Source organism: Vreelandella sp. EE27, assembly GCF_968206495.1.
Genome location: NZ_OZ309109.1, coordinates 2541057 through 2654767 on the forward strand (window position 1 = coordinate 2541057; position 113711 = coordinate 2654767).

A 113711-nucleotide genomic window follows, 5' to 3' on the forward strand; every position below is an offset into this window, starting at 1 on the left:
CGGCGCGGCCAAAAACCGACGGGGTGAGGTTCCCTTGCTCCAAAGGCAAGCCCGCCTTGAGCGCCTCCGAAGATACCTCGTGCTGATGATAGGAGGCGATCGCTTTCAAGCATTCAAGAAGCTCATCGCCCGCGCGCTCGTGAGATTGGGTACTGGTAGAGACGACCTGCTTTTGCTGAGCCACTAAAACCTAATCTCCTATCCGTCGGTTTACCGCGAGGTCGAGTCATCGCTGAAAGGTGAAACATCGAGCGCTCAACGTTAGGCGCCTTATACCTTACACCCAGCGCCCTAATTTTTTTGAGCCATCTCGCTATATTTAATCTTAAAGTGCTCTTTTCAAAGGCCGTAAAAAGACCCCCCAATCCGTTTATTTCCCTCGAAGACCGAAAGCTTTCAGCGGCGTTAAGGCGCACTGGTCACTCGGGTAGAGAAAAAGCCGCAGACCGGTACACGGCGGGGTGTGCAGTGTACCGGCCATACGTACAAGGGATCAGCGCTGGGCGCTGGTTACTCTGCCGGATACGCCGTCGGGTAATCCGAGGAAGAGGCCGAAATACCGCGTGTGAAATCGTCCAGCGTAAAGCCACTGGGGCCGTTAACGGCACAGGTATCGGCGGAGCTTAGCGTCGTACCTTCATAGTCGAGCTCGGCAAGGCTTGGGATATCGTCACGGGTCACGTTGAGGGTTTGCATGAGCTGGCCCATCGACGCAAGTGTACGCGCGTGAGCAAGGGTCAAATCAAACTCGGCGTTGGCGTAGGCGCGGCTGGCTTCGAAGTACTCGTTCTCACTGTCGAGAACGTCCAACAAGGTGCGCTGACCGATATCGAACTGCTGCTGATAGGCACCCCGCACGCGGTCAATGGACTGACGGTGCTCGTTGAGGTAGCTAAGCTGTTCGCGCAGACGCTGGGTATCGTTATAGGCGATCTGTGTGGTTTGGCGCACGTTGGTACAGGCAAGCTCGCGCTGGCTCTGCGCCTGTTCGATCCGCGAAGCGGCCGCGTCGAAGGTTGCCCGGTCCGCCCCACCCCGGTAAAGATTCATGCTCGCCACGAGCTGAATGCTGTGTTCGTCGCTACGCCCGGTGAGATTATCATCGTTATTGGTGCCGGTACGTCCTTGAATATCCAGGCGCGGCATATAACCGGCGCGTGCGCTTTCCTGCTCGGCACGGGCCACGGCGATATTCTCCATCGCCGCCTGGAAATCCGGGTTACCTTCGAAGGCCATTCTAACGGCCTGAGCTACATCCGCCGGCAAATCCGCCGCCAGCGAAGGTACCGGCGTCATGTTTTGAGCGGGAAGCTCACCGACGACACGCTGATAGCGCGCGGTCACATCGTGAAGATTGGACGCTTCCGACATCAGGTTGGATTCGGCGAGCGCCAGACGGCCGCTGATTTGCTCCAGATCGACCCCGCGCCCAGCGCCGGAAAGCGTGCGCTCTTCGATCTGACCGAAAACGCGCTGGTGCTGGCGGTAATTATCCTGGGCCAGGCGCACCAGCTCACGATAGCGAAGGACGTCGATATAGCTGCCAAATGCCTCGAGCGCGACCTCTTCGCTTGCGCCCAAAAGCTCGAAATAAGCGACCAAGCGGGCCCGGTCCAGGCGCTCCACGTCACTGCGGGTAGCAAAACCGTCAAAGACCATTTGCGACAGCGTCAGCTCGGCAAAATCGCTGCTGTAGCTGCCTCGCCCGTCGTTTTCCCGGTCCTGACGCCCTACGCCGGCGCGCACATCGATGGTCGGCAAATAACCACCCTGGGCGGCCCGGATATCGCTTCCCGACGCGTTGAAACTCGCCCAGGCCGCGTTGACCTGCGGGTTGGTGATGATGGTTTGTTGAATGGCGCTCGGCAAATCCGTGGACCCCGGCGCGTAGAGGCTGGCAGGTAGCGACTGCGCTAGCGCAGAAAGCGGCAGACACGCAAGCGTTGTTAACGTAATGGGGCGAAACGCACGCGCTGAAAACAGATACTTTAATTTCATTGTTACGTTGTCTTTCATATCCATGGATCCCTGTTGAGCGTTCCACTCTTACGATGAAACTCTTGCGATGACATCGTGGCGTACTCTGCCACTTCTCCGGCACCTGTTTGTTGCGCGGCGTCAAGATCTGGCGCTTGGCTTATGATTCTACGACCGGAAAGAGCAGCCTCGATAACCTGGCTTAAGTTAATAGCATTAACGATTAAGGCAACATATCAGAACAAAAGTCACAAAACTTTACAATAAGAATCTAAAAAACACGCTCTTTTAATCAGTCTTTTTCACCACTTTGTACCTGCTGCAAGGCAAGACCGCCTAAAATCAGCCCAAGCCCCGCGAAAGTAGATACCAAAAGCGGCTCTCCCACGACCACGTGCAGCAACAAAAGCGATACCGGCGGCGAGAGGAAAATCAGGTTGGACACCTTGGCCGTTCGCGACACCTTGTGCACCGCCACCTGCCAGAATATGAAGGCGATCCCCATCTCAAAAAGGCCGACGTAGACACCGGCGCCCAATGCAGGCAAGCCGTGCCACTGCACCCCCGGACCTAAAAGTAGTAGAAACGTCAGCACTGGCAAGCCAATACTAAAATTTTGCCACTGACCGACCAACGGCTCCCGCGCATCGCGGGCGTTCAAAAGCCAATAAAGCGCCCAGATAAGCGTGGAACAAAGCGCCAGCACGACGCCCAGCGGATCCTCGAAGGCCAGATTGAAAACCTGCCCGCGCGTTGCAATGACCCACACACCGGCGTAAGCCACGCCGCCCGCCGCCACGTCCCATCGCGTCAAGCGCTGGCCCAGAAGGGGCACGGCCAAAAGTGCCATGGCCAGCCCCCAGGTATAGTTGAGCGCCATGGCCTCCTGGCCTGGCAAACGGTCGTAGGCGGCAAACAGTACCAGGTAATAGGCCACCGGGTTCATCAGCCCGGCCCAGGCCGCGGTTTTCCACCCGTTTTTCAGCTTGCCCATGTGGCCACGCTTGATGACCAGCGCCCCCATCAGCATCCAGGAGACCAGCGCGGCGATCCACATAAGCTCCAGCGGGCTCATGTAACTCAACGCCACCTTGAAGGCCGTCGCCACCGTCGACCAAAGCGCAACCGCCCCTAACCCGAATGCGATTGCCTGGCGGTCCTGATTCATCGGTCGATATGCCCAAGATCCCGGGCCGGGTCGATCCTGTCGCGCACGCGTTTTTTGAGTTCCTTGCTATCCGGGAAGCCGTCGTCACGCTTGCGCTCCCAGATCAACTCGTCGTCGCACCAGATCTCGAACGTGCCACCGTGGGAAGGCGACAGCGCCACTTCATCGAGCTGCTCGCCAAAGGTTGAAAGAAGTTCCTGAGCGTACCAGGCACTGCGGAGAAGCCACTGACATTGCGTGCAGTAGCGGATATGTAGTCGCGGCATTATGTCGGCCTCGAGTGCTTTAACCTGCGGTGGTAAAACGGCATTCTGTCACCTTGTATTAATAACTGCCAAGGAACCGCGATGGCCGAGCAGCCCATTTCCCAAACCCGACTGTTCGAATGGTTGACCGGCGATGACGATAGCCGAATGTGTCAGGACATACCGGAACAGGCGTGCCACGAGCAGCCGCGCAACTTCTTTTTGCATCTGTTTGCAGCGCTAGGCAATAAGCTGGCCGACGAGCTCTCGAGCGCACGGCTGGTGCTCCCCTGGCTCATGGGCCTCATGGGCGCGCCGATATGGATGGTCGGGTTTTTGGTTCCCATCCGTGAAGCCGGCGCCCTGCTTCCGCAGATATTCGTGGCCGGTTTCATCAGGCCCCAACCCAGGCGCAAATGGATATGGGCCGCCGGGGCCGTGCTTCAAGGGGTGTGCGCGTTCTGCTTAGCGTTACTGGCCCTTTGGGGCAGTGGTTCGCTGGGCGGGGCACTAGTGCTTGGCGTGCTGGTGCTGCTTTCCCTCGCCCGGGGCATCTCTTCCATTGCCACCAAGGATGTAATGGGTAAAACCATCGCCAAACGCCGCCGCGGCACGCTCATGGGCTATAGCGGTAGCGTCGCCGGTGCCACCACCCTCGCCGCCGGCGGCGTATTGATGCTGTTTAACGAAAGTCCCGGCCAGTGGGCGCTGGCCACGCTGCTCGCCGTCGCAGCCCTTGGCTGGCTACTCAATGCCTTTTGTGTGGCGCGCATCAAGGAAGAACCCGGCGCGGTAGGGGGCGGCGAAAATGCCTGGCAGAGCATCAAGTACGGGTTTTCGCTTTTAAAAACCGACCGCACCTTTTTGCACTTCAACGTTTCCCGCGCGTTATTGCTCTCGAGCGCCCTGGCGCTTCCCTACATCGCGCTGCTCGGCCAACAGCAAAGCGGTACCGGCCTGGGCAGTCTGGGCTTTTTGGTCGTCTTGTCAGGGCTGGCGGCGATGGTTGCTAGCCCGGTATGGGGCAGGCTTGCCGACCAATCCAGCCGCCGCGTCATGGGCTACGCCGCCCTGGGCACGACGCTTTGCTGCCTGCTGGGCGCAAGCCTTGTGTGGGTGGGCGGTGAATGGACGCAAAGCATCGTGCCCTACGCCGTCGTCTATGCGCTGCTGGTGATCATTCACCATGGCGTGCGCCTTGGCCGCAAGACTTACCTGGTCGATATCGCCAATCAGGATAATCGTGCGCTTTACGTGGCGCTCTCCAATACGCTGACCGGTGTCTTGATGCTTGCCGTGGGGGGGCTGGTGGGCGCACTGGCGCAGTGGCTAGGCAGTGCCCTACTGCTGCTCGTACTGGCATTCACGGCGTTTTGCGCCATACTCAGCGCCTACCGGCTGCCCGAGGTCGAATGAGCCCTCCCAGGCGCGCATTGGCGTGCCCGCTCATTGGATAAGAGAGGATAATTTGCCACCGCCAGCGTTGCTGCCTATGTTAATGCTGTTTGGCGTGTTTAAGTACCGTTGATTCCCGCGCTGACGTACAGCGCCATGGCAACGGAAGAGCGATTAGCAACAGGATTTTTTATGAAACGATCTCCTTTAATCAACCCTGAATTACTCGAGCGCATTGTAGATGCATCCGACGACGGCATCGTCGTGTCCGAGCAGGAAGGCGATGAAAATATTCTCATCTATGTCAATAAAGGCTTTGAACGCCTGACGGGCTACACCGCCGATGAAATTCTTTATCGGGACTGTCGCTTTCTGCAAAACGATGACCGCGACCAGGACGCCCTTGACCGGATCCGCGAGGCGCTCAAAAGCGGTCGCCCCTCTCGCGAGGTGCTGCGCAACTACCGCAAGGACGGCACCATGTTCTGGAACGAGCTCTCCATCACGCCGGTATTCGATGAAAGCGATAACCTGATGTATTGCGTCGGCGTTCAAAAAGACGTCTCCGAGCGCGTCGAGGCCCAACGGGCCCTTTCTGATCTGCAAAAACAGCAGGAAAGCGCCTGATCCACCCCGCCTGCATTTAAAGCTTGAACTTCAATCCAAGCGGCGTTATACAGCGCCTAAGCGCAGTGGTGCGCTGGGCGCTTAGCCAACGTTTAGCGCTAAGCCTATAAAACGCCGGTACGCCGGCTTGGGTTGGAGGGCATCTCATGAGCCGTGACCCCTTGAATCGCGATACGTTTAGCACTGCAAATCTCGAGGCCGACGATTTCGAAAGCCTGGATGCAGTCAACGACGAGCAGTACGGCAAGCAAAAGCCCAGCAAGGGCGATACCCTGCGCGCACGCCGCCAGGTAGAGGCCTGGCTTGAAGAGCGTAATCTCAAGCGGGCTATCGAAGACGACTGGAACGACTAGGCACAAGAGCGCCCTTTTAGCGTCTTCACGGCACCAAGCGATAACGTTGGCCGCCCTCTTTCTGGCCTTTACTCGCTCGGGGCACTATCATTTACGCCCGCATCTTTTTTTGATCACCCTGTTCAACAACCTAACGGATTTCCATGGCGCAATACGTATTCACCATGAACCGGGTTGGCAAAGTCGTGCCGCCCAAAAAACAAATTCTCAAGGATATCTCGCTGTCGTTTTTCCCTGGCGCCAAGATCGGCGTGCTGGGTTTGAACGGCGCGGGTAAATCCACACTGCTGCGCATTATGGCCGGTGTCGATACAGAGTTTGAAGGTGAAGCTCGCCCGATGCCTGGCATTAACGTGGGTTACCTCCCTCAGGAGCCGCAGCTCGACGACGAGAAAAACGTTCGCGACACCGTCGAAGAGGCCCTGGGCGAGCTAAAAGCCGCTCAGGAGAAACTCGATGCGGTCTACGCCGCCTACGCCGAGCCCGACGCGGACTTCGACGCCCTGGCAAGCGAGCAGGCGCGCTTGGAGAACATGATCGAGGCCGCGGACGCGCACAACATCGAGCGTAAGCTGGAAGTGGCCGCCGAAGCCCTTCGCCTGCCGCCCTGGGAGGCGAAAGTAGGCACTCTCTCCGGCGGTGAGCGCCGCCGTGTCGCCCTTTGCCGCTTGCTGCTTTCCAACCCGGACATGCTGCTGCTCGACGAGCCCACCAACCACTTGGACGCCGAGTCCGTGGCTTGGCTCGAGCGCTTTTTGCACGACTACAGCGGCACCGTCGTGGCGATCACCCACGACCGCTACTTCCTGGACAACGTGGCGGGCTGGATTCTCGAGCTCGACCGCGGCCAGGGCATTCCTTTCGAAGGCAACTACTCCCAGTGGCTCGAGCAAAAAGAGCAGCGCCTGACCCAGGAAGCCAAACAGGAAGCCTCGCGCCAGAAAGCGATCAAGCAGGAACTCGAGTGGGTACGCAGTAACGCCAAGGGTCGTCAGGCCAAGAGCAAGGCGCGTCTCAACCGCTTCGAAGAAATGCAGTCCGGCGACTTCCAAAAGCGCAACGAAACCAACGAGATCTATATTCCGCCCGGCCCGCGCCTGGGGGACAAGGTCATCGAGTTTCACAACGTGACCAAGCGCTTCGACGACAAGCTCCTCTACCAGGATCTTTCCTTTACCGTACCGCCAGGCGCGATCATCGGTATCGTCGGCGGCAACGGCGCGGGTAAATCGACGCTGTTCAAGCTGATCACCGGCAAGGAGCAGCCCGACGAAGGCGAAGTGGTCATTGGTAACACGGTCGATATCGCCTACGTCGAACAGCTGCGCGACGCTCTGGACGACAAACAGACCGTTTGGGAAGCCGTCTCCGATGGTCAGGATATCCTGAACATCAACGGCTACGAGGTGTCCTCCCGCGCCTATGTGGGTCGCTTCAACTTCAAGGGCAACGACCAGCAAAAACGCCTCAGCGAGCTTTCCGGCGGCGAACGCGGTCGCCTGCAATTGGCGCAAACGCTCAAGCAAGGCGCCAACGTTCTGCTGCTCGATGAGCCCTCGAACGACCTGGATATCGAAACCCTACGCGCCCTGGAAGAGGCACTGCTCGCCTTCCCGGGCTGTGCAATCGTGATCTCTCACGACCGTTGGTTTTTGGACCGGATCGCTACGCACATCCTGGCCTTCGAAGGCGAATCGGAAGTGGTGTTCTTCGACGGTAACTACACCGACTACGAAGAAGACCACAAAAAACGCGTCGGCAACGACACGCCCAAGCGGATGAAGTACAAGCGTATCGACGCCTGAGCACCGGTTTTTTTGTACGAAGTCGTGGCACAAAAAAGCCCCTGTAAAGGGGCTTTTTTTATACCTGCACCCGGCACGCTATCGGCGCCGGCCGGTAAACAGCGAAACGAGAAAAAGGATCAAAAAGAGTACGAACAGTACCTGGGCAATCGTAGAGGCCACCCCGGCAATGCCGGAAAACCCGAGTACCCCGGCGATGATCGCGATAATCAAAAAAAGCAGTGCGTTACCCAGCATTTTACGTCTCCTTTATTGCGGTGCCTTCCAACCGGCTTGCATCCCTGAAGCCGCCGCTCGCGCCAGCGGGTGCCTATGCGTTTTTTAACGTAGCCTGGTTGAGCCACGTTAAAGCGTATGCTCATACTCTTTAGAATTGGCCAACCAGTGCGGTTCGTCAAGCCGTTCAGGTATAGCGCGCCTTTTTGAGCGACGTAGTGCCCAGCAACCCCATCCCCCACTTGAGAGGCGCGGGAAAGCGCATACCGCCCGCTTCGATCGCCAACTGGGCGTGGTGGGTGTTGTCGGAGGCAACCTGGCGTATAAGCGTGCGGGAGCGATGATCCTCGGCGGGCAGATACGCCATTTGCTCGGTCACTTGACGGCCGATCAGCTCCTTGGCCGCCGCTACCATGCCGAGTCCGAAGCGGTCGTTGATCAAACCGGTCATGATCCCAAGCCCCACGCCGGCCCCATAGTAAACCGGCGTAAAGTAGCTGGTGCGGCTTTCGAGTTGCTCGAGACGCTGCTGGCACCACGCAAGATGATCGATTGCCTCGCGCTGGGAGTGATCGATTTGCTGGCGCGCTTTGGGCAGCATAATAAGCCCTACCTGCCCTTGGCATAGCCCCTGAACCCCGGCGGTGGCCACATGCAACACCCGTAGCGTACTGGCCGCGTGGCGACGCTCCAGCTCGCTAAGCGCCGCCTCGGGGGTCAAAGCCGAGGGATTGGCGCGCTGCGCTCCCTGGGTATTGGGAATCAGCGTGCGCAGCGCGCTATCGAAATGTGAAATAAACCGATCCGATCGGCTCAAGTGGCGTTCCCGCATTGGCATGACCTCGTTTGATCCCGTCGCGCGCGTTAACCGGCCGGCCAGGTAAACTGCCGTCCGCCCATTAAATGCATATGGATATGATAGACCGTCTGCCCGCCCATGGCGTTGCAGTTCATCACCACGCGGTAGCCGTCCTCAGCAAACCCCTGCTCTTTGGCCAAGCGAGCCGCGGTGTATTGAAGCCGCCCGACGACGGCCAGGTGATCCGGCTCGATATCGTTCAAGGTGGCGATATGCTGTTTGGGAATGATCAGTTGATGGGTGGGCGCCTTGGGGTCGATATCGTTGAACGCCAACACGTGCTCGTCTTCATAAACGATATCGGCAGGTATTTCGCGATTGATGATCTTGCAGAAAAGACACTCCATGACGTGCTCCTGTTATTCGTTGACTGTGTTGTTGGCTGGCTATGTTGTTCGTTGACTATGTGGTTCGCGGCCAGGTTGATTGACTGACGTATTGAACGATGAGACGTCGCTAACGAACCATGCGCCTGCTTAGCGAAAGCGCCGCTGTGCCAGCAAATGACGCAGCAGTGGTGCCAAAATGAGCTCCATGGCAAGCGCCAGCCTCGCCCCGGGCACTACCAAGGTGTGCGGGCGCGTCATGAAGGCGTCCTTGATCATGGCTAAAAGCCAAGGGAAGTCCACCGTGGAAGGGTCGCGAAAGCGAATCACCACGAAGGACTCCGCGTCGGTGGGAATATCCTGCACCTCGAAAGGGTTGGAGGTATCCACCGTGGGTACGCGCTGGAAATTGATGTGCGTGCGCGAAAACTGCGGCTGAATATAGCGAACGTAGTCGTCCATACGCCCCAGGATCGTATCGATCACCGCCTCCTGAGAGTAGCCACGCAGCTTGGTATCGCGGTCGATCTTTTGAATCCACTCGAGATTCATGGTGGGCGCCACGCCGATCAAAAGGTCGGCATGGCGAGCGATATCGTACTCCGGCGTTACCAGGCCACCGTGCAACCCCTCGTAGAAAAGCAGATCCGTTCCGCAGGGTAGCGACTGCCACTCGGTAAAGGTACCGACGCGGTAACCGGCCTCGATCTTCTGCTTGTCTTCGGCGTGGATATAATGACGAAAGGTGCCCGAGCCGTGCTCGCCGTACTCGGCGAAAAGCCCCTCCAGGCGGTCGAGCAAATTGGCCTCGACGGCAAAGTGCGAGAGCTCGTCCTTGCGGTCCGGCTCTTCGCGGAAGATACGCTGCAGGTCGTCACGGGTATAGCGGTGAAAAGCGTCGCCGTCGACGATCGCCGCGTGGATATCCTCGCGCAAAAACATGCGCTCGAAGCTTCGCCGGACCGTGGTCGTGCCCGCCCCGGACGAGCCGGTGATCGCAATAATCGGATACTCACGCGACATTAGAGACCTCGGGCATGGGCGAGCGCACGCTTGACCTCTGCGGGCACCTCGACGGTTTGCCGGGCGGCCGTATCGACCAGCATCAGCGTGAGTTTGGCCGTCGCGACGCGCTGGTCTTGCGCATTCAAAACCCGGTGATAAACCACAAGGGCCTTGCCTTCGGGCTCGGGAACGGCGGTTTCGATCGAAAGCACCTCGGGGAAGCACGCCTCACGCTGGTACAATACGGTCAAATCAGCCACGACACTTGGATAGCCCGCCAGATCCCACTCCGGAAACCCAAGCGCGGCCAACGCCTGGGCGCGCGCCTCGGCGATCAGCCCCACCAGCGCATCGTGGCCCAGGTGACGGCCGTAGTTCATGTCCGTAATGCGCACCGACAAGGAGTGGCGGTGAATAATCGCTGCCTCAGGAAAATCCAGCGTGACGCGCTCCATAGCTCACTCCTTGATAAACGGCTGTAAAATTAGCGTGACTGCTCGCGTGCGATGGCCCGGTGCGCAATATCGCGACGATACTCGACATCTTGCCAGTGAATCTGCTCGACGCCCAGATAGGCCTTTGCCTGGGCTTCCAGCACGCTCTCGCCAAGCGCTGTGACGCACAGCACACGCCCACCGGCGGTGGTGATTTCATCCTGCTCATTTTGCGCGGTACCGGCGTGGAAGACCTTGCAGTGTCGCGTATCCGCTTCGTCAAGCCCGGTAATGACATCCCCCTTGCGGTAGCTATCGGGGTAGCCGCCCGCGGCCATCACAACGCCCACCGCAGCGCGGCTGTCCCAGTGGCACTCAAAACCGGCCAACTCGCCTTTCGCCCCGGCCAAACAAAGCGCGGCGAAGTCAGAGGTCAAGCGCATCATGATTGGCTGGGTTTCCGGGTCACCGAAGCGGCAGTTGTACTCGATCACTTTCGGGTTGCCGGCCTCGTCGATCATAAGGCCCGCGTACAAAAACCCGGTGTAGGCGTTGCCCTCATCGCGCATGCCGCGCACCGTGGGCAAAATCACCTGCTCCATGATTCGCGCGTCGATCTCCGGTGTGACCACCGGCGCCGGCGAGTAGGCTCCCATGCCGCCGGTATTCGGGCCGGTATCGCCGTCGAAGGCACGCTTATGATCCTGGCTGGTGGCCATGGGTACGACGTTCTCGCCGTCGACCATGACGATAAAGCTCGCTTCTTCGCCCTCGAGAAACTCCTCGATGACCACCCGCGCGCCGGCATCACCGAAGGCATTGGCTTCGAGCATATCGCGAACCGCCGCCTTGGCTTCCGCCTCGCTCATGGCAACGATCACACCCTTGCCCGCGGCCAGGCCGTCGGCCTTGATGACGATCGGTGCGCCGACCTCGGCCAGGTAGTCGAGCGCGTCGTCGACCCGGGTAAAGGTTTGATAGGCAGCGGAAGGGATTTGATGGCGGGCGAGGAAATCCTTGGTGAAGGATTTGGAGCCTTCGAGCTGAGCCGCCGCCTGGGTGGGGCCGAAAATGGCAAGCCCGGCCTGTTGAAAGCGGTCCACCACGCCAATGACCAGTGGCGCCTCGGGCCCCACGACGGTCAGCGCGATGTTTTCACGCTGGGCAAACGCCAGCAGGCCATCGATATCGGTGGCTTCGATGGCCACGTTTTCAAGCGAGGGTTCCCGGGCGGTCCCCGCATTGCCGGGCGCGACGAACACCTTCGTTACCTGTGCCGACTGCGCGAGTTTCCACGCCAGGGCGTGCTCTCGCCCGCCGCCACCTATCATCAAAACGTTCATGTCTTTCCTTATCGAGCGGATGCGTTACCTGGGCGCATTATGCCACAGCAAACCTGTAGCGTGGCGCTAGGAGCGCTCGTTATCATTGTCGTCATCCGCTGGCCCTGGCTTATTCAGCGCGCTTTGCCAAAAACGCATGTTCTCCTCGGCAAGTTCGCGCATTAGCTCCATGGGCGAGTTTTTGAGTGCTTGCTGCCACTGGTTTTGCATCCGCTTTTGCTGCTGCAGCATCAGTTGAGTGCCCTGCTCCAGATAGCGCGACAGCGGCAGCGGCGACGACATATCGTAGACACGGATCAGCTGCGCTAAAAGATCGTTGGAAAAAACCTCGGAATCATTATCGGCCTGCTCCTGTTCGATGATGATCGATAGCAGAATCGTCCGCGTCAGGTCCTCACCGCTTTTGGCGTCCTCGACGCGGAATGGCTCTTCGTCGATAATCAACCGCCGCAGGTCTTCAAGCGTTACGTACCGGCTTTGCTGAGTATCGTACAATCGCCGGTTGGCATATTTGCGAATCACGCGCACAGCGCATCTCCTTAAACGCGGTAAAGGCTTTTGCCGCCGTTGCTGTTATTGTGCCTGCAACGCGCACGCATGCAAGCCAAGTGAGGCGACAACCTGCACTCGGCGCTTTATCCAGTCCTATTTCGATGAGCCCCATGAACCTGATACTGCTTGCCCCCGACGAGCTTGACGCCGACTGGCGCGCTACCCTGACCGACACCCGCCGCCTGGAACACCTGACGCGCGTTCACCGCGCCCAGGTGAACGACGAGTTCACTGTCGGCATGCTCGGCGGTTGCGTAGGCAAGGCGGTGCTTTTGGAACTCGGCGAGAAGCGCGCGGTGTTCAAGGTGACGACGCTTTCGCAAACGCCGCCCCCGCCGCTTCCCGTTCACCTGGTATTGGCGCTACCACGCCCGCGTATGCTGGCGCGCACCCTGGAGCACGTGACGGCGCTGGGGGTCAAACACCTCACCCTGTTGCACACGAAGCGCGTAGAAAAAAGCTACTGGCAGTCGCCGGAACTCACACCGGACAAAATACATCAGCACCTCATTCTAGGCCTGGAGCAAACCCAGGATACGATCCTGCCAGAAATCTCGCTGGCTAAAGGGTTTAGGCCTTTTCTGGAAGACCGGTTGCCGACGCTTTTGGCCGAGCACCACGGCCTTTTGGCCCATCCGGGCATGACCAACGCCTGCCCACGAGGCGTTACCGACCCAACGCTTTTGCTGGTCGGCCCGGAAGGCGGGTTCATACCCTGGGAGGTCGAAAAACTGCTGGAGGCAGGCTGCGAGGGGATCCATTTGGGCCCTCGCATCCTGCGGGTGGAGACCGCCGTGACGGCGCTACTTTCGAAGCTTTTTTAGCGCAACGCCTATGCGCCTCAGTACCGGCCAAGCGAGGCGCCTGGCCGGTACTTCTGGTATCTACTGCATAACGCTTACGCTGCAGATGCCTTTACTCCTCGTCTTCGCTGGGGTCGTGGGCCACGTACTCGGCGTCATCACCGCAATTCGGGCTCTGCAGGAAGGTGTTATCGACATCGAGAAGCCCCAGATGGCCAATGCTGCGCCGGCCCAACAGCATGGGATAGTTCATTTCATCACGGTCGCGAAGGCTAAACTGCTCTTCATAGATCGTATCCCCCATGCAGATATCCAGCAGCACGACCGGACGGTCATCCTTACCGCCAGCGCCGCGCACGGTCAGCTCGCGATACAGCGGGCGCTCGATCTCATCGCTAAACGTGTCGCCGCTTTGCTGGTCCTCTAGCTGCAAACGAAAGCGCACCCAGTCCTCATCGTCTTTTTCAAAAAGCTCGATATCCCGGGCATCAAGCGAAGACGTCAAGGCGCCGCTATCGAGCTTCGCCTTCACCGTAATATCCCAGGAGTCGATCAGCGCATTTTCGACCCAGCCGTATACTTTACGCTCATCGGCCAAGGCACTGGTACTGGCCAGTACCGCGCCCGTAATGGCGAAAACGCTCACTTTTTTAAAAAAAGCCATGCTCATTGCCTGTCATCCTTGAGTAAAAATTACCGTACTGCGCCGCCGTTAGCGAAGGCGCTCCAGCAGCGACTGCGTGGCGAAACCATCCGGCGTCAAGCCTTGGTCGCGCTGAAAGGTGCGCAGACCACTTTGCGTGTTGGGCCCCATGATGCCGTCCGGCGTTCCGACCGAGTAGCCAGCCGCGTTGAGCCGCTGCTGGAGGGTTCTGACATCGTCCCGGGTCAAAGGTGCCTCATCCCGCGGCCAGGACTGACTAATACCCGCGCGCCCGGCGATGGCGTCGCTCAGCGTTCCCACCGCGAGGGCGTAGCTGGTAGCGTTGTTGTAACGCAGGATCGAACGGAAGTTGGGCCCGACTAAAAACGCGGGGCCCTGAGCACCTGCCGGCACGATGATCGCCCCGCTGTCGAAGTCCGGCAGTTCGCCGTTGACCGCACGCACGCCCTGGCTTGCCCATTCGCTCGTCGAGCGACGCTCGGTTTGCGCGTAGTCGAAATCATTGGGCAGGATCACCTCGCGCCCCCAAGGCTTACCGGGTTGCCAGTTGGCCTTGGCAAGGTAGTTGGCGGTGGAGGCCATGACGTCGGGGATGCTGCCCCAGATATCGCGGCGGCCATTGTTGTCACCATCGACGGCGTAGGCTTCAAAGCTCGAAGGAATAAACTGGGTATGGCCCATGGCCCCGGCCCAGGAACCTTTCATCTGCTCGGCGGAAATATCGCCTTGATCGATAATACGCAGCGCGGCAAGTAGCTCGTTGCGGGCGAACTCGCGACGGCGGCCGTCGAAGGCCAGGGTGGCGAGTGCTTCGAGGGTGGAGAAATCGCCAAAGTTGCTGCCGTAATTGCTCTCTATGCCCCAGATGGCCACGATGATCTCGGCGGGCACGCCAAAACGGCTCTGCATCTGATCGGCGGTTTGGCGATGCGCCTGGAGCTTTTCCCGCCCATTGCTTATCCGCGCATCGGAGACGGCGGAGTCCAGATAGGCCCAAATGGGCCGAACGAACTCCGGCTGGTAACGGTCGAGTTCGATGACCCGCTCGCGGTAGCGCAAACCGTCGAAAGCCTCTGACAGCGTCGCCTCGCTAATGCCCTGGGTGCGCGCGTAGCGGCGAAAATCCTCGCGCCACTGGTTAAAGTTGGCTGCGCTTAGCTGCTGGGCCCCGCGCGCATCCACTTCGCTCATTAGCTGCAGGTTCGCTTGAACGGGTGCCGCGGCCAGCAAACCACCCAAGGCCAGGCTTAGCGCGCCTACGTGCAGACCTCGATAGCCTGCTAATATATTAAATTTCAACGACATAGTATCGATCTCCAGGCAATCCTTGGCAGAGATCGATAATGGCCTGGATTGGCAGCACTTACCAGCTAATGAAGTCAACGAAAGCCGCTGATATCCCCTACTCTTCGGCTTCTTCAGGCTCTTCTACGGGCTGGCGGGTCTGGGTAGCCTGTTTTTCCAATGAGCGGGTCAGCCTGGTCTCGGTATCAGAGACTTCTTTGCGACCCTCATCGGATTTCAACGGCTCTTTGGGCTCAAAAGCACTTGGCACGGGTTCGTCAAGCAACCACCGGCTCCACTCACGGGGTGACACACAGGGTGGCTCGAACGTCTGCGGCGCGCAGCGCCACGGCTGGTGGCGTTTCGCGCTGAGTTCGAAGGATGCAAGCTCAGGCAGCCAATGCGCGACGTAAAGCCCTTTGGGGTCGTAGTGCCTAGCTTGTTTGAGCACGTTGAAGTAGCGGTCCTTGCGCCCATCCCGGCCGGTACCGGCAAGATGGCTCCAGTTGCCCCAATTATTGGCCGCATCGTAATCGACCAGGCAGTGCTCGAACCACCAGGCGCCTAGGCGCCAGTCGACGCCGAGATCCTTGATCAGAAAACTGGCCACGTTTTGGCGCGCACGGCTGGAAATCCATCCGGTTTTACTCAGCTCGAGCATGGCGGCGTCGATGAACGGCACGCCGGTACTCGCTTCACGCCAAAGGTCGAATTTGTCGCAGGGTTCGGGCAGCGTTTCACTGCCAAAAAGCCGGGCCTTTTCCACCTGAGCGTTGCGATGGAAGTAGTCGCGCCAGAGAAGTTCGAACACGATCCACTGACTCGATTCGGTCGCGCCGTTCACCTCCTCCCAGGCCTTGATCTCCTTATAGACCTGACGCGCCGAAAGACAGCCGCGAGCAAGCCAGGGGGCGAACCGGGTCGAGAAGTTGGCGCCCAAAAGGCCGTTACGTGTCTTTTTATAGGACTCGGCGCCGCTTTGCTGCCAAAGATACTGGTTGAGACGGCTAAGGGCCGCCGTTTCACCGCCTACGAAATTGAATCCCTGGCGGTCATCTGGCTGCCAAAAAGCGCTCTGTTCGCTTACAGCGTGAAGCGGTGGAAAGCCGCGAGAGGCATTTTCGGGCCAGCCTGGCAGCGTAAAGGGGGCGTCGAGCGCTTCCGCGACCTCCCAGTTTTTTTCCAGGCGCTGGCGGAATGCCGAGAAACTGGCAGGCATATCTTCCAGTGCGAAGGGAAGCGCCTGCTGGTCGAAAAGATAGCCACTTTCCATGCATTCAAGCACGCTGGGTGAAGGCAACGACTCGGCCACGCGGCTGATGTGCTCAGCCTCTTCGTAACCCGAGTGTGTCGCTACCCTTACACTGCGCGCCTGATAGTCACTGGCAAGTTTTACGACCGTTGAGGCCGGGTCGCCGATACGTACTAGAAGGTCGCTTCCGCGCTGCAAGAGTTCGCCGCGAAGCTCCATCAGGCTTTGCCATATGAAACGCAGCCGCGCAGCCCCCAAGCGCGGCGTTTGCTCACCGGCAAGGCAGGGTTCGAGCAAGCGCTCATCCAACACGTAGAGGCAGATAAGCTGATCCGGCCGCGCGTCGAATCTTAATAGCGGGTTATCCGCCACGCGCAGATTGTCGTGTAGCCAAACAATATCGGTCGTTAAATTCATGTCAGGTGCCTCCTAAGCGTGCTCTGCTGGCTGGGTGTGCATGGGCGGCGTGATCCGCTGTAGCGCGCCAAACAGCTTGGCGTCCATTACGACTTCATGTATGGATGCGGGCATAGAACGCGGTCATCGTGGGCTTAATAACCAGATCCGGGGCATATCTATGGAGTGTCTCGACCCTGTCAAACGTAATAGCTGAACAGGTTATCTTGTACAATACTATTATTGTACATGGACAGTGTCCATGTTTTTTCGCTTTGGGTCAATTGAATACAAAAAAACCGCTCCATAAGAAGCGGTTTCATTCATTAACACAAGTTAATTTAAAAATTATAATTTCATCTTTTTACGTTGGCATCAAACCGGCACTGGCGGGTCAGGGGTCGCTGGCGCGAGGTGGCCGCTTGGCATTTTCCTGGGTTTCCAGCCCGCTTTTGAGCTCGTGGGTCAACGGATCGTAATTGGGTTTGAGCTCGTCCTTGACGGTGCCACTCCAGAGTTTGGAGCCCACGAAATAGCCCGCACGGCCGATAACGTGGGCAGCCACTGGTGCGGTCATGAGAATGAACAGGATAATCGCAAAGGATCGCGCCACCACCCCCACCTCGGCAAAGTGCATGGCCGCCGCCAGCATGATCAGTATCACGCCCAGCGCGGCGGCCTTGGTGGTGGCGTGCATACGGGTCAAAAGATCCGGCAGGCGCAAAAGCCCGATCGCGGCCAGTAGGATAAACAGCGAGCCCCCCAGCAGCAGCGTTGCTTTTATGACATCAATCATCCCGCGGCCCTCCTCTTTCCAAAAAGCGGGCGAAGCCGATCGCGGCAAGAAAGCCCATCAGCGCGATCACGATGGCGGCGTCCAGAAAACTGGCCACTTCGGACTGAACGGCATAAACCCCCACCAGCCCCACCACCGTGGTCGAGAATAGTTCCAGCGCTACGACGCGATCCGGCAGGCTCGGCCCGCGTACCACGCGTACGAAGGTAAGCACCAGCGCCAGCCCCATGATGACCTGGCTAATTAAAATGACGGTACTCATTAGCGAAATAGCTCCAGTGCGCGGTGCTCCATCTCTTTGAGGTTGCGCCGCAGCTCGTCCTCGTCGTCGAGGAACATGGCGTGAATATACAGCACCCGCCGGTCGTCGGAGACGTCCAGGCTCAGGGTTCCCGGGGTCAGCGAGATAAGGTTCGCCACCATGGTGATTTCCATCTCCGTGCGCGCCGACAGCGGCATGGCGATCACACCGGGCTTCATGTGCCAGGGCGGCGTCAAAATATCGAACCCGACGCGCAGGTTCGCCTGGATGAGTTCCTTGATGAAAAACCCGAGAAAGCGAATGATGCGCGGGATGCGCGCGGGATAGCCCTTGAGCGCATCGACCTGGTGCTCGATCAGCACCAGCGCAATATAACCAAAGATCATCCCCACCAGCAGATTGAGGCCGGTGAAGTCGCCGCTCAGCAGCACCCAGGCAAGGCCCAGCAGCAAATTCCAAATCGCACCGGTCATGGCAATTCCTCCCCAAGCGCGCCGCCCAATACGGCGTCCACATAGCCTGCCGGGTTGAAGAGCTGCTCGCCGATAATCGTCATGACCTGCATGATCGGTTCGGCGAAGAGACCGATGGCAAGCGACATGAACGCCAACACGATCACGGGCAGATACATGATCCAAAGACTTGGCTTGAGAAGTCGCCCGTCATCGCCCACGGGCGTTTGCGCCGCGGGCACCTCGTTATCCTCGGGAAGCGCTTTCCAGAAGACCTCGTTCCAGATTTTCACCATGGAGTAGAGCGTCATCAGCCCCACCGCCAGCGCAATCCCGGTGGCCACATACGCCTCGGCCTCGAGGCCTGCTCGAATGAGCACGAACTTGGCAAAAAAGCCGGAAAGCGGTGGTATACCCGCCAGCGAAAAGGCTGAGACGAAAAACGCCACCGCAAGCCCAGGCGACTGGCGGTAAAGCCCGCCCATCTTCTTGAGCTGGTAAGTGCCCTGCAGCCGGTGGGTGATACCGCTAATCAAAAACAGATTCGTCTTCACCACGATGTTATGCATGATCGCGAACACCCCGCCGGCGATGGCCAGCGGCGTAAATATCGCCAGCCCGAGAATCATGTAGCCGATCTGGCTGACGATATGAAAGGACAAAATGCGGCGGAATTCGTACTGCGCAGCGGCGCCCAGCACCCCGGTCACCATGGTCAGCACCGCCCCCCACAGCATGATGTCCTGCAAGTAGCCCATGGTTTGATCGAATATCAAGGTAAAAACGCGAAACAGCGAGTACACCCCCACCTTGGTCAAAAGACCGGCAAACAGCGCCGACACCGCCACGGGCGGGGTGTGATACGAAGCGGGCAGCCAGAAGAACAGCGGAAAGGCGGCGGCCTTGATGCCAAAGGCGACCATGAACATCACCGCCAGCACCTCGACCATGCCTGAATGCTCGAGCTGCTCGATGCGCACGGCGATATCGGCCATGTTGAGCGTGCCCACGGTGCCGTACAAAAGCCCGATGGCGGTCAAAAAGATCACCGAGGCCAAAAGATTAAGGGTCACGTACTTGATCGCCCCCTCCATCTGCGCGCGCTCCCCGCCCAAAATCAGCAGTGCGAAGGACGCCACCAGCATGACCTCGAACCAGACATAGAGGTTGAAGATATCGCCGGTCAAAAACGCGCCGGCCACCCCCGCCAGCAGCAGGTGCATCAACGGGTAGTAGCCGAATTTTTCGTGGCCGCGCCCGGTCGAAGCCAGCGAATAGACACCCATGGCCAGGCCGATGATACCGGTCATCAGAATCATCACCGCGCTGAGCATATCGGCGATGAGCGTAATACCGAACGGCGCCGGCCAACTGCCCATCTGCATGGTCACGTAGCCGTCATTCAAGACAGACACGAACAGCCAAAGGCTTACGACCAGTAAGGCAACGTTACCCGCCACGGCAAGAAAGCGCTGCATCGGGCGCGAGCGCCAAAAAAGCAGCGACAGCGCCCCGGACAACAGCGGAAGTAAAACGGGCAGTGCAACTTCAGGCCTCACGTGTCGGTATCCTTCATCTTATCCAGGTCGTCTGCCTTGACGATTTCGTAGGCGCGGCGGATCAATACCACGGCAAAGGCCAGCACGCCAAAGGCGATCACGATGGCGGTTAGTACCACCGCCTGGGGCAGCGGGTCGGCCACTTCGCCAAGCGGCTGAGACATGCCTTCGGGAATAAGCGGCGGCGCGCCGCGGGTCATCCCCGCCGTCGTAAAGATCAAAAGGTTGGCGGCGTTGGACAAAAGCAGCAGCCCAATCACCAGTTTGACGATGGATCGACGTAGCATCATGAATACGGCGGTGGCGTATAAAAGCCCGATCGCCAGGGCCATTATCGGCTCCATAAACGGCCTCCCTGCTCGTTAAGGTTCATCTTTATCCACCTCCATCAATGCCATGACCATACCCACCACCGAGCCCAGCACCGCCAGGTACACACCGACATCGAAAATGAGCGGCGTCGACGCCTTGAACTCGATGATCGGAATGGTCCACCACTGGGCGGTCAAAAAGGGCTGATCGAGAAACCAGGCGGGCACGACGGAAATCATGCCCAGCAACAGCCCGATGCCGATCAAATCCCGCGGGTCCAGCATGCGCAGCACCTCTTTGGTGGCGCTTACGCCAAAGGCAAACAAATACAGCGTAAAGCCCCCCGCCGCCACCAGCCCGGCAATGAAGCCACCGCCGGGTTCGTCGTGGCCGCGCAGCAGTAGAAATACCGAGAACATCAGCTGCAGCGGCATCAAAAAGCGCGCTGCCGTGTTGAGGATGATCGTGCCTGATTTAACCATCGATAGACTCCTTGGCCGCCGCTTTATCGTCACTGGCCTTGGCCTCTTCGGGCGCGGTGTGGCGAAGCTTGAGCATGGCGATCACGCCGATCGCGGCCAGCGCCAGCACGAACATCTCACCCAGCGTATCCAGCGCCCGGTAATCCACCAAAATCACGTTGACGATATTGCGCCCATGCGCCAGTGGCGCGCTGTTCTCCACCATGTAGGTCGAGATCGACTCGAACTGGTCGATACTCCACGCCGTCATGACCAGTAAAAAGATCAATACGCCCATGGCCGTGGCGATCGCGCCGTCGCGCACGCGCTCAAGGCTGGTCGATAGATTGGAAAAGCGCGGTAGCCTGAACAGTACCAGCACCAGCAAAATGACCGTCAGCGTCTCGACGAGCAGCTGCGTAATGCCCAGGTCCGGCGCGCTAAAGAGGATGAAGATCAACGCGATGGAGAAGCCCATGATGCCCACCGAGACCACCGCACCCAGCCGAGAGCGCGAAATGGTCGCGAAGATGGCGCCCATCGCCATGGTGCCCACCACGATGAGCTCGTGAAAGCGTACGTCCAGCTCGAAACTCAAAAGCGGCGTATGGCGCACCAGTAGTGAATAGCCCACCAGCGCGATCAACACCACCAGCATGACCAGAATGTAGTTGCGCATATAGCCGTTTTGCAGAATGCGGGTCTGCCACTCGGAGAAGCGCACGATCGCGTTCATCGCGCCTTCGTAACCCGCCTCTGGTCCGCGCCGCTGGATCGGCGCCAGCACGCTGAGGCGGCCGCGCACGCTGTCCCAGCGTTTGAAGAGCAAAAAGCCCAGCGCCAGACTCACGACCGACAGAATCAGCGCGGCGTTGACGCCGTACCAAAGCGAAAGCGATACCTCGAGGGTTCTTCCCACGATAGCGCTGGCCGCCGCGGTCAAAAGTGCGTCGATGCCGAAAAACGCGGGGGCCAACCCAAAAAACAGCGAGCCAAAGGCGAGCAGCGCCGGGCCGATGAGCATGCTTGGCGGCGCCTCGTGGGGCTCGATGGGCGTCGGCCGATACTTGCCGAAGAACGGGCGCAGCGCGACGATGGCGGCTACGGCGATGGTCATGATCGCCGAGGCGAAAGCAAGCCCCAAAAGCACCGCCTGAAAGCCTTCGGCGCCGAGCACCGCTTCGAGCATCAGCTCCTTGCCGATAAAGCCAAACAACGGCGGCACGCCAGAAAGCGATAGCGCGGTGACGAACGCAATCGTGGCAGTCACCGGCATCACCGTTCGCAACCCGCCCATTTCGGTCACGTCCTTGGTGCCGGTTTCATGGTCCAGAATCCCCGCCACCATGAACAGCGCCCCTTTGTACAGGGAGTGGGCCAGCATGAAGGTGACAAAGGCGGTCATGGCGTAGTCGGTACCAATACCCAACAGCATGGTCAGCGTGCCCAGCGCCATGATGGTGGAGTACGCCAACAGCTTTTTGATATTGGTATGGTGGATCGCCAAAAAGGCGCCGGTAAACATGGTGAACGCGCCTACCAGCGACAGCGTCCACACCCAAAGCTCGGTGCCACCCAGCTCCGGTTGCAGGCGCGCCATCAGGTAGATACCCGCTTTGACCATGGTGGCGGAATGCAGATAGGCCGACACCGGCGAAGGAGCCGCCATAGCGTTGGGTAGCCAGAAGTGAAACGGAAACTGCGCGGACTTGGTGAACGCGCCCAACAAAAGGCAGACCACCATCGGTACATACAGCGCGTGCTCGCGAAGGTCTTCGCTTCCAGCCAGTATCTCGGAGAACGACCAGGACCCACTGGCAATACCCAAAAGCACCAACCCGGCCATTAGCGCAAGCCCGCCCGCCACCGTTACGAACAGGCCTTGCCGTGCGGAGTTACGTGCCTGTAGATCGGTATGGTTAAAGCCGATCAACAGGTACGACGTAATGCTGGTCAGCTCCCAAAACACGAACAACGTCAACAGCCCATCGGCCATGACAAGGCCCAGCATCGACATCATGAACGCCAGCATCGCCACGTGAAAACGCCCGATGTCCGGGCTGCCTTTCAGATAGCCGCCGGCATAAACCAGCACGCAGGTACCGATGATCGTAATCAAAAGACCGAACAGCAGCGATAGGCCATCGATCATGAAGGTCAGGCTGATGCCCAGTGAAGGCACCCATTGCCACTCTAAAAGCAGCGGGCCTTCTGTGACGATGCTGCCCGCCTGACTTAAAAGCCACACCGCGATGGCAGCAGGAAACAGGGCCAGCAAGAAGCTTGTCTGCTGCCCGAACCAGCGGTTCATCAAGGGGGCTGAAGCGGCCAGTAAAAAACCTAGCAAAATGGCGAGCTGCATCTAACGTGTTCTCCCTGAGTGATGCCCAGGACGATGGGCACACATGTCGCGGCGACTCCATTACCGCAGCGTTGAATAACTGTGATACTAAAGGCGTAAACCTTATAACAGCAAGCCGCGGGTTGCCATCGAGCGCCTGCAAGCACGCGCCCGAAAATCTACTTAGCCTGCTAGGTTAATGCTTGAATTTCCTTATATTATTCTCTTAACGCGGCGTTGAAAGCCACCCTCCCAACTCGGTGTTGATCACCTCGACCAGCGCATCGATATGATCGTCGCGATCGTTCAAGCAGGGAATATAACTAAAGGTCTCGCCACCTGCGTGGATAAAGCCATCGCGTATCTCCTCTTCGACCTCCTCGAGGGTTTCAACGCAGTCCGCCGAAAACGCCGGCGAGATAACCGCTATATGCTTGTGCCCCTGGCGGGCAAGTTCGGCCACGTGCTCGACGGTTTGCGGTCCGACCCACTTTTCCGGGCCAAACTGAGACTGAAACGCCGTGTCGATCTCTTCTTTATCGAAGCCAAGGGTTTCGCGCAGTAGCCGCGTGGTTTTCTGGCAGTGGCAGTGGTAGGGGTCACCTTCCAGCAAGTAACGCTCGGGTACGCCGTGGTAGCTTGCCACCAGCTTGCTGGGCCGGGTCGCGAAGCCGCTATACGCCTCTTCTACCGAGTTGGCCAGCGCCCTGAGATAACTCAGGTGGTCAAAGTAGGCGGGGACGGTACGCAGCGCCGGCTGCCACTTCATTTTCATCAGGCTACGAAACGCCTGGTCGTTGGCCGTGGCCGTGGTGGGCGAGCCGTACTGCGGATAAAGCGGAAAGAAAACGATCCGCTCGCACCCCTTCGCTTGCATGGCGTTGAGCACGCTAGGCGTCGACGGATTGCCGTAGCGCATGCAAAAATCCACCTCGACGTCATCGCCGTAAAGCGCCTTCAAACGCCGAGCGATTTTGTCGGTCTGAGCGCGGGTAATAGTCAAAAGCGGGCTTTCGTCGTTTTCCGTGTTCCAGATGCTTTTGTACGCCTTGCCCGAGGCAAAGGGCCGCTTGGTCAAGATGATGGTTTGTAATAACGGCTGCCACTTCCAATCGGCATAGTCCACGACGCGCTTGTCGGACAGAAACTCGTTCAGGTAGCGCCGCATGGACCAGTAGTCGGTGTTATCCGGCGTCCCCAGATTGGCCAGCACCACGCCGACCTTTTTACGCGCCACCGGCGGATGCGACGCCGGTGCGTGCACCAGGCGCCCTTCCCCTGGCTGATCTGTCTGAACGGTCTCATTCATGGCCATCGCTCCTGAAGATTTTTAGTGGCGAAAGCTTACCACTTTTCAGCAAATTCGCGGTATGAAGTTATACTATTAACATTATTTGTATAACTACGGATTCAATTATGTCTAGGCCGAACTCTTTTGCGTAAGCTTCCACTAAAATAGGCCGTGCTACGGTCAGCCCCCTTCACTCAAGGCTATAAAGGCCGGTAACACCATGAAAAATTCTTTCGACGCCGCCAAAAACGCCGCCGCGCCGGTCACGCTTTTTTACGACGGCCGCTGCCCGTTTTGCCAAAAAGAGGTCGCCTGGCTCTCCAAACATCATCATCGTAATAGGGTGGAGCTTGTCGATATTCGCGCGGAAGGTTTCGAACCCATGACTTCGGGGCCGGATTTCGATGCGCTCATGGGGAAGTTGCATGTACTCGACAACAACGGGGCGTGGTATATCGGAATGGATGCGAGCCGGGCCCTCTATTCAGTGTTGGGCTACCGGCGATGGGTCTGGCTTTCCTGCTTACCGGGCCTGCGCGGGGTGATGAATGCAGGCTACCGTTTATTTGCCCGCCACCGTGTACGGCTGGGGCAGTGGTACGAAAAACTCGTTGCGGGTGGGTGAAAAATTAAAGTAGTGCCAAGGGTATTAGAAAACCAGCGGCATCCGCGAGGTGAGTGGCTCACTATAGTGCGCAGCGCGGCCGATCATTTCATCGTGAGGCACGTGCTGAACCAGATAAGCGCGATGAATACCGGCACGCTTCAACTCCAGATAGACATCGTCGAGGGAGCGGAAAAGCATCGGCTTGTTCTGCCGGGTCAGCATGTGGCGGCTGCCTTCGACATCTTCGAGCTCTACCTGATAAAAGCGGCTACCCGAATGGGTAATGACGCGAATTTCGAAGTTATCGGACTCTTCGACGAAGCCCTTGAGTGCGTTTAAATCCATGGATCCTTCCTTTTGTTAGGGGTCATGGGGCACAGCGTGACGCCTCCCCATGACATTATTGTTACCGTACATTGTAACGTTAGCGCAAATTCTCGAACTGCGCTTTTGTCACTGCACCAGGGCGCTAAGACGCCCACCTAACAAAAGAGTTCCTGACCGAATGGTCAAACGCAACCCACGGCCTTTTACGGGTACTGCGCTACTGGTACTGCGAAGGATCGATCGCCTTCCCCAGGGAATTACGGTCGATCCAGTTGCCGCCTTTGGTTTCCTTGTAGCGGAACACGACCTTATCGCCTACGACCACGGGCAGTTCGCCATCTTCGGTTTGATAGCTAAAGGATTCGCCGTTCACCACCAGGTAGTAGCGGTAAAGATCCGGCATGCCCAGCCACTCCTTGAAAGGACCTTCGCGTTCGAGGGACTCGAGCTCCCCGCGCCCTTCCAGCTTGGGAAGACGTTTGCGGTTACCCCGCTTGAAACCACCACCCGCCATGCTGCTACTCCTGTGTTGCTGACATCTGTTTTTCAACATCTGAATTTAACGACCGGCTTTTATATCGGCGGTCTTTAAACTTTTAGTAAAACGTTTCGACTTGAAACCAGGGGGCGGCATTATACGGCCTGGCCTCCGGGGCTCAAGTTATTCGCCAAACGCTTGCCCATAGCTGTCCGGCGCCAGGTCCTCGAACCGGGTGTACTTGCCGATAAAGGCCATGTGTACCGTACCAATCGGCCCGTTACGCTGCTTGCCGATGATGAGCTCGGCAATGCCTTGGTTGTCCGGGTTGTCCGGGTTGTACACCTCATCGCGGTAAACGAAGGCGATGACGTCCGCATCCTGCTCGATGGCCCCGGATTCGCGCAAATCCGACATGACCGGACGCTTGTTGGGACGCTGCTCCAACGAGCGGTTGAGCTGGGAGAGCGCGACCACCGGGCAGCCGAATTCTTTTGCCAACCCCTTGAGCGAGCGGGAGATTTCCGAGATCTCGCCGGTCCGGTTTTCGGAAAACCCGGGAATCTGCATGAGCTGCAGATAGTCGATCATGATCAAGGACATATTGCCGTGCTCCCGTACGATCCGGCGCAGGCGCGAGCGCATCTCGTTGGGTGAAAGCGCGGCGGTGTCGTCGATGAAAAGCTGCTTGTCCTTCAATAGATTGACCGCCGAGGTCAGCCGCGGCCAATCCTCGTCCTCGAGCTGGCCCGAGCGCACCCGGGTTTGGTCGATACGGCCAAGCGACGAGAGCATACGTAGCATCAGCGACTCCGCGGGCATCTCCATGGAGAACACCATCACCGGCTTGTCGCTGGAGATCACCGCGTGCTCTACCAAATTCATGGCGAAGGTCGTCTTACCCATGGAGGGGCGCCCGGCGATGATCACCAAATCCGAAGGCTGCCAGCCCGAGGTCATTTCGTCCAGGTCGCGAAACCCCGACGAGAGCCCGGTCATTTCACCCTTCATGTTGAAAAGCTCGTCGATACGGTCGACGGCCTTGGTCAACAGCTCGCTCATGCCAATGGGGCCACCGGTTTTCGGCCGCTCCTCGGCAATCTGGAACACCAGCCGTTCGGCTTCGTTCAAAAGCTCGTCCGCCGGGCGGCCCTGGGGCGAGAAGGCGCCATCGGCAATTTGGTTGGCCGCGCGAATCAGCTTTCTGAGCGTGGCGCGCTCGCGCACGATATCGGCGTAGGCGCGAATATTGCTCGCCGACGGCGTGTTTCGGGCCAACTCGGCCAGAAAGCCCAGCCCGCCGACGGTGTCGAGCTGGTCGCGGGCTTCCAGCGCCTCGGAAAGCGTTACCACGTCAAGCGGCTGGCCGGCTTCGGCCAGGTGGATCATGACGTTGAACACCAGGCGATGCTCATAGCGGTAAAAGTCATCCGCCGCCAAGCGTTCCGAGACGTTGTCCCAGGCCTGGTTGTCGAGCATCAGTCCGCCCAGCACCGACTGCTCGGCTTCGAGCGAGTGCGGAGGCAACTTGAGCGCGGCGGTTTCCTGGTCCGTGGAGGACTCCTCCATCGCGGGCTCCTTTCAATAGCGCGATATGCGTGGCCTGGCGGCCACTATCTTACTCAATCGAACCGTTCAACGTCTGGCGTGCGTTAAACGGCCTTCGAGGCGGCTTTGCAAGACGCCGCACGCCTTGCAAAGTCGGCTCAGCTTCGCCCTCGACCATTTCAAAGAGTCTGAACGGTTTTAAGGGGCTTAAACAACAAAGGGCGCGGGAGAACCCGCGCCCTTTTCGGCGTCGATGGATGCGCGAGCGTTACTCGGCAACCACCACAACGCGAACCGATGCGTCGACTTCGGCATGCAGATGCAGGGCAATGTCGTATTCGCCGGTTTGACGAATCGGGCCCAGCGGCATGCGAACTTCGCTCTTGGCAACGTCGATGCCAGCAGAGGAGATCGCATCGGCCAGATCGCGCGGACCGATCGAGCCGAACAGTTTGCCTTCATCACCCGCTTTGGAGACCAGCGACAGTTCGATGTCGTTGAGCTGCTCCGCGCGTGCTTCGGCTTCTGCTTTACGCTCAGCGGCTTGAGCTTCGAGCTCGGCACGCTGCGCGTCAAACGCTTCTACGTTTTCCTTGGTAGCCGGTACGGCCAGGCCGTAAGGTACCAGGTAGTTACGGCCGTAACCGGGCTTTACAGTGACCTTGTCACCCAAGCCGCCCAGCTTACCAATCTTGTCGAGCAGAATGACTTCCATCTCGTAAACCTCTAGTCAATTGCTGCGGGTAAGGCGTGCGCGAACGTTCGCGAAAGTATCGATCAGCCCCAACAGCAGCACAATGAGAATCGTGGGCAAGGTTGTGATCAGCAGTATATAAAATACCGCCAGCCACAGCCCGTTCATCCCCTTTAATCCAATAAACCAATGCACTAGCGCAATACCGGCCACTAACAGCGGCACCCAACCAACGATCAGGATCGCCTCGCCGCCCAGCAAAAGCCCCACCACGCCAAGAATCGCCAACAGCACGAACTCCTTAGGGGACAGGCGCAGCGCGTGAAACTCTTCACGAAAGCCGCCGGGATTATAAAGCCCGGCCTGCGCGCTACGCCCCAGGGCCAAACAGGCCACCGACACCAACAAAACGATCAACCCTGTCACACCGCCGACCACCATGGCGGCCAGCGCCCGGGTATCGTACCCCTGGCGTGCGAACTCGTTGAGCATGTTGTCGATATCAGCCGAGCTCTCTCTTAGCTGCTCGAGCATCAGCTCTGACCCGCCCGGCGGGCTGAAGACCCCTAACTGCACCATAAAGGCTGCAGCCAGCGTGCCTACGATCAGGGCTTCGCTCCACCGCATCCGCTCGCGCAGAATGACGGCCATCAGCGTGGTCAGCAGCACGCTTGCCAGCGGGATGACGTCGCCCTGTACCCACCAGAAACCGGCGGGAATGGCGGCAGCCAAAATAACCGGCAGCGCCGGTGCAAACCCGCGGCGCAGAGTCACCAAAGCGGCAACGGCGGCCCCGATCCAAAAGAGCCAGGGCACCAGGGATGCAAGCGCCGCTACGCCAACGGCATAGGGCGTTTTCTGCATCAGCCAACGTGCCAGTACCAGCATTACGTCAAGCGCTTATTGGTGGCTATCGGAATAGGGCAGTAGTGCCAGGTAGCGCGAACGCTTGATAGCGGTCGCCAGCTGGCGCTGGTAGCGTGCTTTTGTGCCGGTAATACGGCTCGGAACGATCTTGCCGGTTTCGGTGATGTAAGCCTTCAACGTGTCCAGATCTTTGTAGTCGATCTGCTTGACGCCTTCAGCGGTGAAGCGGCAAAACTTACGGCGACGGAAAAAACGTGCCATGGATGAGCTCCTTTAAAACGTGCGGTGGAGAAACTTAGGCAGTTTCTTCGGTTTCTGTTTCAGAGTCGGCGTCAGCGTCGTCGTTACGCGGCTTATCTTCACGACGCGGGCGCTTCTCTTCTGCCGGTTTCATCATCGGCGATGCTTCGGTGACCGCTTCTTTGCAGCGAACAACGAGGCTGCGGATGATGGCATCGTTGAAACGGAAGATGTTTTCGATCTCTTCCAGCGTTTCGCCGGTGCACTCAACGTTCATCAGCACGTAGTGAGCTTTGTGGATCTTGTTGATCGGGTAAGCCAGGTGACGACGGCCCCAATCTTCAAGGCGATGCACGGTGCCCGAGCTTTCGGTCACGATGCTGGTGTAGCGCTCGACCATAGCCGGCACTTGCTCGCTCTGATCCGGGTGGACCATAAACACGATTTCGTAATGACGCATGGAATCTCCTTGCGGTTTGACAGCTTCCGATGCGCGCCCGCCATAGCGGCCGTGACAGGGAAGCAAGGAGTTAACTGAAATGCCTGTCTGAAACGCCGCTTAAAACGGCGTCTCGATTCATGGCATCAAGCAGAACTGTCGTTTTGAGAGGCATACGCCTCATAGCGCCCGCGGCAAATAAACGGGCGAGCGCATTTTAGGGGGGTTAGGGTCAACTTGCAAGCTGGCGCTGGCGAACCGCCTCGAATAGAAAGATACCCGCGGCCACCGACACATTGAGACTGGAGACCTGACCGGCCATGGGGAGCTTGACCAAATGGTCACAGCTTTCCCGGGTCAACCGGCGCATGCCCTTGCCCTCGGCCCCCATAACCAGCGCGGTGGGGCCCTTGAAATCGATGTCGTAAACCGCCGCGTCGGCCTCACCGGCGGTACCGGTCACCCAAACGCCAAACTCCTTGAGCTTGGCAAGCGTACGCGCCAGGTTGGTGACCTGGTAGACCGGCACGACCTCCGCCGCGCCACAAGCTACCTTACGCACCGTGGCGTTGAGCGGGGCGGCGTTATCCTTGGCGACGATCACACCGTGGGCGCCGGCCGCATCGGCACTGCGCAAGCAGGCACCGAAGTTATGCACGTCGGTCACGCCATCGAGCACCAGTAGAAGCGGCGGCGAAGGGGCCTGCCAGGCGCGCAGCTTTAGCCATAGCGACTCTTCGCCCTCTGCGGTGAGCGGCGGGCAAAACGCGACCACGCCCTGGTGGGCAGCGCCACTGGTCACCTGGTCGAGTATTTCCCTGGGCTGCTCCTTGAGCCGCGCGCCCCCTGCTCGAGCACGCTCGACAAGCACGTCAAGGCGCCTACCCGCGCCCTGCTGCACCCAAAGCTCGCGCGGGGCTTCGCCCCGCTCCAGCAAGCTTTCAAGCGCGTGAACGCCGTACACCTGCTCAAGGCCTTCAGGCACCTGAACGGCGCTGCGCGCGCCACGCCGGGATGCTGACTTCATGCTTATTCCTTATCCAACGATGGTTTCTTGGGCGCCCTGCGCGAGCGCTTGGGTCCGCTTCGCGTGGTGGGCTCCTCGGCCTTTGTTTCGGGCTTGCCCGCGGCGCTACGCTTGGCCGGCTGACGGCGCGGCTTATCCGGCTTATCGGATTTCGCAGGCTTATCCGACGCTGACGACGCCTCGGCGCCCTTACCCGGGCGCTTGCGCGGCTGGCGACGCGGGCGCGGCTTCTCATCGGTGAGGCCAAAGTCGATCTTGCGATCATCCATGTCCACCCGAGCGACCTGCACGGACAGTCCATCGCCCAGCCGGTAGGTCGTGCCGGTGCGCTCGCCTTTCAGGCGATGCTTTTCGGCCTCGTAATGGTAGTAGTCCGAAGGCAGCGAAGTGACGTGGACCAGCCCTTCGACGTAGAAGGTATCCAGACGCACGAACAGCCCGAATTGGGTGACCGAGGCGATGGTACCGTCGAAGGTTTCGCCGAGCTTGTCGGACATGAACTCGCATTTGAGCCAGCTCTCCACATCGCGGGTGGCTTCGTCGGCCCGACGTTCGGTCATCGAGCAGTGCTCGCCGAGCTCGAGCATCTGCTCGAACGTATAGGGGCACCACTTGCTGGGCGGCTCGACCGGTGCGCCTTCGACGCGCACTACGGTATTGGTCTGGCGCGGCCCACGAATCACCGAACGAATCGCGCGATGCACCAGCAGATCCGGATAGCGGCGGATCGGCGAGGTAAAGTGAGCGTAGGCCTGATACGCGAGGCCGAAATGCCCCTCGTTTTGCGGCGAGTACACCGCCTGGTTCATCGAGCGCAGCATCACGGTCTGGATGATATCGGCATCCGGGCGGTCACTGATCGCCTCTCTGAGTGCCTGATAATCCTGGGGCGTGGGCTCGTCGCCACCGCCCACCGAGAGGCCCAGCTCGCTCAGGAACAGGCGCAGCTTTTCCAGCCGCTCCGGCGTGGGGCGTTCGTGAATCCGGTAAAGCGCCGGCAGGTCGTGCTTGTCCAGAAAGCGCGCGGTGGCCACGTTGGCCGCCAACATGCACTCCTCGATCATCTTGTGCGCGTCGTTACGGCTGCGCGGCACGATTTCCTCAATCTTGCGCTCTTCATTGAAGATGATCGCCGTTTCGGTCGTCTCGAAATCGATCGCGCCGCGGGCTTCGCGGGCCTCCTTGAGCAGACCGTACAATTCGCGAAGATCCTCGACCGGCTTGACGAGGCCCTTATGCTCTTCACGCAGTGCCTTGCCCTGCTCGCTTTCCGGCTCCAGCATCGCCGCAACATTGTTATAGGTCATGCGCGCGTGGGAGTTCATCACCGCTTCATAAAATGAGTAGCGGCTGATCGCCCCGGTCTTGGAGATATTCATCTCACAGACCATGACCAGGCGGTCGACATGCGGGTTCAGCGAACAGAGGCCGTTGGAGAGGAGCTCCGGCAACATGGGCACGACCTGGCCCGGGAAGTACACCGAGTTACCACGCGTACGCGCTTCGTCATCGAGTGCGGTGCCGGGACGAACGTAATGCGAAACGTCGGCGATCGCCACGATCAGCTTCCAGCTACCGGACTTGGTCTTCCACGCATAAACCGCGTCGTCGAAATCCTTGGCCGACTCGTCGTCGATGGTGATCAACGGCTTGTCGCGTAAATCGACCCGGTGCTGCTTGTCCTCTTCCAGCACCTCAGCGGAAATCGTGCTGGTTTGATCGATCACCTCCGGCGGGAACTCTGCCGGAATCTCGTAGCTGCGAATGGCAATATCGATTTCCATGCCCGGGTCCATGCGCTCGCCCAGCACTTCGACCACCTCGCCCACCGGCTGTACGCGGGTGGCGGGCTGCTGGGTGATTTTGGCCGAGACCACCTGGCCGTCTTTCGCGCCGCCGCTTGCGGTATGCGGAATCAGTACTTCCTGAGTGATCCGCGGGTTCTCCGGAATCAGGATGCCGAATTCCGGCGTATTGCTGCGATACACCCCGACCAGCGTCTGGGTATTGCGCGCGATGACGTCGGCAATGGTCGCCTCGTCGCGCCCGCGGCGATCACGGCCGCTGACCCGTACCAGCACGTGGTCGCCATGGAAGATGCGGCGCATTTGCCGCGCGGGCAGCAGCAGATCCGGCTTTTTGCCGTCGTCGCGCACCAAAAAGCCAAAGCCGTCGCGGTGGCCCTGCACTTTACCCTTGATCAGGTCGAGCTTGTCGATCAGTGCGTAGGCGCCGCGGCGGTCGCGCAGCACCTGGCCGTCGCGCTCCATCGCCGCCAGGCGGCGACGCACCGCTTCGAGATGATCCTCATCCTCGATGCCGAGCATGCGGCTCATGTTTTCGTGAGTGATCGGCTTGCCGTAGCTTTCGAGCGCGGCGAGCAGATACTCCCGGCTGGGTGCCGGATTATCGTATTTATGTGCCTCACGCTCGGCGTGTGGGTCATCACTTAACGTCCAGTACTTCATGTGATCGTCGTCCTTGATGGCGTTTGCGGGAGGCGAAAAAGAAAGGCCGCGCAAGAGCACGCCCTATAGAGACGGTCAGGCGTTTTTACAAGATAAAACGCGCTGAAAAATTTCATGGTTTGTTTGGTCATCGGTGCAGTATAGCGCTGCCGCTTCAATCACCCAACCGTCAGCGTACCCAATCGCGCTTTTTTTACTTAAAAACCGTATGCAACACTTGCATTTAAACCATGGCTCGGTATCATACGCGCCACTTGCCCAGATGGCGGAATTGGTAGACGCGCTAGCTTCAGGTGCTAGTGTCCGTATGGACGTGGAGGTTCAAGTCCTCTTCTGGGCACCATCAAACATCGAGTCAACCCCTTTCACGATGGCAGATGGTGTAAAACAAGGGTTTGTATTCGCCCGGGTGGCGGAATTGGTAGACGCGCTAGCTTCAGGTGCTAGTGACTGTATGGTCGTGGAGGTTCAAGTCCTCTCCCGGGCACCAATCGAATACAAGCAATAAATGATGCGCCCAGGTGGCGGAATTGGTAGACGCGCTAGCTTCAGGTGCTAGTGTCCGTATGGACGTGGAGGTTCAAGTCCTCTCCTGGGCACCATTTAATGGTCCCGTTCGCATCATTTTGTAACACTCTCCCCTTTTGGCTCTTCGACGCTGAGGGTGGAATTCATGTCCTGAGCTAAGCCAGAATATAGTCTCCACAACGGCAGCAGGTATGACATGGACGGCACCCAAATTCTGGCGCTCGGCCTGGGCTTGGAAGCGCCCTGGATCCTCAAGAACCAGCACCTGGACACCTCCGTATCGCCCCACCGCCTGGATCTCTTTGTCGAGGCGGAGCGAGGCAGTCTCTATCCCTGCCCAGAGTGCGGTAAGACCTGCCAGGCTCACGATTTTGCCGACAAGACCTGGCGACATCTGAACTTCTTTCAGCATCACTGTTACCTGCATGCTCGCGTGCCTCGCACGAAGTGCCCTGACCATGGCGTTAAACGCGTTGAGGTGCCCTGGGCGCGGCCGGGCAGCGACTTCACCCTGCTGTTTGAGCAAGCGGCCATGTCACTGGTTAAGGAGATGCCGGTGCTGGCCGTCTCCCGCCAGTTAGAGATTTCCGACAAACGACTATGGCGTATCGTGCATCACTACGTGGGCCGAATGCTGGGAGAACTGGATCTGTCCAGGGTGGCGACGGTCGGCGTGGACGAAACCGCGTCCCGGCGCGGCCATCACTACGTCACCGTATTCCTCGACATGCAGCGCAAGCAGGAACCGGTGATCTTCGCTGTTCCAGGCTGCGGCAAGGAGGCCATCCAGGCATTTAACGCCTTCCTGACAGCCCATGGCGGCGATACGGACAATGTGGTCGAGGTCGTCTGCGACATGTCACCCGCCTTCCTTGGCGGCACCACCGAGCACCTTCCCAGGGCCGAGGTAACGGTCGACTGGTTCCATATCGTGCAGACCTTTACCAAGCGGCTGGACGAGGTACGCAAGAAAGAGCGCCGCGAGCAGGAACATCCCAAATCGCTGCGCTGGGCACTGCTGAAAAATCTGGACAAAGAGAACCTGAGACCTAAACAGTTGGCGGCGCTTCAGGCGTTGGTAGCCGATCAGAGCGCCACGGCCGATGCCTGGATCATCAAGGAAAAGCTACGCTGGATCCAGAAGGCTCCAACGCCCAGAGCGGCTCGGTGGCGCATCACGAACTACCTCAAGGTCATGCAAGCGGCGGTTGCTGACAAGCCACTACTAAAGCCGATGGGAAAGGCCCTGGCGACACTTGAGCGGCACGCGGGAGCAGTGGTCAGGCGCTGGCACTCGGGACTGACGAACGCAAGACTGGAAGGGATGAACGGTCTGTTTCAGGCGGCTCGGTCACGCGCACGTGGCTATCGGAACGAGGCTAACTTCATCGCCATGATCTACCTGATTGGCAGCCCGGTAGGCCGGTTGTTCGATCAGGCTAAATCCACATGAAACGACGAAGAGCCCCCCTTTTATTATTTAGTTAGATCTGCTCATAAACGTGCGACATATTAAGCGCAAAAGTTTATTTGCGCGCACTTATAAAAAATGCAGCTGTCAGCGCAGGCTGTCTCTACACACACTTAGACACCCACTAGCGCGCGTGCCCATTAAATAACCCGATACGGGTATTATAAAAAAGTGTCTATCCCTCCCGGGGGTTCCCCAGGAAGGATAAACGGTCATGCCACTGACAGAGGCGAGCTATCAGGCGAAGATAAAGCCTTCCGCAAGATATTTGGTTTGCATTTCATCGGACGAAGCGATGTAGGCCGCGACCTCATTCTGGTTCACCTGCTCGGATTCCAGCGCTTGTGACCAGTACTCGCGCCCTTCGCTATCTGGCTCTCGGTCAAAGGCGTTTTGGTATAATATGTCCAAAAAGACATCGTCGCTTTGGCTATCACCTTGCTTGCTGACATATTCCTCGGAATCGAAAAAGAAATCGGCAATATCCGATAAGCCACTGCCTTCTTCACGAATACCATCCCAGTACTCCAACCCCCTAGTATCTGCTTGGCGATCAAACGCCACCTGATAAAGCGCCTCGATTACTGGCACATTGGTGCTATTCATCACCTCACCTAGCCCGATAGAAACTGTTGCGGATGCCTCTGCGCCTTGAGTATTTTCAATGGAATACTCGAAAGTATCGATGGCTTCCTCATCGGCCAAACCTTCAAATGCCGACCGCTGATCGTACACAAAATCGCCATTTTCCTGCACGACCACCGTTGCTCCAGACTCCAGTTCGATAGCCGTATCGAACTCAACGGCTAGCCCATCAACTGCTGTAACAACAATTTCGTCGTCATCAGCATTCATATGTGGATGGTTATCGTTATCAGCAAATAGATTGCCGCTGACCAACCAGCCAAACCGCCCAGCTATATAGTCATTGTATGCCACGGGTTCGGGTTCGGGTTCGGGTTCGGGTTCGGGTTCGGGTTCGGGTTCGGGTTCGGGTTCGGGTTCGGGCTCGGGCGCGGGTTCGGGCTCGCGCTCGGGTGAAGCCACCTCAACATGGTTCTCCGTATCCACCCGTGGTGCGGCAAGGGCAGAATCGATGAACGATGCATCACCGGTTAGACCATAATCAAGCACGGCATTGTTAAAGCTAACAGTTCCAGGCGTCAGACCAGCCTCAGAAGCCAGCAGTTCGGCCTCGGCACGAACATCAGCATCAAGAGTATTGATACTAACGAGCTCACTTGGATAATTTTCATCGTAATAGCTTTCAAGATCTTCTTCACCTGAATACGTAAACAGGCTAGTGTCCTCGCTTGAAACACGCCAGTCATCTCGATACTGCCCATAGAGCTCTTCAAATACAAAGGGCCGCTGCAGGACAGAACCATCCTCAAAGGCAACATCATTGGATGGATCTCCATCACCGTCACCCAAGAGCCCCTCGACCTCACCCGCAAGTTCTGAATTTAACCGCAACTGGAAATCAAGGCGATCATTCAACACATCGACGATTAGACGGCTATCACCCTCATTAACCACCTCGTCTGCCCCTGCGTACACAAAAGTATAGCGATTATCTTCACGGAAAATCCGGTCATTCCCGACGTCCAGTGACGAAAAATCCTCGACACTGGTTTCGACACCATTCACAAAAAGTGGAGTATCACTAGAAGCATCTATCATCACATCCACATCACCCAAGGATGTTGCGATAGCAGACGTCGAGCTTGCATTCTCACCAATGGGTTGAAATCGAGCTTGAATTTCAAACCCAGGTTGCTCAGTGCCTCGAGAAAGAATATATTCGCCGACAGCATGAAAATCGTATCCCACGCCATCCAGAGTCATTAAATGCGGGTCGCCGGATACGGAACCTACAGCGGCTGGGCTCGGAAGCGGAGGGATATCAGCGCTGACAATGTCGCCAGAGCGAACCGGGAAGAACCATTGACCTATCTGTCCCGTGTTTCCTTCTACTTCATCAAGAGCCAGAATTGCTTCTTGGTCGCCCGATGCTGGTAGCTCAAAAAATGCATCAGGATCGCCAGTACCTGCTGTAAAGCCAGCTCGTGCAGCAGTCCCCCCTAGCCCATCACTCCCACTACTCGCGTCGCCCGTAGTCCAATCAATATTTTCGTAACGAAATTCTATATCAAAATCGCCGCTACCTTGATCAGAAAGTATCAGTTGAAAAGAATTTAACTTATCTGTTTTATTATTAAAATAACCAACATCATCCCATGTCACTATAAACCTGTCGTTGTCGGTATCAAAACTATAATAAACAAGGTTTGATCCAGTAGAATTCCCCCCAGGCACTGGTGTTACCTCACCGGCCCGAGTATCCACATCTGCAAAAAACGGTGTAATTTCCGGGTTACCAGACTCTTCTGTAATGACCGTAGGTGTAAAGGTTCTACGTGGCCCATTGAAGGTAACGCTACCGTTGTTATTCACCCACAGGCTATCAAATTCACGTCCGAAAAAGTTCACACCACCTTCAAATATTGAGGTAATGTCGATCGCTTCAGTCGAAAGATCATCGTTGGGTTGAAGAATATTTTCTCCAAACCCCGCCTCTCCTCCTAGGCCAGAAATAAGAGAAGTACCATTGAAGGTTGATTGATCTACTTCACCGGACATTGCATGCTCCTGGACAGCAATAACACTGCTTTCAGCTGAGTTTATTGGAGACAGGATCCCTCATGGATTTTTCCTGCCCTCCTTCGGCATTAACCTAAATATAACTTACCTTCTACATAAATAGGAAAATACTATAAACATTCCCAATCTGCCAAGCACTCGAATAATTTTTCTTAGCTAAAACTCTATGAAAATTGATCAATACATTAATTTATCATTTAAATCAATATATTATACAAGTGACTTTTAAAAAACCTATTGACTTACAGTGGTTTTTATAAAAAATGACACGCCATACCGAAGAATAACCCCTTAGCGCTATCAAGAAGCGCTAGAGAAGTATCGAAATAGGCGATTCATGCATGTAGGCGGGATACTAAAAGCACTTTCCACAGGAGGGGAGTAGCCAACATGTTAGCCCGAATCGGCATAAGGATAAAACCTGCGTTCATATTACACATAATACAACAAGCTAAAAATATTGCCTGGAAAGCCACAATCCTTTGAAATAAAGATGAATAGCCAAGTTAAAAGCAGCAATTCCTGCTATCGGCAAAAGGGTTACTCGATAACTAACCAAGCAGCATTCGTTCACCAAGTATAATCGCTAGCAATAAAAGCTCCCTCGAAAGGCGTACTGCGCTAGAAATAATTGATGGTACTCATGATGAAGCTTTGCTATTCACTTAATGAAACCGCCCCGGCCGTTTCGACACTTCTTCGAGTGCCCACCCTTGAGTGCGTAGCTCGCCCTCCAGCACCGCTTCGAGCTGTGGCGAGAGGTTGGGGAAGAAGTTGAGGCCGGTGCGTGCTTCGATCTCGTCGATGGTGACCAGATAGTCCGCCAGCGGTTCGTTGCCGCGCACGTCTTGCGGCATGATGAAGGCCAGCGCCAACGGCGCCTTGGCATGCGGGGCTACGATGATTTTATAGAATGCCTCGGGCACTTCGACGAGCCCGACCCGGTTCAAGACGTTGTCGGTGAAGCGCTCGGGGAAAACCGGCCCGGTAATGACCTGCAGGTAGTCGAAGCGTGGTGCGAAGTGATCCATCACCGACTCCTCCAAACGCTGCCACAGTTGGCGGTTCAGCTTTGGGCGCTGAGGGCTCATGTTGCTCATCTGGAAGGTATCGAGCTGGGCGTTTCGTCCGTGAACGGCGGCGATGGCGTAGTTGGGCGCCATGTGGCCACGGTCATAGCCGCTGCCCGAATAGCTGTCGGTACCGACCGGCCAGAGCGTACGCCAGTCGGCGCGAAAGTTGGGCCGCGAGCCAATGCGGGTATCGTCCGGCACGGCCCTCAGCTGGTAGCTCACCCATAGCGGATTGATGCGTACATCCGACCAGCCCACGATAAAACCGTCGTTGCGCAGCACGCGGTGAAAAGTGGTCAGGCTCAGGTCTTCCCAAGTGGGTGCGCCCATCCAGACCGCCTCGCCGACTTGCTGGCGCTCCTGGAACTCCCAAAGCCCGCCCCCGACCACCACGAACAGCAGCGCCACTCCAAAGCGCCGCCCCCGGCGGCCCCAGCGCGAAAGCGTTTTTCCCACCGTGCTTCTCCCTACCTTGCCCTGTTTTCTTTTTCTAATTTACCGCTACTACTTCGCCGCTACTTCTCAAGGCAAGAAGACTACCAGCCCAGCGAGAACATGGTTTCCAGGTCGTGGCGCGAGTGCACCTGCATGGCGTTCAGGGTTTCCGTATCGCTAATGCCTTCTACCGCGTTCAGGCGCTCGGTCACAAGCTCCGCCAGGCTCTCGAAGTCACGGGTGCGAGCAATCGCCACCAGGTCGTAGCGCCCGCAGGTAGAGTATACCTCGCTGATGCCCTCGACCTCCGCCAGCCGCTCGGCGACGCCTTTTACCTGGCCTTTTTCGGTATTAATCAAAATGACAGCGTTTTGCATGGCGCCCTCGTAGGTCAACGTATTTGAATCCAGCGTGTCTAAACGTTTGCCGAGTATACCAGCCCCCACCGTCCCGCCAAACGGCGCAATTAATGTGGCCTATTGCCACGCGCAGTGAAACCCATTAGTCGCGGTGAAACGCATGGGTTAAGGTAGGCGCAAGATAAACACTTTATAATACGGCGAAAATCAGAGCGCCTTTTAGCGCCTCGTCCGTGACGCTTTCAGACCGTGAACCGTTAGACCGAGCAACCAAGGAGACACCATGGCCGATCAGAGCCGGCGTAAGTTTATGCGTGACAGCGTACTGGGCCTTGCCGCCCTGCCGCTGGGTGTTGGCATCATGTCTAAAACCGCTTTCGCACAGTCGCTGCCTCGTTTGGACCCGAGCGCCCCCGCGGCCCAGGCACTCAACTATGTCGAAGAGGCCGAAAACGCCAGCGATCACCCGTCCTTTAGCGAAGGCGAACTGTGCTCCAACTGCATGTTTTTCACCGAAGGCAACGAAGGCTGTCAGCTCTTTCCGGAAAATAGCGTCGCCCCGAATGGTTGGTGCCAGTCCTGGACGTCAAAAGGTTGATCTCTTCCTACCCCGCCTGCCGGCGGGGTAGTCACTAGGCTCTGTCTGACAAGTGCCTGCGCTCGACAATACGGCGTTAAAAATTGGCTCAAAATACTCATTTACACATGTAAACTCCGTTTTTTCGCCAATTTTTGCCTTGTCTTGTCTTCGCTCGTCGACTTTTCAGACAGACCCTAAGGCTGCGCGCCCTCCTCTGCGCTCGTCTCCTCGACCGGCCAACGGTAACGATGGGTCACGCGCCCTTCGTCCATGGACACCAGATGGACCGGAAAGCCCCAGAGCTTTTGCAGGTGACGCATCACCGGATAGACGCTGCGCTCCAGCGGCCGGCGACTCTCCTGTACGTGATGCAGCGTAAGCGACCGGTCGCCGCGAATCGCCGCCTCGAATACCTGTATGTTGGGCTCGCGTAGCGAAAGCGCGTACTGAGCGGCAAGCGCGTCCCGTACACGGCGATATCCCTGCTCGTTGTGGATCGCCCCGATAGCGAGCGTATCGCTTTGATCGTCGTCCACCATGACAAAAAGCTTGAGGTCGCGAATCACCCTGGGCGATAAAAACTGCTGGATGAACGACTCGTCCTTGAAGTTGCGCATGGCGAACTCGAGCGTCTCCCGCCAAGGGGTGCCGGCGATATCGGGAAACCACGCTTTGTCCTCGTCAGTGGGCTCGTCGCACAGGCGCTTGATATCGCGAAAAATCGCAAACCCGAGCGCGTAGGGGTTGATGGCGTTGTAGTAGGGGCTGTCGAAGTCCGGCTGGTTGATGACCGCCGCGTGGGACTGCAAAAACTCGAGCATCAGCCCTTCATCCACATGGCCATCGTCATAGAGCCGGTTCATCAGCGTATAGTGCCAAAAACAGGCCCAGCCTTCGTTCATTACCTGGGTTTGGCGTTGGGGATAAAAGTACTGGGCCAGCTTGCGCACGATACGCACGACCTCGCGCTGCCAGGGCGCCAGTAGCGGCGCGTTCTTCTCGATGAAGTAGAGCAGGTTCTCCTGGGGCTCCGCCGGGTAGCGCCCGCCTTCGTGAAGGCCCAGCGGGTCGTCCTCGCCATGAAGTTGACCCGGCAGCGGCTCGGTTTTCTCAAAAGGCTTAGGAATAGTACGCCAGAGCATGTTGACCTGGGTTTGCAGGTAGGCTTCGCGCTCCTGCTGGCGCGTCGCTTCCTGGGCGGCGGAAATTTTCGATGGCCGCTTGTAGCGGTCCACCCCGTAATTTTGTAGCGCGTGGCAGGCGTCGAGCAGTTGCTCGACGGCGTGGGTGCCGTGGCGCTCTTCGCACTGGGTGATATAGCGGCGCGCGAATACCAGGTAATCGACGATCGAGTCCGCCTCGGTCCAGGTGCGAAAAAGATAGTTGCCCTTGAAAAACGAGTTGTGGCCGTAGCAGGCGTGGGCCATGACCAGCACCTGCATCATCAGCGTATTCTCCTCCATCAGGTACGCGATACAGGGGTCGGCGTTGATGACGAGCTCATAGGCAAGCCCCATTTGGCCGCGCTTGTAAGCCTGCTGCACGGCCAGAAACTGCTTGCCGAAGGACCAGTGGTGATAGCCCACCGGCATGCCCACACTTGCGTAGGCGTCCATCATCTGCTCGGTGGTGATCACTTCGATCTGATTGGGGTAGGTGTCGAGCCGGTACTCGTCGGCAAGCCCGGCCAGCGCCTGGTCGAAACGCTCGAGGATGTCGAAATTCCAGTCCGAGCCCGTCGCTATGGGACCGGATGCGGAGGCATTGGGGGAGACTCGCATCGCGCCCTCCTTTTCAATTGAGTGGCCGCTTACGCTTGCGCGTGGGAGCGGCGCTTGAACAGCTCGCGAAAAACGGGATAAATGTCGCCGGCTTCGAAAATCTGGCGCATGGCAAAGCGCTCGCTAAAGCGTTTGGCGACGTTCTCATACTCGTGCCACAGCGACTGATGCTCGTGCGGGGTAATTTCGACGTAGGCGTAGTATTGAAGGTGGGGCATCAGCTCATTGATCAGCATGTTGCGGCAGATCGAGGAGTCGTCGTCCCAGTTGTCGCCATCGGAGGCCTGAGCCACGTAGAGATTCCACTGGCCAGGTGGATAGCGCTTATGGATGATTTTGTTGACCAGCGTCAGCGCGCTGGAGACGATCGTGCCGCCGGTTTCCCGGGAGTAGAAAAACTCCTCTTCGCTAACCTCCCGGGCAGCGGTGTGGTGGCGCACGAACACCAGCTCGACCTTCTCGTAGTGCTTTTCCAGAAACAGGTAAAGCAGCAGGAAAAAGCGCTTGGCGATATCCTTGTGGTTCTGGGTCATCGACCCGGACACGTCCATGACGCAGAAAATCACCGCCTGGCTCGAGGGCTGCGGCTCCGGGGCCAGCTGATGGTAGCGAAGGTCGACGGTGTCGATGAACGGCACTGCCTCGATGCGCTTTTCCAGCCGCTCTATCTCGGCCTGAAGCGCGGTGATACGGGCGGGATTTCTCAAGATGGTGTCTTTGGCCATCTCCTCGGCAAGCGCCGCCTGGGCTTCCCGCAAGGCGCGCTTGATGGGCGCGCGCATGGCGATACGCCGGGCGTAGGCTTCGCGCATCGAGCGGGTCACGCTCATGCGTGAAGGCACGCCGTCGCGGGCGAGCCCGGCGCGCACCATCTTGATCTCTTCCATGGTCTTGAGCGGCGTGCGCTCTAGATGCGGTAACTCGAGGCCGTCGAACACGAACTCGAGAAACTCTTCGCGGCTTAGCGTAAAGGCGAACTCGTCGTCGCCTTGCCCCTGCTGACCGGGGCTGCCCTCGCCGGCCCCTTGACCGCTACCGCCCCCTGGCGGGCGGCGGATCTTGTCGCCTTCCAAAAACTCCTTGTTGCCCGGCGATACCACGTTGCGCCGCCCGCCGGGGCCGTGCTGAAAGACCGGCTCGGAAATGTCTTTGGTGGAAATGGAGACACTCTCGCCGCGCTCCATATCGGTGATCGAGCGGCGGTTGACCGCCTCTTCCACCGAGCGTTTGATGTGGTGGCGATAACGCTCCAGAAAGCGCTGCCGGTTGACGGCGCTTTTGTGCTTCGCGTTCGGCCTGCGGTCGATAAAGTAGGTCATACAACCTCCAAAGCGTCAGAGCGTTGAGATGGGCGCCCCCGCTACTGGGATTTACGCACCCGCAGGTACCACTCCGAAAGCAGGCGTACCTGTTTTTCGGTGTAACCGCGCTCGACCATGCGCGCGACGAAGTCTTCGTGCTTTTTCTGGTCCGACTTCGAGGCCTTGGCGTTGAAGGAGATCACCGGGAGAAGCTCCTCGGTGTTGGCGAACATCTTGTGCTCGATCACCCCTCTGAGCTTTTCGTAGGACTGCCAGCTCGGGTTCATGCCGTTGTTCTGGGCCCGCGCGCGCAGCACGAAGTTGACCACTTCGTGGCGGAAATCCTTGGGGTTGGAGATACCCGCAGGTTTTTCGATCTTTTCGAGCTCTTCGTTGAGCAACTGGCGGTTCAAAAGCTCGCCGGTGTCCGGGTCACGATACTCCTGATCCTGAATCCAGAAGTCGGCGTAGGTAACGTACCGATCGAAAATATTCTGGCCGTACTCGCTATAGGATTCGAGATACGCGGTCTGGATCTCCTTGCCGATGAACTCGACATAGCGCGGCGCCAGAAACTCCTTGATGAAACCTATGTAGCGCTCGAATACCTCGGAGGGGAGCTGCTCGCGCTCCAGCGACTGCTCCAACACGTAAAGCAGATGCACCGGGTTGGCGGCCACCTCAACACTGTCGAAGTTGAACACCTTGGAGAGAATCTTGAAGGCAAAGCGCGTGGAGAGCCCTTGCATGCCCTCATCCACGCCGGCGGCGTCGCGGTACTCCTGAATCGACTTGGCTCGCGGGTCGGTGTCCTTGAGGTTCTCACCGTCGTAGACGCGCATCTTGGAGTAGACGCTGGAGTTTTCCGGCACCTTGAGCCTTGAAAGAATCGAGAACTGCGCCAGCATGCGCAGGGTGTCCGGCGCGCAGGGGGCGCGGTTGAGCGACGACTCCTCGAGCAGTTTCTGATAGATGCTCACCTCTTCCGAGACCCGCAAACAGTACGGCACCTTGACGATATAGACCCGGTCCAGAAACGCTTCGTTGTTGCGATTATTGCGAAACGCCTGCCACTCGGACTCGTTGGAGTGGGCCAATATCACGCCGTTGAACGGGATCGCGCCCATGCCCTCGGTCGGGTTGTAGTTACCCTCTTGCGTTGCCGTCAAAAGCGGATGCAGCACCTTGATCGGCGCCTTGAACATTTCGACGAACTCCATCACCCCCTGGTTGGCGCGGCAAAGCCCGCCGGAGAAACTGTAAGCATCAGGGTCGTCCTGGGAGAAGAGCTCGAGCTTGCGGATATCGACCTTGCCGACCAGCGAGGAGATATCCTGATTGTTCTCGTCGCCGGGCTCGGTCTTGGAGATCGCGATCTGATTGAGCCTTGAAGGATAAAGGCGCACCACGCGAAACGAGGAGATATCGCCGCCGGTCTCCTTCAAGCGCTTGGCCGCCCAGGGCGACATCACGCTTTTCAAGTAGCGCGGCGGGATGCCGTACTCTTTTTCGAGCACTTCGCCGTCCTCTTCCGGCGAAAAAAGCCCCAGAGGCGACTCGTGAACCGGCGAATCCTTGAGGGCGTAAAACGGGATGCGCTCCATGAGAAGCTTCAGGCGTTCGGCAAGCGAGGATTTACCGCCGCCCACCGGCCCCAGTAGGTAGAGAATCTGCTTGCGCTCCTCGAGGCCCTGGGCTGCGTGGCGAAAGTAGGCCACGATCTGTTCGATGGCCTCTTCCATGCCGTGAAACTCGGCGAATGCCGGGTAGCGTCGGATCACTTTATTGGAAAAAATGCGCGAAAGGCGCGGGTCTTTGGCGGTATCGATCACCTCGGGCTCGCCGATCGCCTCCAGCATGCGCTCGGCGGCGCTGGCATAGATTTTGGGGTCGCGCTGGCAAAGGGCGAGGTACTCCTCGAGGGTCAACTCTTCTTGCTGCGTGCGGGCGAATCGGTCTTGAACGTGATCAAAGATGCTCATGGAACTCTCCTGTGACCAAGCCTCAGGCATACCGCCCACTCACACATCTTAAACGCGGCGTGCCAAACGGGGTGTCGTTCTATCAGCGTAGTCAGCCACACAAAAAGTGAGGACAAAACCTTCAACGCTAAGAGCCACGAAGGTTTAAAGCGTGCCGAAGGCGTAGCCGCCGATTTCTGCACGCAAGGCTGGAACATGGCACTTGCCTTATGTTCGAATGCAGGTAACCATTTATTACAGGATGGCGGCCGCTTCGGCTCGCCCTTTGCAGACCCGGGAGATATGACCCCATGCCGATTCGTCGCGCGCTGATGACCGCTCTATTACCACTACTCGCCGCTACCGCCGCTTCCACGGCTCAGGCCCAGCAGACGAGTGCCCCCAACGTCGAAACTCAAAGCTTTCAGGACTGGGAAGTGGGCTGCCCTTCGGGGGCCGGCCAGCAGCAAGGCTGCTCCATGAGCCAAATCATCAACAACCCGGACAGCAACGAGCCGCTAATGCGCGCCATGGTCGGCTACCCGCCGCAGGCCCAGGGCAACGCGGTCATGGCCTTCATGCTGCCGCTGGGCGTGAATCTGGCGCCGGGTATGCAGCTGCAGGTGGATAACAACGAGCCGGTCGGCTTCCCCTACCAGTTCTGCCACGAGCAGGGTTGCCGCGCGGATCTTCCGCTGGAGCCGAGCATGCTGCAGCAGCTACGCAGCGGAAGTAGCGCCACCGTTAGCGCCATCGCCCCGGACGGCCAGCGCCTGGACGTGAACCTGTCGCTAATGGGCTTTACCAACGCAAGCCAGGAAATCGCGCCCTAAAAGCACCTAGGCCATCGCCGCGCTGACGTCGGCCAGAAGCTGGTCGAGCAGCTCGACGGTGGTGTTCCAGGCGCAGACAAAGCGTGCCCCGCCCGCGCCAATGAAGGTATAGAAGGTCCAGCCCTGGGCCTTGAGCCGTGCGACCACGTGGGGCGGAAGCTCCACGAAAACGCTATTGGCCTGGGTGGGGAACATCAGCGAAACGCCGGGCAGCGCCGCGAGGCCTTCCGACAGATAGCGCGCCATGGCGTTGGCGTGCTGAGCGTTGGTAAGCCAGGCGCCGCTTTCCAAAAGCCCGAGCCAGGGGGCGGAGACGTAACGCATTTTGGACGCCAACTGGCCCGCCTGCTTACAGCGGTAGGAAAAGTCTTCGGCCAGCTCGCGATTGAAAAACAGAATCGCTTCGCCAAAGGCCAAGCCGTTTTTGGTGCCGGAGAAACACAGCGCATCCACTCCCACCTGCCAGGTCAACTCCGCCGGCGTCGCGCCCAGGCTTGCGCAGGCGTTAGCAAAGCGTGCGCCGTCCATATGCAGGCGCAGGTCGTGCTTGTCGGCCACCGCGCGAATCGCCAGAAGCTCCTCGCGAGAGTACAGCGTGCCGACTTCGGTCGCCTGGGTGAGGGATACCACCTTGGGCTTGGGATAGTGGATATCGGATCTTTTAGTGACCAGCGCCTCGATGCCTTCCGGGGTCAGCTTGCCGTTGGCGCCGGGCGAGGTTAAAAGCTTGGCGCCGTTGGAGAAAAATTCCGGCCCGCCGCACTCGTCGGTTTCGATATGCGCAAGCTCGTGGCAGATCACGCTATGATAGCTGCGCCCCATGGCCGAGAGCGCCAGCGAGTTCGCGGCGGTACCGTTGAAGACGAAAAAGACGTCGCAGTCGTAATCGAACATCTCACGAAAGCGATCCGCAGCGCGGGCGGTCCAGCTATCGTTACCGTAGGCCAGGTCGTCGCTGTCGTTGGCTTTTAAAAGATACTGCATCGCTTCCGGGCAGATACCGGAGGTGTTGTCGCTGGCGAGAAATCGGGGGGTACACTCCGAGGCCATGGTGGCTGGGTCCTTTTGGCTGACGATCATGAAGCGGGCTGGGTGCCACCCGCTTACACAATGAACGAACACCTTACGGCGCGGCGTACGCGCCCTAAGACAAAAGGCTAGTCTAGCGCTAATTCGACCGGGTCGTCACCCGGCCCTCCCCAACGGTGCTTCGAGGATCAAAGCGAGGCGGCGAGCCGCATGCCCTGGTCGATCGCCCGCTTGGCGTCGAGTTCGGCGGCCTCATCGGCGCCGCCGATCACGTGCACTTCGGGGCCGGCCTGCTCGAGCGGCGCGATCAGATCGCGCACCGATTCTTGCCCGGCGCACACCACCACCGTATCCACCTTGAGCACCTGCGCTTCGCCGGCCAGGCGAATATGCAGGCCTTCGTCATCGATGCGCACGTACTCGCAGCCGCTCAGGGTTTTCACCCCGCGGGCCTTGAGCGCCGCGCGGTGCACCCAGCCGGTGGTTTTACCCAGCCCCTTGCCTGGCCGGGTGGTCTTACGTTGCAGCATGGTGATACGCCGAGCCGGCGCCGCCGGTGCCGGCGCTTTGAGCCCGCCGGGCTCATTGACCGCCATATCCACGCCCCACTCTTCGCACCAGGCGGCGATAGAAAGCGCCGGGTGGCTCTGATGAGCCAAAAGCTCCGAGACGTCGAAACCGATACCGCCGGCGCCGATCACTGCGACCTCCCGCCCCACGCGTTCCGGGTTTTCGATCGCCTCGGCGTAGCTCAATACGCTGGGGTGATCCGCGCCGGGCAGTGTAAGTGTACGCGGTGTCACGCCGGTGGCGATCACGACGACGTCGAACTCGCTCAATGCCTCCAGGGTGGCCTCGGTATTCAAACGCACGTCCACGTCGTGCTTATCGAGCATGACGTGAAAATAGCGCAGCGTCTCGTCGAACTCCTCTTTACCGGGGATTTTGCGCGCGTAGTTGAACTGCCCGCCAAGCTCGCCGCGGCGCTCGAAAAGCGCCACCCGATGCCCCCGCTCGGCGGCGGCCACCGCCGTTGCCAAACCCGCCGGGCCGCCGCCGACCACCGCCACCCGCCGGGCAGTAGCGGTGGGCGCCAAACTAAACTCGGTTTCGTGGCAGGCCCGCGGGTTGACCAAACACGACGTCAGCTTGCCGGCAAAGGTGTGATCCAGACATGCCTGGTTGCAGGCGATACAGGTATTGATCTCTTCGGCTCGCCCGGCCTCGGCCTTTTGTATCCACGCCGGGTCGGCAAGAAACGGGCGCGCCATGGAGACCATGTCCGCGTGGCCATCGGCAAGTACCTGCTCGGCCACCTCGGGCATATTGATGCGATTGGTCGTAATCAAAGGAATCGAAAGCGAGGAACGAATGCGCCGGGTCACCTCGGTAAACGCCGCGCGCGGCACGCTGGTGACGATGGTCGGCACGCGCGCCTCGTGCCAACCAATGCCGGTATTGATCACGTTGGCCCCGGCCTCCTCGACCGCTTGGCCGAGGGCAACCACTTCCTCCCAGGTGCTGCCCTCTTCCACCAGGTCGATCATCGACAGGCGAAAGATGACCAGAAAGCGCTCGCCGACCGCCTCGCGAATACGCCGGACGATCTCCACCGGAAAGCGGATACGCGCTTTGAAATCGCCCCCCCAGGCGTCGTCGCGGGTGTTGGTACGCCTACAGATGAACTGGTTGATCAAATAGCCTTCCGAGCCCATCACCTCGACGCCGTCGTAGCCCGCCTCTTGGGCGAGCATAGCGCAGCGCACGTAGTCATCGATTTGACCTTCGACTTCCTGGGTCTCGAGCGCACGCGGCGTGTGCGGGTTGATCGGCGCTTGAAGCGCCGAGGGCGCGACAAGGTGTGGGGAGTAGGCGTAGCGCCCGGCGTGCAGAATCTGCATGCACAGATACCCACCCTCGGCATGCACCGCCTCCACCACCTGGCGGTGTTCGTCCAGTTGGCTGGAATCCGTCAAGGCATTCGCCCCTTCGAACACCGCGCCCTCCGGGTTGGGCGCGATACCGCCGGTCACGATCAGACTCACCCCCGCCCGGGCGCGCTCGGCGTAAAACGCCGCCAGGCGAGCAAAGCCGTTCGGCGTCTCTTCCAGGTTGGTATGCATCGAGCCCATCAGTACGCGGTTGGGCAGGTTTAAATGCCCCAGCTGAATCGGGGCAAAGAGGTGCGGGTAAACGGGCGGCTGCGTCATCACGGTCTCTCGCATTTTATTTAAATAGTCGGCTTTAAAATATTCAAACAAGCGTATGACATTGGTGCGACGCCGTACAGACCTTTGAGCGCGCCCTTTGAGCCACGCCCTCTTGCTCAGAGCGTCAAAGCGCGTCACATTACCCGGCTAACAATCAGGGAATTCGCTATGCCATTGATTTACTTTCTCGCGCCGCTGGCGACGGTGGTGATCTGGTCGGGCAACATGACCATCAACCAGCTCACCGTTGGCGCCATTGCACCGAGCAGCATCGCCTTTTTACGCTGGCTTTTGGCGTTTGTCGTCATGACGCCGTTCGTGCTGCCCACCGCGCTCAAACATCTCCCCGAGATCAAACGCCACTGGCCGAAGCTTGCCGTGCTGGGGCTTTTGGGCATGGGGCTCTGGCAGGGGCTTGCCTACGTTGCCGCCGAGAGCACTACTGCCACCAACATGGGGATTCTGGCGGCCATGGTGCCGCTTTTGACCGTGCTTTTGAGCGCGCTGATTCTGCGCGAACCGCCGACCGTTGGCGGCGTGGTCGGCGGGCTATTGGCGTTTATCGGCGTAAGCGTTCTGCTCGGCCAGGGCAACCCGCTTTCGCTATTGAAGCTCGAGGTGGCGTTTGGTGATGCGCTAATGGTCGTTGCCGCCATCTGCTACGCTCTTTACGGCGTCATGCTCAAGCGTTGGCAGATGAACCTGCCCCCTTGGGTACTGCTCTACGGCCAGGTGTGCTGTGCGGTGCTCTTTTTGCTGCCGCCTTACCTACTGGGGCCGATGACGCCGGTCAATGGTCAAAACGTGTGGCTGATCCTCTACGCGGGCATTCCCGCCTCGATCATCACCACCTTTTTGTGGATGCGCGCGGTGCGCCAAATCGGCGCCAACCAATCGAGCATCTTCATTAATTTGATGCCGCTTTTTAGCGCGCTGATCGCCATGGCGTTTCTGGGCGAGCGCATCGCAGGTTTTCATCTTTTCGGCGGTGTTCTGATTTTGGCCGGCGTCATCATGGCGCAAACGTTGACTCGCCCGCTGGTCGCCGTCCCCGGTAATAAAAACCGCAGCGCGCAGCAGTGATACACTAGGCTAACGACTTTTTTATGGTGGGTACCCAATACTATGTCCCTGGAAGAACTGCACCTTAATCTTCGCAATCTGACAAGCGACGACTACGACCAGTTGAAAACGCTGATGGATGCGGTCTATCACGACATCGGCGGCGCCTGGCCCAGGCACACGATCGACAAGCTCATCCAGGAATTCCCCGATGGCCAGATCGCGATCGAGGACGACGGCATTTTGGTCGGCGTGGCGCTGACCGTGCAGGTGGATTACGACGCGTTCTCCAACCCCCACCGCTACGACGACCTGATCGGCCATCGCGAAGTCATCTTGAACGATGAAGAGGGCGACGCGATGTACGGATTGGACGTGCTGATTCACCCGGACTACCGCGGCTACCGGCTGGGCCGGCGCCTTTACGAAGCGCGCAAGGAGCTTTGTCGCTCGCACAACCTGCGCGCGATCCTGGCCGGCGGGCGCATTCCCGAGTACCACCAGCACTCCGACAAGCTGACCCCGGCCCAGTATATCGACAAGGTCTCGCGCAAGGAGATCTACGACCCGATCCTCTCTTTCCAGCTCGCCAACGACTTCCAGGTCAAGCGGCTTTTGCGCAAATACCTGCCGGAAGACGAGCAGTCCCGCGGTTACGCGACGCTTTTGGAGTGGAACAACATCCTGTTCGAGCCCGCCGAAAGCGTGCTGGATACCCGCCCCACCCAGGTACGGGTCGGCGCGGTGCAGTGGCAGATGCGCGAATTCTCCTCGGTGGAGGCCGCGCTTCAACAAATCGAGTACTTCGTCGACGCGCTGTCGGATTACCAAAGCGACTTCGCGGTGTTCCCGGAACTGTTCACTACCCCCTTGATGGGGCTTCAGGACCGCGCGGCGCAGCAGGACCAAATGGCGGCCATCCGCTTTCTGGCAGGCTTTACCGAGCGCTTCAAAAGCGAGCTATCGCGCATGGCGGTCTCCTACAATATCAACATTGTCGGCGGGTCGATGATCGAGGCAGGCAAGGACGACCGGCTTTATAACGTGGCTTACTTGTTCCACCGCGACGGCGAGATCGAAAAGCAGGCGAAGCTGCACATCACCCCTCAAGAACGTCGCGACTGGGTCATCGAAGGCGGCGACGAGCTGCGCGTATTCGATACCGACGCCGGCCGGGTGGGCATTTTGATCTGCTACGACGTCGAGTTTCCCGAGCTTGGCCGACTGCTGGCCGACCAGGACATGGACATCCTCTTCGTGCCCTTCTGGACCGATACCAAAAACGGCTACCTGCGCGTACGCCACTGTGGCCAAGCCCGGGCGATCGAAAACGAGTGCTACGTGGTGCTGTGTGGGAGCGTGGGCAACCTGCCCTCGATCGAAAACCTGGACATCCAGTACGCCCAGTCGGCGGTATTCACGCCGTCGGACTTCGCCTTCCCCCACGACGCGGTGCTGGCGGAAACCACGCCCAATACCGAGATGATCTTCTTCTCGGATCTGGATCTGACCCGCCTGACGGTCGTACGCGCCGAAGGCTCGGTGACCAACATGAAAGACCGCCGCAAGGACCTGTTCGACCTGCGCTGGCGCGACTGGTCCTGGAAGTCCGGCGCGAATCTGGACGACTAAGACGATAGCCCCATAACGCCAGAACCGGATTTCATCGGTGGCCCGCCATACCACCGATGACGGCACCCACCCTTGTAGGAGCCCGATTCATCGGGCGATGGAGGCGACAGCCTCCCTGTGGGAGAAGGCGACACTATCGTCCCGTCAACCCAAGCAGCGCGGTGCGCTGCATCGCTGGCTGAAGCCTGCTCCTACGGGGGTTGGGCATACCCGGTGGCGCGGCACTCGTCGGCGACGCCTCCGGCCCGCAGCGATTTATCGGCAGCCCGGCATACCAGCAATGTAAGCACCCCACCCTTGTAGGAGCCCGATTCATCGGGCGATGGAGGCGACAGCCTCCCTGTGGGGGAAGGCGACACTGTCGGCCCATCAACCCAAGCAGCGCGGTGCACTGCATCGCTGGCTGAAGCCTGCTCCTACGGGGGGTTGGGCATACCCGGTGGCGTGGCACTCGCTGGCGACGCCTTCGGCCCACAGCGATTTATCGGTGTACCGGCATACCACCGATGGAAGCACCCCACCCTTGTAGGAGCCCGATTCATCGGGCGATGGAGGCGCCAGCCTCCCTGTGAGAGAAGGCGAAATTATCGGCCCGTCAACCCAAGCAGCGCGGTGCGCTGCATCGCTGGCTGCTGGTTAAAGCCTGCGCCTACGGGTGGTCGGGCCATACCAAATGACGCGGCACGCGGCCTTTAGCGTCGAAGGCCACGCCTTCGGCGCGCAGCTTTTCGTGCTGGCGCGTTGCGCCGCCGTGGTCGGCAAGCTTTAGGCTGGCGGAGATCACCCGGTGCCAAGGGAGCTGATGACCTGCGGGGAGGTGGCGCATGGCGGAACCGACCGAGCGCGCGGTGGCGCCCTCGGTCATGGCGGCGATGCGCCCGTAGGTCGTCACCCGGCCTTCGGGTATTTGCGCCACGATGGTGTAGATTTGCTCCAAAAGCGCCGGGCGCACCGCACCTCCCCGTCTAGATGATTTCGAATCCGTTTAAAGCGTACCGACCAGTTGGTCGATGCCCTGGTAGGCTTCCTTCAAGGCGCCATCGCGCTGCTCTTCGCCCATGTTCAGGCCTTCGGCAAAGACGATGTCGACATCGGTAATGCCCATCAAGCCTAGCATGGTTTTCAGGTGCGGCGTTTGGCTGTCGAGCTCGGTGCCGGCGTACTGGCCACCGCGCGCCGCCAGAATGATCGCCCGCTTGCCCTCGACAAGACCGACGGGGCCGGTGTCGGTGTAGCGGAAGGTTTCGCCGGCGCGCAGTATCCGGTCGAACCAGGCTTTGAGCTGCGAAGGTACGCCCAGGTTGTACATGGGCACCGCAATGACGATGACATCACTTTCCCGAAGCTCACCCAGCATGTCGTCGGAGTAAGCGGCCAGGCGCGTTTGCTCGTCGCTACGCTCTTGCGCCGGGATTTGCCAGGCGGCGAGTTCGGCAAGCTCCAGGTGCGGTGACGGGTTGGCCACTACGTCGCGAACGCGCACGTCGACACCGCGGGCGCTGGCCTGGGCGTTGAAGTGGCTCGCCAAGGCGTTGGACTGGCCGTTTTCACCCAGAATGGAGGAGGTAACGAGTAAAGCGCGGGTCATGGGAAGTTCCTGAATACGAATGAAAAGCGCTATTATACGTCGATTTTATAAAACGTTAAGCGCATTCTTTCGGGTCATTAGTTCGATAAAAGCGATTGATCGGCATAAAAAAACCCCGCCTTGCTCAGGCGGGGTTTGGCATTGCGCTCCGGAATCTGCGCGTTAGTACCCAAGTACTTTACACGCTAGTCGAGGTCGGGCCAGGCATTGGGGTCGACCTTGTTGGCAAGCTTGGGAAACTGCCTGGGCCGGAACACCGGCTCGTGACCTGCCTTGAGCTGTGCTTCGTAGTCGCGAAACAGCGCAATGGCGACGGGCGACAGCATCAGGATCGCGATCAGGTTGATCACCGCCATCATCCCCATGGAGAGATCGGCGAAGTTCCAGATAGCCCCCAGGCTCGCCACCGAGCCCACCATGATCATACCCAGCACCGCCAGGCGGTAGATCAATATGGCCACCGGTGCCCGCCGTCCGGCCAGGTACTCGATATTGGACTCACCGTAGGAGTAGTTGGCGATCAACGAGGTGAACGCAAACAGCAAAATACCCACGGCAATGAACGCGCTGCCCCACTCGCCCACGTGGGTTGAAAGCGCCATCTGGGTCAGTTGAATACCGTTGGTCTCACTGCCCGCCAGAACTTCCGGGCCGGACATGATGATGATCGCCGCGGTGGCGGTACAAATCACCAACGTATCCAGAAACACCCCGAGCATTTGAATAAAGCCCTGGGCGGCCGGGTGGTCGGGCCGGGTGCTGGCCGTGGCAGCGGCGTTCGGCGCCGAGCCCATACCCGCCTCGTTGGAGAACAACCCGCGCTGAATGCCGTTCATGATCGCCTGGGAGATCGCATAGCCAGCCACGCCCCCCGCCGCCTGCTCGAGGCCAAACGCGCCGCGAATGATCGTCATGAACGCCGCAGGCAGATCCGCCGCGTTCAACGCGACCACTACCAGCGCCAGAATCAGGTAAAGAAGCGCCATGAGCGGCACGATAAGCTCGGCCACTTTGGCAATGGACTTGAGCCCACCGAAGATGATCGGCGTGACGATGACGATCAGCACCAGACCCATGACCCAGGTAGGAATCTCGAACGCCTGCTCCATGGCCTGGGCAATGGAGTTGGCCTGAACGCTGTTGAACGCCAGACCAAACGCGATGATCAGGCACACCGAGAAAAGCACCGCCATCCAGCGTAGGCCCAGCCCGCGCTCGATATAGCGCGCCGGCCCACCACGGAACGTATTGTCGCCGTGGTCGACCTTATAAGCCTGGGCCAGAGTGGACTCGATAAAGCTGGTGGACATACCCACCACCGCGGTCATCCACATCCAGAAAATCGCGCCGGGGCCGCCGTAGTAAATGGCCACGGCCACGCCGGCCAGATTGCCCGTACCTACCCGCGCGGCAAGGCTCGTAGAAAGCGCCTGAAACGAGGAAATACCCCCGTTGGCCTGGCGCGAGCTGCGCAACAGCTTGAACATGTGTCCAAAGTAGCGCACCTGAATGCCGCCGGTGCGCACCGTGAAGTAGAGCCCGGCACCGATCAGCAGGTAGACCAGCACGCTACCCCAAAGCAGGCCGTTGCCGCGATCGACCAGCGCGGTCAGCAGCGGCGGAAGAGAAAAATCCATAAAGGCACACCTTAATTTATAACCTGTAAGCCGGGCCATTCTTCACGCCTGCACCAAAATGGCAAGCGTTTTGATTAATTTCACCTACCCAGACGGCCAGGCAGGGTTCGCCCTTTTTGGCGCCAGTGACTATCTTGTTTAACGTCTTTCATTAAGCGCGGCGCAATGGACGCGTCCCATGAAAAGCACAGATGAAGGCGATAAACAACGACAGGAGACAGTATGAAAGTGCATCCCTTGGCCGCCAGAGTGGCCGTTTCCGCTCTGGCGCTTGGCGCCGCGTTCGGCGCAGCCCCCACGGCACTGGCCGACAACGACACCCTCGATTTCGGCGTCCCCGCCTGGCCTGGCATCACGGTCAAGACCGAAATCGCCGAGCAGCTTTTAAACGCGCTGGGCTACGATACCCGCGCCCAGCAAATCGGCCTTCAGGTCATTTATCAGGGGATCGAAAGCGGCGACATCGACGCGTTTTTGGGTGTATGGCTACCCGCCCAGCGGGAGATGTTCGAGCCGCGCAAGGCGTCCGGCGTGCTGGTGGATGTCGCCAACAACGTGGACGGCGCGCAGATGACGCTGGCGGTGCCCGAGTACACCTATGAAAACGGCATCCAGAGCTTTTCTGACCTGACCGCCAACCGCGACATGTTCAACGGGCAAATTCTGGGGTTCGGCGCGGGCTCGGCGGCCAGCGAAATTCTCCAGGAGGCGATCGACAGCGACGCAAACGGCTTTGGCGACTGGCGCCTTCAGGATACCAGCGAAGTGGGCATGCTTAGCGCCGCGCAAGACGCGATCAACCGCGAAGAACCGGTGGTCTGGGTCGGCTGGACGCCGCACTGGATGAACCTCGAGCTTCCCATGCGCTATCTGGACGACCCCAACGATCTGTTCGGTGAAAACAACGGCGAAAGCGAAGTGCTCACGGTGCTGCGCGGCGAATACGCCGACGCCCATCCGAACGTGGTGACCTTTTTCGAGCAGTTCACCTTTAGCGCCGACGAGCAGAGCTGGATGATTCAGACCTTCGGGCAAGAGGAACGGGATTTATCCGAGGTCGCCAGACAGTGGATGAGTGACCACCCCGAGCGCCTCGAGGACATGCTGGCCGGGGTGACCACCGCCGACGGCGACCCCGCCTGGCCGGTCGTCGAAGCAACGCTCGATTAACGACATCTTCAACCCACCGGCCGGCTAGCGTATGCTGGCGCTCTTTAGAACGGCCGGTGGTGAATGGGATGTCACGCACGCTTTGGAAAGGCCTTGGCCTGATGGCCATACTCATTGCCGTAGTATTTGCCTGGTGGTGGCTCGATAGCGCCGGCTTCATGACCGCGGAAGGCCTCGACTCGAGCATCGCCTACGTCAGCCAGTGGCGGCGCGCGCCGTGGATGTTCGCGGCGGTCATTTTGACGTACAACGTGCTTTTGCTGGTGATGTTTCCTCTCACCTTGCTGGTCGTGGCCACCGGCTTGCTGTTTGGCCCGGCCTGGGGGCTTTTCTACGCCATTCTGGGAACGCTCAGCTTTTCGATTCTCTCCTACTGGATCGGCCACTGGCTGGGGCGCGACGCGCTGATGGATTACGGCGGCCGCCACCTGCGCGGGCTATCGGGCTACCTTTCCAAGCGCGGTATTCGCACCATGATTTTGATCAACGTGATACCGCTGGCGCCGTTTACGTTGACCAACATGCTGGCCGGCGCCTTTCATCTGCGCTTTCGCGACTACATGATCGGCTCCACCCTGGGGCTGGTACCCAGCCTTGCGATCATCATTTTACTGGGCAGCCAGCTGGGTGCACTGCTGACCGCGGCCAGCCGTGAAGAGGTGCTGTTCGCACTGGCCGGCCTGGTACTGGGGGGAGCGCTACTGTTCGGTTTAAAGCGCTACGCCGATGCGCGCAGCGCCCGGCGCAAGGCACTACGCGACAAAGTACTTCGCGACAAAGTATTACGCGATAAAGTACTAGGCGACAAACAGTGACCGCGTTCACCGGGGCGCCTTACTCGCCTTGCAGCGTGATCACCAGTTGGCGGCTGCCACCGTGGTTGCGATGCTCGCACAGGTAGATCCCCTGCCAGGTGCCCACGTTCAGCCGGCCCCGGGTGACGGGGATTTGCACGCTGGCGCCCAAAAGGCTGCCTTTCAGGTGCGCGGGCATGTCATCGCTGCCTTCGAATACGTGCTGATAAAAAGGCGCGTTTTCCGGCACCGCCTTATTGAAGTAGCTCTCGAAGTCGGCTCTTACCGTAGGGTCGGCGTTTTCGTTGATCGTCAGCGACGCCGAAGTATGCTTGATGAAAACGTGCAAAAGGCCGACCTCGACCCGCGCCATGGCGCTGAGGGCTTTCGAGACCTCGTCGGTAATCAAATGAAAACCCCGGGCGCGCGGCTCCAGACTGATTTCCTTTTGTGACCACATGGGCATTCCTCGCGTTGTGATAATGCGCTGTAAGATGGGCCTTGCCCGCACCCCTCCACCGCACTGGAGAAACGTGGCGAAGCCAATAACGATACGCAGGTTGACGATAAAGATAGAGGTTAAAAAACGTGATGCTCAACCGGTGGTTTAAACGCTCGACGCCCGCGCCTTTCGCCGAAACCTGGCAAAAAGCGCAGGAGCGCACGCCGCTACTCGCCGCGCTCTCCGAATTCGAGGCCGCCCGGCTTGGCGAGCGCGCCAGGCACTTTCTAAGCACCAAGCGCCTGACCCTGCACAAGGCACTCGAAGGCGTGACCTTCGATGATGCGGATCGGCTGGCGCTGGCGGCTCAGGCGTGCTTGCTCACGCTTGGCTGGAACCAGGCCGAGCACCGCGAAGCGTTTGGCAACGTACACGAGATCGTCATTTTGCCTGACAGCTTCACCCGCGAGGTCGAAGAGATGGACGAATTCGGCGTGGTGCACCACCTCACTGACGAACGCGCCGGCGAAACCTTTTACCAGGGCCCGGTCGTCGTCTCCTATACCGACCTTCAAGATAGCGGCGGCTTTACCGGTTTCAACGTATTGATCCATGAGCTTGCCCACAAGCTCGATATGGGCAACTCGATGGATATCGACGGTTTTCCGCCGCTTCCCCGCTCACTGCCCGCCACTCGGTGGCACGCGGTGTTCACCGAGGTGTGGGACGACCTGGCCGGCTGTATCGCGGCAGGAATCGAGCCGCCCATCGACGACTACGCCGCAAGCCATCCGGGCGAGTGCTTCGCGGTTTGCTGCGAATACTTCTTCACCGCCCCGCAGCATCTGGAAAGCGCCTACCCGGCGCTCTTTGCGCTGCTTTGCGACTACTTCAACCAGTCGCCCCTGGCGCGTCTCGACACCCTCGCTTGATCGCGCCCTCCTCCTGGTCCGACATCGAACGCGCTCACGCCTCCTCCATTTTTGGGCAACAATCGCTTTGGGCAACAATCGTTTGCAGTGTAGCCTGACCAGCTAAGGCGCTAAAGCCGCTACACTACTCGATGAAGACAGATCGTTTTCGAAGGAGCTTATTGATGGCCCACACCATTGCAGTGATCGCCGGCGACGGTATCGGCACCGAAGTCATGCCGGAAGGCGTGCGCGCGCTACAAGCCGCGGCCAAACGCTTTGACATCGACCTGGTATTCACCCACTTCGAGTTCGGTAGCTGCGACTACTACCTGGAACATGGCCAGATGCTGCCCGACGACTGGTTCGAGCAGCTCAAGGGCTTCGATGCGCTGTTCTACGGCGCGGTGGGCTGGCCGGAGAAAGTGCCGGATCATATCTCGCTGTGGGGCTCGCTTTTACAGTTTCGCCGCCGGTTCGATCAGTACGTTAACCTTCGCCCTTGCAAGCTGATGCCGGGCATCAAGAGCCCGCTGGCCGGCCGGGAGCCCGGCGATATCGACTTCTATGTGGTGCGGGAAAACACCGAGGGCGAGTACTCGAGCATCGGCGGCAAGATGTTCGAAGGCACCGAGCGCGAGGTGGTCATCCAGGAGACCGTGATGAGCCGTACAGGCGTCGACCGCGTCCTCAAGTACGCCTTTGAGCTGGCAAAGACGCGCCCGCGCAAGAAGCTCACCTCGGCGACCAAATCCAACGGTATTTCCATCACCATGCCCTACTGGGACGAGCGCGTGCTGGAAATGGCCAAACAGTACCCGGATATCGAGGTGGATAAATTCCACATCGATATCCTGACCGCGAACTTCGTGCTGCACCCGGACTGGTTCGACGTGGTGGTGGGCAGCAACCTGTTCGGCGATATTCTGTCGGACCTGGGCCCGGCCTGTACGGGTACCATCGGCATTGCGCCCTCGGCCAACATCAACCCGGAAGGCAACTTCCCGAGCCTGTTCGAGCCGGTGCACGGCAGCGCCCCGGATATCGCCGGCCAGGGTATCGCCAACCCCATCGGCCAGATCTGGTCCGGCGCGATGATGCTCGAACACCTGGGCCATGGGGACGCCGCTAAAGCGATGGTCGATGCCATCGAGGCAGTACTCGCCGAAGGCGACCCCCAGGTACTCACCGCAGACGCCGGCGGGCAAGGCACGACCGAAACGTTGGGCGAAGCCATTGCGAAGAGAATTGCGGGTTAGGCTATATTTGGCCGTCGCTCGATCAAGTGTTCGCGGCTTAGGCAAGCAATGTCGGTCACGCCCAGCAGCGCCATGTCGCGCACTATTTCCTCGCGAAGAAGCGTCAGCGCGTGGCGCACCCCGGCCTCGCCAGCATAGGCGGCGGCGTAGTTCATGGGCCGGCCGATGAACACGAACGACGCCCCGAGCGCCAGCGCCTTGATCACGTCGGTACCGCGGCGAAAGCCGCTATCCACCATCACCGGAATCGACACGGCACCCACCACCGCCGGCAGCGCTTCGAGCGCGGCCGGGCTATAGTCCAACTGGCGCCCGCCGTGGTTGGAAACGATCACCGCATCGCCCCCCAACGCCTCCACTTTCCGGGCATCCGCCGGGTTCAAAATCCCCTTGACGATCAGCTTGCCCGGCCAAAGCGCGCGCACCCGCTCGAGATACTCCCACTGCAGGTGACTGCGCCCGGAGAAGTCGCGGTTGACGTTTTTGGAGAGCACCGCGATGCCGCGATGCGCGTAGTTGTTCTCGAAGTGCGGCATGCCGTGGTGGTAAAGCGTACGCAGGAAGGTACCGAACAGCCAGCGCGGGCGAACCAGCCCGTCCCAGGCCAGGCGCAGGCTGGGGCGAAGCGGCGAGGAAAAGCCGCTTTTGCGATTGTTGTCGCTATTGGGTGGCACCGGGTAGTCCACGGTGATCACCAGGTTTTTAAACCCCGCCCGGGACACGCGCGCCAGCAGCGCCTCAACGTCTTCCAGCGTGCCCGGCAGATAAGCCTGAAACCAGTCGGTTTCGCCCTCGCGCAGAACCTCCTCCAGCGCAATCAAGGAGCTTCCACTCAGAATCATCGGCAACTGCTCATTGGCCGCCGCCCGGGCCTGCACGAGATCGCCCCGGTAGGCGGTCAGCGCGCTGATGCCCATCGGCGCGATGCCAAACGGCGCGCTGTAGGACTTACCCAATAACGTGGTCTCGGTCGAAATGCGCGATACATCGACCAGCGCCCGGGGCATCAGGCCGTAATCATCGAACACACGCCGATTCTCGGCGAAGGTTTTGCCCTCCTCGGCGCTGTTGGCGACATAGCCGAATAAGGGCCTTGGCAAGTGACGCCGGGCCAGCGCTTCGAAGTCGTGCAGATTACGGGCTTTATCGAGTCGGCTCACGCGGCACCTCTTGGGCCATTGGTGGCGTTGAACGCGCGAACCCCACGAGGGTGGGGTTCGCAGGAACACTATAGCAGTGCGCTAACGCCTCGCGGCAATTAGCCCATGGTCTCAGCGGGCGAGCTTCGCCGTTGTCTCGGCCACGAGCTTACCTTGAAAACGCGCAAGCTTGAGCTCGCGCGCGCTTGGCTGGCGGGAGCCGTCGCCGCCGGCCAGGGTCGCTGCCCCATAAGGGTTGCCGCCACTGACTTCGGAAATATCGAACTGCTCTTCGATACCGTAGCCGATCGGCACGATGATCATGCCGTGGTGGGCAAGCGTCGACCAGGTCGAGGTGACGGTCATTTCTTCACCACCGCCGGTACCGGTAGAGGTAAACACGCTGGCGACCTTGCCGCGCAGCGAACCGTTGGCCCAGAGACCACCGGTCTGGTCAAAGAAGGTGCGCATCTGGCCTGCCATGTTACCGAAACGCGTTGGCGTGCCGACGATGATGCCATCATAGTCGGCGAGTTCGCCCGGCGTGGCCTCGGGGGTATCGAAGTCCTGCTTGCCGCCGGCATTTTTGTAGGCGTCTTCGGGCATGGTTTCGGGGACACGTTTGACCGTGACCTCGACACCGTCGACTTCTTTCGCGCCTTCGGCGACGGCTGCCGCGAGCGTATCCACGTGACCATACATGGAATAGTAAAGTACCAGTACCTTGGTCATTGCTTTCTCCATTCGAGATTTCCGGGTTGACTACCAACTCCTCCTCTAGCCTAGCGGAAAATTAACCCAAGTGAAGGAGTTGAAGGCCGGCTGACCGTAATGGCCGCAGTGCGCCTTGCGCTTTTGTAAAACTAACACTAGTTTTCAAGGCAATTATCGTACTTGCATCCAAGGAGCCGGGAATGACGATTTTTGAAGCACTGCGCAAAGACCACGATCTTCAGCGCGACCTTTTGGCCCGTTTGGTCGAGACCCACGGCGACAGCAGCGAGCGCGACGCGCTTTACAAGCAGGTACGTGCCGAGCTTAAGTATCACGCCAATGCCGAAGAGCGCTCGCTCTATATCCCGATGATGGATATCGACCTGACCCAGGAAAAAGCGCGCCACAGCGTCGCCGAACACCACGAGATCGACGAGCTGCTCGAGCTTTTGGACGACACCGACTACAGCGCCACGAACTGGCTGACCCACGCCAAGCAGCTTCAGCACCTGGTGACCCACCACCTGGACGAAGAAGAGCAGGAAGTCTTCCAGCTCGCCGGTCGCGGCCTGGCGGATAACCAGAAGACATCGCTTGCCGGCGAATACCAGCAAGAGATGGAGCGCCAGCGCGCCGATTAAAAATGCCGCTTCCTGGTAAGCGTCGATAAAGCGCTTGGCCCCATCACGGGTCAGGCGCTTTTTTATGGGCGTTTATACCGACGCCCTGGCGTTTTATAGCCAGGCGACGCCGCCTTTGTCCCAAGCATTGGGGCGTGCTACACATAAAAGCCCAAGCGCATAGATAACAACGGAGAGTCATTCATGCTGAGCCAATGGCTGGACTGGACGCTGGAGGGTAAAGCGCCCGCCAAAAGCGGCGGCACGCTCCCAGGGGGCCACTACCAACTGCGCGCGCCAGGGGTTTTAGAGCTAAGCCCCAAAACGATTGAAGCGCACGCCCACGCCTGTATTTTCTCCGCCGCCATTCATGGTAACGAAACCGCTCCGGTCGAGCTTTTGGGCCAGTGGCTTGCCGCGCTCGAGGTGGGTAGCGCGCGCCTTAAAGCCCCAGTGCTGGTGATTTTGGGCAATATCCCGGCGCTCAAGGCCCAAACTCGGTTTATCAGCACCAACCTGAACCGGCTATTCGACCGCGAACTGACCGCCATGGGCGAAGAGCCCGACCGCGCCCGCGTGCTGATGAGCGAGGTGGACGACTTTTTCGCCCGCCATGAAGGTCTGCCCCGCCTTCATTACGACCTTCACACCGCGATTCGCCCAAGCCTTTACCCGCGCTTTGTCGTGGAGCCCTTCGCCGACACCGCCACCGAAGACCGGCAGTGGGCGTGGCTGGCCGCTGCCGGTATGCAGGCGGTGCTTCACCAGCACCAGCCAAGCTTTACGTTCTCTCACTACAGCAAACATTACCACCAGGCCCAGGCATTCACCTTCGAGCTGGGCCAGGTAGCACCGTTTGGTCACAACGACCTGGCGCCGCTTGCGCCCATGGCCAACCTGATCAGCGCGCTAGGGGCCGGCGAAGAACCGGAAAGCGCAGCCTCCCCGCCGCGCTTTTTCAAGGTGGCGCACGAACTGATACGCCGCTCTGAGGACTTCACGCTCTGTTTCGAGGAGAGTGTGGCGAACTTTACCCGCTTCGAACCGGGCGCGTGTCTGGCCAAAGACGGCCAGGGCGGTGATTTCCAGGTGGGCGAAACCCCGCTTCACGTCGTGTTTCCCAACGCCCGGGTGGAAATCGGCGCCCGCGCCGCCCTTCTGGCCGTGCCGGTATGAACGCGAGCACTTGGGCGTTAAACACCGTACACTAGGCTCTGTCTGAAAAGTACCTGCGCTCGTCGACTTTTCAGACAGACCCTAAGACCCCATACCAAGACCCATCAGCAAGACCCGGCGATAGATAACAATAATGCAGGGACACGCTCGAATAGGTGGCCAACGCCCGGCGTTGATCACTTATTCTCATAAGAGCGAGCACTTCGGGCATAAGGCCTGATAGAATCGCCCCTTTTTCGCGTCAGCCACGCCCCAAACACGTGTTTTACACCTGTGACAGAGTGGCAAACTTGTACTGGAGCCTACGTTATGGCCGCGGCGCCTATCCCCCTGGAAGTTCGCAACATTAAAAAACGCTTCGGCGATACCGAAGTACTCAAGGGCCTTTCTCTTCAAGCCCAGAAAGGCGATGTCATCACCCTGATCGGGGCCTCCGGTTCAGGCAAGAGCACCTTTCTGCGCTGCATGAATCTGCTCGAACAGCCCGATGAAGGTGAACTCATCGTTCATGGCGAGCCCATTCGCTTCAAAACCACCAAACACGGGCGCGAGCCGGCGGACCAAAAACAGGTCGTGAAGATGCGCGCCAAGCTCTCGATGGTGTTCCAAAGCTTCAACCTGTGGGCCCACATGACGCTTTTGGACAACATCATCGAAGCGCCGGTGCACGTGCTGGGCCAATCGAAAAAAGAGGCCACCGAGCACGCCTATGCGCTACTCGAGCGCGTGGGGCTGACCGCCCGGGCCAAGGCCTACCCGGCGCAGATGTCCGGCGGCCAGCAGCAGCGCGGCGCCATCGCCCGGGCCCTGGCCATGGACCCGGAAGTGATGCTGTTCGACGAGCCGACCTCGGCGCTGGACCCGGAACTGGTCGGCGACGTATTGAAGGTCATGCGCGATTTGGCCAAAGAAGGTCGCACCATGGTCGTCGTCACCCACGAGATGGGCTTTGCCCGCGAGGTGTCAAGCCAAGTGGTCTATCTGCACCAGGGCGTGGTCGAGGAGTCCGGTGCGCCCGTCGATGTGCTGGACAACCCGCGCTCGCCACGCCTTAAACAGTTTTTGACGCCCAACTACTGATGCCGGATGTGACCATGCTCGATTTGCAAGGCTACGGCCCGCGTCTTCTGGAAGGCGCCGGGGTCACCGTTCAACTCGCGGTACTCTCGCTACTGCTGGCCATTGTGCTAGGGCTTTTGACGGCGACGGCCAAGATGTCGCGCCACTGGCTGCTGCGCCGCGTGGCGGGGGTCTACACCACGCTGATTCGCGGCGTGCCGGATCTGGTGCTGATGATGCTTCTGTTCTACGGCGGCCAGATCGGCGTCAACGCGATCAGCGACGCGCTCTACTATAACTACGATATCGATATCTACTTAAGCTTCAACGCCTTCGCCGCCGGCGTGCTAACCATCGGCTTCATTTTTGGCGCCTACATGGGCGAGACCTTTCGCGGGGCGTTCATGGCGGTGGATAACGGCCAGATCGAAGCGGGCAAGGCCTACGGCATGGGAAGCGCGTTGGTGTTTCGCCGTATCCGCTTTCCGCAGATGATGCGCCACGCCCTGCCCGGGCTCTCCAACAACTGGATGGTGTTACTCAAGACCACTGCGCTGGTCTCGGTGATCGGCTTGACCGACATGGTGCGCGTGGCCGCCGAAGCCTCGCGGGCGACCCACGAGCCCTTCGTGTTCCTGATCCCCGTCGCGGTGGCGTACTTATTGATCGCAAGCGTGACCGAGTGGATCTTCGCCCGGCTGCAAAAGCGCTACAACGTCGGTTTTGGGGAGCACTAAGATGTTTGATATTTCCGCCTGGTTCGATGACCTGCTCGCCGGCAACCTGATCTTTACCGCCTCGACCCTGGGCCACTACTGGGAAGGGTTGGTGACCACCACGCAGCTGGTGTTTTTATCCCTGGTGATCGGCCTGGTCCTGGCCGTGCCGCTGGCCATCATGAGAAGCTCCCGCCGCAAATGGATCAGCCTGCCGGTGTACGCCTACACCTACGTGTTTCGCGGCACGCCGCTTCTGATCCAGCTCTACATCATCTACTACGGCGTGGTCTTTTTCGACGGTATCCAGCAGACCTTTCTGTGGCCGATTTTCCGCGAGGCGTTTTACCCGGCCCTGATCGCCTTCACGCTCAATACGGCGGCCTACACCACCGAGATTTTCCGCGGTGCCATCAAGGCGACCAGCAAAGGGGAAATCGAGGCGGCCAAGGCCTACGGCATGTCGCAAAGCCTGTTGATGCGCCGAATCGTGATTCCCAGCGCCTTTCGTCGCGCCCTGCCCGCCTACGGCAACGAAGTGATTTTCATGCTCCACGCCAGCGCCATCGCAAGCGTCGTGACGCTCATGGATCTTACCGGGGCGGCGCGCTACGTCTATTCGCGCTTCTATACTCCCTTCGAGCCGTTCTTGTTCGTCGCGCTGATTTATCTGTGTTTGACGTTCGCGATTCTGTTCTTCTTCCGTTTTCTGGAGAAACGGTTACTGGCGCATTTGACCCCCCAAAGCCTGTAGGCAGGTGCTACCATCGTCAAACAAACGTTGGTTCACAAAGCACCTGGGGCTTTGCGCCATCGCTAACCTGAGTTACGTTAAAAGAGATCTATTGAAACGAACCCTTTTGCAACGGAGCGCCATGATGAAAAAGCTACTCTCGGTTTCCCTGATCGGCCTGGCCGTGGCCGCCGCCTCCTCTGCCCAGGCGCGCGACTACGACAACGTGCGTATCGGCGTGGACGTCCCCTATGTGCCCATGGAGTACCGCACCCCGGAAGGCGACCTGACCGGTTTCGACATCGACCTGGGCAACGCGCTCTGCGAAGAGATCGGCGTGACCTGCGAGTGGATCGAACAGGAGTGGGACGGCATCATCCCGGGGCTTTTGTCGCGTAACTACGATGCAGTCATGTCATCGATGACCATCAACGACGAGCGCCGCCAGCAGGTGCTCTTCTCCGAGCCCTACATCACCATGCCCTCGGCCTGGTTCGCGGCAAGCGATTTAGACATCGACGAAGCCAATGAGCAGACCCTCGATGGCATGACCATCGGCGTTCAGCGCGGCACGCTTCAAGACAACTACGTGACCGACAACTACGGCAGCATTGCCGATATCAGCCGCTACTCCACCGCCGATGACATGGTGCTGGACATGGACGCCGAGCGTCTGGATATCGTCTTCCTCGACTTCCCGATCGGCCAGTCCACGCTGGTAGAAAGCGACGAAGGTGACTACACCATCGTGGGCGAGCAGATCACCGAGCCCAAGGAGTACTTTGGCGACGGCTTCGGCATCGCCTTCCGCCAGCGCGACGAAGCCCTGGCCGAGCGGTTCAACGAAGCACTTGCCACCCTCGAAGAAAACGGCACCTACGACGAGATCTACACGCGCTACTTCGGCGACGAATAACGCCCAGGCGTTGGCAGATAAAAACCCCGGCACTCGCCGGGGTTTTTTCGTTTATAGGGTATAGTAAGCGCTCGCCGCCCTTGCGCCGGCCCAAGCGTTGAGCGATGAACTCGAACGCCACGCCTGGGTCTGATCCAAAACGTTACTCCTGCTTCATAGGGTCATGTTAAACACGGAGGTTTTATGGCTTTCTTTTCTGGCGCTCGCGCCCGTACCGCTGCGTCACCCACGCCCCAAGAGCGCGCCGAACGGCCACTATCCCACTGGACCGCGTGGGCCCAGTGGCTTGCGCTACTCACCATGACCGTCGATCACCTGGTACGTTACGTGCTGCCCAGCGACTGGGACCTGGGCTGGGCGGGCTCGTCGATCGGGCGTATCGCCTTTCCGCTGTTTGCGGCAATGGTGGCCTGGCACGGGCTTTTCAACACGCGCAACCCGCTGCGCTACGCCCGGCGTGTGCTGGTGATCGGTATCGCCGCCCAGGTGCCGTACATGATGATGCCCCGCCTAAACGACGCCTTCATTTTGAACGTCTGCTTTACGCTGGCAAGTGGGCTGGCGATCGGGGCGCTGGTGCGCCAGGGGTGGCAGCACTACCGCCATCAGAGCCTGGGGTTTGGCTGGCTCTTGCTGGGCGCGGCGGTCGGGGTGACGCTTTGGTACCTGCTGGGATTCTGGGTGGAGTACGGCCACAACGGGCTAATGCTCATTCCGTTTTTCATGTTCGCCATGCATGCGCTCAATGAAACCCGGGATGCGCTGAAATCCAGGCTTTGGGCGGGGCTGGCTGCGTTTCCCGTGCTTTGGGTCGCCGGCCAGATGAACGCCTCGGACATGTCCAAGTCCTTCACCGTGGGAACGTGTGTCCTGGTGCTGGTGTTGGCCGCGGGGGGCGCTCAGCATATCCCCAAAGTATTCAAACAGATGCCCCGGCGGCTGTGGCTTGCCTGGTACCCGGGCCACTTCGCGCTCATCGCGCTGTGGCTTGTGATTAGCGGTCGATTAGCGATGTAACCAGATTCGAGCGTAGCGCGGCCTGGTTCAGCGCTTTACGCATTTCCGGGCGGTAGCGGCGAAGCCGGGCCCGCCCCTCCGCTTTGGCCTGATACATCGCAATATCCGCCTGCTTGAGAATTTCGGTGTGGTCGCACTTTGCGGCATTAAAGCAGGTATAGCCCATACTGGGCGTTACCTCGACCTGCTGACCCTCCAGGTTGTAGCGCCCGCCAAGCGCGCTTTGAAGCGCCTCCATATGCGTCAAGCCAGCTTGCTCGGCCTCCTCGGTCAAGGGCTGATCAAAGAGCATCAGCATCACGAATTCATCGCCGCTCAGCCGGGCGGCCATATCCCGTTCTCCCAAATGCTTTTTCAGCCGCTTGGCGATTTGCACCAGCAGGTCATCGCCTGCGGCGTGGCCAAAGGTGTCATTGATCAACTTGAAACGGTCCAGATCCATGAACATGACCAGGCCGGTGCAGTCACGGCTTTCGGGCTGTTCGCCAAGGTTCATGAGGCGTTCGATGAAAAGACGCCGGTTGGGCAGATCGGTCAGCGCATCGTAATACGCCTGGCGATAAATGATCGCCTCGTTCTGGGTGCGCTCGGTAAAGTCCTCGACGATCGCGATACCTCCGACGCGCTCGTTACTGGCGCTATTCACCCCGCTGAAAATGGCGCGCAAGGGGGTACCGGTTTCAGCGCCGGGCAGATAGAAGGTCCCCTCGAAATAGCCCGAGCCTTTTTCGAGGGCGTCCCTCACGCCTTCGGCCACCTCCGGGTCGGAGGCGCGGTCCAGCATTCGGTAGCCGATGAACGCCGCGCGCTCGCCGCCCAGAATCGTAAGCATCTGCTCGTTGCAATCGGTAATGGTGCCATGGCGGTCGAAGTTTAAAACGCCAAGCGGCGAGTGATCGAAAATCGAGCGATAGCGGTTCTCGCTTTCCAGCAGCTGCTCTTCTCGCGCCTCGATGCTCACGCGCAGGGAAATGTTATCGTGGAAAATGCAGTGAAAACGGGAACAGGTGGCCAGCATCAGCACCAAAAAAATCAGAATGATGCTGCCCATCAACGTCTCGCCGTTGATGAAAAACACCACGGCGAGCGGCAAGAGAATCTGGCTGATAAAACCCAGACCGACCCAGCGCACCGATGAGAGCGTGGTCGTTCCCCCCGCGGCGACCCCCGCCATGATGATCGCCAGGGTGGCGACCTGGCCGGGGTGGTCCGGGGTAAAAAACAGCACCCCCGCCGCGCCCCACAAGGTCGCCGAAAAAAGCGCGCCAAAAGCGAAAGCGTAAAGCCACCTTCGCGAGTGGGTGGTATAGGCCACACGCTGGTATCGATAAGCCAGCAGTAAGCGAAATATCGAAATAGCAAAAAGCGCCACCAACCAAAGCACGATGGTCGACGTCTCGATGCTGGACCACATGATCGCCGATACGCATAGCGCGACGAGCAGGCTACTCACCACCGGCTGCCAGAGCTTTTCATATAAAAGCCTGACTTTCGCGGCCTCCAGCTCGCACAGCGAGACGTCACCGGCAAAGTCGAAAGAGCGGCTATTGTCCGTAACCATGGCGGGCTTAAGCTTCCAGAGCATATTCGATCCCTGCGCAATTGTATTGCCCGCTTGAAGGCAACCGTCTAAAGCGAAATTTAAATCACTAGTTTTATATGATTTATACGGCCAAAGCGACTCTCGTCATCAGGCTTTAAAAAAAACCGCCTAACGTGAGGCGGTTTAAAAACAAAATATCAGGCAACGGGCTTGAAACTCCACTGCACCGGCGGCGCATCGGGCAGTAGCGCCTGGCACTGGCGCACTTTGGTTAAAAGCGCACCGTGGGATTCGGCGCAGACATTGATATGGGCAAGCTTGCGCCCGGCCCGCTCATCCTTGTCGTAACGGTGCAGGTGCGTATGGGGGATCGCCAATAGCGCCGGGTTATCGCCTTCCCGGCCGATGACGTTGACCATGCAGGTCGGCGCGATGGCGTCGGTGGCGCCCAGCGGCAGCCCCTGCACGGCGCGCAGGTGGTTTTCGAACTGGCTGGTGATCGCGCCATCCATCGTCCAGTGGCCGGAGTTGTGTACCCGCGGGGCCATCTCGTTGGCGAGCAAGCTGCCATCCGGCGTTTGGAAAAGCTCCAGCGCCAGCACGCCCACGTAATCGAGCTCGTCGAGCAGCGCGCGAATGTAGCCATCGGCGGTATGCTGAAGGCTTTCGTCCAAATCCGGCAGCGGGGCCACCGAGTAGCGCAAAATGCCGTCAACGTGCTGGTTTTCCGCCATGGGGTAGAACACCACCTCGCCATCGCGGCCGCGCACGGCAATGATCGACACCTCGCGCACGAAATCCACGAAGGCTTCGACGATCAGCTGCGAGTGCCCGATAGCCGCCCAGGCCTCGAACGCCTCATCAAAGGACTTCAGCACCGCCTGGCCCTTGCCGTCGTACCCTTCGGTGACCGACTTGGCGACCACCGGGCAGCCAAGCTCCCGGGCCGCCTCTAAAAGCGCCTCGGCGCTCTCCACCACCCGGTAAGCGGGCGTGGGAATCCCGAGCCGGTCGAACAGCGCCTTCTCTTCGACCCGGTTCTGGCACACCGCAATCGCATTGCTTGCCGGGTAGACGGGCTTGTGGCGCTCGATCTCGCGCACGAGTTCGACGGGCAGGTGCTCGAACTCATAGGTCACGACATCCACCTTGTCGAGAAACGCGGCCAGGTGCTCGTTGCTTGGGTCGACGATCACCTCGCCGATACCCGCGCTGGGGCTTCCGGTGGTATCCAGAAAGGTGAAACGGTTACCTAAAGGGTAACCTGCAAGTGCCAGCATTCGCCCCAGCTGGCCAGCGCCCAATACGCCAATGTTCATGGTGGTCTCCTTAAGCCTCGGTGTCGGCCCGCGGGTCCGGGTTATCCAGTACCGTTTGGGTTTGCTCCTGGCGGAAGGCCTCGACCGCCTCGCGCACGGCGCTATCTTGAAGCCCCACGATCTGCGCGGCCAAAAGCCCCGCGTTGGTCGCCCCAGCTTTACCAATGGCCAGGGTGCCCACGGCAATACCGCCGGGCATTTGGGCGATCGAAAGAAGCGAATCCAGCCCCTTCAAGGATTTGGATTCGACCGGCACCCCCAGCACGGGAAGCGGCGTTTGCGAGGCCACCATGCCCGGCAGGTGAGCGGCACCACCGGCCCCGGCCACGATCACTTGCAGGCCGCGCTCGGCCGCGCTTTTGGCGTAGTCGAATAACAAATCCGGCGTGCGGTGCGCCGACACCACGCGGGTCTCGCAGGCAACCCCCAAACGCTCGAGCATGGTGACGGCGTGCTCCATGACGGGCCAGTCGGATTTCGACCCCATAATCACGCCCACTCGGGGTGCGCTCTCGGACATGTATTCGCTCCTCGGCCAGAGGCCTAAAACCGTTTCAAGACTTAGTGAAGACAAACGAAAGCCGCAAGGCTTGGCTGACATTTTGAAGGCGAATAGTTTACCAGAGCGCGCCCTTTTAAGGGCCTGGATCAAATGACGAATTTTTCATCGAAACAGGCATTGAAAAGCGCTTGGGTTAGCGGCATTGTGTAGGGGTCACTTTTGACTGATGGAGTCACATGAGTACGGCATACTCGACTGCTCACGCAGAAACGCTGGACCCTGTGCGAAGCAGCCCTGACCTCGATGTCAGGGAACTTGAAAAACGTACGCGCCTGATGCGTATCATTACACGTCTGGTCGCCGTATCAGACCTGGGAAGCCGGGAAATTGCCCGCAGAGCAGGCCTTCCCGTTCAAAAAATCAGCGACCTGCTCGCTGGACGGCTCGAGCATTTGGACATTGACGAACTCAACGTCCTGCGCCGCTCTCTAGAGCTGGAGGCGCCTTAGCCAAGCCTTCTCTCGCCAGAATCCATAGACGCCCCGCCCTTGCGGGGCGTTTTTTATGCGCAGCGCGCTGGCATTCAGCAGCCTAACAAGCCACCCCGCCCAGCACCACGATGATGACCACCGCCCAGGCCGGCAGCTTCCAAACGCTCAACAGTAAAAAGCCGGTCAGCGCCAGCGCAAAGTCGATAGGCGTGAGGATCGCGCTGCCCCACACGGGCTGATAAAGCGCGGCCCCCAAAATACCCACGACGGCCGCATTGGCACCGCGCAAAAGCGCCTGAGCGGCGCCCCATTGCCGAAAACGGTTCCAGAACGGCAGCGCGCCAATCAACAAGAGAAACCCGGGTACGAAAATCGCCACGAGTGCCAACAGTGCGCCCGGCACGCTATGGATACCCGGCAGCAGCGCCCCCAGGTAGGCTGCAAAGGTGAATAGCGGACCCGGTATCGCCTGGGCCGCGCCGTAACCGGTCATGAACGCATCGTCGCTGATAAAGCCAGGCTGGACGACTTCGGCGCTGAGCAGCGGTAGCACCACGTGCCCACCACCAAACATCAGCGCCCCTGAACGGTAAAAGGCATCGGCAATATCAAGCCAAAGGGCCTGATGGGCCAAAAGCGGAAGTGCGAGCAAAAGCCCGGCAAAGAGCAGTAGCGCCCCATACCCCGCCAGGCGCGATACGCCAAAGTGAAGCGTTTCGCTCTCGCTGTGGGCGGCGGCTTCGCGGCAAAGCAAAAGCCCGGCCACCCCGCCCAGTACGATAGCGCTGACCTGGCCCAAAGGCCCACTGGCCAGTACCGCCACGAACACCGCGCCCAAGGCGATACCGGTCCGGGTCTTGTCCGGGCACAGGTTACGCGCCATTCCCCAAACGGCGTGGGCCACGATGGCCACAGCCACTATCTTAAGGCTTGCAATCACGCGCTCGGCAAGCGGCCCCTCCAGCACCGCTGTCCCCACCGCAAACAGGAACAGTACGATGGCCGAGGGCAGCGTAAAGGCAAACCACGCCGCCGCCGCGCCCCAGGGGCCGGCGCGCAGAAGCCCCAGCGCGAAACCGACCTGGCTACTCGCCGGGCCCGGTAGAAACTGGCAAAGCGCCACCAGATCCGCGTAGGCCGCCTCGGAAAGCCAGCGCCGCCGGGCGACGAACTCGGTACGAAAGTACCCCAGATGCGCGATGGGGCCGCCAAAAGAGGTCAACCCCAGCCACAAAAATACCCGGAACACCTCGCCAACGTTTCTACGCCTGGCCGCCTGGATCGTCATCGTCTGGCCTCTGCTGGAAGAAAATCACCAGCTTAACCCGCCCGTTTGACGCCCGTGTGACACTAAAACGCCGCTGAGGGCAGCGCGGTGGCGCGAGCACTCAGCGGCGTGACAAGCACGGCGCGAAAAGGGCCGAGTTAGTCGTTCTGGTCGGTCACCGCGCCGGTGCTCGCGGAGCTTACCTGGCGGGCATACTTGGCGAGCACGCCGCGGGTGTAGCGCGGCGCAGGTTGTTGCCACGCACTTTGACGGCGGCTCATCTCGTCAACGCTTACGTCGATATCGATGGTATCCGCCTCGGCGTCGATGGTGATGATATCGCCGGTTTCGACCAGGCCCAGCGGGCCGCCTTCGAACGCTTCAGGGGCGACGTGGCCCACCACGAAACCGTGACTGCCGCCGGAGAAGCGCCCGTCGGTGATGAGAGCGACGTCGTTCCCCAGGCCCCGGCCCATGATCGCCGAGGTCGGGGTGAGCATTTCGCGCATACCCGGGCCACCTTTCGGGCCTTCGTAGCGAATCACCACCACATCGCCGGCGACCACGGTGCCGTCATTGATACGCGCCTGGGCTTCCTCTTCCGAGCCAAATACCCGCGCCGGGCCGCTAAAGCGAGTGCCTTCCTTACCGGTGATCTTGGCGACCGCGCCTTCCGGGGCCAGGTTGCCGTAAAGAATGCGCAGGTGGCTTTGCGCCTTGATCGGCTTTTCCAGCGGCGCGATGATCGACTGATCCATCGGGTAGGGTTCGACGTCCGCCAGGTTTTCCGCTAGGGTCTTGCCGGTCACGGTCAGGCAGTCGCCGTGCAGAAGCCCGGCCTCCAGCAGGATTTTCATCAGCGGCTGAATACCGCCAATCGCGACCAGCTCGCTCATCATGTAATGGCCGCTGGGGCGCAGATCCGCCACCACCGGCACGCGCTTGCCGATCTCGGTGAAGTCCTTGAGATTGAGCTCGACACCGATGGTGCGCGCCATGGCGATCAGGTGCAGCACCGCGTTGGTCGAGCCGCCGAGGGCGATGATGATGGTGATCGCGTTCTCGAACGCCTCGCGGGTCATGATATCCGAGGGCTTGATGTCGGCCTTGAGAAGCTCGAGCACTGCCTCCCCCGCGGCTTTACAGTCGTCGCGCTTTTCCTGGGAAATCGCGTTCTGCGCGGAGCTACCCGGCAGGCTCATGCCCAGCGCCTCGATCGCCGAGGCCATGGTGTTAGCGGTGTACATGCCGCCGCAGGAGCCGGGGCCGGGAATCGCGGTTTCCTCGATCTGCTTGAGCTCGATCAGGTCCATGTCGCCGCGCGAATGCGCGCCCATGGCCTCGAATACCGAGACGATATCCGTGTGGCCCTTGCCCGGCATGATGGTGCCGCCGTAAACGAACACGCTGGGCCGGTCGAGGCGCGCCAGGCCCATCACGCAGCCGGGCATGTTCTTGTCGCAGCCGCCGATGGCGACCAGCCCGTCGAACCCTTCGCAGCCCGCCACCGTCTCGATGGAATCCGCGATCACTTCGCGGGAGACCAGCGAGTACTTCATGCCCTCGGTGCCGTTGGCGATACCGTCACTAATGGTGATGGTGTTGAACACCACGCCCTTGCCACCGGCGGCGTCGGCGCCGTCCCGGGCCAGTTCGGCCAGCTCACCGATATGGCTGTTGCACGGTGTCACCATGCTCCAGGTCGAGGCCACACCCACCTGGGGCTTTTTGAAGTCGTCGTCATTGAAGCCCACCGCGCGCAGCATGGCACGGCTGGCGGCTTTGCCCGGGCCGTCTACGACCGGGGCGGAGTGGCGCCGCGAGCCTTGCGCTGCGTCGTCCTGGGCAACGTCCTGGGAATCGTTTTGAGAAGGGCTGGTCGGCTCGGTCATGGCAGGCTCCTGAATTTTTAATAGTGTTTTAATAAAATGTCTAATAAAACCCCATAGCTTGGCGATGCGCGGGCCTCACTGCAAGATGCTTAAGGCAATTATCCGGCAAAATTCCCGTCATGCGGCGCGTAAAGACAAAAGTGTCGAAACTCATTAAGATCATGGCCTTCCAACAACGCACTGATTTTCACTCGACACACGAGGACGCCATGGAACCCCAGGAGAAGCACGAGCTTTTAAAAAGCGTCGCTGAGCCGCTTTACCGCGGTAAACTCTGGATGCAACTGATCGGCGTGATGCTGATTTTGGGCGGGCTGTTAACGGCGATTACCATCATCGGCATTATCGTCGCCTGGATTCCCATTTGGGCGGGCGTCGTACTCTTCCAGGCGGCCAGTGCCAGCCAGCGTGCTTATCAAAGCGGCGACGAGCGCGAGCTGCGCTTTGCCCTTGGCAAGCTCAAGACCCACTTCACCATCTTCGGCGTGCTGATTTTGCTTTATCTGCTGCTGTTTGTGGGCATGACCTTTTTAGGCCTGATGGGCATTGGTAACGTTACCCTCTCCTACTAGTTTGCGCCTTTCCAGCAGCCCGCTGGTCTAGTCGCGCCAGGCCCGACGCAAGCGGCCTGGCCGCTGTTCACCGCTCAACCAGGATGTGCTCATGAGCCTATTCACCCCACCGCTAACGCCGGGTTTCATGGTGATTCACGCCAATCGGCTGGAAGATTTACGCGCCGTGGCGGTGGAGTGGATGCGCCTGCACCCGCTGGGCCCGCTCGAAAACGAAACGATCCTGGTGCAGAGCAACGGCATCGGCCAGTGGCTGAAGCTGGCCCTTGCCGAAGATCCGAAAAACGGCGGAGCGGGCATCGCGGCGGCACTCGATGTCACCCTGCCCGCGCGCTTTCTCTGGCAGGCCTACCGCACGGTGCTGACGCACGTGAATGCGCAGGACGACGCCGTTCCAGAGACATCGCCCTTCGATAAATCGCGCCTGGTGTGGCGCCTTTTGCGCCTTCTGCCCACGCTGGTCGATGAGCCGGTGTTCGAGCCTCTCGCGCGGTTTCTCGAGTTCGACCGGGACCAGCGCAAACACTACCAGCTCGCCGAGCGCCTGGCGGACCTGTTCGATCAGTACCAGGTGTATCGGGCGGACTGGCTGGAGGCCTGGGCGGCGGGCAGCGACGTGCTCATCAGCGCCCGCGGCGAGCGCCAAACGCTTGCGCCCCATCAGATGTGGCAGCCCGCGCTTTGGCGGCGCCTGCGTGAGGATGTCGCCGCCACCCAGGGCCAGGCCGGGCTCGACAGCAGCCGTGCCCAGGTGCACCAGCGCTTTTTAACCGCCACCGAGCAGCTGGAAGGCCAGTCGTGCCCACCAGGCGTGCCCCGGCGGCTGATCATCTTCGGTATCTCCTCGCTGCCCCAGCAGACCCTCGAGGCGCTGGCCGCGCTTTCGCGCTGCTGCCAAATCGTGCTCTGCGTGCATAACCCCTGCCAGTACTACTGGGCGGATATCATCGAACACAAGGACCTGCTGCGCGCCAGCCGCTACCGCCAGCGCCGCAAGGCCGGCATGCCCGAGGCGCTGGATGTGCTCGGCACCGGCGATGCCACCCAGGCCCTGCACCTGCACGCCCAGCCGCTGTTGGCCGCCTGGGGCAAACAGGGCCGCGACTACCTGCGCCTGATCGACGAGCACGACGACACCGGCGACTACCAGAGCCTTTTCGAGCAGCGCGCGCTGCGTATCGATATGTTCGAGCCGTTCTGCCAGGGTGAAGGCACGCTCTTGAGCCAGCTCCAGGACGACATCCGCGAACTACGCCCAGTGGGTGAAACCCGCGAGCACTGGGGGGCACCAGCGCCAGAAGACGACTCGATCGTTTTCCACATCGCCCACGGCCCCCAGCGCGAAGTCGAAATCCTCCACGACCAGCTGCTTGCCGCCTTCAGCGAAGACCCCAACCTTCGCCCGCGGGATATCATCGTCATGGTGCCGGATATCGACCGCTACGCGCCGCATATCGAAGCGGTGTTCGGCAAGCTCACCCAGGACGATGCGCGCTATATCCCGCATACGCTCTCGGACCAGGCCAGCCGCCACCGCCTGCCGATGATGATCGCGCTGGAAAAATTACTGCGCCTGCCGGAGCTGCGCGTTTCGACCAGCGACGTGCTGGATTTGCTCGACGTGCCCGCCCTGCGCCAGCGTTTTGGGTTGGAAGAGCGGGATATTCCCATTCTCGAGCGCTGGATGGCCGGTGCCGGCATTCGCTGGGGGCTCAACGCCCGCGCCCGCGAACACCTGGAGCTGCCGGAAGGCATCACCCAAAACACCTGGGCCTTCGGCCTGCGCCGCCTGCTGCTGGGCTATAGCGTGGGGGCGGCCGAGTCTTGGCAAGGTATCGAGCCGTTCGATGATATCGGCGGGCTCGAGGCGCGCCTGGCGGGGCCGCTGGCCACGCTGCTGGAAAAGCTGGAAGTCACCTGGGAGCGCTTTTGCCAGCCCACCCACGCCACCGCCTGGGTCGCCCGGCTGCGGGAGCTTCTCGAAACCTTCTTTTTAACCGACGACCCCGCGGAAAGCGTGATGCTGACCAAGCTCGAAAACGGCTTGCAGCAGATGCTCGAGAGCACCCAGGAAGCCGCGCTGGAGGATGCGCTGCCGCTTTCCATGGTGCGCGAGCACTGGCTTTCGCAGATCGACGAGCACAGCCTTTCCCAGCGCTTTCTGGCCGGGGCCGTTAACTTTGCAACGCTGATGCCCATGCGCGCGATACCCTTCAAGCGCGTTTGCCTGCTGGGTATGAACGACGGCGAGTACCCGCGCTCCCAGCCGCCGCTGGATTTCGACCTGATGGGCGGCGATTACCGCCCCGGCGACCGGTCGCGGCGGGAGGACGACCGCTACCTGTTTTTGGAAGCGCTGCTCTCCGCCCGCGACCAGCTCTACGTGAGCTGGGTGGGCAGAAGCCAGATCGACAACACAGCACTTGCGCCTTCCGTACTGGTCGGCCAGCTTCGCGAGCATTTAGAAGCAGGCTGGCAGCACGAAAGCGACGACTTGCTCGCGCGGCTGACCACCGAGCACCCGCTTCAGCCGTTTAGCCGGCGCTACTTCGAGGCGACCACCCCAGGGCTTTTTACCTACGCCCACGAGTGGCGCGAGGTACACACCGCGCAAACCACCCGGCAAGCTGCCGCGCTGCCCGCGCTTATCGAGGACGAATCGGCCACCCTGAACCTGGCCCAGCTGGGTAATTTCCTGCGCGAGCCGGTGAAGAGCTTCTTCAACACCCGCCTGGGGGTCTATTTCGAGCAGGAAGCGATAGAAAAGCTCGACGCCGAACCCTTCGCACTCGACGGCCTGCAGAACTGGCAGTTGCAGGACCAATTAATTGCCGCCCAGCGCCGCGCGGTGGATAACGACGAACCACGCATCGAGGCGCTGCATGCGGCACTGGAACGCTTCAAGGGCCAAGGGGTACTGGCTATCGGCGCCTTTGGCGAGCGCATGCGCGACGCCCTGGCCGAGCCGATGGAAGCCCTTTTCGAGGAGTACGAGAAGGCGCTGGCCGAGTGGCCAAGACAGGTAAGCGCGCCGCTGCCGATTACATTGGAGACCGACCACGGCCCCAGGCTTGAAGACTGGCTGGGGGAGCTTCGCGAAAGTGACCAGGGCGAGCGCTGCCGCGTGCAGCTTTTGAGCACCAGCCTGGTACGCCAAAGCAAATACCAGTGGCACCACCTGCTACGCCACTGGGTCGCGCACCTGGCGGGCAACCTGCACGGCCCTCTGACCACCCGGCTGATTTCCAAGGCGGGTCACGCCACCTTCGAGCCGCTGGCCGCCGAGACCGCCCAGGCACACCTGACGACCCAGCTAAGCGCCTGGCAGCGCGGCCAGCAAGCACCGCTGCCGCTAGCGCCCCAGGCGGGGTTCGAGTGGCTCAATCAACTGGGCACACCGGAGAGCGACACCGAGAGCAAAGCCTACGCCAGTGCGCAAAGCGCCTATGAGGGCGGGCGCTATATGGCCGGGGATGTCACCAAAAGCGCGTATCTCGCCCACCAATGGCCGGACTTCGCGCGGCTTTTCGGTGCCCGCACCGCCCAAGGGGAAGGCTTCGCGGCGCTGGTCGAAACCCTTTACGCGCCGCTTTTTAACGCGGTGAAGAAGCCTTCAAGCAAAGGCGGGCGCGAAAAGCCCGCCGATTAGAAACGCTTTAAGCAAAGCCGCTTAGGGGCAGGCCTCCGGGGAGGCGTGGCTCAACGAGAGGATTTTCTTGGCAAGCGTAATCATCTCCGGGTCGCCGGTGTGCTTGTCCGGCACGTCGGAAAGCTTGATGACCGGCAGCCACCCCTGGCCTTCCGGGCGCGCCTTGACCATCTTGATCACCATGTTCATCGGCTCGACGCCTACGTCGTTGGTGAAGTTGGTGCCGATGCCGAAGGCGGTGCCGATACGCCCCTGGCAGAACGCCTGAATGCGCTCGACGCGCTCCGGGGTCAGCGCGTCGGAAAAAATGATCGTCTTGGTTTGCGGGTTCACGCCCAAACGCTTGTAGTGCTCGATGGTCGCCTTGGCGAAATCCACCGGGTCGCCGCTGTCGTGGCGCACGCCATCGAAAAGCTTGGCGAACTTCTTGTCGAAGCTTTCGAAAAACGCTTTGCTGGTAAACGTATCCGTCAGCGCGATGCCCAAATCGCCGCGGTACACGTCTACCCAATGTTCCAGCGCCAGGCTGTTGGCCATTTTGAAGCCAAAACGCGCGCCGTGGAACATGAACCACTCGTGGGCGTGGGTGCCGATCGGCTTCACCCCGTGGCGCATGGCCAACAGCACGTTGCTGGTGCCGGTGAAGGTGTCGCCGCCGTAGTGGCGAAGCGCGCCCACCACGCGGTCGTGCACCGCATACGAGAAGCGCCGCCGGGTGCCGAACTCGGCTATTTTCAGGCCCAGGTGGCGGTAGTGCTCGATTTTATCCTTGGTGCGCTGCTCGATCAGTTCGTCGGTGTTGTCCGGGGCGTGCTCGCCACGCATCTGGTACCAAAGCTCGCTGATCAACGCCATCAGGGGGACTTCCCACAAAATGGTGCGATACCAGGGCCCTTCCATCACCACGGAAAGCTCGCTGCCCTGCTGCTCGATGATGACCTCGGACGGGTCATAACGAAAACCGGCCAGAAAATCGAGGTAGGTCGGGTCCAGGTACGGGCAGGTGGTTTCCAGGTAGTTCTTTTCTTCCTCGGTCAGTGCGAGCGAGGCCATCTTGTCCACTTCCTGACGAAGCGCGGCACCGAACCCTTCAGGAAAGCTGTGCTCGCCCCGGTTGATGAACGCATAGTGCGCGTGCGCATAGGGAAAGCGCTTGATCACGGCATTTTGCATCGTGATCTTATAAAAATCGTTATCGAGAAGCGATGTCAGCATGGTGTCTCATCGTCAGCAAAAACTAAGTGCCGCGGTAGCTTTTCAGGGCGCCCTGGCGTGGCTGGCCGACAAGATTAGCAGGTGAAGGCGCTGTCTCACAGCCCAGGGCGCCGCCGCGGCGCTTTTGATCCCCTCAAACCATCGCGATATAGTGCCAGGCTAGCGCCAAAAAGGCGCGTTCCAACGCCCCGCCCGGAGAGTCCATGAGCCAGCCCGCCCCCCTTGATCCGTTACGCCTGCCCCTGCACGGCAGCCGTTTGATAGAGGCAAGCGCAGGCACCGGCAAAACCTTCACCATCGCGCTTTTGTACGTGCGTTTGGTGCTGGGCGGCCAGGCCGAGGACGACGACACCGCCTTTATCCGCCCGCTCACCCCGCCAGAAATACTCGTGGTCACCTTCACCAACGCCGCGACGCAAGAGCTTCGCGAGCGTATTCGCGCCCGGCTGGTGGAAGCCGCGGCGGTGTTTCGCGAAACCCAATTTGATGCCCTGCTGGTCGCGCTGCGCGAGCAGTATGACCCGGCGGCCTGGCCCGCCTGCGCGCGGCGCCTCGAGCTTGCCGCGGAATGGATGGACGAGGCGGCGGTGTCCACCATTCACAGCTGGTGCTACCGCATGCTGCGCGAGCACGCCTTCGATAGCGGCAGCCTCTTCTCGCTGAACCTGGAAAACGACCAGCGCGAGCTTGAGCAGGAAGTGGTGCGCGACTACTGGCGCACCTTCTACTACCCGCTGGACGCCGAGGCCCTGGGCCAGATTACCCAATACTGGAAATCCCCGGAGGAACTTCACGGCGAGCTTGCAAAGCTATTGGCGGAAAGCGACGCCCTGGGCCACCCGCGCCCGGCGCCGAAAGAAACGCTAACCGAAACCCAGGCACAGAAAAGCCAAGCACTGGCCGCCCTAAAAGCGCCCTGGGGCAAGTGGCTTGAAGAACTCGGGCCCGAGCTCGAAGCGGCGGCGAAAGCCAAGGCATTCAATGGCAAAAGCCTTAACGCTAAAAGCCGCGCTAACTGGCTGGACGCGCTGCGCCAGTGGAGTGAGACGGATTTGGAGCGCCCGGCGCTGACCGATGCCGCCTACAAGCGCATGACGCCGGACGGCATGCGGGAAATATGGAAAGAAGGCGAGCCCCCGCTCATGGAGGCCTGGCAGGCGCTGGCAACGCTTAAAGCCGAGCTCAACGCCCTGCCCCAGCCCTACAACGACCTTCTGATTCACGCCGTGCAGTGGTGCAAGGTACGCCTGGAGCGCGAGCAGCAGCGCCGCGCCGAAATGGGCCCGACGGAGCTTTTGACGCATTTGGACCGCGCCCTGCAAGGCCCCAACCGCGAGGCGCTGGCCGCGCAAATCAAGCGCCAGTTCCCGGTCGCGCTGATCGATGAGTTCCAGGACACCGACCCGGTCCAGTACCGCATTTTCGACGCGGTGTACCAGGTGGCCACGCCGCAACGCGACAGCGCCATTTTGCTGATCGGCGACCCCAAGCAGGCCATCTACGCCTTTCGCGGCGCGGACATTTTCACCTACCTGCAGGCCCGCACCGACACCGGCGGCCGCCACGTCACGCTTTCGACCAACTTCCGCTCGACCCGCGCTATGGTGGAAGCGGTCAACCACTGCTTTCGCTACGCCGATGAGCACCCCAAAGGCGCATTTTTATTTCGCGCGGCCAACGGCGAAAGCCCCTTGCCGTTTCTTTCTGTTGATGCCCGCGGCCGCGACGAGTGGCTGGTGCACGACGGCGAGCCGGTACCCGCGATGACCCTGTGGCCGCTGGCGGCGGACGAGGTGCTTTCCAAAACCGCCTACCACACCGAGATGGCCGAGCGCTGCGCCACCCACATGGCCACCCTTCTGGACGCGGGCCAAAAAGGCCAAAGCGGTTTCCAAAACGGCGACATATTAACCCCGCTCAAGCCGTCCGACATGGCAGTGCTGGTCAATGGGCTGAGTGAGGCGCGCGCGATTCGCCTGGCGCTGGCCGCCCGTGGGGTGAAAAGCGTGTACCTGTCGGATCACGACAAGGTGTTTAGCTCGCCCATGGCGGCCCAGGTAGAGCGTTGGCTGCGCGCCTGCGCCGAGCCGCTGGCAAGCTCCCGCCAGGCCGAGGCGCACCTAAGGGCGGCGCTGGCCACCCCGGCGCTGGGGCTAACGCTTGCCGAGCTTGACCACCTTCAGCAGGATGAGCTTGCCTGGGAGGCGCGCGTGGTGCAGTTCGGCCACTACCATCGCCTTTGGCAGCGCCAGGGGGTGCTGCCGCTGGTACGCAAACTGATGGTGGATTTCGAGATTCCCGCCCGGCTTTTGGCTGCTTTCGAGGACGGCGAGCGCTTACTCACCGACCTGCTGCACCTGGGCGAACTTCTACAGCAGGCAAGCCAGGAGCTCGACGGCGAGCACGCGCTGATCCGCTTTCTGGCCGAGGCCATTCACGAGCCGGATAACCAGAACGACAGCCACAAACTGCGCCTGGAAAGCGATGCGGATCTGGTCAAGGTGGTCACCATTCACAAATCCAAGGGCCTTGAGTACCCGCTGGTGTTTCTACCCTTCATCAGCAATCACCGCCCGGTAAAAAAAGACGACCTGCCGCTGCGCTGGCACGACGACACCGGCCGCCTGCAGCTAAGCCTAAGCGCTGACGACGAAACCTTAAACACCGCCGACCGCGAACGCCTGGGCGAGGATTTGCGCAAGCTGTATGTGGCGATGACCCGCGCCCGCCACGCCACTTGGCTGGGCCTGGCCCCGCTTAAAGAAGGCGAAGACAGCGCCCTGGGCTACCTGATAAACGCCGGTGAGCCCATTGCCCCCGCTGCGCTCACATCCGCGCTCGAGGCGCTGGCCGAGGGCAGCAACATCCGCGTAGCGCCGCCGCCGGAACCCACCGCGCTGCGCCTGGCCCCGGCCGCCGAGGCCCACGTTTTAGGCCACGCCCGCACGCCCACCCGCCCGGCCCGGGAGCACTGGTGGATCGCCAGCTACTCGGCGCTGCGCCTTTCCGGTACGCTCAGCGCCCCCACCGCCACGCCGCTGGAGCCCACCACCGCCCAGGAAGCCACCGCGTTTGAAGTGCTGGACGAACCCCGGGATACAAACGAACCCCAAGCGTTTCACCTGCACAAGTTCCCCCGCGGACCGGGGCCCGGCACCTTTCTGCACGGGCTATTGGAGTGGGCGGGCAGGCTCGGCTTTCAGGCCGCCGCGGACGGCCAGGAAGAGCTTAACGACATGCTTTGGCGCCGGGTGCAGCTTCGCGGCTGGCAGGCCTGGCAGGCGCCATTAGCGGGCTGGCTGAAGGCGCTGTTCACCACGCCGCTACCGCTTAACGCCACCCAAAGCGTGGCGCTGGTGGCCATTACCGAATACCAAGTCGAGCTCGAGTTCTGGCTGGCCGCCCACACGGTGGATACCCGCGCCATCGACGCGCTGGTCAGCCGCCATATTTTGGCCGGCCATGCCCGCCCGGCGCTGGACCGCGACACCCTGAACGGCATGCTCAAGGGCTTTATCGATTTGGCCTTCGAGCACGAGGGCCGCTTCTATGTGCTGGACTGGAAATCCAACTACCTGGGCCCGGAGGACACCGCCTACGAGCCGGACGCCCTACGCCAGGCGCTGCTGGAAAAACGCTACGACCTGCAAGCCGCGCTTTATTTACTGGCCATGCACCGGCTGTTGAAAGCCCGCGTAAGTGACTACGACCCGCACCAGCACCTGGGCGGCTCACTCACCGTGTTCCTGCGCGGCAGCCGCAGCGCCGGGCGCGGCGTTTATGCCGAGCCCGCCCCCGTTGCGCTGGTTGAGGCGCTGGACGCCCTGTTTACCGGCACCGCCCAGGAGGCCACCGCGTGAACCGCCACGACACCCAAACGTTTGACCTGTTCAGCGACGACGCCGCGCCTGAAATCGCAGCGCCAGAAGCGCCACCCGCCGCGCCCCACCCGGCACTTGATGACCCCCAGGCCCTGCTGGATCTTCTGGAGCGCTGGGTAGCCCGCGGCTGGCTGCGCGACTTGGACCGGGCGCTGGCGCGCTTTCTCGCGTTGGAGGCCCCGGACGCCCCGGCGCTACTGCTACTGGCCGCGGCCCTGGCCAGCCACCAGCTTGGCCGCGGCCACGTATGCCTGGATATTAACGCCACCCTGGCCGCGCCGGATTTCGCGCTTTCGCTACCGCCAGAAGGCGACGACCTTTTAGAGCCACCGCCGCTGCCAAGCCAAATACTGGCCACCCTCACACAAGATAAATGGCAAGCCGCACTAAGCCACCCAATGCTTGCAAGCCCCGGCCCCGGCAACACCCCGCTGGTCGTAAGCGGCCCCCGGCTCTACCTACGCCGCTACTGGCAGTTCGAACAAACCCTCCACAAGGAGATCGCCGATAGACTGGTTACAGCAGTAACTGATAAACCAAATGAACATCAACAGCACATTGGCGATACCACTTGTAGGAGCCCGATTCATCGGGCGATGGATGACGCCAGTCATCCCGATAACGCCACCGAACAAAACATGCTCTCAAACGCCCTAACCACTCTCTTCCCCAAAACCCAAACAATAGACTGGCAAAAAACCGCCTGCGCCCTCGCCGCCCGCAGCCGCTTCGCCGTCATCACCGGCGGCCCCGGCACCGGCAAAACCACCACCGTGGTACGCCTGCTCGCCCTGCTGCAAACCCTGCAACTGGCCCACACCGAGCAGCCGCTGCGCATTCGCCTGGCCGCCCCCACCGGCAAGGCCGCCGCGCGCCTGAACGAATCCATCGCCGGCCAAGTCAGCAAGCTGCCCACCCAGGCACTGGCCAGCCTGTGGGATGACGCCCGCGCGCACGCCAGCGCCGAGCAGTTGCACGCGTCCATCCCCGTTGATGTCACCACCCTGCACCGCCTGCTGGGCGCCCGACCGGACACCCGGCACTTTCGCCACAGCGCCCACAACCCGCTGGCGCTGGACGTGCTGGTGATCGATGAAGCCTCAATGGTGGATATCGAAATGATGACCGCCGTGCTCAGCGCCTTGCCCGCCCAGGCGCAGCTGATGCTGCTGGGCGATAAAGACCAGCTCGCCTCGGTCGAAGCCGGTGCGGTGCTGGGCGATTTATGCCGCCGCGCCGAAGCCGCCCACTACACCCCGCAAACCGCCCAGTGGCTGGAAGCCGCCACCGGCCAGCCGATACCCGCCGAGTTCATCGACCCCGCAGGCCAGCCCCAGGACCAGGCGATTACCATGCTGCGGGTAAGCCACCGCTTCGATGAACAAAGCGGCATCGGCCAGTTGGCGAAAGCGATCAACCAGCCAAGCCATGCGGCAAGCGATGCACAAAAGCAGCAGCACGTGCGAAACGTACTGCGCCACGGCTACCCGGACCTGCACCACCTGGCGCTAACCGACGACGCCGCGCTGGATAAACTGGTCATTCACGGAAGCCCAAGCGGCTTTGCCAACGCCGGCCAGGGCCGCACCAGCCACAAGGGTGAGCCCATTGCCCCGCCCAGCGGCTACCGGCACTACCTGGCAACGCTTGTGGATCAGCGCCCCGACGGTGAATCGTTTGAGGAGAACCCGGGGGCGTTCAACGCCTGGGCAAGCGCGGTACTCGAAGCCTACAGCCACTTCCAGCTACTCTGCGCGCTGCGCAAAGGCCCCTGGGGCGTAGAGGGTTTGAACCTGCGCATCGCCAAAACGCTGCGCGGCGAAGGCGTACTTCAAGGCAACGACTACACCCTGGAAAAAGGCTGGTTCGAAGGCCGCCCGGTGCTGGTCACCCAAAACGACTACGGCTTGAAACTGATGAACGGCGACATCGGCATAACACTCGCCGTACCCGACCCGCGCGCGCCCGGCAAGCCGCTGTTGAGAGTCGCTTTCCCGACCAGCGACCCGGAAAAACCCATCCGCTGGGTGCTGCCCTCGCGCCTGCACTCGGTGGAAACGGTGTTCGCCATGACGGTACACAAATCCCAGGGCTCGGAGTTCGTCCACACCGCCCTGCTGCTGCCCACGACGATCAACCCGATTTTGACCCGGGAGCTGGTGTACACAGGCATCACTCGCGCCCGGCAGTGGCTAACCCTGGTGGAAGCCAAGCGCGGGGTGTTGAATGAAGCGGTAGTGCGGGAAGTGATGAGGCTCAGCGGAACTGGCGCATAGGGGCCACAACCAAGACGCCCCCGGAGTTCCGGGGGCGTGGGTGTTGCCAGGTTCTCAATTTACCGAGCGTTATTAGCTCTCATTGAGGACCGCTTCCGGGAAGTGGCGACGCAACATCCGGTTCTGGAAGTCGTCCACGAAACGGCTGTTGATGATGATGATGAACCGCTCGAAGGGTGCTTCGCTGTCGAGCTGTTCGATCCCGTCGACACTATGGAATAGCCGGTCATCGCGCAGATGAAGGATATCACCCGGATCCAGGGTGATATCGACCAAGGGTTGCGTGCCCGCCTTGTCGCCGTAGAGGTGATTTTCAGCACCCGCCACGTTTTCCCGATTGAGGACCAGAATGCTCAGGGCCTTGCAGCCATCGGCATGAATCCCCTGTCCCTGAAGGGGGTCGATGCTGCCTTCCCCGCGAACCCCTGTGATCTGCATCAGAATGGGTTCGTGCGCACCAATACTCCAAAGCTTTGCCCAGGCGTGCACGAAAGCCTTCACATCCGGGCGTGCCATGAATTCACTGGTCAGCGGATCATAGTAGCGTAGGCGATCCGCCATGCTTTCCGCGTCATTGAAGGCTCCCCCCTGGGCCATGGGACACTGGCCCATATCCCCGACATCGCCCTGATCGTTCAGGGAAAGCCATGACATCCGCTTCCAGCGCTGGCTGACATAGGGATCGCGCGGCAGGTCAGCGGTAAACCCCTGCCAGGCGGTCAAATCGATTCGCTCCCGAATATCGGTTTTCGCCCACGCCTGATTCCTCAGCGCCTCGGCCACTCCCGCATTCCAATAATCGGAAGGCATGGAGGTGGGATCGAAACCGTGCTTGAGGGTATCGAGTTTCATGGTGGTATTCTCCTGTTAACTGGGCGGAATTGCCCTGTGTTGCCGGTGTAAGAACGCGGTCAACAGGAGAGAAATGAAAAGATCTGCAACGATATGTCAAAAAATGCACTAAAAAAGAGTGTTTTTTTGAAAAAAGGATCAGACCGCTGATGACGTACATGTGTAGGTTACCTACTACACATAGGTGTAAGATAACCACAACAAATGACTATGTTTGCCATAATAATGGCTCTAGACAGTGCTTCTTCTTTAAGTGGATTCCATGACTGCCAGCCATTCCCGACATCACAGAGATCCGGAACGCCCGAAGGAGAACCGCAGGGAGTTTTCCGATGCGCTCACGTTGGTGTCAACGACACCTTCCACTATTGATATCGATTCGCATGATGCAGGCAGGGAAGACGTCAAGTTAGTACGCCACCAGTATCTGGAGAGTGAGCAGCGATTCCGCGCCCTGCTGGAGAATCTGCCTAAGGTGGCGGTTCAGGGGTATGATCGCGATCGGCGAGTGATTTACTGGAATGAAGGTAGCACTCGTCTCTATGGCTATACCGCTGAGGAAGCCCAGGGACAGTTACTGGAAGATCTGATCATTCCTGCCTTCATGCGTGACGGGGTAATTCAGGCGCATGGTGCATGGATCAAAGAAAGGATCGACATACCCGCCGAGGAACTCGAGCTTGAGCACAAAACCGGTGAACTGGTATCGGTCTTTTCGCAGCATCTGATGCTCAATGAGCATACCGACTCACCCTTGATGTTCTGCGTGGATGTCGATCTTTCCGACCAAAAGCGCGCCCACCGTGACCTGGAATTCGCCACCCGTTTCGACAGGCTCACCCATCTCCCCAACCGCCAGACCTTCGAGGTCGACCTGGACAGTCTGTTGGATTCTTGTCGACGCCAAGGCAATGGCCTGACAACCATCTACCTGGACATCGATCACTTCGCCGAGATCAATGATGCCCTTGGCTATGATCAGGGCGATCGCCTGCTCATTGAGCTGACTCGGCGACTGAAAAAGTGCCAGCAAGTCACTGACCTGGTGTCCCGTGTTTCTAGCGATGAATTCGTGCTGGCTTTTCCCGGCGTCTACCTGGACGCCGATGTCAGACGGATCATGCGTCATGTCCAGAATATCTTTCGGAAACCTTTCGTCCTGAATGGTCGGGAGCGTCAGGTCACGGCCTGCCTGGGTGTAGCGCTCTTTCCCGGGAATGGTGAATCGTCACGCGAATTGATCCGTAATGCCGATGTTGCCAAGAATAGTGCCAAACTGGAGGGTCGGGGTACTGTACGTTTCTTCCAACAGAAGCTCCATGATGAGCTGGTTCGCCAGCACTGTCTCTCGACGCGACTCGAGGAAGCCGTGGATAACGGTGAATTCTCACTCCACTATCAGCCCCAGGTCTCGGCGGCCAGCGGGCGAATAGAAAATCTCGAGGCCTTGTTACGCTGGGCGCCTGCCGAAGGCCCGCCGATCTCGCCTGCCGAGTTTATCCCGTTGGCCGAGCGTTCCGGTATGATCCATCGTCTGGGCGAATGGGTCATCGAAGAGGCTTGCCGCCAGCAGGTGGAATGGCGTGCCAAGGGATTTCATGAGCACCGCATCGACATCAATGTCTCGGGCCGTCAACTGGTGCGTCCCGATGCCCTCAAGCGCTTCGAGGACTCGCTGCAGCGTCACGGCTTAGGTCCGCGGGATATCGGCATCGAATTGACCGAGCATGTCCTGATCGAAGCCGACGAGACCGTCCTCGAGGACCTGCGGCGCCTCCATGATCGCGGTTTTCGCATTGCTATCGACGACTTCGGGACCGGTTATTCCTCCCTGAGCTATCTCAAGCACTTTCCCGTCACCGCCCTGAAGATCGATCGCTCCTTCATCCACGACGTTCCCACACAACCGAAGGATAGAGCCATCATGGAGGGTACCATCTTCATCGGTCATCGGTTGGGATTGGAAGTGGTGGCCGAGGGTGTCGAGAACGGCGAACAGTTGTCATTGCTTCGCGACATGCATTGCGACCTCGTCCAGGGGTTCTTCTTCTACCGTCCGATGCCTGCCAGGGATATCGACCGCCTGCTGGGCGGTTTCGTGCCTGGTCACAATGGGCTTTCGAGCTGAGCCTCACTCTTCATCAGGAGCGCCAGGAAGATCGCGCTTAAACGTCGTCTTTCCGACCACGGTACACAAATCCCAGGGCGCGGAGTTCGTGCACACCGCCCTGCTGCTACCGACGACGATCAACCCGATTTTGACCCGGGAGCGGATGTACACCGGCATCACCCGCGCCCGGCAATGGCTGACCCTGGTGGAAGCCAAGCGCGGGGTGTTGAATGAGGCAGTGGTGCGGGAAGTGAGGCGGGTCAGTGGAACCGGGGCGTCGATCAGCCTTTAGGCAGCGTTTCCGGGCGAATATACGGGAACATATGCGCGACGTAGTCGGCTTTGCCCAGCTCGATCTTCTCGCTACGCAGGATGGAATAGGCGGTCATGGTGTGGAAGTAGAACTGCCCAAGCGTCCAGTCCCGCGCGTACTGCTCGGCGGTTAAATCGAGAGTCATGCCGTTGGGCAGCTCGTGTACCAGCGGCTTGTCCGCGCTGACATCCAGCGCATCGGATGCCAGGCCACCCAGTAAAACGAGGGTTTCATCGATGCGCTTTTGGGCATCTTCAAGCGTGCCGGGCTGCTCACCGGCGTTTCGGCCTTCGTCGAGCAGCTCCTTGATCGAGGCCGGTAGGTCTTTACCCTGCAGGCGGTGGGCCGCCTCTTGCGCCTGCACGCAGGCAAAGCGTACCTGCGTGGAAAGCGGAAACATATCCGGCGCGAGCCGTGCGGAAAGCAGCGCCTGTGCCTCGGCGTCCGGCAGTTGGCTTTGCGCCTTTTTCAGCCAGTTTGAGAGCGCGCCGAGCATTTGGGTGTAGGTGGGGACCAGCAGTTGCGTGAATGACATGGTTGTTATTCCTGTAGAAGGGGCAGCGGCAGAATAGCCACTATCACGACCCCATTTTATAAACCTACCTGCTGACGAATAACAGCGAACAGCCAGATAAACCGATTCGCTATTGCCGAACTCTTGAACGCCCGCTTTGGGCTACACTAGGCCCGCCTCAATCGGCGGGGCGCGGGACGGATCAAAGCAAAGGAGCTGCCAATGAAGTATCAAACGACAATAAGCCGTATCGGGCGTCAGGGCGTTTCCCTGCTATCTCGGCTCGGCCGCCACGAACTCGCCATGCTGGTGTGCCTGGCGGTCATTTCCGGCGGCATTTGGGGCTTCGTCGCGCTGGCCGGTGAAGTCATAGAGGGCGACACCCAGAGCTTCGACGAGCGCTTGCTGCTCGCCCTTCGCAACCCCGCCGACCTTAACGACCCGATCGGCCCCGGCTGGGTCGAGGAGATGGGCCGGGACTTTACCGCCCTCGGCGGCGTGGGCGTGCTGGTGCTCCTGACAATGGGCGCGCTTGGGTATCTGTTACTCGCCAAACATTATCGCGCGGCGCTTTTTGCCCTGGTAGCGGTACCCGGCGGCATTTTGCTCAGCACCCTGATGAAGCTGGGCTTCGACCGCCCCCGCCCGGATCTCGTACCGCACGAAGCCATGGTCTACACCGCGAGCTTTCCCAGCGGCCACTCCATGATGTCGGCCGTGACTTATCTGACGCTAGCTGCGCTGCTCATCCGCATACAGCCCGCGCTGCGCTTAAAAGCTTACTTGCTGATACTGGCGATATTGCTGACCCTGCTGGTGGGCATCAGCCGCGTCTACCTGGGCGTTCACTGGCCCACCGATGTGCTGGCCGGCTGGACCGCCGGGGCGAGTTGGGCCGCGCTCTGTTGGGGCGTGATGCACTGGATGGAACGGCGTGGGCAGATTGAGGCGGAAGAGAGTGAGTCGGGTAGCGATTAGCCTACTTCAAATTAATGCAAGGCAACACAATGCGTGTTGCTCTGCAGTTGGAAACATGAATATTTAGCGTGAGTATTCTGTTCAAGGATTCAGCTATCGGCCAAGAGCGGACGTTAAGTGAACCCTGATATAAAAGAAACCTTCCTCATAAACCACAATAGTTTTAACTGTGACTGTAAATTAAAGTTGTTTTTCTGAGTAGACTTTATGTATTCCTTGTAGTTGACTGTTATTAAAATAAAATGCTCCACTAAATTCTATACGACCATAGTGATGGTTTGAGCTAATTGAACCGCCGATAACACCTTTTTCACCTAAAAGCGTCCACACGATTTCTAATTTATTCTCATTCAACATTTTTAAGAACTCCTCTTTCTTAATAAGTAAATGTGTTCTAGAGTCATTCAAAGCCTCAGTAGCGAAACAAACGATATTTCCATCTTTATCCTCATAACTCCCCTCAGTCTTGCCGTTTTTTAGCTCCATCATGTCAAAGATTAAGTAGCTTGGCTTAAGAAAACTCAAAGTCTCTGTTTTTGATTTATCGAACTCTTCTTCCCATAAGTAATTAATTGAAGTGACACTAACATCAGCTATCTTAGCGCCAGACTCTTGATCTTTTACCGAATTCCAATCTGATCCACCATAATAGTCTGATTTGAAAAACTGGAATGCTTCAGACCAATAGAATTCTCTATTAAACAATTGGTATCGATCACTACCTTCAGGCATCCATCTTCCCATATAATGCTGATTTACTGCCCAACCTTTGAAATTTTCAAATTCTTCTGATTTGACTAAATACCCTCTGATATGACACCAAACTTCCTTTCGAGGGTGTCCCCAGTCTTCACTACCAATAATTTTGGGCTCTTTCCATGATGGATAACTTTCCAATATCAACCACTCAGTACCATTGTTGTCATTTACTTCAATCAAACCACATGGATTACTTATCGTAGTAGGATTGTTAACCCATTCATCATAAGTACAATCCCAATCAAATATTTCTTCACTAGCCCACCACATTTCTTGATAGCTTAGCTCTTTTGTTCCTGTTTCTTTGAGTAAAATAGTTGGATCTATGTCTCTTAAATATGGCTCCCAAGGCCCTTGATAAGGACTTTCTTTACGCTCTTGTCCATACCCTTCAAAACGAATAAAGTTATCAGAAAGCATGGCCATGTATTCATAGTAGGAAATCCATTGATATTTTTTTCCAATACGCTCTTGGAATGACTCTCTACGTCCTCGACCTGTACCAATTTGCCTATCAAACTCTCCATGCTTTTCGGGATTCCATCCAAGCTCTACTACACGATTAAAAATAAGGCGCTCAGCAATTCTCAGATCAAAGTGCTTATCAGTTTTGAGTAGTTTATTATTGTGATCTAGATAAGGATCAACCTCTCTTTCAAACTTAGTTAATAAGTCTTCCGACAATGATTTCTTAAAAGCAACCTTGCTAGCCAAAATTTCTTCCTCACTCTTTCGACCTATTGCACCACCCAAATTAATAGTAATTTCGCCAAACGATATTTTTTCGGCATTATTATCGTAAATAATAGGATCTGTAGAGTCATATAACTCTTTCTGCTCAACAGTTAATCTACTTAGAAAATTTTCATAAACATGCTCACGGTTAATTGGTGTTTCGCCAAATTTACAACCTGACCAATCTGAGTTATTGTGATTTGTTCCAATTGTATATCTGGAGAAATCTCCACCACCCATTATCGAACGCCAAAGCAAACAATACTCATCCTTGTCGTAAAGTAACTTCAACTCTTCTTTAGTTGGTATATTATCAGGCCATTTACTTTTATATGGAGGCTTAGTTTTTGATAGTTCAATACCTTCCGGCATCAATTTAAGATGTGATACATATTCGATAAGCTCTCTGGCGTAATCCCTTAATAGAATATTTGGATATACATACTCAGGTTTGAACACTTTGGCAAAAACCGTTTCAGCCAATTGATCTAAATCATCATAATTAATTGTTCGCAATGTACAGCCTAAAGCAACTGCAAACAATCTTTCCAAAACATACGGATCGTCTACCCCATCAAACTTATTTATTATGCGAATCAATACTGGAACTCTTGCTTCTAACAAATTAACCAAAGCTTTAGTTGAGCAATCCCTCAGCTCTCTATTACTTGAGGTTAAAAACCAGCATAGAGTAGTTGCCACTAACTCTATTGAATCATCAGATATATAGCTTTTATCGGTTCTACTCCAAGCCCAATCTATCAGTTGTCTAAATGTTGAGTCTTCGCTGTACTTATATTTTAGCTCAGTAGTCCAAAATGCATCTCGGTTAGGTAAAGTATGCTGCAATAGCCAATTATGTAAAAAATTAGCATTAAAGGGATGAGCTTCTAACCCTGAAATTGAGATCAAAACTTCCAAAAAATTACTATAGGTATTTTTAAATGTAAGTACCTGTTCGTTTATGAAAGGCATGAGCTTTTCGAAATCAATTGCGGCGACATCTCTCCAAACCAAGCTGTCGATAAAAGCTTCTACTAAATTATTGTTTTCTCTAAACTCAGGTAGTAATTCGTAAAGCTCCTTTCCATACCTTTCTGGTAATTGAATAGATAAAGCCTCAACAATTCCTTGGTTTGGATAAAAGTCATATTCATCATTGAAGTATCGTTTAAGACGACCTCCAGTTTCAAACTCCTTTTCAATGTTTTCAACACCATCGAGCAAGTATTTAACTGTTAAATGATCGTCAAATCTTTCAAAAGATATGTAAACAACTTCCTCAATAGAGTTGTTTTCATTGCGAACAATGCTTTTAGTCAGCAACCCCTCATCTATCATTGCACTAAGAAATGTTTTATCGATCACATAGTCTTCAACAACAGACTGGACAACTGCGTGAGCATCTTTAAGAGAAATGCTATTGCCATCATTGCCAAGCTTAACCTTAATTAACCTATTAAGAGAATCATTAACCAATGAAAAACCAGGGTCGAAGTTGTATTTTTTTGGAGAAGCTAATGCTTTGTTTACACCTTCCACAAAAAAACTTAGGATTTTTGTAATTCCATGAAAGCCTACTGGAACTTTATTTAGACCACTTTTCTTAATCCCTTCACACAACAGCTTTAGAAATAAGGGGTTTTTAAACTCTGGATTTAAATTAGGCGATGACGGTCTTTCTATATTATAATTGTCATAAAATAAGTTGACGGCTTCCATCTCCACGTTCTTAAAACCCAAGTGTTCATGGGTTTCAAAATTATTACGAGACACCTGCTCATTTGAGATGGTAAATCCTTTATACGTTGATCTGACTGACATTATTAATCCAAGCCACTCAAAACGCTTTATTTCATCAACAAAACTATTGATATTGTCTTCCCAAAACTTGTTACCATTTCCCTCATTGATCGCATCAATAAATATCAGAAATCTTTTCCCTGTTTTTTGACCAAATAAATTTAGTTTCTCAAGAAATTCAGTTGATGTAGTATTTATTTGTAGCCTTTTAAGAATCTGTACCCAAGGAGATTCATCAGAAGTAAGTTGCTGTCCTAATAAAAATAGGGATGGATATCCTGCTGCAATTCTTGATTCGACAACATCAGCTAGTAAGTGAGACTTACCAATTCCTGCTTCACCTTCAAGAAGCAGAAACGGATTGTTCGATGCCTTTGCCGTTATAGAATTAAGGAATGAACATAAAGTATCGCACTCATGATCAAACTCTCTTAAGCCCCTCAAAGTAGATGAGTGCTTATCGCTAAAGGTTGTTGCCTTACCATTCGTTTTTGACTCTTCTCTTAGTTTCCATAGAACCGATTCCGACTCGGAAATAGCATTTTGGCAATTGGAAATGTATTTGCAAAACTTGTCAATAGGTAGTTGACCCAAGTTAGAAAAATCAATTTCCAGGTACAACGTTGTGATATCAGTTAAAGATTTAGCGATCAAAGATAATTCTTCAGATATCTCATTACTATTTCGTAGCTTGTTTCCTTTAATTAGAAAAACATCGATATATTTGTAAAACAAATCAGAAAATTTTTGAGTTCTTCCAAGACCTTCAAATATTTTTGTGATTTCAAGCTTTACATTTAATTCAGGCGTGTAACGCCCCCCTAAATCAGCTATAGCTTGCCTATTTTTCCTATTCAACCAATCATCGCTCAAGTGAAAGGTTATTTTTTCATCTAATGATTGCAATAAGAGTTTAATCTGAATAATCTCATCACTTATATCGAATATCTTTTCTTTATAAGTTTCTTCAATGTAGAGCTTTTTTAACGTTTTGCAGCTATTTATTTTTAGCGACAACATTCCGTAAAAAATTTCAAGTTGCTCTTGGCTAGGAGGGATGACTTTTGGGTATTCTCCAAATTTTGTTAATAACTCTTCTTTATTCGGCAGCTCTTTAAATAGAATATATTCATTCAACGTCTCAAACAATGGCTTAGATTGATAAAATGGCACCTTGCCGTTCTCTATAGGGTATTTGTTTTCAAACTCAATTGCCGTCTCTTCAATTATTTGATAAAGCCTGTCCACATAACGTTTCTTCGGAAAAAATTTCTGTTTCAACCTACCATAGCCCTCTTGAGCTATAAATTGATCCACAAGCTTTGTTGCTACATAGGTTGATACCACTGTAATTGTTACGGGATCCATGCTTGATCTATCCTTACACTATAATCTTTTTACGAAGCCTTTAAATTACTCAGCTAGTCTCGATATTACTTTCTTGCGTTGTAGTACACTGGGTGGCTTTTCCATTATGGCAACAATGTCTTCACACGATGGTTCCTGATTGTTGAAGATCATGCGCTCGACCAGATCTTTTACGTTTTCTGAAATGAGGCTTTCTTCTTCGGCCATTTGCTGGTTGGCTTTTTGTGGCCTCTACATAACTCCTAGCGGGCCAGTCATAAAATCAAGCTGCCTCTAGCAACGAGGCCTCGGCAGGAAAGCATTGTAAATCAGCGTTCTAAACTTTCCTGTCTCCGGAGGCACTCACCAAAACCTCGGCTTTTCTGGTCGCTTTGCGCGGACTTCGACTGCGTTATAAGCTTAACCAAATGGGATTTTCTATTTTATTTTCAGTGCAATACCTACAGTTCAGAGGCACGGTACCCTCGGTTGTCTACATAATTCTCTTTCTACGCTTAACAGTGTTTGTTCGCCTGATCACGTCCCCAAATTGAAAAGCATTCAAAATTCTCAGACTCCGCGAACCACGCAAGACTCGATACCGGTAGAATGAACGTGCTTTCTTTTTTGCCAACTTGTCCGCTTTGGGTCGAAAGGCGACATTTTCTGAAGCGCTTTCGCTCTGATGCTTCAATACTACCAGTTAATTTAGGTTAGCCCTACCTAAGTAGCTCGACTTTTAGTCGATAGAAAATGCTTTACTATACGAGTGAGACTACGCTTCCAACCATTGTGGTTCATGCGGCACATCACTCAGATGAACCAGGGCTGTTATAGTTTGCGTGCTATTTGATTGCGACGAAACAACCGGTATGAACGCAGAAACCATCGCAGGTAACCAATCAACGCGAGCGCCGCCTGATCAAACAATATGATGGATAACGGCTGGGCGCAGGGAAAGGGGCATTTCTGATTTTCATTTCCCAAGACGCTCACTCAAAGCGACAAAGTCCTCCGCTACAATATCCCACTCCTCCTCGGCCTCCAAATCCTTGCTCTGCTGCGGCCCATACTCCGTAGGCCGGGGTACAAACGCCGTCTTCATCCCCAAGCCCTGCGCAGCCCGCAGGTCCGCATTATGCGCTGCGCACAGCATCACCTCTTCCGGCGGCAGGTTCAGCAGGCGGCACGCGCCCAAATAGACCTCTGCATCTGGTTTGTAGTGCTCGAACAGCTCGGCGCAGAAAATCATATCCCAGGGTAGTTTGGCGTGGCGCGCAACATCCACCATCAGCGATACATTACCGTTAGTCAGCGTGCCGATGATGTAGTGCTCTTTTAAAAGCTCAAGGCCGCGCGGTGCGTCCGGCCAGGAGGTTAGCCTATGCCAGAAGAGGTTAACGCGATCGATGGTTGGCTCGTCTAGCGCTACCCCGTGTTGGTCGAGCAGTTTGACCAGGCTTTCGCGGTGCAGGTCATCGAGCTTCGTCCAGGGGAGTTCGCCTTTGCGTACCCGGTCCATGGAAGGCGCGTATTGCTGGCGCCATTGATCGGTCAGCGCCTCGCGGGGTAGCTCTAAGCCCAGCTCTTTTTCCAGCGCCTCGAACTGGCGGATCATGCTGGAGCGCCAATCGACCACGGTGCCAAATACGTCGAACAGGATCGCTTTCATTACCGCCTCCGCTGAAGGGGAACGTCGTTATGAGTTCTGGCCGTTGCACGGCGCTCAGCATACGTTAGTTACTTTACCCAACGCCTGGAAAGAACAGTAGTACCTTTAAGTATTATGAGTGGCAGACGCTGGCAGTGAGGGGCATAGGGGAAAGATCATACCGGCGCCAGTTGCCAGCCTTGCTCCGTTGCTTGCAAGTAGTCCGTAAGCGTGAGGTTTTCGAGAAAGGCATCGTCGTGGGAGACCACCAGCAACGTGCCCTGGTAGCTGCGCAGCATGGTTTCTAATGCCTGGGTGGAAGGCAGGTCCAAGTGGTTATTAGGCTCATCCAGCATCAATAGCTGGGGCGGCGTATCAGCGTAGAGCAGGCACGCAAGCGCGGCTTTCAGGCGTTCGCCGCCGCTCAGCACGCCGCTGGGGGCGGTGATTTTCTGCGCGTCCAGGCCAAGCTGGGCCAGCAGCATGCGAAGTTCGCCGTCACTCGCTTTACGGTTAGCCGCCCGCAGCTGGTCGAATACGGTTTGGGTCGGATCCAAACGATCAAGGCGCTGGTCGAGATAGGCGTTTTGGGGCGTGACCTGGCAGGTGCCCAATAAAGGCGCCACCAGCCCCGCCATCACGCGCAGCAGCGTGGACTTACCACCGCCATTCGGCCCCACGATGCCGATTCTCTGCGGCCCTTGCAGCGTCAGGCTAATGTGACGTGTGGCCCCCGCAACGAAGGGTAGCGCTACCCTTTCCAACTCGGCCACTCGGCGATTCGTACCCCGTGGCAGTGCCACTTCATGTAGCGCGATGGGCACCTCTTTCTCGACCTGGCGGGCGGCTTCGCGTACGCGCTGATCGAGCTCTTCCCGGCTGGCGGTGTGCTGTTGGCGCAGTGCGCCCAGGGAGTGTTCACTGCGCGCTTTCTGGCCATCGAGCAATACCTTCGCCTGATTGGCGCCCTTGGCCTGGCGGCTATCCCGCGCCTGGCGTTTCTCCTGGCGCTCGCGCTGCTTGTGCATGGCCCGCTCATCGCGTTGGCGTGCAAGCTTGTGCTGGCAAAGCCGGGCCTGCGCCGCTTGCTGCTCGTGCGCCTTCGCCGCGCTGTAAAAGGTGTAGTTGCCGCCGTAGCTTTTTAGCCCCAATGGGGAGAGCTCCACGATCCGCTCCATGGCGTCCAGCAACTGGCGGTCGTGGCTGACCACGATCAGCCCTTTCGGCCAGCGCTTTAGTTGCTCGATGAGTGCCTGCCGGTTGGGTCGGTCAAGGTGGTTGCTCGGCTCGTCAAGGATCAGAAAGTCCGCTTCTGATAGCATGGCGCCGATCAGGGCAACCCGCATGGCTTCGCCACCGCTCAAGGTATCGGCAGGTGTGTGGGCTTCGAGATACCCCAAGCCACTGCGTTCAAGCTCAAAACGCAGCCGCTGGGGCATATCCCAACGCTCATCGACCGCCTCGAAATCCTCAAGCGCGGCGCTGCCCGCTTCGATTCGTGCCAGCGCATTAAGCGTTGTGTGTACCCCGGCAAGCGCCGCCACGGTCGCGTTTGCCGAGGGAACGGCAACCTGCTGGGCAAGGTAGTGCACGTTGGCAGGAAGCTGGCAGTGGCCGGTGGTCGGCGGTAAAAGCCCCGCCAGCATTTGCGCAAGGACCGTTTTGCCCACACCGTTGCGCCCCACCAAGCCGGTGGGCCGGCTATCGAACTGCTCATGAAGGTCGGTAAAAAGCGTTCTGCCATCCGGCAAAACGCAGGAGACACCGTTCAAGGTGATAGAAGTGTTCGTCATGTGGTATTCCCAAGATGCCAAGACCTCCCCCGCGTTTAGGGGCTGGTGGAGACTGGCCGTCATTGCAACGGCAGGCATCAATGGTTCATTGGACGAACACCTTTATGAGATATGGAACATCTTACGGGTTTGGGCACGTTAGCCAATGATGATGACGAGTGTCAAATACGGGCATTCGCGCGCAGCCGCTTAGCCCACCACGTTGATACTCGGCGCCTCACCGCCCACTTGACGGTAGTGCTCGGCGTTGACCATCTCGGCGAACTGATTGCCGTTTTTGACATGGCGAATGTGGATCTCGCTGTCCTTGGTATAGCGGTGAGCAAGGTGCACCGTATAGGAGCGAAGCGCTCAACTAACGGAGTTGGTGATAAATAACGCACTGTCCAAGTCGCGCTACTTCATCTAAAGGCAGCGTTCTTGTTTGCATAACGAGATACTTAGAAGATTACGCTGACGTTCATGACCTAATCACAAATGAGCGGCAGCGGGTGTTATTGATCTTCTTTACGCCTTCATCCTGCATGCCTATCTTCATGGCAACCTGAATCGACCCAAGGTTTGCCTGATCAATCTCGGCGACCACTTTGGAAAGCACCAGCGTTTCGCATGCATGTTTTAGCACAGGCCTGGCGGCCTCTGTTGCAAAGCCCTTTCCCCAAGCAGATCGACTGAACCGCCAGCCAATTTCGGTTTCAGGGCCGACTCCCTCATAAGGAATCAGAAGTATCCATCCAAGGAATTGGTTTGGGTGCTCGCGCAGGAATACGGACCAGTAGCCGAGACCTTCGCCGAAGTCGGTTTCTATCCGCTCTCTTACGAAGGTTTCATGACGTTCAGGATCACCCCAAGGACCTGACACGAACTTCGTAACCTCTGGGTCGCGGTCCATCGCCAGGCAAGCTGGAAGGTCTGCGAGTGTTCGAGGCTTGATCGTCAGGCGTTCAGTATCAAACACAGGTAAAGTCGTCATTAGAGGTCCACTTGAAGCGCTAGGCCGGGCTTCAAAGCCCAGCCGCTAGACAAAAGCAGTTTGCTGGAAACTCTCTCGCATCGTCACGCCTGCGTGCCACACTGCAAGCTGAGGGTGTTCCGCTTGCCACGCCACCTCCGGCAACCGGAAGGCGAGATATTCCAGCGCCACGGCGGTGGTGATGTCGCCAAGGTCGATGGTTGTCGTCAGTGGCTTACCGTCAAACTCGTGGCCTAATTGCTGCAATAGCCGTTGAATGGCCCGTCCCCGCCGCTCGCCCAAAACGCTGCTATCCATTTCGCTGCCGCCATGCTTTCGCGCGATCACGGTATTGAAAGCAGCCTCCATCAGGTTTTGGCCCAGCCCTGTTATATGAAGCACCTCGGCCCATTGGTCGGCAGGCAAGATCGGCGTTTTTGGGTAAGTGCGGTCCAGGTAAATGGCAATCAGTTGAGACTCGCTGAGTGTAGCACCCTCCTGCGTAAGCAGCGCCGGAACACGCCCGGCGGGGTTGACCGCCAGTAGTTCACGGTCGTCGGCCCAAGGGTCGCACCACTTAAGTGTTACGGCGTCGCTCAGCCCTTTTTCGATCAAAACGATGCGTACCAGGCGCGCGTAGGGTGACGTTGCGTTCAGGTAAAGCTTCATGGCTGTCTCTCTTGTTGAGCCGTCAGTTGGGTATGGCGCTGCTGTATGCTTCGGCTCAGCAGTATCAGTAGAAAGCCCTCGACCAATACGAAACCACCGATTGTAAACAGCAGGGTGTAGGAGCCCAGCGCATTGTAAAGCGCCGACATGGCGTAGCCCGCGATGGCTTGGGCGGCGGCAAAGGCGGCGGTGGCCTGCCCCCATATTTTCTTGTGGGCGGCAGGCCCGACCAGCTCGGCAAGACGGCCCGACGTTAACGCGACGATGCCAGGAATCATCGCCCCCACCATGAAGGAAGAGACCGACTGACTCACCAGCGCCAGCGAAAACACCGGTAACAGAACGGCGATCGCCTTCATCATGAACGCCGCTGTCAGGCCATGATGCCAACCCACTCTTTGTGCCAGGGCGCTCACCATGAACGGGCCACACACCGCGCCCAATCCAAAGATTCCCCACTGAAAAGAAGCGGCTCGATGCCCCAGCGCGTTCTCCCGGGCCAGGTAGTCCACCCAAAACAGCGTATGCGGCACGAACCCTACCGCGTCCATGGCATAAGCGCCGATGATCAAGAGCAAAACCGCTTTGGCCCCCACCTCACCCTTTCGGGAATTGTTTTTCTTACTGGCACTGAAAGGCAATACCAAGCGGGCGCTGGCTCGATCACTCAAAATCCCCGCCGTGATGCAAAGCAACCCCAGCGCGCTCCAGGTGCTTGCCAGGTTTAACGTAAGCAAGAAGGGCACGGCGAACGCCGATAGCAGCGCCCCGAGACCAATACCGGTAAACACCAGAGCCCCCACCCGTACTCGCCTTGTTAAAGGGGTAGCGGCAAGCGCCAGGGAGGGCCCAACGACCATTAGAACGGCCCCGGCTATCCCCGATACCAGTCGCCAGAAGAAGAACCAGCCGAAACATCCCTCCGCAGCGCAGAGCACAAAGCTCAAGGCAATACCTACAAAGCTTGCTCCCATTACCCAGCGCCCAGAGAAGCGTTCACTCAGTGGATGCGCTACGAGCGCGCCAATGAAGTAGCCCAGCAGATTGGCTGCCCCCAAGTAAGCACCCTGACTGGCAGTGAACCAGCCCTCTTCAATGACGGCTGGCAGTAGCGGCGTATAGGCAAACCGCGCGATACCGATTCCAACCAGGGTCGCCATAATGCCGGTCAACAGTGCGGGGATATCCTGAATTTCCGATGTTCGATTCGTCACGCCGTGGCCCTTTTATTGCTACCCAGGCAGGATTAAAGATTGCCGTTGAGCCAATAGCCTACGCGTGAGAGAGTGTTTTCTGAAAACGATTGGTTTTGATCGCTGCTATCTCATTTTGAGATAGCACTGGCATAGCACGGAGCATGAATGCAGCTTAAATCACTAAGGTTGTTCATGGCGGTCGCCGAAACCGGCAGCTTCGTGGCGGCGGCCAAGCGGCTGCATACGGTGCAGTCCAACGTGACCATGCATATGAAAAAGCTAGAGGAAGAGCTGGGCGTACAGCTGATGCACCGGGGGAGGCGCGTTCGCCCCACGAGCGCGGGGCTGGCGTTAGTGGAATATGCAGAACGCATGCTATCCGCCCATGATGAGGCGGTGTCGCTGTTCAAGGGGCAGGAAAAAGCCTCTGGTCGACTACGGATTGGCGCCATGGAGACTACGACGGCGCTGCGCCTGCCGCCGATACTGGCGACATACCACTCAGAGCAGCCCAATGTCGATATCCACCTTAAGACCGGGCCCACGGCGGAACTGGTCGAACTGCTACTGAACGGACAGGTTGATGGCGTATTCGTCGCTGGGCGACTTGAGCACGACCGCTACCACGTACTCAAGGCGTTCAGCGAACAGCTTGTGCTGGTGGGTGCCGCGCCCATGGCGTCAATGCCCTCTTCCCATGAACTGTTGACCTCCGCCTTTCTGGCGTTTCGCCAAGGCTGCAGCTATCGTCAGCGCATCGAACTATTGCTGTCGTCCCAAGGTATCAGCGCCGGTCGGATTTTCGAGTTCGGTTCACTGGATGCGATGCTTGGCTGCGTCGCTGCCGGTATGGGCTACACGGTACTACCCCGCGGCACCGTCGAGGCGCATCAGCACCGGTTTAAAATTCAGATGCTGGCACTGCCTGAGTCCATCGCTTGTATCGATACCTATTTCGTCGCCCCTGAACCCGAGACGTGGTCCACGGCGCTTGCAAGCTTTGTTGATACATTGAACGACGCGGTGGTGATCGAAAGTGATCATACTCGTCGGTTTGCTCAGCAAAAGTTCACCCACTTAGACACGATGCCATGATCCCGTTAAATGAGTATCTTTTATTCTTGTCGATTGTCACTCTCATCGTCGTCTCGCCGGGCGTCAACTTGTTCCTGTTGCTTCAAGCCACTCCTGTTCATGGCAGGTTGGCGGGCTTTTCGATAACACTGGGGTTTTGCGCCGCCATCATGACACACGCCACCTTGGCACTCATCGGCCTTGGGACCGTCATCCTGGCATCGGCTACCCTCTTCACCACGGTTAAAATCGCCGGAGCGGCTTATCTGATATGGCTTGGCGTGAAAGCTTTCAGCAACGTTTTCAAACGTACACCTGTGCAAGTGCCGTTACCCAAGGAAAGCGCCTTTACCCGATCTAGCAGGGCACAATTATTTGCCCGGGGGTACCTGACAAACCTCTTGAACCCCAAACCTGCCATTTTTTACGTTGCTGCATTTCCCCAGTTTTTGGATGTCACCAACACGAACGTGTATTGGCTGGCTGGCCTGGGCATGGGGATTAGCCATGCGAGCATTGCGCTCATTTTTTACAGCCTTGTGGTGGTTTCACTCGATAAGGTCGCTTCATGGCTACGTCGACCAACCGTCTGGACATCGGTCCAAGCCGTATCGGGAGTGGCATTTTTCCTGCTAGGTGGGCGTATTCTACTGACGCGCCCTTCTGTTTAAATCGAGAATGATAGGCGAGAGCCCCCCGGCTCTCTACCGGCTCAGCCCGCTACGTTGTATGCCTACCTCTATTTTAATTAGACAAATCTACATTAATTTACCCGAATACAATAGATGCGTCCTGTAGCAGACACGATGCACCTGGCGTTGAACTAGCCGCTCACTTGGCAGGTGTTACTTTTTTTGTGAGACGTTGCTTACTTCCTTGATGAGCCACTTTTTATCGTTTTTGGAAGACCATCTACAGCCCTTGACCATCACGAAGCCGGCGGCGAGTAGCATGAAGGAATAAAGCGACAAAAGCGTGGCACTCTCCGGCTTCACCAGCAGGCCGAACAATCCTTTCAAGAAAAGCAGCGCCAGGCCCCCAAACCAAACGGACATGAACACTTGAGTAAATCGGTCGATTCGAAACTCACCAACGAGGAGCGACTTGCCATCCAGGTCGATAAATTCAGCGACCATAACCGGCTTGAACGGGTTTCCTGTTAAGGGTACGTGCCTGTTTAATTTTACTTTATTTTCAAATACTTCCCCGGTAATTCTTTCAGACCCCATTATAGATGACGATTTGAAGGAAACCTCTTCTTGGAGCCTACGCAACGCCAGGGAAGAAGGTATCTCAAACGCTATTTCAAACGGTTCTTTACTATAAAGAAAACCGAACACCGCCCCCCCTATGGTTTCAACGCTCACGGTATTCTTCCAAATTTTTCTCATACGAGCAGTATAAAAGAATAAGCAAGCACGCTGGGCCGCCTGCCACCACTCCACTATCTTCGGCTCGGCTTGGCCTCTGGAAGGCTGCCGCCCCACCCACGTGAAAACCGCCCATAGCTTACCGAGCAGCATGACCTCAAGCACGTGTTTGACAATATCCGCGTACTGTCAGCTGGCGGGCTCGCCCAGTAGTAGCGGCAGGTCGATGGTTTAGATAGCGGTGTTAGCCATGCGAAATGGTCGATGTTTTAACCTGCTGGTTATGCAAACTCTTAAGAAGTTCCGGCGCTAAATCGGCCCCGTTTGGCCAAACAATCGTTTCAAGTTCAGGGTCCAACGTGAGTTCTCGGAAAAATGCCATATCCTTTAGCGGCTCAAATACAGGGCCGCTCAAGACGCCATCAAGGTCCACTTGACCGGATGTCCCATCATCAAAGGCAACCCATATCTTGTAACCCGTTACGTACTCCACAGATTGGATACGCAGCATGATTCACTCCAGCGGTGCAATGTTGTTGGATAATCATCACTTCAAGTCTATACGGCAACAGAACAGCGTTATTGGACCTGCCACCACTCTACTATCCCCGGCTCGACTCTGCCTTTGGCTGACAGCCGCCCATCCCGCGCGAAATCCGCCCATAGCTTGCGCAGGCGCTGGCCGTGTTCGAGTAGTGTGGTTTCATCTACGTGTATGACGATATCCGCGTACTGCCAGCTAGCAGGCTCACCCAGCAGTAGCGGTAGGTCGATCGTATGGGCGGCGCCAAACGGCGTGCGGCCCTTGTTCCAATCAAGCCGGTAGATAAAAGCATGCCCGCCGGCTTGAGCGTGGCGGCGGGCAAACCGGAGCGCGTCGCGCTGGTATACCTTGCGCGTGGTGGCCGACACCATCGCCCGGCCGATGGCCTCCCCTACCAGCGGCGTGTGGCGCAGCCGCGTTAACCCCGGCGACATGACCAGAAACAGCGCGGTTTCCTCGGCGGTGGTGCCAATGAACACGTCGAATTTTTCCGCCGCGCGGCGCCAGGCCTGGTCGATGTCGGTTTCAGCAGGCAGCGGGTAGTGGCCGTACTGGGTGCCAAAGGGCATGGCCGCTTTCATGCCAAAGCCGCGGGCGGCCTCGGCTACTTTCGTTTGCACGCGCAGCACTTCGTCCAGCGGCGCGTCACTTTTAAGCTCGGCGGCCTTCTTGCCCATTTTGGCGGTCATCTTTGCGCGGCCCCGGCTAATGCCTAAAGGCGCGCTCTGGATAATCGCGCGCTGAAAAAGCCCCTCGACGCCCTCGGCAATCATCAGGTGCGCCGCCGCGTCGCCCCCGGCGGAGTGACCGAACAGCGTGACGTCACCAGGGTCGCCACCCATGGCGGCAATGTTGGTATTCACCCAGCGCAGCGCCGAGATCATGTCCAGAAGCCCCAAGTTGGCGGGCCGCCCCGCGTAGCCGCCCAGAAATCCTAAAAGGCCCAGCCGGTAGGTGATCGACACCACGATGACATCCTGCTCGAGGGCCAGCGGGCGCACGTCGAACACTGCCAGATCGCCTGCGCCGAATACGTAAGAGCCGCCGTGAATCCAGACCATCACCGGGCGCGGGGCTTTTGAGGGGTTTTCCGGCACGGTGACCGACAGGTGCAGCGCGCCTTCGCTTGCGTGAAACTCGTCGGCGGCCACACCAAGCGCTTCGTTGAGCTCAGGAATCGTGTTTTGCGGTGCGGCTGGGGCCCACCGGGTGGCATGAATCGGTGCGGTGGCAGGCGGCTCATCGGTGGGTGGGCAGAAGCGCTCGGTACGGGCGTAGGCAATGCCCGTGGCGCGAATGACGCCGCGATCATACCAGCCAATGATCTCCCCGGCCGGGGCTTTAAAACGGGGCGCGTCCTGCGCGGTCGATTCGGCGTAATCCATGGGGGTCTCTTGGCTTTAAAAAACAAGGGCAGCATAGCATTGCCACGACACCCAAGTGGATAAACCGCCCAAGTGCTCGGTTGAGCACTTGGGCGATCCGCTGAATACAACAGTGGTGGCGGCTTGAAACGTACTTAAGCCTGGGTTTGAAACGGTAATGGGTAAGGAGCTTGCTTACTGCTTAAATACTTGCCAATAGGTTATTGCCTATATAGCATATAACCTATTAACTTCCGAGGTACTCATGTGGTCAATAGAACAGACAGACACCTTTGAAGCGTGGTTTTTCTCGCTTGAAGAAGCTGACCGGGAGAATGTCCTGGCCTCTCTTCTTCTGTTACGCGAACGGGGTCCTATGCTCTAGCGACCTCATGCTGACACGGTGAACGGCTCGCAGTTTTCCAATATGAAAGAACTGCGCATACAGAGCGGTGGCCGCCCTATCAGAGCATTCTTTGCGTTCGACCCAAAGCGTACTGGCATCATTTTATGTGCTGGTGATAAAGGCGGAAACGACAAGCGCTTTTACGATGAAATGATTCCAGTCGCCGACAAAGAGTATGCGGCGCATCTGGAAACTTTAAAGTGAGGTAGTCCCCATGGCGCGCAAACTTGAAGACTTGCTGGCAAAAGAAAAACCAGAGATCGTTGCCGCTGCTGAGGCGAAGGCGAGCGATATGCTATTTGAAATCAGGCTGGCTGAAATTCGTCTGCTGGCAGAAAAGACACAAACTGAAATCGCCGATGCAATGGGTGTCCGACAGCCAACCGTTGCAGGGCTTGAAAAGGTTGGCCAGGATATGCGTCTTAGCTCTCTTAAGCGCTATGTCGAAGCATTGGGCGGCCGCGCCCGAGTGGATATCGAGCTACCCGATGGCAGTCATCATGAGTTCCCTATATAATTAATTTTTATGCAGTTTCTTTAGCCAAACCACTTTTTGACTAACTGATGGTTTGGCCTTCACCCTCCCTGCCCATTGAAGCAATCTCTACAGCAGGCGTTTGAGCAAAGAAGTCATTGGACGCACTCGCCCATCACCGCCTAGACTCAAGACTCCTTTATTGAGAGTGCTTCGCCCATGCGCGTTTTCTCTAATCCGGTCGGTGCGGGTTCGCTTTGGTTCGATAACCTGGTGACCGCCGATGGTATCCCGGTGGCCTATGACCCGCAGGCCCGGGCGTTCATTCCCATGCCGCCGTTTTGCGCCAACCGCGAGGTGATTGGCTGTAACTGGATTGCCGCGCAAAAGGGCCAGCTCTGCCGCGCCTGCGCGATGACCGCCGTGGCGCCGGACCCGACCATTCCCAACGCCATTGCCAACTGGGCGCAAACCGAAGCCGCCAAGCGCTGGGTGATCGACAACCTGGGCCGCTGGAACTGGTTTCGCCCAGAAGACCCGGGCGCGCCGCCGGTGTTCCACCTGCTGGCCGAAGGCAAAAAGCCGGTGATGATGGGCCACGTGGATGGCGTGGTGACGATCAGCATCGCGGAAGCCGACCCGGTGCTGGTGACCACCCGCCGCGAGGCGCTGGACGAGCCCTACCGCACCATGATTGGCCACATGCGTCACGAAATCGCCCACATGCTTTGGTGGCGGTTGAGCCTGCGCGAAGACTTCATGGAGGCGTTTCGCGAGATGTTTGGCGACGAACGCGCCGACTACAGCGAGGCGCTCAAGCACCACTACAACGAAGGCCCGCCGGAAGAGTGGCGCACGGATTTCGTTTCGACCTACGCCTCGGCGCACCCCCACGAAGACTGGGCGGAAACCGTCTCGCACATTCTGCACCTGACCGATATTACCGACAGCTTCGTGTCATCCGGCATGGATTCGCCGGAGCTGCCGCGCGATCACAAGTGGGACGCCTATGCCGAGCCGGACGCCGAGCGCTTGATTCACATCGCCACCGCGCTGATTGCGGGGGTCAACCACGTCAATCGCGCCATGGGCCTGGGGGATGTCTACCCCTTCATGCTCACGCCGGAAACGCTCAAGAAGCTCGTATTCGTGCACAGCTGGCTGCGCCGCGGGGCGCAGGGGCTATAGCGTTAGCGTTTACGCCATGCCCTGCTACTGTGCAGGGCATGGCGAATTGACTTACGGCTTTTTATAAGCCGCCTTACCTGGCTTTGAAGCCTCTCTCGCCTTTGCTTTTTTCTGGCCACCCGGTTTTGCTGCCTGGCGCGTCTGGGCAATGCGCATCAGGCGCTGGAAGGTGGGGCAATCAAGGTGGCTGGTCGCCGTGCAGTTCGCTACGTGGCGCAAACCATCTCGAAGCGCCGTCATTTCCTTGATGTGATGATCCAACTGATCCGCCTTGGCACTCACCTTATCGCGGTCGACCTGCGGTCGGCCTTCGTCGCCGAACATGTCGCGTATTTCGGTTAGCGAAAACCCGGCCGTTTGCGCGAGCGCAATGAGCGATAAACGCGTCCTCACGCTAGTGTCGAATACCCGGCGCAGCCCGTTTCGGCCTACGGACCGAATCAGCCCCACCTCTTCGTAATAGCGAAGTTTCGAGGCGGCAACGCCGCTTTCACGCGAAAGTTCAGTAATATCGAGCATGGCCCTTGACTTGAAGTCGACTTGAAGTAATAGGCTACTTATCTTCTTTTAGTGCTTCAAGGATATCAAGAAGATGACGATCGCCTCACCTAATCCTCCATTGAACTTTAAACCTGGTCCGGCCTTCGCGCTGCTTGCCCTTATTCAGGCAACGCTCATATTCACGATTACCTTGATCGCCGTCCCCTTGCCTTTGATCGCCAGCGAGTTTGGTTTGGGAACCGCAGACCTGGTAATGCTCCAAATCGCCTATGGCCTGCCCTATAGCGGTCTATTGTTACTTGGCGGCAATCTAACCGATCGTTTTGGTGGCACCTTGCTGCTTCGCAAAGGTCTCTGGATCTTTGGTTTCGCCTCATTAGGAGCGGCGTTAGCCCCCTTCTTCGAGCTTCTTATTGCAATGCGCGGGTTACAGGGAGTTGGGGCGGCCATGGTAGCGCCCGCGGCGCTCGCGCAGGTAGCTGAGCTGTTTCATGGTAAAGATTTCGAACGCGCTATGGCGCGATGGGGTGGCATTTCAGTACTAGGTGCCGCGGCAGGAACCGTTCTATCCGGCATCGTGACCACGTGGGTTTCATGGCGCTGGATGTTCCTTGTACCTTGCGGCGTTACCGCTATCGGTCTGTCGATGAGTAAACACCTGTTACGCGATATGCCGAGCAGGGATCAGGCACAACCGTTGGACCTGGCAGGGGCTTTACTCGCATTGTCAGGGCTATCGAGCGGCGGATACGGTCTGGCGATGGGCAGCGAAACCGGCTGGACCTCACCTCTCGTTCTAGTTGCATTGGTATTGGGTGCAGTTTCATTGGTAGTGTTTGTATGGCATGAGCGTCGAGTGGTCTCGCCTTTACTGCCTCTCGATTTTATACGTGATACAAAGCGCTTGGGCGGCGCTTTAGGCATCTTTTTGGCAGCTGCCAGCATGGGGTTAGTCACCTTCATTTTGGCCCTCTACTTTCAGGGCGAACCGGGGTGGAGTCCACTGGCAACGGCGGGTGCAATGGTACCTTTCCTCGCCGTTCTAATATTAGGTAATAGACCCTCTGGCTTCGTCGTTGCACGTTTAGGTGCCATGAACGCTATGTCGCTCGGGCTCCTGCTAGCGGGTATCGGCCTTTGGTTGCTGGCGGGCTTCAGTCAGGATTACCTGCTCGATGTATTGCCGGGGTTATTGCTATTACCTGGAGGCACTTCCCTCACCTTCGCGGCCTCAGCGGTGTTAATGACCCAGGGCGTCCCACCTGCACGCATGGGGCTCGCCGGGGGCGTAATGAATACCGCCATGGAGCTTGGCCCTACTGCCGGGCTAGCCGCATTCATGACATTCACGACATTTCGTGTCGACATCCAGGCAGGCTGGATGCTGGTATTCATGGTGTCAGGCAGCGCCGTATTTCTACTCGCTCTATGGACCCTTCTGGTCGTTAGGAAAACGGGCCCTGGAGCACGCACATGAACAGCTTCTTGATTGACGCCCTGATACTCGGGATAGGGGCAACGGTGTTTATGGATGTCGTTGCGCTGTTACAAAAGCGACTGCTAGGGGTCCCCTCGTTAAATTACGCGATGGTCGGGCGCTGGCTGGGGCATTTGCCCGGCGGCACTTGGGTACACCGGCCTATAGGCCAAAGTGCGCCGATTCGTGCTGAGCAGTCCCTGGGCTGGGCGGCGCACTACCTGATCGGCATCGCTTTCGCGCTGACGTTTTTACTCATCACTGGGCCTGCGTGGCTGGCCTACCCCAAGCTTGTGCCTGCGCTAGGGTTCGGTGTCATCACCGTACTGGCGCCTTTTTTAATCCTGCAACCGGGCATGGGCGCAGGCCTGGCCGCGCGTAAAACACCCGCCCCCAACACGGCCAGATGCCGCAGCCTTTTAGCACACGCAAGCTTTGGCGCCGGGTTATGGGCTGCCGGATGGGGTTATGGGGTTATGGGGTTATCGGCTTATGTTTTGAATTAGGGAAAAATGCCTCGCATTAAGTCGAGGCGTTTTATCAAACATCGAGGCGCCGCTTTCCAATAAAAGTGCGCTGTCACTCAACGAGCGAACGACTCAGGTAGCGGGCAAACCGTTCGTGCAGCTCGCTGGTGTTCGAAACACTGAGCACCAGCTGGATGGACGGTAAATCCGGTACACCGTTGGCCTCGGAAAGTACGCAAAGCTCCTCGGTCAGCGCGCTTTGGGGAAGAATCCCTACGCCCAGCCCACTAATGACCGCCTTTTTGACGTTATCGAATGACCCGCTCACGTAGGAAAAATAGTGCGAGCGGCCGACACTCTTGAGCGCCGTGACGGCGCTATTGCGGATCACACACCCGTCCATAAACGTGGCCAGCGCGATATCGCCCATCTCATCGAAATGGACGGCGCCGGCGCTTACCCAGAAAAGCGGCTCGACCTGAATGATCTGCTCGGTTTTCGAAACCACGGGCTGGCCCGCAATGCCTTTGAGAATCACCATATCGAGCTGCTGCTTTTCGGCCATCGCGGAAAGCACCGCCGAAGAAGCCGCGGTGACTTCAACCCGTAGCCCCGGGTTTTCTTCCAAACAAAGCGAAATCACCTTGTGAAGATTGCTCACCGCGAAGTCGTCCGGCACGCCCAGCGATATCTTTCCTTCCAGGCGTGAGGCCTTTAACGCATTAACCGCTCGGCTCGTGCGGTGAAGAATATCTCGAGCCGCCGGCAGTAGCCGCCGCCCTTGTTCGGTAAGGCCCATCACCTGGCCCTGGCGGCGCTCGATCAAGCGACAGCCCACCTCCTCTTCCAGGCGCTTGAGGCCCACGCTAAGCGTCGATTGAGTACGCGCCAGCGCCTCGCTCGCCCGGCCAAACCCGCCGTGCTGCGCCACCGCCACGAAGGCGCGCAGCTGCTCAAGCGTCATACCGCGCCCTTTCAATAAATCGTCGTCTTGCCCCGCTGAATGCATGGCCGCCCCGCCTCCCCAACATTGATAAAAGCGATTTTAACAGCGACATAATTCATTTAACAAAAAACGAACGGGCCGTGAAAATCGCTCGAGTCGAGGGGCCTTGCTACTCCCCACATTATTCAAACCGTGAGAAATGCCATGTTCATGATCGTTGTCCCCATTTTTATGGTGATTCTTCTAGGCTACGGCTTCGGGAAGGTAAAACCGGATAGCGGAAGTTCGGATAAGCTCATCAATGATTACGTCTTATACATCGCGCTGCCCGCCCTGCTTTTTCTGGCCATTGCCAACGCGGATATCGACGAACTCAAACAGTGGGGCTTCATCGGCGCCTCCCTTGTGGGCATTGTGGTCATTTACGTAGTGGCGGGGCTGATAGCCAGGTTCAAAGGCGTTTCGCTTCCGCAGTCTTCGATCCTCAGCATGGGCGCCTGCTATGGCACGACCGGCTATATGGGCGTGCCCATTCTGATTTCCGTGTACGGCCAGGAGGCCGCACTGCCGGCCGCCATCGCGACGATCCTGCACAATATTCCCGCCATCATGGCCGTTATCATCAGTTGGGACCTGTTCGCCAGCCGCCAGCGCGCGGAACACACCTCGGCGGTGGCCAGCCTCTGGAAAGCCTTTAAGACGACGTTCACCAACCCGCTGACCGTATCGGTACTCGCCGGGCTCGTCTTCGTACTGTTCGGTATCAAAGTGCCCGCTTTTTTGGACGCGTTTGCCAGCTTTCTGGGGAGTGCGGCGGGCCCAACGGCACTGTTTGCCCTGGGGCTTGGCTTATCCCGGCTCAATATGAAAGAGCACGTGACCGGGGAAGCAATGGGTATCGTCGCGCCCATGCTGGTGCTCAAGATATTTCTACAGCCCGCCATTACGCTGCTGGCGGGCGTGTATCTCTTTGGCATGGGGGAAGAGAGCGCCCTTTGGCTGGCGGCGGCGGTGGTCATGGCGGCGCAGCCGATCGGCGCGGGGGTTTATGTATTCGCGAAGAAGTATGACTACCGCCAGGACACGATATCGCTGGCCATCATCGCGTCTTTATTGGTGTCGCTGATGACCCTGCCGGTCATTTTAAGCCTGATGCGCGGTTAAAGCGGCGATCAAAGGTGCAGGGCCCAGGCGTTGCTTGAAAAGTGCTTAAGCGTTGGGGCCGGCATCGTTGATGAACGAGTAGAGCGAGATATCGCTACGAAACTCCCAGCCCAGATTTTCCCAAAAGCGCTTGCCGGCGGCGTTATCCACCAGCAGCATCAAATGCGACTTGTGAATGCCCTCCTCTTTCAGCCCATCCAGGCAGCGCTTTACCAACGCTCGGCCAATGCCCTGCTCGCGCTCGCCGGGTGCGACGCACAGGTGCTGGATAAACCCGCGGTGGCCGTCGTGGCCACCCATGATGGTGCCCACCAGTACACCGTCACGCTCGGCGATCACGCTCAGCCCCGGGTTGCGCTCAAGGTAGCGCGCAATGCCCTCGCGGGAATCCACTTCGCGTAGCCGCACGCCCGGCGTTTGCTGCCAAAGCGCCACGGCAGCGGCGTAATCGTCGAGGGTCATGGGGCGGTAGTGCATTGATTCACTCTCATTTATTGATGGTTAAGCCAGGCCCGGCTTAAAAGCTGATACCCAGACGCAGCGCCTGAAGGCCATCGAGGGTCACACTGACCTCGTCGGAAAACACCGGGTGCCCTTCGATTCCCAGGTTCAGTGCCGCTTGCGAGCCACGATAGCTCACGTTCAGCGTTATTTCCGTCGAGGTACTCACCGGCGCCCAAAGCCCGTACTCGACGCTTTCCACATTCACGCCGGAGAGCCCGCGCTCATCGAGCGCCTGCTGCACCTCCTGCTCCACGGCGTGGCCGTAGTAG

At 58.4% G+C, this 113711-nt stretch carries 103 protein-coding genes, 3 tRNA genes and 2 pseudogenes (2 of these 108 cut by a window edge); 41 read left to right on the plus strand and 67 right to left on the minus strand.

The window, feature by feature from the left end; translation table 11 throughout:
- The 4 genes from ACWHVV_RS11955 to ACWHVV_RS11970 form a co-directional block, all read right to left on the minus strand.
- Positions 1-184: the beginning of a type I secretion system permease/ATPase gene (locus tag ACWHVV_RS11955; RefSeq protein WP_447926445.1), read on the minus strand. Its footprint begins 1991 nt before the window's first position; only the first 184 of its 2175 coding nucleotides appear in the window; the start codon lies at positions 182-184; the stop codon falls past the left edge of the window.
- Positions 185-510: 326 nt separating this feature from the next.
- On the minus strand, positions 511-2016 hold the full coding sequence (locus ACWHVV_RS11960; RefSeq protein WP_447926446.1) for a TolC family outer membrane protein: 1506 nt from the start codon (positions 2014-2016) through the stop codon (positions 511-513).
- 253 nt (positions 2017-2269) lie between these two features.
- The gene (locus ACWHVV_RS11965) at positions 2270-3145 is read right to left on the minus strand and encodes a DMT family transporter (protein WP_447926447.1); all 876 of its coding nucleotides are present in this window, start codon (positions 3143-3145) and stop codon (positions 2270-2272) included.
- On the minus strand, positions 3142-3411 hold the full coding sequence (locus ACWHVV_RS11970; protein WP_447926448.1) for a SelT/SelW/SelH family protein: 270 nt from the start codon (positions 3409-3411) through the stop codon (positions 3142-3144). Before ACWHVV_RS11970 ends, ACWHVV_RS11965 begins: the two co-directional genes overlap by 4 nt.
- An 81-nt stretch (positions 3412-3492) precedes the next feature.
- Here ACWHVV_RS11970 and ACWHVV_RS11975 point away from each other — a divergent pair, with 81 nt between their 5' ends.
- The 4 genes from ACWHVV_RS11975 (at position 3493) to ettA (ending at position 7570) form a co-directional block, all read left to right on the plus strand.
- Positions 3493-4806 (plus strand): MFS transporter, encoded by a 1314-nt coding sequence (locus ACWHVV_RS11975; protein WP_447926449.1) that lies wholly within the window; start codon positions 3493-3495, stop codon positions 4804-4806.
- 171 nt (positions 4807-4977) lie between these two features.
- On the plus strand, positions 4978-5412 hold the full coding sequence (locus ACWHVV_RS11980) for a PAS domain-containing protein (protein ID WP_447926450.1): 435 nt from the start codon (positions 4978-4980) through the stop codon (positions 5410-5412).
- A 146-nt stretch (positions 5413-5558) separates the two neighbouring features.
- On the plus strand, positions 5559-5765 hold the full coding sequence (locus tag ACWHVV_RS11985) for a PA3496 family putative envelope integrity protein (protein ID WP_447529291.1): 207 nt from the start codon (positions 5559-5561) through the stop codon (positions 5763-5765).
- 143 nt (positions 5766-5908) lie between these two features.
- Entirely contained in the window at positions 5909-7570 is a 1662-nt protein-coding gene (ettA, locus tag ACWHVV_RS11990) for an energy-dependent translational throttle protein EttA (RefSeq protein WP_447926451.1), read from the plus strand.
- A gap of 78 nt (positions 7571-7648) precedes the next feature.
- On the opposite strand, the gene ACWHVV_RS11995 is transcribed toward ettA, so the two are convergent.
- The 7 genes from ACWHVV_RS11995 to phaR all read right to left on the minus strand — a co-directional run bounded on the left by ACWHVV_RS11995 (position 7649) and on the right by phaR (position 12281).
- On the minus strand, positions 7649-7807 hold the full coding sequence (locus ACWHVV_RS11995) for a DUF1328 domain-containing protein (protein ID WP_447893793.1): 159 nt from the start codon (positions 7805-7807) through the stop codon (positions 7649-7651).
- A 166-nt stretch (positions 7808-7973) separates the two neighbouring features.
- Positions 7974-8603 carry a 3-demethoxyubiquinol 3-hydroxylase gene (locus tag ACWHVV_RS12000; RefSeq protein WP_447926452.1) on the minus strand — a complete coding sequence of 210 codons (630 nt, stop codon included), beginning with the start codon at positions 8601-8603 and terminating at the stop codon, positions 7974-7976.
- 47 nt (positions 8604-8650) lie between these two features.
- On the minus strand, positions 8651-8992 hold the full coding sequence (locus ACWHVV_RS12005) for a histidine triad nucleotide-binding protein (protein ID WP_447926453.1): 342 nt from the start codon (positions 8990-8992) through the stop codon (positions 8651-8653).
- 129 nt (positions 8993-9121) lie between these two features.
- A complete protein-coding gene (locus ACWHVV_RS12010) occupies positions 9122-9994 on the minus strand; it encodes a phosphoribulokinase (protein WP_447926454.1) in 873 nt (290 codons plus the stop codon).
- The gene (locus ACWHVV_RS12015; protein WP_447926455.1) at positions 9994-10431 is read right to left on the minus strand and encodes a thioesterase family protein; all 438 of its coding nucleotides are present in this window, start codon (positions 10429-10431) and stop codon (positions 9994-9996) included. The genes ACWHVV_RS12010 and ACWHVV_RS12015 overlap by 1 nt, the downstream gene beginning before the upstream one ends.
- Positions 10432-10460: 29 nt before the next feature.
- Positions 10461-11753: a phosphoribosylamine--glycine ligase gene (purD, locus tag ACWHVV_RS12020; protein ID WP_447926456.1), complete on the minus strand. Its 1293-nt coding sequence runs from the start codon at positions 11751-11753 to the stop codon at positions 10461-10463.
- A gap of 66 nt (positions 11754-11819) precedes the next feature.
- Entirely contained in the window at positions 11820-12281 is a 462-nt protein-coding gene (gene phaR / locus ACWHVV_RS12025) for a polyhydroxyalkanoate synthesis repressor PhaR (RefSeq protein WP_447926457.1), read from the minus strand.
- A 134-nt stretch (positions 12282-12415) separates the two neighbouring features.
- Here phaR and ACWHVV_RS12030 point away from each other — a divergent pair, with 134 nt between their 5' ends.
- Positions 12416-13129, plus strand: a complete 714-nt coding sequence (locus ACWHVV_RS12030; RefSeq protein WP_447926458.1) for a 16S rRNA (uracil(1498)-N(3))-methyltransferase — start codon at positions 12416-12418, stop codon at positions 13127-13129.
- 91 nt (positions 13130-13220) lie between these two features.
- Here ACWHVV_RS12030 and rloA3 read toward each other — a convergent pair whose 3' ends face one another.
- The 11 genes from rloA3 to hemH form a co-directional block, all read right to left on the minus strand.
- Positions 13221-13772 (minus strand): retropepsin-like aspartic peptidase RloA3, encoded by a 552-nt coding sequence (rloA3, locus tag ACWHVV_RS12035; RefSeq protein WP_447926459.1) that lies wholly within the window; start codon positions 13770-13772, stop codon positions 13221-13223.
- A gap of 48 nt (positions 13773-13820) precedes the next feature.
- Positions 13821-15077 carry a lytic murein transglycosylase gene (locus ACWHVV_RS12040; protein WP_447926460.1) on the minus strand — a complete coding sequence of 419 codons (1257 nt, stop codon included), beginning with the start codon at positions 15075-15077 and terminating at the stop codon, positions 13821-13823.
- Between the two features lie 97 nt (positions 15078-15174).
- Positions 15175-16725, minus strand: a complete 1551-nt coding sequence (locus tag ACWHVV_RS12045; protein WP_447926461.1) for a DASH family cryptochrome — start codon at positions 16723-16725, stop codon at positions 15175-15177.
- Between the two features lie 373 nt (positions 16726-17098).
- On the minus strand, positions 17099-17500 hold the full coding sequence (gene mnhG / locus ACWHVV_RS12050; RefSeq protein WP_447926462.1) for a monovalent cation/H(+) antiporter subunit G: 402 nt from the start codon (positions 17498-17500) through the stop codon (positions 17099-17101).
- Entirely contained in the window at positions 17493-17762 is a 270-nt protein-coding gene (locus ACWHVV_RS12055) for a monovalent cation/H+ antiporter complex subunit F (protein WP_447529305.1), read from the minus strand. The genes mnhG and ACWHVV_RS12055 overlap by 8 nt, the downstream gene beginning before the upstream one ends.
- Entirely contained in the window at positions 17762-18235 is a 474-nt protein-coding gene (locus tag ACWHVV_RS12060; protein WP_447529306.1) for a Na+/H+ antiporter subunit E, read from the minus strand. The genes ACWHVV_RS12055 and ACWHVV_RS12060 overlap by 1 nt, the downstream gene beginning before the upstream one ends.
- Complete coding sequence (locus ACWHVV_RS12065; protein ID WP_447926463.1) at positions 18232-19773, minus strand: Na+/H+ antiporter subunit D; 1542 nt, start codon at positions 19771-19773, stop codon at positions 18232-18234. Before ACWHVV_RS12065 ends, ACWHVV_RS12060 begins: the two co-directional genes overlap by 4 nt.
- Positions 19770-20117, minus strand: coding sequence for a Na+/H+ antiporter subunit C (locus ACWHVV_RS12070; RefSeq protein WP_447926464.1), 348 nt, complete (start codon positions 20115-20117; stop codon positions 19770-19772). The genes ACWHVV_RS12065 and ACWHVV_RS12070 overlap by 4 nt, the downstream gene beginning before the upstream one ends.
- Before the next feature lie 18 nt (positions 20118-20135).
- On the minus strand, positions 20136-20567 hold the full coding sequence (locus ACWHVV_RS12075; protein WP_447529309.1) for a Na+/H+ antiporter subunit B: 432 nt from the start codon (positions 20565-20567) through the stop codon (positions 20136-20138).
- Positions 20560-22908, minus strand: a complete 2349-nt coding sequence (locus ACWHVV_RS12080; protein ID WP_447926465.1) for a putative monovalent cation/H+ antiporter subunit A — start codon at positions 22906-22908, stop codon at positions 20560-20562. The genes ACWHVV_RS12075 and ACWHVV_RS12080 overlap by 8 nt, the downstream gene beginning before the upstream one ends.
- Before the next feature lie 205 nt (positions 22909-23113).
- Positions 23114-24196 (minus strand): ferrochelatase, encoded by a 1083-nt coding sequence (gene hemH / locus ACWHVV_RS12085; RefSeq protein WP_447926466.1) that lies wholly within the window; start codon positions 24194-24196, stop codon positions 23114-23116.
- Positions 24197-24398: 202 nt separating this feature from the next.
- Between hemH and ACWHVV_RS12090 the strand changes: the two genes are divergently transcribed.
- Positions 24399-24803 (plus strand): thiol-disulfide oxidoreductase DCC family protein, encoded by a 405-nt coding sequence (locus ACWHVV_RS12090; RefSeq protein WP_447926467.1) that lies wholly within the window; start codon positions 24399-24401, stop codon positions 24801-24803.
- Positions 24804-24827: 24 nt separating this feature from the next.
- Here ACWHVV_RS12090 and ACWHVV_RS12095 read toward each other — a convergent pair whose 3' ends face one another.
- From ACWHVV_RS12095 to rnr, 9 genes are all read right to left on the minus strand, one after another.
- A complete protein-coding gene (locus ACWHVV_RS12095) occupies positions 24828-25130 on the minus strand; it encodes a DUF6482 family protein (RefSeq protein ID WP_447529313.1) in 303 nt (100 codons plus the stop codon).
- Positions 25131-25329: 199 nt separating this feature from the next.
- A complete protein-coding gene (locus ACWHVV_RS12100; RefSeq protein WP_447529314.1) occupies positions 25330-25626 on the minus strand; it encodes a hypothetical protein in 297 nt (98 codons plus the stop codon).
- Positions 25627-25773: 147 nt separating this feature from the next.
- Positions 25774-27159 carry a replicative DNA helicase gene (dnaB, locus tag ACWHVV_RS12105; RefSeq protein WP_447529315.1) on the minus strand — a complete coding sequence of 462 codons (1386 nt, stop codon included), beginning with the start codon at positions 27157-27159 and terminating at the stop codon, positions 25774-25776.
- Positions 27160-27406: 247 nt separating this feature from the next.
- The gene (rplI, locus tag ACWHVV_RS12110) at positions 27407-27853 is read right to left on the minus strand and encodes a 50S ribosomal protein L9 (RefSeq protein WP_447893804.1); all 447 of its coding nucleotides are present in this window, start codon (positions 27851-27853) and stop codon (positions 27407-27409) included.
- A gap of 15 nt (positions 27854-27868) precedes the next feature.
- On the minus strand, positions 27869-28720 hold the full coding sequence (locus tag ACWHVV_RS12115) for a hypothetical protein (protein WP_447926468.1): 852 nt from the start codon (positions 28718-28720) through the stop codon (positions 27869-27871).
- A 12-nt stretch (positions 28721-28732) separates the two neighbouring features.
- Positions 28733-28960 (minus strand): 30S ribosomal protein S18, encoded by a 228-nt coding sequence (rpsR, locus tag ACWHVV_RS12120; RefSeq protein WP_009097135.1) that lies wholly within the window; start codon positions 28958-28960, stop codon positions 28733-28735.
- Between the two features lie 34 nt (positions 28961-28994).
- Entirely contained in the window at positions 28995-29399 is a 405-nt protein-coding gene (rpsF, locus tag ACWHVV_RS12125; RefSeq protein ID WP_447529318.1) for a 30S ribosomal protein S6, read from the minus strand.
- Between the two features lie 211 nt (positions 29400-29610).
- Complete coding sequence (rlmB, locus tag ACWHVV_RS12130; RefSeq protein WP_447926469.1) at positions 29611-30405, minus strand: 23S rRNA (guanosine(2251)-2'-O)-methyltransferase RlmB; 795 nt, start codon at positions 30403-30405, stop codon at positions 29611-29613.
- 2 nt (positions 30406-30407) lie between these two features.
- On the minus strand, positions 30408-32873 hold the full coding sequence (gene rnr / locus ACWHVV_RS12135; RefSeq protein ID WP_447926470.1) for a ribonuclease R: 2466 nt from the start codon (positions 32871-32873) through the stop codon (positions 30408-30410).
- Positions 32874-33129: 256 nt separating this feature from the next.
- On the opposite strand from rnr, the gene ACWHVV_RS12140 reads away from it, so the two are divergent.
- The 4 genes from ACWHVV_RS12140 (at position 33130) to ACWHVV_RS12155 (ending at position 34854) form a co-directional block, all read left to right on the plus strand.
- A tRNA-Leu gene (locus ACWHVV_RS12140) sits at positions 33130-33216 on the plus strand.
- Between the two features lie 60 nt (positions 33217-33276).
- Positions 33277-33363 (plus strand) — tRNA-Leu (locus ACWHVV_RS12145).
- A 25-nt stretch (positions 33364-33388) separates the two neighbouring features.
- Positions 33389-33475 (plus strand) — tRNA-Leu (locus ACWHVV_RS12150).
- Positions 33476-33597: 122 nt separating this feature from the next.
- Positions 33598-34854, plus strand: a complete 1257-nt coding sequence (locus ACWHVV_RS12155) for an ISL3 family transposase (protein WP_447926471.1) — start codon at positions 33598-33600, stop codon at positions 34852-34854.
- Between the two features lie 255 nt (positions 34855-35109).
- On the opposite strand, the gene ACWHVV_RS12160 is transcribed toward ACWHVV_RS12155, so the two are convergent.
- The 3 genes from ACWHVV_RS12160 to ACWHVV_RS12170 all read right to left on the minus strand — a co-directional run bounded on the left by ACWHVV_RS12160 (position 35110) and on the right by ACWHVV_RS12170 (position 39421).
- A complete protein-coding gene (locus ACWHVV_RS12160; RefSeq protein ID WP_447926472.1) occupies positions 35110-37515 on the minus strand; it encodes a nidogen-like domain-containing protein in 2406 nt (801 codons plus the stop codon).
- 686 nt (positions 37516-38201) lie between these two features.
- Entirely contained in the window at positions 38202-39065 is an 864-nt protein-coding gene (locus tag ACWHVV_RS12165) for a DNA/RNA non-specific endonuclease (RefSeq protein ID WP_447926473.1), read from the minus strand.
- Positions 39066-39145: 80 nt separating this feature from the next.
- Positions 39146-39421: an Lrp/AsnC family transcriptional regulator gene (locus tag ACWHVV_RS12170; RefSeq protein ID WP_252107234.1), complete on the minus strand. Its 276-nt coding sequence runs from the start codon at positions 39419-39421 to the stop codon at positions 39146-39148.
- Positions 39422-39686: 265 nt separating this feature from the next.
- On the opposite strand from ACWHVV_RS12170, the gene ACWHVV_RS12175 reads away from it, so the two are divergent.
- Positions 39687-40001, plus strand: a complete 315-nt coding sequence (locus ACWHVV_RS12175; protein WP_447529322.1) for a high-potential iron-sulfur protein — start codon at positions 39687-39689, stop codon at positions 39999-40001.
- Positions 40002-40177: 176 nt separating this feature from the next.
- On the opposite strand, the gene ACWHVV_RS12180 is transcribed toward ACWHVV_RS12175, so the two are convergent.
- Genes ACWHVV_RS12180 through ACWHVV_RS12190 form a run of 3 tightly spaced genes read right to left on the minus strand, consistent with a single transcriptional unit; the run spans position 40178 to position 45047 of the window.
- Positions 40178-41764: a SpoVR family protein gene (locus ACWHVV_RS12180; RefSeq protein ID WP_447926474.1), complete on the minus strand. Its 1587-nt coding sequence runs from the start codon at positions 41762-41764 to the stop codon at positions 40178-40180.
- A gap of 29 nt (positions 41765-41793) precedes the next feature.
- Positions 41794-43083 carry a YeaH/YhbH family protein gene (locus tag ACWHVV_RS12185; protein ID WP_447926475.1) on the minus strand — a complete coding sequence of 430 codons (1290 nt, stop codon included), beginning with the start codon at positions 43081-43083 and terminating at the stop codon, positions 41794-41796.
- Between the two features lie 41 nt (positions 43084-43124).
- Positions 43125-45047 carry a PrkA family serine protein kinase gene (locus tag ACWHVV_RS12190; protein ID WP_447926476.1) on the minus strand — a complete coding sequence of 641 codons (1923 nt, stop codon included), beginning with the start codon at positions 45045-45047 and terminating at the stop codon, positions 43125-43127.
- A gap of 290 nt (positions 45048-45337) precedes the next feature.
- On the opposite strand from ACWHVV_RS12190, the gene ACWHVV_RS12195 reads away from it, so the two are divergent.
- A complete protein-coding gene (locus ACWHVV_RS12195; RefSeq protein ID WP_447926477.1) occupies positions 45338-45859 on the plus strand; it encodes an invasion associated locus B family protein in 522 nt (173 codons plus the stop codon).
- Positions 45860-45865: 6 nt separating this feature from the next.
- On the opposite strand, the gene ACWHVV_RS12200 is transcribed toward ACWHVV_RS12195, so the two are convergent.
- On the minus strand, positions 45866-46909 hold the full coding sequence (locus ACWHVV_RS12200; RefSeq protein WP_447926478.1) for a threonine aldolase family protein: 1044 nt from the start codon (positions 46907-46909) through the stop codon (positions 45866-45868).
- A 167-nt stretch (positions 46910-47076) separates the two neighbouring features.
- The gene (locus ACWHVV_RS12205; protein WP_447926479.1) at positions 47077-49098 is read right to left on the minus strand and encodes an FAD-dependent oxidoreductase; all 2022 of its coding nucleotides are present in this window, start codon (positions 49096-49098) and stop codon (positions 47077-47079) included.
- 168 nt (positions 49099-49266) lie between these two features.
- Between ACWHVV_RS12205 and ACWHVV_RS12210 the strand changes: the two genes are divergently transcribed.
- Both ACWHVV_RS12210 and ACWHVV_RS12215 read left to right on the plus strand, forming a co-directional pair.
- Positions 49267-50181, plus strand: a complete 915-nt coding sequence (locus ACWHVV_RS12210) for a DMT family transporter (RefSeq protein ID WP_447926480.1) — start codon at positions 49267-49269, stop codon at positions 50179-50181.
- 42 nt (positions 50182-50223) lie between these two features.
- Complete coding sequence (locus ACWHVV_RS12215; RefSeq protein WP_447529330.1) at positions 50224-51792, plus strand: GNAT family N-acetyltransferase; 1569 nt, start codon at positions 50224-50226, stop codon at positions 51790-51792.
- A gap of 649 nt (positions 51793-52441) precedes the next feature.
- On the opposite strand, the gene ACWHVV_RS12220 is transcribed toward ACWHVV_RS12215, so the two are convergent.
- The 3 genes from ACWHVV_RS12220 to ACWHVV_RS12230 form a co-directional block, all read right to left on the minus strand.
- On the minus strand, positions 52442-52744 hold the full coding sequence (locus ACWHVV_RS12220) for an MGMT family protein (protein ID WP_447529331.1): 303 nt from the start codon (positions 52742-52744) through the stop codon (positions 52442-52444).
- Between the two features lie 33 nt (positions 52745-52777).
- Positions 52778-53380 carry an FMN-dependent NADH-azoreductase gene (locus ACWHVV_RS12225; protein ID WP_447926481.1) on the minus strand — a complete coding sequence of 201 codons (603 nt, stop codon included), beginning with the start codon at positions 53378-53380 and terminating at the stop codon, positions 52778-52780.
- A 185-nt stretch (positions 53381-53565) separates the two neighbouring features.
- The gene (locus ACWHVV_RS12230; protein ID WP_447926482.1) at positions 53566-55017 is read right to left on the minus strand and encodes an alanine/glycine:cation symporter family protein; all 1452 of its coding nucleotides are present in this window, start codon (positions 55015-55017) and stop codon (positions 53566-53568) included.
- Between the two features lie 222 nt (positions 55018-55239).
- Here ACWHVV_RS12230 and ACWHVV_RS12235 point away from each other — a divergent pair, with 222 nt between their 5' ends.
- Together ACWHVV_RS12235 and ACWHVV_RS12240 are read left to right on the plus strand one after the other, a co-directional pair.
- Positions 55240-56187 carry an ABC transporter substrate-binding protein gene (locus ACWHVV_RS12235; protein WP_447926483.1) on the plus strand — a complete coding sequence of 316 codons (948 nt, stop codon included), beginning with the start codon at positions 55240-55242 and terminating at the stop codon, positions 56185-56187.
- Between the two features lie 68 nt (positions 56188-56255).
- Entirely contained in the window at positions 56256-57002 is a 747-nt protein-coding gene (locus tag ACWHVV_RS12240) for a TVP38/TMEM64 family protein (RefSeq protein ID WP_447926484.1), read from the plus strand.
- 19 nt (positions 57003-57021) lie between these two features.
- Here the strand turns inward: ACWHVV_RS12240 and ACWHVV_RS12245 are convergent, their stop codons facing one another.
- The gene (locus ACWHVV_RS12245; protein WP_447529336.1) at positions 57022-57441 is read right to left on the minus strand and encodes a secondary thiamine-phosphate synthase enzyme YjbQ; all 420 of its coding nucleotides are present in this window, start codon (positions 57439-57441) and stop codon (positions 57022-57024) included.
- A gap of 131 nt (positions 57442-57572) precedes the next feature.
- On the opposite strand from ACWHVV_RS12245, the gene ACWHVV_RS12250 reads away from it, so the two are divergent.
- Together ACWHVV_RS12250 and ACWHVV_RS12255 are read left to right on the plus strand one after the other, a co-directional pair.
- Complete coding sequence (locus ACWHVV_RS12250) at positions 57573-58355, plus strand: M90 family metallopeptidase (protein WP_447929148.1); 783 nt, start codon at positions 57573-57575, stop codon at positions 58353-58355.
- 164 nt (positions 58356-58519) lie between these two features.
- Positions 58520-59593, plus strand: a complete 1074-nt coding sequence (locus tag ACWHVV_RS12255) for a tartrate dehydrogenase (RefSeq protein ID WP_447926485.1) — start codon at positions 58520-58522, stop codon at positions 59591-59593.
- Here ACWHVV_RS12255 and ACWHVV_RS12260 read toward each other — a convergent pair.
- A complete protein-coding gene (locus ACWHVV_RS12260) occupies positions 59590-60753 on the minus strand; it encodes an alpha-hydroxy acid oxidase (protein WP_447926486.1) in 1164 nt (387 codons plus the stop codon). The two genes, ACWHVV_RS12255 and ACWHVV_RS12260, sit on opposite strands and share 4 nt — an antisense overlap.
- 111 nt (positions 60754-60864) lie before the next feature.
- On the minus strand, positions 60865-61464 hold the full coding sequence (gene wrbA / locus ACWHVV_RS12265; protein WP_447926487.1) for an NAD(P)H:quinone oxidoreductase: 600 nt from the start codon (positions 61462-61464) through the stop codon (positions 60865-60867).
- A gap of 182 nt (positions 61465-61646) precedes the next feature.
- Here wrbA and ACWHVV_RS12270 point away from each other — a divergent pair, with 182 nt between their 5' ends.
- From ACWHVV_RS12270 to ACWHVV_RS12300, 7 genes are all read left to right on the plus strand, one after another.
- Entirely contained in the window at positions 61647-62087 is a 441-nt protein-coding gene (locus ACWHVV_RS12270) for a hemerythrin domain-containing protein (RefSeq protein WP_447926488.1), read from the plus strand.
- A gap of 183 nt (positions 62088-62270) precedes the next feature.
- Positions 62271-63242 carry a succinylglutamate desuccinylase gene (locus ACWHVV_RS12275; RefSeq protein WP_447926489.1) on the plus strand — a complete coding sequence of 324 codons (972 nt, stop codon included), beginning with the start codon at positions 62271-62273 and terminating at the stop codon, positions 63240-63242.
- Positions 63243-63551: 309 nt separating this feature from the next.
- Entirely contained in the window at positions 63552-64322 is a 771-nt protein-coding gene (locus ACWHVV_RS12280) for an ABC transporter ATP-binding protein (RefSeq protein ID WP_447926490.1), read from the plus strand.
- Between the two features lie 14 nt (positions 64323-64336).
- Positions 64337-65038, plus strand: coding sequence for an ABC transporter permease (locus ACWHVV_RS12285; protein ID WP_447926491.1), 702 nt, complete (start codon positions 64337-64339; stop codon positions 65036-65038).
- A 1-nt stretch (position 65039) separates the two neighbouring features.
- Positions 65040-65771: an ABC transporter permease gene (locus ACWHVV_RS12290; RefSeq protein ID WP_447926492.1), complete on the plus strand. Its 732-nt coding sequence runs from the start codon at positions 65040-65042 to the stop codon at positions 65769-65771.
- Between the two features lie 124 nt (positions 65772-65895).
- Positions 65896-66666 carry a transporter substrate-binding domain-containing protein gene (locus ACWHVV_RS12295; protein WP_447929149.1) on the plus strand — a complete coding sequence of 257 codons (771 nt, stop codon included), beginning with the start codon at positions 65896-65898 and terminating at the stop codon, positions 66664-66666.
- Positions 66667-66849: 183 nt separating this feature from the next.
- Positions 66850-67683, plus strand: a complete 834-nt coding sequence (locus tag ACWHVV_RS12300; protein ID WP_447926493.1) for a TraX family protein — start codon at positions 66850-66852, stop codon at positions 67681-67683.
- Here the strand turns inward: ACWHVV_RS12300 and ACWHVV_RS12305 are convergent.
- From ACWHVV_RS12305 to purE, 3 genes are all read right to left on the minus strand, one after another.
- Positions 67661-69268 (minus strand): diguanylate cyclase domain-containing protein, encoded by a 1608-nt coding sequence (locus tag ACWHVV_RS12305; RefSeq protein ID WP_447926494.1) that lies wholly within the window; start codon positions 69266-69268, stop codon positions 67661-67663. The two genes, ACWHVV_RS12300 and ACWHVV_RS12305, sit on opposite strands and share 23 nt — an antisense overlap.
- 155 nt (positions 69269-69423) lie before the next feature.
- Positions 69424-70545: a 5-(carboxyamino)imidazole ribonucleotide synthase gene (locus ACWHVV_RS12310; protein WP_447926495.1), complete on the minus strand. Its 1122-nt coding sequence runs from the start codon at positions 70543-70545 to the stop codon at positions 69424-69426.
- 10 nt (positions 70546-70555) lie between these two features.
- On the minus strand, positions 70556-71065 hold the full coding sequence (purE, locus tag ACWHVV_RS12315; RefSeq protein WP_447926496.1) for a 5-(carboxyamino)imidazole ribonucleotide mutase: 510 nt from the start codon (positions 71063-71065) through the stop codon (positions 70556-70558).
- 218 nt (positions 71066-71283) lie between these two features.
- On the opposite strand from purE, the gene ACWHVV_RS12320 reads away from it, so the two are divergent.
- The gene (locus ACWHVV_RS12320) at positions 71284-71556 is read left to right on the plus strand and encodes an XRE family transcriptional regulator (protein ID WP_447926497.1); all 273 of its coding nucleotides are present in this window, start codon (positions 71284-71286) and stop codon (positions 71554-71556) included.
- A gap of 82 nt (positions 71557-71638) precedes the next feature.
- Here the strand turns inward: ACWHVV_RS12320 and chrA are convergent, their stop codons facing one another.
- Positions 71639-72826: a chromate efflux transporter gene (gene chrA / locus ACWHVV_RS12325; protein ID WP_447926498.1), complete on the minus strand. Its 1188-nt coding sequence runs from the start codon at positions 72824-72826 to the stop codon at positions 71639-71641.
- Positions 72827-72963: 137 nt separating this feature from the next.
- Positions 72964-74697: a dihydroxy-acid dehydratase gene (gene ilvD / locus ACWHVV_RS12330; RefSeq protein WP_447926499.1), complete on the minus strand. Its 1734-nt coding sequence runs from the start codon at positions 74695-74697 to the stop codon at positions 72964-72966.
- A 209-nt stretch (positions 74698-74906) separates the two neighbouring features.
- Between ilvD and ACWHVV_RS12335 the strand changes: the two genes are divergently transcribed.
- Both ACWHVV_RS12335 and recC read left to right on the plus strand, forming a co-directional pair.
- Positions 74907-75269: a DUF5362 family protein gene (locus ACWHVV_RS12335; protein WP_447926500.1), complete on the plus strand. Its 363-nt coding sequence runs from the start codon at positions 74907-74909 to the stop codon at positions 75267-75269.
- A gap of 91 nt (positions 75270-75360) precedes the next feature.
- A complete protein-coding gene (recC, locus tag ACWHVV_RS12340) occupies positions 75361-78918 on the plus strand; it encodes an exodeoxyribonuclease V subunit gamma (protein ID WP_447926501.1) in 3558 nt (1185 codons plus the stop codon).
- A 21-nt stretch (positions 78919-78939) separates the two neighbouring features.
- Here recC and pncB read toward each other — a convergent pair whose 3' ends face one another.
- Positions 78940-80133, minus strand: coding sequence for a nicotinate phosphoribosyltransferase (gene pncB / locus ACWHVV_RS12345; RefSeq protein ID WP_447926502.1), 1194 nt, complete (start codon positions 80131-80133; stop codon positions 78940-78942).
- A 203-nt stretch (positions 80134-80336) separates the two neighbouring features.
- Between pncB and recB the strand changes: the two genes are divergently transcribed.
- Both recB and recD read left to right on the plus strand, forming a co-directional pair.
- The gene (recB, locus tag ACWHVV_RS12350) at positions 80337-83993 is read left to right on the plus strand and encodes an exodeoxyribonuclease V subunit beta (protein ID WP_447926503.1); all 3657 of its coding nucleotides are present in this window, start codon (positions 80337-80339) and stop codon (positions 83991-83993) included.
- Positions 83990-86290 (plus strand): exodeoxyribonuclease V subunit alpha, encoded by a 2301-nt coding sequence (recD, locus tag ACWHVV_RS12355; RefSeq protein WP_447926504.1) that lies wholly within the window; start codon positions 83990-83992, stop codon positions 86288-86290. Before recB ends, recD begins: the two co-directional genes overlap by 4 nt.
- Positions 86291-86362: 72 nt before the next feature.
- On the opposite strand, the gene ACWHVV_RS12360 is transcribed toward recD, so the two are convergent.
- Positions 86363-87142, minus strand: coding sequence for a 2OG-Fe dioxygenase family protein (locus ACWHVV_RS12360; RefSeq protein ID WP_447926505.1), 780 nt, complete (start codon positions 87140-87142; stop codon positions 86363-86365).
- A gap of 262 nt (positions 87143-87404) precedes the next feature.
- Here ACWHVV_RS12360 and ACWHVV_RS12365 point away from each other — a divergent pair, with 262 nt between their 5' ends.
- Positions 87405-89270, plus strand: a complete 1866-nt coding sequence (locus tag ACWHVV_RS12365; RefSeq protein ID WP_447926506.1) for a putative bifunctional diguanylate cyclase/phosphodiesterase — start codon at positions 87405-87407, stop codon at positions 89268-89270.
- Positions 89271-89316: 46 nt separating this feature from the next.
- Positions 89317-89544, plus strand: a pseudogene (locus ACWHVV_RS12370) (ATP-binding domain-containing protein); the annotation flags it as partial.
- Here ACWHVV_RS12370 and ACWHVV_RS12375 read toward each other — a convergent pair.
- Positions 89534-90100: a DUF1993 domain-containing protein gene (locus ACWHVV_RS12375; protein ID WP_447926507.1), complete on the minus strand. Its 567-nt coding sequence runs from the start codon at positions 90098-90100 to the stop codon at positions 89534-89536. The pseudogene ACWHVV_RS12370 and the gene ACWHVV_RS12375 overlap by 11 nt on opposite strands.
- Before the next feature lie 201 nt (positions 90101-90301).
- On the opposite strand from ACWHVV_RS12375, the gene ACWHVV_RS12380 reads away from it, so the two are divergent.
- Entirely contained in the window at positions 90302-91057 is a 756-nt protein-coding gene (locus tag ACWHVV_RS12380; protein WP_447926508.1) for a phosphatase PAP2 family protein, read from the plus strand.
- Between the two features lie 180 nt (positions 91058-91237).
- Here the strand turns inward: ACWHVV_RS12380 and avs2 are convergent, their stop codons facing one another.
- From avs2 to ACWHVV_RS12415, 7 genes are all read right to left on the minus strand, one after another.
- A complete protein-coding gene (gene avs2, locus ACWHVV_RS12385) occupies positions 91238-95722 on the minus strand; it encodes an AVAST type 2 anti-phage system protein Avs2 (protein WP_447926509.1) in 4485 nt (1494 codons plus the stop codon).
- A gap of 955 nt (positions 95723-96677) precedes the next feature.
- Positions 96678-97373, minus strand: a complete 696-nt coding sequence (locus tag ACWHVV_RS12390; protein ID WP_447926510.1) for a haloacid dehalogenase type II — start codon at positions 97371-97373, stop codon at positions 96678-96680.
- 155 nt (positions 97374-97528) lie between these two features.
- The gene (locus ACWHVV_RS12395; protein WP_447926511.1) at positions 97529-99145 is read right to left on the minus strand and encodes an ABC-F family ATP-binding cassette domain-containing protein; all 1617 of its coding nucleotides are present in this window, start codon (positions 99143-99145) and stop codon (positions 97529-97531) included.
- A gap of 189 nt (positions 99146-99334) precedes the next feature.
- Positions 99335-99478 (minus strand): hypothetical protein, encoded by a 144-nt coding sequence (locus tag ACWHVV_RS12400; protein ID WP_447926512.1) that lies wholly within the window; start codon positions 99476-99478, stop codon positions 99335-99337.
- Positions 99479-99605: 127 nt separating this feature from the next.
- Positions 99606-100118, minus strand: a complete 513-nt coding sequence (locus tag ACWHVV_RS12405) for a GNAT family N-acetyltransferase (protein WP_447926513.1) — start codon at positions 100116-100118, stop codon at positions 99606-99608.
- A gap of 45 nt (positions 100119-100163) precedes the next feature.
- A complete protein-coding gene (locus ACWHVV_RS12410) occupies positions 100164-100766 on the minus strand; it encodes a glutathione S-transferase family protein (RefSeq protein ID WP_447926514.1) in 603 nt (200 codons plus the stop codon).
- Positions 100763-101980: a YbfB/YjiJ family MFS transporter gene (locus ACWHVV_RS12415; protein WP_447926515.1), complete on the minus strand. Its 1218-nt coding sequence runs from the start codon at positions 101978-101980 to the stop codon at positions 100763-100765. The genes ACWHVV_RS12410 and ACWHVV_RS12415 overlap by 4 nt, the downstream gene beginning before the upstream one ends.
- 147 nt (positions 101981-102127) lie before the next feature.
- Here ACWHVV_RS12415 and ACWHVV_RS12420 point away from each other — a divergent pair, with 147 nt between their 5' ends.
- Positions 102128-103057: a LysR family transcriptional regulator gene (locus ACWHVV_RS12420; RefSeq protein WP_447926516.1), complete on the plus strand. Its 930-nt coding sequence runs from the start codon at positions 102128-102130 to the stop codon at positions 103055-103057.
- The gene (locus ACWHVV_RS12425; protein WP_447926517.1) at positions 103054-103707 is read left to right on the plus strand and encodes a LysE family translocator; all 654 of its coding nucleotides are present in this window, start codon (positions 103054-103056) and stop codon (positions 103705-103707) included. The genes ACWHVV_RS12420 and ACWHVV_RS12425 overlap by 4 nt, the downstream gene beginning before the upstream one ends.
- Before the next feature lie 174 nt (positions 103708-103881).
- Here the strand turns inward: ACWHVV_RS12425 and ACWHVV_RS12430 are convergent, their stop codons facing one another.
- From ACWHVV_RS12430 to ACWHVV_RS12440, 3 genes are all read right to left on the minus strand, one after another.
- Positions 103882-104559 carry a hypothetical protein gene (locus ACWHVV_RS12430; RefSeq protein WP_447926518.1) on the minus strand — a complete coding sequence of 226 codons (678 nt, stop codon included), beginning with the start codon at positions 104557-104559 and terminating at the stop codon, positions 103882-103884.
- A gap of 91 nt (positions 104560-104650) precedes the next feature.
- Positions 104651-104917 carry a DUF2442 domain-containing protein gene (locus ACWHVV_RS12435; protein ID WP_447926519.1) on the minus strand — a complete coding sequence of 89 codons (267 nt, stop codon included), beginning with the start codon at positions 104915-104917 and terminating at the stop codon, positions 104651-104653.
- A 68-nt stretch (positions 104918-104985) separates the two neighbouring features.
- Positions 104986-106335, minus strand: a complete 1350-nt coding sequence (locus ACWHVV_RS12440; protein WP_447926520.1) for a carboxylesterase family protein — start codon at positions 106333-106335, stop codon at positions 104986-104988.
- Between the two features lie 376 nt (positions 106336-106711).
- Here ACWHVV_RS12440 and ACWHVV_RS12445 point away from each other — a divergent pair.
- From ACWHVV_RS12445 to ACWHVV_RS12455, 3 genes and pseudogenes are all read left to right on the plus strand, one after another.
- Positions 106712-106924 (plus strand): annotated as a pseudogene (locus ACWHVV_RS12445) (type II toxin-antitoxin system RelE/ParE family toxin); the annotation flags it as partial.
- Positions 106925-106934: 10 nt separating this feature from the next.
- Positions 106935-107237 carry a helix-turn-helix domain-containing protein gene (locus tag ACWHVV_RS12450; protein WP_447926521.1) on the plus strand — a complete coding sequence of 101 codons (303 nt, stop codon included), beginning with the start codon at positions 106935-106937 and terminating at the stop codon, positions 107235-107237.
- Between the two features lie 177 nt (positions 107238-107414).
- Positions 107415-108383, plus strand: a complete 969-nt coding sequence (locus tag ACWHVV_RS12455) for a zinc-binding metallopeptidase family protein (protein WP_447926522.1) — start codon at positions 107415-107417, stop codon at positions 108381-108383.
- A gap of 51 nt (positions 108384-108434) precedes the next feature.
- On the opposite strand, the gene ACWHVV_RS12460 is transcribed toward ACWHVV_RS12455, so the two are convergent.
- Positions 108435-108902 carry a helix-turn-helix domain-containing protein gene (locus ACWHVV_RS12460; protein WP_447926523.1) on the minus strand — a complete coding sequence of 156 codons (468 nt, stop codon included), beginning with the start codon at positions 108900-108902 and terminating at the stop codon, positions 108435-108437.
- A gap of 73 nt (positions 108903-108975) precedes the next feature.
- Here ACWHVV_RS12460 and ACWHVV_RS12465 point away from each other — a divergent pair, with 73 nt between their 5' ends.
- Both ACWHVV_RS12465 and ACWHVV_RS12470 read left to right on the plus strand, forming a co-directional pair.
- The gene (locus tag ACWHVV_RS12465; RefSeq protein ID WP_447926524.1) at positions 108976-110361 is read left to right on the plus strand and encodes an MFS transporter; all 1386 of its coding nucleotides are present in this window, start codon (positions 108976-108978) and stop codon (positions 110359-110361) included.
- Positions 110358-110867 carry a DUF2938 domain-containing protein gene (locus ACWHVV_RS12470; RefSeq protein ID WP_447926525.1) on the plus strand — a complete coding sequence of 170 codons (510 nt, stop codon included), beginning with the start codon at positions 110358-110360 and terminating at the stop codon, positions 110865-110867. Before ACWHVV_RS12465 ends, ACWHVV_RS12470 begins: the two co-directional genes overlap by 4 nt.
- A 73-nt stretch (positions 110868-110940) precedes the next feature.
- Here ACWHVV_RS12470 and ACWHVV_RS12475 read toward each other — a convergent pair whose 3' ends face one another.
- Positions 110941-111792, minus strand: a complete 852-nt coding sequence (locus ACWHVV_RS12475) for a LysR family transcriptional regulator (RefSeq protein WP_447926526.1) — start codon at positions 111790-111792, stop codon at positions 110941-110943.
- A 186-nt stretch (positions 111793-111978) separates the two neighbouring features.
- Between ACWHVV_RS12475 and ACWHVV_RS12480 the strand changes: the two genes are divergently transcribed.
- Entirely contained in the window at positions 111979-112938 is a 960-nt protein-coding gene (locus ACWHVV_RS12480) for an AEC family transporter (protein ID WP_447926527.1), read from the plus strand.
- Between the two features lie 45 nt (positions 112939-112983).
- Here ACWHVV_RS12480 and ACWHVV_RS12485 read toward each other — a convergent pair whose 3' ends face one another.
- Entirely contained in the window at positions 112984-113415 is a 432-nt protein-coding gene (locus ACWHVV_RS12485) for a GNAT family N-acetyltransferase (RefSeq protein ID WP_447926528.1), read from the minus strand.
- Positions 113416-113455: 40 nt separating this feature from the next.
- Positions 113456-113711, minus strand: partial view of a hypothetical protein gene (locus tag ACWHVV_RS12490; protein ID WP_447926529.1) — the 3' portion only. It continues 59 nt past the right edge of the window; the window shows 256 of its 315 coding nt (coding positions 60-315); its start codon lies beyond the right edge, outside the window; its stop codon occupies positions 113456-113458.

What these genes read in the sequence shown, in the direction of transcription:
- ACWHVV_RS11960 (WP_447926446.1), bottom strand. Translation starts at nt 2,016, where the DNA reads ATGAAAGACAACGTAACAATGAAATTAAAGTATCTGTTTTCAGCGCGT.
- ACWHVV_RS11965 (WP_447926447.1), bottom strand. Translation starts at nt 3,145, where the DNA reads ATGAATCAGGACCGCCAGGCAATCGCATTCGGGTTAGGGGCGGTTGCG.
- ACWHVV_RS11970 (WP_447926448.1), bottom strand. Translation starts at nt 3,411, where the DNA reads ATGCCGCGACTACATATCCGCTACTGCACGCAATGTCAGTGGCTTCTC.
- ACWHVV_RS11975 (WP_447926449.1), top strand. Translation starts at nt 3,493, where the DNA reads ATGGCCGAGCAGCCCATTTCCCAAACCCGACTGTTCGAATGGTTGACC.
- ACWHVV_RS11980 (WP_447926450.1), top strand. Translation starts at nt 4,978, where the DNA reads ATGAAACGATCTCCTTTAATCAACCCTGAATTACTCGAGCGCATTGTA.
- ACWHVV_RS11985 (WP_447529291.1), top strand. Translation starts at nt 5,559, where the DNA reads ATGAGCCGTGACCCCTTGAATCGCGATACGTTTAGCACTGCAAATCTC.
- ettA (WP_447926451.1), top strand. Translation starts at nt 5,909, where the DNA reads ATGGCGCAATACGTATTCACCATGAACCGGGTTGGCAAAGTCGTGCCG.
- ACWHVV_RS11995 (WP_447893793.1), bottom strand. Translation starts at nt 7,807, where the DNA reads ATGCTGGGTAACGCACTGCTTTTTTTGATTATCGCGATCATCGCCGGG.
- ACWHVV_RS12005 (WP_447926453.1), bottom strand. Translation starts at nt 8,992, where the DNA reads ATGGAGTGTCTTTTCTGCAAGATCATCAATCGCGAAATACCTGCCGAT.
- ACWHVV_RS12010 (WP_447926454.1), bottom strand. Translation starts at nt 9,994, where the DNA reads ATGTCGCGTGAGTATCCGATTATTGCGATCACCGGCTCGTCCGGGGCG.
- ACWHVV_RS12015 (WP_447926455.1), bottom strand. Translation starts at nt 10,431, where the DNA reads ATGGAGCGCGTCACGCTGGATTTTCCTGAGGCAGCGATTATTCACCGC.
- purD (WP_447926456.1), bottom strand. Translation starts at nt 11,753, where the DNA reads ATGAACGTTTTGATGATAGGTGGCGGCGGGCGAGAGCACGCCCTGGCG.
- ACWHVV_RS12030 (WP_447926458.1), top strand. Translation starts at nt 12,416, where the DNA reads ATGAACCTGATACTGCTTGCCCCCGACGAGCTTGACGCCGACTGGCGC.
- rloA3 (WP_447926459.1), bottom strand. Translation starts at nt 13,772, where the DNA reads ATGGCTTTTTTTAAAAAAGTGAGCGTTTTCGCCATTACGGGCGCGGTA.
- ACWHVV_RS12040 (WP_447926460.1), bottom strand. Translation starts at nt 15,077, where the DNA reads ATGTCGTTGAAATTTAATATATTAGCAGGCTATCGAGGTCTGCACGTA.
- ACWHVV_RS12045 (WP_447926461.1), bottom strand. Translation starts at nt 16,725, where the DNA reads ATGAATTTAACGACCGATATTGTTTGGCTACACGACAATCTGCGCGTG.
- mnhG (WP_447926462.1), bottom strand. Translation starts at nt 17,500, where the DNA reads ATGATTGATGTCATAAAAGCAACGCTGCTGCTGGGGGGCTCGCTGTTT.
- ACWHVV_RS12055 (WP_447529305.1), bottom strand. Translation starts at nt 17,762, where the DNA reads ATGAGTACCGTCATTTTAATTAGCCAGGTCATCATGGGGCTGGCGCTG.
- ACWHVV_RS12060 (WP_447529306.1), bottom strand. Translation starts at nt 18,235, where the DNA reads ATGACCGGTGCGATTTGGAATTTGCTGCTGGGCCTTGCCTGGGTGCTG.
- ACWHVV_RS12070 (WP_447926464.1), bottom strand. Translation starts at nt 20,117, where the DNA reads ATGGAGCCGATAATGGCCCTGGCGATCGGGCTTTTATACGCCACCGCC.
- ACWHVV_RS12075 (WP_447529309.1), bottom strand. Translation starts at nt 20,567, where the DNA reads ATGGTTAAATCAGGCACGATCATCCTCAACACGGCAGCGCGCTTTTTG.
- ACWHVV_RS12080 (WP_447926465.1), bottom strand. Translation starts at nt 22,908, where the DNA reads ATGCAGCTCGCCATTTTGCTAGGTTTTTTACTGGCCGCTTCAGCCCCC.
- hemH (WP_447926466.1), bottom strand. Translation starts at nt 24,196, where the DNA reads ATGAATGAGACCGTTCAGACAGATCAGCCAGGGGAAGGGCGCCTGGTG.
- ACWHVV_RS12090 (WP_447926467.1), top strand. Translation starts at nt 24,399, where the DNA reads ATGAAAAATTCTTTCGACGCCGCCAAAAACGCCGCCGCGCCGGTCACG.
- ACWHVV_RS12095 (WP_447529313.1), bottom strand. Translation starts at nt 25,130, where the DNA reads ATGGATTTAAACGCACTCAAGGGCTTCGTCGAAGAGTCCGATAACTTC.
- ACWHVV_RS12100 (WP_447529314.1), bottom strand. Translation starts at nt 25,626, where the DNA reads ATGGCGGGTGGTGGTTTCAAGCGGGGTAACCGCAAACGTCTTCCCAAG.
- dnaB (WP_447529315.1), bottom strand. Translation starts at nt 27,159, where the DNA reads ATGGAGGAGTCCTCCACGGACCAGGAAACCGCCGCGCTCAAGTTGCCT.
- rplI (WP_447893804.1), bottom strand. Translation starts at nt 27,853, where the DNA reads ATGGAAGTCATTCTGCTCGACAAGATTGGTAAGCTGGGCGGCTTGGGT.
- ACWHVV_RS12115 (WP_447926468.1), bottom strand. Translation starts at nt 28,720, where the DNA reads ATGCTGGTACTGGCACGTTGGCTGATGCAGAAAACGCCCTATGCCGTT.
- rpsR (WP_009097135.1), bottom strand. Translation starts at nt 28,960, where the DNA reads ATGGCACGTTTTTTCCGTCGCCGTAAGTTTTGCCGCTTCACCGCTGAA.
- rpsF (WP_447529318.1), bottom strand. Translation starts at nt 29,399, where the DNA reads ATGCGTCATTACGAAATCGTGTTTATGGTCCACCCGGATCAGAGCGAG.
- rlmB (WP_447926469.1), bottom strand. Translation starts at nt 30,405, where the DNA reads ATGAAGTCAGCATCCCGGCGTGGCGCGCGCAGCGCCGTTCAGGTGCCT.
- rnr (WP_447926470.1), bottom strand. Translation starts at nt 32,873, where the DNA reads ATGAAGTACTGGACGTTAAGTGATGACCCACACGCCGAGCGTGAGGCA.
- ACWHVV_RS12155 (WP_447926471.1), top strand. Translation starts at nt 33,598, where the DNA reads ATGGACGGCACCCAAATTCTGGCGCTCGGCCTGGGCTTGGAAGCGCCC.
- ACWHVV_RS12160 (WP_447926472.1), bottom strand. Translation starts at nt 37,515, where the DNA reads ATGTCCGGTGAAGTAGATCAATCAACCTTCAATGGTACTTCTCTTATT.
- ACWHVV_RS12170 (WP_252107234.1), bottom strand. Translation starts at nt 39,421, where the DNA reads ATGCAAAACGCTGTCATTTTGATTAATACCGAAAAAGGCCAGGTAAAA.
- ACWHVV_RS12175 (WP_447529322.1), top strand. Translation starts at nt 39,687, where the DNA reads ATGGCCGATCAGAGCCGGCGTAAGTTTATGCGTGACAGCGTACTGGGC.
- ACWHVV_RS12180 (WP_447926474.1), bottom strand. Translation starts at nt 41,764, where the DNA reads ATGCGAGTCTCCCCCAATGCCTCCGCATCCGGTCCCATAGCGACGGGC.
- ACWHVV_RS12185 (WP_447926475.1), bottom strand. Translation starts at nt 43,083, where the DNA reads ATGACCTACTTTATCGACCGCAGGCCGAACGCGAAGCACAAAAGCGCC.
- ACWHVV_RS12190 (WP_447926476.1), bottom strand. Translation starts at nt 45,047, where the DNA reads ATGAGCATCTTTGATCACGTTCAAGACCGATTCGCCCGCACGCAGCAA.
- ACWHVV_RS12195 (WP_447926477.1), top strand. Translation starts at nt 45,338, where the DNA reads ATGCCGATTCGTCGCGCGCTGATGACCGCTCTATTACCACTACTCGCC.
- ACWHVV_RS12200 (WP_447926478.1), bottom strand. Translation starts at nt 46,909, where the DNA reads ATGGCCTCGGAGTGTACCCCCCGATTTCTCGCCAGCGACAACACCTCC.
- ACWHVV_RS12205 (WP_447926479.1), bottom strand. Translation starts at nt 49,098, where the DNA reads ATGACGCAGCCGCCCGTTTACCCGCACCTCTTTGCCCCGATTCAGCTG.
- ACWHVV_RS12210 (WP_447926480.1), top strand. Translation starts at nt 49,267, where the DNA reads ATGCCATTGATTTACTTTCTCGCGCCGCTGGCGACGGTGGTGATCTGG.
- ACWHVV_RS12215 (WP_447529330.1), top strand. Translation starts at nt 50,224, where the DNA reads ATGTCCCTGGAAGAACTGCACCTTAATCTTCGCAATCTGACAAGCGAC.
- ACWHVV_RS12225 (WP_447926481.1), bottom strand. Translation starts at nt 53,380, where the DNA reads ATGACCCGCGCTTTACTCGTTACCTCCTCCATTCTGGGTGAAAACGGC.
- ACWHVV_RS12230 (WP_447926482.1), bottom strand. Translation starts at nt 55,017, where the DNA reads ATGGATTTTTCTCTTCCGCCGCTGCTGACCGCGCTGGTCGATCGCGGC.
- ACWHVV_RS12235 (WP_447926483.1), top strand. Translation starts at nt 55,240, where the DNA reads ATGAAAGTGCATCCCTTGGCCGCCAGAGTGGCCGTTTCCGCTCTGGCG.
- ACWHVV_RS12240 (WP_447926484.1), top strand. Translation starts at nt 56,256, where the DNA reads ATGTCACGCACGCTTTGGAAAGGCCTTGGCCTGATGGCCATACTCATT.
- ACWHVV_RS12245 (WP_447529336.1), bottom strand. Translation starts at nt 57,441, where the DNA reads ATGTGGTCACAAAAGGAAATCAGTCTGGAGCCGCGCGCCCGGGGTTTT.
- ACWHVV_RS12250 (WP_447929148.1), top strand. Translation starts at nt 57,573, where the DNA reads ATGCTCAACCGGTGGTTTAAACGCTCGACGCCCGCGCCTTTCGCCGAA.
- ACWHVV_RS12255 (WP_447926485.1), top strand. Translation starts at nt 58,520, where the DNA reads ATGGCCCACACCATTGCAGTGATCGCCGGCGACGGTATCGGCACCGAA.
- wrbA (WP_447926487.1), bottom strand. Translation starts at nt 61,464, where the DNA reads ATGACCAAGGTACTGGTACTTTACTATTCCATGTATGGTCACGTGGAT.
- ACWHVV_RS12270 (WP_447926488.1), top strand. Translation starts at nt 61,647, where the DNA reads ATGACGATTTTTGAAGCACTGCGCAAAGACCACGATCTTCAGCGCGAC.
- ACWHVV_RS12275 (WP_447926489.1), top strand. Translation starts at nt 62,271, where the DNA reads ATGCTGAGCCAATGGCTGGACTGGACGCTGGAGGGTAAAGCGCCCGCC.
- ACWHVV_RS12280 (WP_447926490.1), top strand. Translation starts at nt 63,552, where the DNA reads ATGGCCGCGGCGCCTATCCCCCTGGAAGTTCGCAACATTAAAAAACGC.
- ACWHVV_RS12285 (WP_447926491.1), top strand. Translation starts at nt 64,337, where the DNA reads ATGCTCGATTTGCAAGGCTACGGCCCGCGTCTTCTGGAAGGCGCCGGG.
- ACWHVV_RS12290 (WP_447926492.1), top strand. Translation starts at nt 65,040, where the DNA reads ATGTTTGATATTTCCGCCTGGTTCGATGACCTGCTCGCCGGCAACCTG.
- ACWHVV_RS12295 (WP_447929149.1), top strand. Translation starts at nt 65,896, where the DNA reads ATGAAAAAGCTACTCTCGGTTTCCCTGATCGGCCTGGCCGTGGCCGCC.
- ACWHVV_RS12300 (WP_447926493.1), top strand. Translation starts at nt 66,850, where the DNA reads ATGGCTTTCTTTTCTGGCGCTCGCGCCCGTACCGCTGCGTCACCCACG.
- ACWHVV_RS12305 (WP_447926494.1), bottom strand. Translation starts at nt 69,268, where the DNA reads ATGCTCTGGAAGCTTAAGCCCGCCATGGTTACGGACAATAGCCGCTCT.
- ACWHVV_RS12310 (WP_447926495.1), bottom strand. Translation starts at nt 70,545, where the DNA reads ATGAACATTGGCGTATTGGGCGCTGGCCAGCTGGGGCGAATGCTGGCA.
- purE (WP_447926496.1), bottom strand. Translation starts at nt 71,065, where the DNA reads ATGTCCGAGAGCGCACCCCGAGTGGGCGTGATTATGGGGTCGAAATCC.
- ACWHVV_RS12320 (WP_447926497.1), top strand. Translation starts at nt 71,284, where the DNA reads ATGAGTACGGCATACTCGACTGCTCACGCAGAAACGCTGGACCCTGTG.
- chrA (WP_447926498.1), bottom strand. Translation starts at nt 72,826, where the DNA reads ATGACGATCCAGGCGGCCAGGCGTAGAAACGTTGGCGAGGTGTTCCGG.
- ilvD (WP_447926499.1), bottom strand. Translation starts at nt 74,697, where the DNA reads ATGACCGAGCCGACCAGCCCTTCTCAAAACGATTCCCAGGACGTTGCC.
- ACWHVV_RS12335 (WP_447926500.1), top strand. Translation starts at nt 74,907, where the DNA reads ATGGAACCCCAGGAGAAGCACGAGCTTTTAAAAAGCGTCGCTGAGCCG.
- recC (WP_447926501.1), top strand. Translation starts at nt 75,361, where the DNA reads ATGAGCCTATTCACCCCACCGCTAACGCCGGGTTTCATGGTGATTCAC.
- pncB (WP_447926502.1), bottom strand. Translation starts at nt 80,133, where the DNA reads ATGCTGACATCGCTTCTCGATAACGATTTTTATAAGATCACGATGCAA.
- recB (WP_447926503.1), top strand. Translation starts at nt 80,337, where the DNA reads ATGAGCCAGCCCGCCCCCCTTGATCCGTTACGCCTGCCCCTGCACGGC.
- ACWHVV_RS12360 (WP_447926505.1), bottom strand. Translation starts at nt 87,142, where the DNA reads ATGAAACTCGATACCCTCAAGCACGGTTTCGATCCCACCTCCATGCCT.
- ACWHVV_RS12365 (WP_447926506.1), top strand. Translation starts at nt 87,405, where the DNA reads ATGACTGCCAGCCATTCCCGACATCACAGAGATCCGGAACGCCCGAAG.
- ACWHVV_RS12375 (WP_447926507.1), bottom strand. Translation starts at nt 90,100, where the DNA reads ATGTCATTCACGCAACTGCTGGTCCCCACCTACACCCAAATGCTCGGC.
- ACWHVV_RS12380 (WP_447926508.1), top strand. Translation starts at nt 90,302, where the DNA reads ATGAAGTATCAAACGACAATAAGCCGTATCGGGCGTCAGGGCGTTTCC.
- avs2 (WP_447926509.1), bottom strand. Translation starts at nt 95,722, where the DNA reads ATGGATCCCGTAACAATTACAGTGGTATCAACCTATGTAGCAACAAAG.
- ACWHVV_RS12390 (WP_447926510.1), bottom strand. Translation starts at nt 97,373, where the DNA reads ATGAAAGCGATCCTGTTCGACGTATTTGGCACCGTGGTCGATTGGCGC.
- ACWHVV_RS12395 (WP_447926511.1), bottom strand. Translation starts at nt 99,145, where the DNA reads ATGACGAACACTTCTATCACCTTGAACGGTGTCTCCTGCGTTTTGCCG.
- ACWHVV_RS12405 (WP_447926513.1), bottom strand. Translation starts at nt 100,118, where the DNA reads ATGACGACTTTACCTGTGTTTGATACTGAACGCCTGACGATCAAGCCT.
- ACWHVV_RS12410 (WP_447926514.1), bottom strand. Translation starts at nt 100,766, where the DNA reads ATGAAGCTTTACCTGAACGCAACGTCACCCTACGCGCGCCTGGTACGC.
- ACWHVV_RS12420 (WP_447926516.1), top strand. Translation starts at nt 102,128, where the DNA reads ATGCAGCTTAAATCACTAAGGTTGTTCATGGCGGTCGCCGAAACCGGC.
- ACWHVV_RS12425 (WP_447926517.1), top strand. Translation starts at nt 103,054, where the DNA reads ATGATCCCGTTAAATGAGTATCTTTTATTCTTGTCGATTGTCACTCTC.
- ACWHVV_RS12430 (WP_447926518.1), bottom strand. Translation starts at nt 104,559, where the DNA reads ATGCTGCTCGGTAAGCTATGGGCGGTTTTCACGTGGGTGGGGCGGCAG.
- ACWHVV_RS12435 (WP_447926519.1), bottom strand. Translation starts at nt 104,917, where the DNA reads ATGCTGCGTATCCAATCTGTGGAGTACGTAACGGGTTACAAGATATGG.
- ACWHVV_RS12440 (WP_447926520.1), bottom strand. Translation starts at nt 106,335, where the DNA reads ATGGATTACGCCGAATCGACCGCGCAGGACGCGCCCCGTTTTAAAGCC.
- ACWHVV_RS12450 (WP_447926521.1), top strand. Translation starts at nt 106,935, where the DNA reads ATGGCGCGCAAACTTGAAGACTTGCTGGCAAAAGAAAAACCAGAGATC.
- ACWHVV_RS12455 (WP_447926522.1), top strand. Translation starts at nt 107,415, where the DNA reads ATGCGCGTTTTCTCTAATCCGGTCGGTGCGGGTTCGCTTTGGTTCGAT.
- ACWHVV_RS12460 (WP_447926523.1), bottom strand. Translation starts at nt 108,902, where the DNA reads ATGCTCGATATTACTGAACTTTCGCGTGAAAGCGGCGTTGCCGCCTCG.
- ACWHVV_RS12465 (WP_447926524.1), top strand. Translation starts at nt 108,976, where the DNA reads ATGACGATCGCCTCACCTAATCCTCCATTGAACTTTAAACCTGGTCCG.
- ACWHVV_RS12470 (WP_447926525.1), top strand. Translation starts at nt 110,358, where the DNA reads ATGAACAGCTTCTTGATTGACGCCCTGATACTCGGGATAGGGGCAACG.
- ACWHVV_RS12475 (WP_447926526.1), bottom strand. Translation starts at nt 111,792, where the DNA reads ATGACGCTTGAGCAGCTGCGCGCCTTCGTGGCGGTGGCGCAGCACGGC.
- ACWHVV_RS12480 (WP_447926527.1), top strand. Translation starts at nt 111,979, where the DNA reads ATGTTCATGATCGTTGTCCCCATTTTTATGGTGATTCTTCTAGGCTAC.
- ACWHVV_RS12485 (WP_447926528.1), bottom strand. Translation starts at nt 113,415, where the DNA reads ATGCACTACCGCCCCATGACCCTCGACGATTACGCCGCTGCCGTGGCG.